Annotated in this window: 88 protein-coding genes, 1 tRNA gene and 1 other RNA gene; 33 read left to right on the top strand and 57 right to left on the bottom strand. The window is 42.8% G+C overall.

Going from position 1 to position 115343, the window contains the following annotated elements; genetic code table 11:
* Positions 1 to 365 precede the first annotated feature (365 nt).
* The 3 genes from JMX89_RS01615 to JMX89_RS01605 form a co-directional block, all read right to left on the bottom strand.
* A complete protein-coding gene (locus JMX89_RS01615; RefSeq protein ID WP_201530794.1) occupies positions 366 to 1625 on the bottom strand; it encodes a multidrug effflux MFS transporter in 1260 nt (419 codons plus the stop codon).
* 197 nt (positions 1626 to 1822) lie between these two features.
* Positions 1823 to 2635, bottom strand: coding sequence for a crotonase/enoyl-CoA hydratase family protein (locus JMX89_RS01610; protein WP_011512751.1), 813 nt, complete (start codon positions 2633 to 2635; stop codon positions 1823 to 1825).
* Positions 2636 to 2761: 126 nt separating this feature from the next.
* A complete protein-coding gene (locus JMX89_RS01605) occupies positions 2762 to 6271 on the bottom strand; it encodes an ATP-binding protein (protein ID WP_201550589.1) in 3510 nt (1169 codons plus the stop codon).
* A 402-nt stretch (positions 6272 to 6673) separates the two neighbouring features.
* Between JMX89_RS01605 and cysM the strand changes: the two genes are divergently transcribed.
* The 6 genes from cysM to JMX89_RS01575 all read left to right on the top strand — a co-directional run bounded on the left by cysM (position 6674) and on the right by JMX89_RS01575 (position 14845).
* A complete protein-coding gene (gene cysM, locus JMX89_RS01600; protein WP_201530798.1) occupies positions 6674 to 7630 on the top strand; it encodes a cysteine synthase CysM in 957 nt (318 codons plus the stop codon).
* 87 nt (positions 7631 to 7717) lie between these two features.
* The gene (locus JMX89_RS01595) at positions 7718 to 8533 is read left to right on the top strand and encodes a 3'-5' exonuclease (protein ID WP_201530800.1); all 816 of its coding nucleotides are present in this window, start codon (positions 7718 to 7720) and stop codon (positions 8531 to 8533) included.
* Positions 8534 to 8691: 158 nt separating this feature from the next.
* Positions 8692 to 10233, top strand: coding sequence for a 23S rRNA (uracil(1939)-C(5))-methyltransferase RlmD (rlmD, locus tag JMX89_RS01590; RefSeq protein WP_201530802.1), 1542 nt, complete (start codon positions 8692 to 8694; stop codon positions 10231 to 10233).
* Between the two features lie 368 nt (positions 10234 to 10601).
* Positions 10602 to 13142 (top strand): RelA/SpoT family protein, encoded by a 2541-nt coding sequence (locus JMX89_RS01585; RefSeq protein ID WP_201530804.1) that lies wholly within the window; start codon positions 10602 to 10604, stop codon positions 13140 to 13142.
* 39 nt (positions 13143 to 13181) lie between these two features.
* On the top strand, positions 13182 to 14105 hold the full coding sequence (mutM, locus tag JMX89_RS01580; protein WP_133103756.1) for a bifunctional DNA-formamidopyrimidine glycosylase/DNA-(apurinic or apyrimidinic site) lyase: 924 nt from the start codon (positions 13182 to 13184) through the stop codon (positions 14103 to 14105).
* 299 nt (positions 14106 to 14404) lie between these two features.
* The gene (locus JMX89_RS01575) at positions 14405 to 14845 is read left to right on the top strand and encodes a hypothetical protein (protein ID WP_201530806.1); all 441 of its coding nucleotides are present in this window, start codon (positions 14405 to 14407) and stop codon (positions 14843 to 14845) included.
* 99 nt (positions 14846 to 14944) lie between these two features.
* Here JMX89_RS01575 and mscL read toward each other — a convergent pair whose 3' ends face one another.
* The 3 genes from mscL to JMX89_RS01560 form a co-directional block, all read right to left on the bottom strand.
* Entirely contained in the window at positions 14945 to 15382 is a 438-nt protein-coding gene (gene mscL / locus JMX89_RS01570; RefSeq protein ID WP_201530808.1) for a large conductance mechanosensitive channel protein MscL, read from the bottom strand.
* A 256-nt stretch (positions 15383 to 15638) separates the two neighbouring features.
* Positions 15639 to 17486: a translational GTPase TypA gene (typA, locus tag JMX89_RS01565; protein WP_011512742.1), complete on the bottom strand. Its 1848-nt coding sequence runs from the start codon at positions 17484 to 17486 to the stop codon at positions 15639 to 15641.
* Positions 17487 to 17840: 354 nt separating this feature from the next.
* The gene (locus tag JMX89_RS01560) at positions 17841 to 19019 is read right to left on the bottom strand and encodes an OmpA family protein (protein WP_201550587.1); all 1179 of its coding nucleotides are present in this window, start codon (positions 19017 to 19019) and stop codon (positions 17841 to 17843) included.
* Positions 19020 to 19588: 569 nt separating this feature from the next.
* Between JMX89_RS01560 and JMX89_RS01555 the strand changes: the two genes are divergently transcribed.
* On the top strand, positions 19589 to 20176 hold the full coding sequence (locus tag JMX89_RS01555; RefSeq protein ID WP_201550585.1) for a prepilin-type N-terminal cleavage/methylation domain-containing protein: 588 nt from the start codon (positions 19589 to 19591) through the stop codon (positions 20174 to 20176).
* Positions 20177 to 20213: 37 nt separating this feature from the next.
* On the opposite strand, the gene JMX89_RS01550 is transcribed toward JMX89_RS01555, so the two are convergent.
* The 13 genes from JMX89_RS01550 to coaD all read right to left on the bottom strand — a co-directional run bounded on the left by JMX89_RS01550 (position 20214) and on the right by coaD (position 31473).
* Entirely contained in the window at positions 20214 to 21011 is a 798-nt protein-coding gene (locus JMX89_RS01550) for a pyridoxine 5'-phosphate synthase (protein ID WP_201550584.1), read from the bottom strand.
* A 91-nt stretch (positions 21012 to 21102) separates the two neighbouring features.
* Complete coding sequence (recO, locus tag JMX89_RS01545; protein ID WP_133103762.1) at positions 21103 to 21867, bottom strand: DNA repair protein RecO; 765 nt, start codon at positions 21865 to 21867, stop codon at positions 21103 to 21105.
* Positions 21868 to 21923: 56 nt separating this feature from the next.
* On the bottom strand, positions 21924 to 22940 hold the full coding sequence (gene era / locus JMX89_RS01540; RefSeq protein ID WP_413786904.1) for a GTPase Era: 1017 nt from the start codon (positions 22938 to 22940) through the stop codon (positions 21924 to 21926).
* Between the two features lie 304 nt (positions 22941 to 23244).
* Positions 23245 to 24042, bottom strand: a complete 798-nt coding sequence (rnc, locus tag JMX89_RS01535) for a ribonuclease III (protein WP_020442714.1) — start codon at positions 24040 to 24042, stop codon at positions 23245 to 23247.
* Positions 24043 to 24195: 153 nt separating this feature from the next.
* On the bottom strand, positions 24196 to 24591 hold the full coding sequence (locus JMX89_RS01530; RefSeq protein WP_011512735.1) for a DUF4845 domain-containing protein: 396 nt from the start codon (positions 24589 to 24591) through the stop codon (positions 24196 to 24198).
* 159 nt (positions 24592 to 24750) lie between these two features.
* Complete coding sequence (gene lepB / locus JMX89_RS01525) at positions 24751 to 25653, bottom strand: signal peptidase I (RefSeq protein WP_133103764.1); 903 nt, start codon at positions 25651 to 25653, stop codon at positions 24751 to 24753.
* Positions 25654 to 25732: 79 nt separating this feature from the next.
* On the bottom strand, positions 25733 to 27529 hold the full coding sequence (gene lepA / locus JMX89_RS01520) for a translation elongation factor 4 (RefSeq protein ID WP_011512733.1): 1797 nt from the start codon (positions 27527 to 27529) through the stop codon (positions 25733 to 25735).
* 408 nt (positions 27530 to 27937) lie between these two features.
* Positions 27938 to 28014 (bottom strand) — tRNA-Met (locus JMX89_RS01515).
* A 175-nt stretch (positions 28015 to 28189) separates the two neighbouring features.
* Positions 28190 to 28553, bottom strand: an RNA gene (gene rnpB, locus JMX89_RS01510) — RNase P RNA component class A.
* A gap of 66 nt (positions 28554 to 28619) precedes the next feature.
* Entirely contained in the window at positions 28620 to 29339 is a 720-nt protein-coding gene (gene bioD / locus JMX89_RS01505) for a dethiobiotin synthase (protein WP_201550583.1), read from the bottom strand.
* Positions 29340 to 29341: 2 nt separating this feature from the next.
* Complete coding sequence (gene bioA, locus JMX89_RS01500) at positions 29342 to 30637, bottom strand: adenosylmethionine--8-amino-7-oxononanoate transaminase (RefSeq protein WP_201550582.1); 1296 nt, start codon at positions 30635 to 30637, stop codon at positions 29342 to 29344.
* A gap of 3 nt (positions 30638 to 30640) precedes the next feature.
* A complete protein-coding gene (locus JMX89_RS01495; protein WP_201550580.1) occupies positions 30641 to 30889 on the bottom strand; it encodes a YfhL family 4Fe-4S dicluster ferredoxin in 249 nt (82 codons plus the stop codon).
* A gap of 71 nt (positions 30890 to 30960) precedes the next feature.
* A complete protein-coding gene (gene coaD / locus JMX89_RS01490) occupies positions 30961 to 31473 on the bottom strand; it encodes a pantetheine-phosphate adenylyltransferase (RefSeq protein ID WP_201550579.1) in 513 nt (170 codons plus the stop codon).
* Between the two features lie 254 nt (positions 31474 to 31727).
* Here coaD and smpB point away from each other — a divergent pair, with 254 nt between their 5' ends.
* Positions 31728 to 32204, top strand: coding sequence for an SsrA-binding protein SmpB (smpB, locus tag JMX89_RS01485; RefSeq protein ID WP_011512728.1), 477 nt, complete (start codon positions 31728 to 31730; stop codon positions 32202 to 32204).
* A gap of 104 nt (positions 32205 to 32308) precedes the next feature.
* Here the strand turns inward: smpB and rarD are convergent, their stop codons facing one another.
* Positions 32309 to 33319 (bottom strand): EamA family transporter RarD, encoded by a 1011-nt coding sequence (rarD, locus tag JMX89_RS01480; RefSeq protein WP_201530821.1) that lies wholly within the window; start codon positions 33317 to 33319, stop codon positions 32309 to 32311.
* Between the two features lie 254 nt (positions 33320 to 33573).
* On the opposite strand from rarD, the gene JMX89_RS01475 reads away from it, so the two are divergent.
* The 4 genes from JMX89_RS01475 to JMX89_RS01460 all read left to right on the top strand — a co-directional run bounded on the left by JMX89_RS01475 (position 33574) and on the right by JMX89_RS01460 (position 38229).
* Complete coding sequence (locus tag JMX89_RS01475; RefSeq protein WP_201530824.1) at positions 33574 to 34041, top strand: Lrp/AsnC family transcriptional regulator; 468 nt, start codon at positions 33574 to 33576, stop codon at positions 34039 to 34041.
* 191 nt (positions 34042 to 34232) lie between these two features.
* Positions 34233 to 36680, top strand: a complete 2448-nt coding sequence (locus tag JMX89_RS01470; protein WP_201530826.1) for a YgiQ family radical SAM protein — start codon at positions 34233 to 34235, stop codon at positions 36678 to 36680.
* A 334-nt stretch (positions 36681 to 37014) separates the two neighbouring features.
* On the top strand, positions 37015 to 37425 hold the full coding sequence (locus JMX89_RS01465) for a hypothetical protein (protein WP_133103771.1): 411 nt from the start codon (positions 37015 to 37017) through the stop codon (positions 37423 to 37425).
* A gap of 273 nt (positions 37426 to 37698) precedes the next feature.
* Positions 37699 to 38229, top strand: coding sequence for a hypothetical protein (locus tag JMX89_RS01460; RefSeq protein ID WP_133103772.1), 531 nt, complete (start codon positions 37699 to 37701; stop codon positions 38227 to 38229).
* A gap of 50 nt (positions 38230 to 38279) precedes the next feature.
* Here the strand turns inward: JMX89_RS01460 and JMX89_RS01455 are convergent, their stop codons facing one another.
* From JMX89_RS01455 to JMX89_RS01440, 4 genes are all read right to left on the bottom strand, one after another.
* Entirely contained in the window at positions 38280 to 40214 is a 1935-nt protein-coding gene (locus JMX89_RS01455; RefSeq protein WP_201530828.1) for a tetratricopeptide repeat protein, read from the bottom strand.
* A gap of 5 nt (positions 40215 to 40219) precedes the next feature.
* Positions 40220 to 42295, bottom strand: a complete 2076-nt coding sequence (gene ligA, locus JMX89_RS01450) for an NAD-dependent DNA ligase LigA (protein WP_201530829.1) — start codon at positions 42293 to 42295, stop codon at positions 40220 to 40222.
* A gap of 179 nt (positions 42296 to 42474) precedes the next feature.
* Positions 42475 to 43497, bottom strand: coding sequence for a cell division protein ZipA C-terminal FtsZ-binding domain-containing protein (locus JMX89_RS01445; protein ID WP_149408849.1), 1023 nt, complete (start codon positions 43495 to 43497; stop codon positions 42475 to 42477).
* Positions 43498 to 43685: 188 nt separating this feature from the next.
* Positions 43686 to 47654: an AAA family ATPase gene (locus tag JMX89_RS01440; RefSeq protein WP_201550577.1), complete on the bottom strand. Its 3969-nt coding sequence runs from the start codon at positions 47652 to 47654 to the stop codon at positions 43686 to 43688.
* Between the two features lie 139 nt (positions 47655 to 47793).
* Here JMX89_RS01440 and JMX89_RS01435 point away from each other — a divergent pair, with 139 nt between their 5' ends.
* Complete coding sequence (locus JMX89_RS01435; protein WP_201530833.1) at positions 47794 to 48093, top strand: DUF4298 domain-containing protein; 300 nt, start codon at positions 47794 to 47796, stop codon at positions 48091 to 48093.
* A gap of 3 nt (positions 48094 to 48096) precedes the next feature.
* Here the strand turns inward: JMX89_RS01435 and JMX89_RS01430 are convergent, their stop codons facing one another.
* A complete protein-coding gene (locus JMX89_RS01430) occupies positions 48097 to 48900 on the bottom strand; it encodes a sulfite exporter TauE/SafE family protein (RefSeq protein ID WP_201530911.1) in 804 nt (267 codons plus the stop codon).
* 213 nt (positions 48901 to 49113) lie between these two features.
* Between JMX89_RS01430 and JMX89_RS01425 the strand changes: the two genes are divergently transcribed.
* Entirely contained in the window at positions 49114 to 50076 is a 963-nt protein-coding gene (locus tag JMX89_RS01425) for a biotin--[acetyl-CoA-carboxylase] ligase (protein WP_201550576.1), read from the top strand.
* A 37-nt stretch (positions 50077 to 50113) separates the two neighbouring features.
* Complete coding sequence (locus tag JMX89_RS01420; RefSeq protein ID WP_201530837.1) at positions 50114 to 50842, top strand: pantothenate kinase; 729 nt, start codon at positions 50114 to 50116, stop codon at positions 50840 to 50842.
* A 231-nt stretch (positions 50843 to 51073) separates the two neighbouring features.
* On the opposite strand, the gene JMX89_RS01415 is transcribed toward JMX89_RS01420, so the two are convergent.
* The 11 genes from JMX89_RS01415 to JMX89_RS01365 all read right to left on the bottom strand — a co-directional run bounded on the left by JMX89_RS01415 (position 51074) and on the right by JMX89_RS01365 (position 65165).
* The gene (locus tag JMX89_RS01415) at positions 51074 to 52261 is read right to left on the bottom strand and encodes an isovaleryl-CoA dehydrogenase (protein WP_133103779.1); all 1188 of its coding nucleotides are present in this window, start codon (positions 52259 to 52261) and stop codon (positions 51074 to 51076) included.
* Between the two features lie 197 nt (positions 52262 to 52458).
* Positions 52459 to 53379 carry a hydroxymethylglutaryl-CoA lyase gene (locus tag JMX89_RS01410; protein ID WP_265088665.1) on the bottom strand — a complete coding sequence of 307 codons (921 nt, stop codon included), beginning with the start codon at positions 53377 to 53379 and terminating at the stop codon, positions 52459 to 52461.
* A gap of 14 nt (positions 53380 to 53393) precedes the next feature.
* The gene (locus JMX89_RS01405) at positions 53394 to 55508 is read right to left on the bottom strand and encodes an acetyl/propionyl/methylcrotonyl-CoA carboxylase subunit alpha (RefSeq protein ID WP_201550574.1); all 2115 of its coding nucleotides are present in this window, start codon (positions 55506 to 55508) and stop codon (positions 53394 to 53396) included.
* 142 nt (positions 55509 to 55650) lie between these two features.
* Positions 55651 to 56457, bottom strand: coding sequence for an enoyl-CoA hydratase/isomerase family protein (locus JMX89_RS01400; RefSeq protein WP_201530841.1), 807 nt, complete (start codon positions 56455 to 56457; stop codon positions 55651 to 55653).
* A 61-nt stretch (positions 56458 to 56518) separates the two neighbouring features.
* The gene (locus JMX89_RS01395; RefSeq protein WP_201550572.1) at positions 56519 to 58129 is read right to left on the bottom strand and encodes a carboxyl transferase domain-containing protein; all 1611 of its coding nucleotides are present in this window, start codon (positions 58127 to 58129) and stop codon (positions 56519 to 56521) included.
* 125 nt (positions 58130 to 58254) lie between these two features.
* The gene (locus JMX89_RS01390; RefSeq protein WP_201550570.1) at positions 58255 to 60009 is read right to left on the bottom strand and encodes an AMP-binding protein; all 1755 of its coding nucleotides are present in this window, start codon (positions 60007 to 60009) and stop codon (positions 58255 to 58257) included.
* A 341-nt stretch (positions 60010 to 60350) separates the two neighbouring features.
* The gene (locus tag JMX89_RS01385) at positions 60351 to 61586 is read right to left on the bottom strand and encodes an FAD-dependent oxidoreductase (protein WP_201550567.1); all 1236 of its coding nucleotides are present in this window, start codon (positions 61584 to 61586) and stop codon (positions 60351 to 60353) included.
* 162 nt (positions 61587 to 61748) lie between these two features.
* Positions 61749 to 62468: an amino acid ABC transporter ATP-binding protein gene (locus JMX89_RS01380; RefSeq protein ID WP_041753349.1), complete on the bottom strand. Its 720-nt coding sequence runs from the start codon at positions 62466 to 62468 to the stop codon at positions 61749 to 61751.
* Positions 62469 to 62651: 183 nt separating this feature from the next.
* On the bottom strand, positions 62652 to 63320 hold the full coding sequence (locus JMX89_RS01375; RefSeq protein ID WP_011512706.1) for an ABC transporter permease subunit: 669 nt from the start codon (positions 63318 to 63320) through the stop codon (positions 62652 to 62654).
* Positions 63317 to 64063 (bottom strand): amino acid ABC transporter permease, encoded by a 747-nt coding sequence (locus JMX89_RS01370; protein WP_011512705.1) that lies wholly within the window; start codon positions 64061 to 64063, stop codon positions 63317 to 63319. The genes JMX89_RS01375 and JMX89_RS01370 overlap by 4 nt, the downstream gene beginning before the upstream one ends.
* Before the next feature lie 109 nt (positions 64064 to 64172).
* Positions 64173 to 65165, bottom strand: a complete 993-nt coding sequence (locus JMX89_RS01365; RefSeq protein ID WP_201550565.1) for a glutamate/aspartate ABC transporter substrate-binding protein — start codon at positions 65163 to 65165, stop codon at positions 64173 to 64175.
* Between the two features lie 565 nt (positions 65166 to 65730).
* Here JMX89_RS01365 and JMX89_RS01360 point away from each other — a divergent pair.
* The gene (locus JMX89_RS01360; RefSeq protein ID WP_201550563.1) at positions 65731 to 66711 is read left to right on the top strand and encodes an Hsp33 family molecular chaperone HslO; all 981 of its coding nucleotides are present in this window, start codon (positions 65731 to 65733) and stop codon (positions 66709 to 66711) included.
* Between the two features lie 244 nt (positions 66712 to 66955).
* Here the strand turns inward: JMX89_RS01360 and JMX89_RS01355 are convergent, their stop codons facing one another.
* The 10 genes from JMX89_RS01355 to JMX89_RS01310 form a co-directional block, all read right to left on the bottom strand.
* Positions 66956 to 68419, bottom strand: a complete 1464-nt coding sequence (locus JMX89_RS01355) for an alpha/beta fold hydrolase (RefSeq protein WP_201550561.1) — start codon at positions 68417 to 68419, stop codon at positions 66956 to 66958.
* A 230-nt stretch (positions 68420 to 68649) separates the two neighbouring features.
* A complete protein-coding gene (locus JMX89_RS01350; RefSeq protein WP_133103787.1) occupies positions 68650 to 70851 on the bottom strand; it encodes a PhoX family protein in 2202 nt (733 codons plus the stop codon).
* A 273-nt stretch (positions 70852 to 71124) separates the two neighbouring features.
* Complete coding sequence (locus tag JMX89_RS01345) at positions 71125 to 71841, bottom strand: fumarylacetoacetate hydrolase family protein (protein WP_227672975.1); 717 nt, start codon at positions 71839 to 71841, stop codon at positions 71125 to 71127.
* A 97-nt stretch (positions 71842 to 71938) separates the two neighbouring features.
* On the bottom strand, positions 71939 to 72664 hold the full coding sequence (locus JMX89_RS01340) for an ABC transporter permease (protein ID WP_201530854.1): 726 nt from the start codon (positions 72662 to 72664) through the stop codon (positions 71939 to 71941).
* Between the two features lie 13 nt (positions 72665 to 72677).
* Positions 72678 to 73412, bottom strand: a complete 735-nt coding sequence (locus JMX89_RS01335) for an ABC transporter permease (protein WP_020442682.1) — start codon at positions 73410 to 73412, stop codon at positions 72678 to 72680.
* Between the two features lie 437 nt (positions 73413 to 73849).
* Positions 73850 to 74767, bottom strand: a complete 918-nt coding sequence (locus JMX89_RS01330) for an ABC transporter substrate-binding protein (protein ID WP_149408868.1) — start codon at positions 74765 to 74767, stop codon at positions 73850 to 73852.
* A gap of 99 nt (positions 74768 to 74866) precedes the next feature.
* The gene (locus JMX89_RS01325) at positions 74867 to 75799 is read right to left on the bottom strand and encodes a transporter substrate-binding domain-containing protein (protein WP_011512696.1); all 933 of its coding nucleotides are present in this window, start codon (positions 75797 to 75799) and stop codon (positions 74867 to 74869) included.
* A gap of 86 nt (positions 75800 to 75885) precedes the next feature.
* Entirely contained in the window at positions 75886 to 76686 is an 801-nt protein-coding gene (locus JMX89_RS01320; protein ID WP_201530856.1) for a transporter substrate-binding domain-containing protein, read from the bottom strand.
* Between the two features lie 340 nt (positions 76687 to 77026).
* The gene (locus tag JMX89_RS01315) at positions 77027 to 77824 is read right to left on the bottom strand and encodes an ABC transporter ATP-binding protein (protein WP_133103790.1); all 798 of its coding nucleotides are present in this window, start codon (positions 77822 to 77824) and stop codon (positions 77027 to 77029) included.
* A gap of 172 nt (positions 77825 to 77996) precedes the next feature.
* The gene (locus tag JMX89_RS01310) at positions 77997 to 78323 is read right to left on the bottom strand and encodes a hypothetical protein (RefSeq protein WP_201530858.1); all 327 of its coding nucleotides are present in this window, start codon (positions 78321 to 78323) and stop codon (positions 77997 to 77999) included.
* Positions 78324 to 78678: 355 nt separating this feature from the next.
* Here JMX89_RS01310 and JMX89_RS01305 point away from each other — a divergent pair, with 355 nt between their 5' ends.
* The 4 genes from JMX89_RS01305 (at position 78679) to gltS (ending at position 82773) form a co-directional block, all read left to right on the top strand.
* Positions 78679 to 79980 carry a glutamate-5-semialdehyde dehydrogenase gene (locus JMX89_RS01305; protein WP_201530860.1) on the top strand — a complete coding sequence of 434 codons (1302 nt, stop codon included), beginning with the start codon at positions 78679 to 78681 and terminating at the stop codon, positions 79978 to 79980.
* A gap of 292 nt (positions 79981 to 80272) precedes the next feature.
* Positions 80273 to 81034: a ribonuclease domain-containing protein gene (locus JMX89_RS01300; RefSeq protein WP_201530862.1), complete on the top strand. Its 762-nt coding sequence runs from the start codon at positions 80273 to 80275 to the stop codon at positions 81032 to 81034.
* A 1-nt stretch (position 81035) separates the two neighbouring features.
* The gene (locus JMX89_RS01295) at positions 81036 to 81410 is read left to right on the top strand and encodes a barstar family protein (RefSeq protein WP_201530864.1); all 375 of its coding nucleotides are present in this window, start codon (positions 81036 to 81038) and stop codon (positions 81408 to 81410) included.
* 88 nt (positions 81411 to 81498) lie between these two features.
* Positions 81499 to 82773 (top strand): sodium/glutamate symporter, encoded by a 1275-nt coding sequence (gene gltS / locus JMX89_RS01290; RefSeq protein ID WP_011512689.1) that lies wholly within the window; start codon positions 81499 to 81501, stop codon positions 82771 to 82773.
* A 102-nt stretch (positions 82774 to 82875) separates the two neighbouring features.
* Here the strand turns inward: gltS and glyA are convergent, their stop codons facing one another.
* The 3 genes from glyA to JMX89_RS01275 all read right to left on the bottom strand — a co-directional run bounded on the left by glyA (position 82876) and on the right by JMX89_RS01275 (position 86427).
* Positions 82876 to 84132, bottom strand: a complete 1257-nt coding sequence (gene glyA, locus JMX89_RS01285) for a serine hydroxymethyltransferase (protein WP_011512688.1) — start codon at positions 84130 to 84132, stop codon at positions 82876 to 82878.
* Between the two features lie 398 nt (positions 84133 to 84530).
* Positions 84531 to 85037, bottom strand: coding sequence for a chorismate--pyruvate lyase family protein (locus tag JMX89_RS01280; protein WP_201530866.1), 507 nt, complete (start codon positions 85035 to 85037; stop codon positions 84531 to 84533).
* Positions 85038 to 85089: 52 nt separating this feature from the next.
* The gene (locus tag JMX89_RS01275) at positions 85090 to 86427 is read right to left on the bottom strand and encodes a GNAT family N-acetyltransferase (protein ID WP_201530868.1); all 1338 of its coding nucleotides are present in this window, start codon (positions 86425 to 86427) and stop codon (positions 85090 to 85092) included.
* 646 nt (positions 86428 to 87073) lie between these two features.
* Between JMX89_RS01275 and JMX89_RS01270 the strand changes: the two genes are divergently transcribed.
* Complete coding sequence (locus tag JMX89_RS01270) at positions 87074 to 89293, top strand: NADP-dependent isocitrate dehydrogenase (protein ID WP_201530870.1); 2220 nt, start codon at positions 87074 to 87076, stop codon at positions 89291 to 89293.
* Positions 89294 to 89451: 158 nt separating this feature from the next.
* On the opposite strand, the gene icd is transcribed toward JMX89_RS01270, so the two are convergent.
* Positions 89452 to 90711 (bottom strand): NADP-dependent isocitrate dehydrogenase, encoded by a 1260-nt coding sequence (gene icd, locus JMX89_RS01265; RefSeq protein ID WP_201530872.1) that lies wholly within the window; start codon positions 90709 to 90711, stop codon positions 89452 to 89454.
* A 216-nt stretch (positions 90712 to 90927) separates the two neighbouring features.
* Between icd and JMX89_RS01260 the strand changes: the two genes are divergently transcribed.
* The 3 genes from JMX89_RS01260 to JMX89_RS12865 all read left to right on the top strand — a co-directional run bounded on the left by JMX89_RS01260 (position 90928) and on the right by JMX89_RS12865 (position 92573).
* Positions 90928 to 91554 (top strand): rRNA large subunit pseudouridine synthase E, encoded by a 627-nt coding sequence (locus JMX89_RS01260; RefSeq protein ID WP_020442669.1) that lies wholly within the window; start codon positions 90928 to 90930, stop codon positions 91552 to 91554.
* A 187-nt stretch (positions 91555 to 91741) separates the two neighbouring features.
* Positions 91742 to 92281 carry a DUF305 domain-containing protein gene (locus tag JMX89_RS12870; protein WP_265088664.1) on the top strand — a complete coding sequence of 180 codons (540 nt, stop codon included), beginning with the start codon at positions 91742 to 91744 and terminating at the stop codon, positions 92279 to 92281.
* Positions 92274 to 92573 (top strand): DUF305 domain-containing protein, encoded by a 300-nt coding sequence (locus JMX89_RS12865; protein ID WP_265088663.1) that lies wholly within the window; start codon positions 92274 to 92276, stop codon positions 92571 to 92573. The genes JMX89_RS12870 and JMX89_RS12865 overlap by 8 nt, the downstream gene beginning before the upstream one ends.
* Positions 92574 to 92699: 126 nt before the next feature.
* Here the strand turns inward: JMX89_RS12865 and JMX89_RS01250 are convergent, their stop codons facing one another.
* Positions 92700 to 94646, bottom strand: a complete 1947-nt coding sequence (locus tag JMX89_RS01250; RefSeq protein WP_201530875.1) for a M61 family metallopeptidase — start codon at positions 94644 to 94646, stop codon at positions 92700 to 92702.
* 325 nt (positions 94647 to 94971) lie between these two features.
* Here JMX89_RS01250 and JMX89_RS01245 point away from each other — a divergent pair, with 325 nt between their 5' ends.
* Positions 94972 to 95457: an FKBP-type peptidyl-prolyl cis-trans isomerase gene (locus JMX89_RS01245; RefSeq protein ID WP_201530877.1), complete on the top strand. Its 486-nt coding sequence runs from the start codon at positions 94972 to 94974 to the stop codon at positions 95455 to 95457.
* Positions 95458 to 95920: 463 nt separating this feature from the next.
* On the opposite strand, the gene JMX89_RS01240 is transcribed toward JMX89_RS01245, so the two are convergent.
* Positions 95921 to 98131 (bottom strand): carboxy terminal-processing peptidase, encoded by a 2211-nt coding sequence (locus JMX89_RS01240; RefSeq protein ID WP_201550559.1) that lies wholly within the window; start codon positions 98129 to 98131, stop codon positions 95921 to 95923.
* Positions 98132 to 98613: 482 nt separating this feature from the next.
* On the opposite strand from JMX89_RS01240, the gene nagZ reads away from it, so the two are divergent.
* Positions 98614 to 99696 carry a beta-N-acetylhexosaminidase gene (gene nagZ, locus JMX89_RS01235; RefSeq protein WP_201550557.1) on the top strand — a complete coding sequence of 361 codons (1083 nt, stop codon included), beginning with the start codon at positions 98614 to 98616 and terminating at the stop codon, positions 99694 to 99696.
* Positions 99697 to 99811: 115 nt separating this feature from the next.
* On the opposite strand, the gene JMX89_RS01230 is transcribed toward nagZ, so the two are convergent.
* Together JMX89_RS01230 and JMX89_RS01225 are read right to left on the bottom strand one after the other, a co-directional pair.
* Positions 99812 to 101413, bottom strand: a complete 1602-nt coding sequence (locus JMX89_RS01230; protein WP_201550555.1) for an OmpA family protein — start codon at positions 101411 to 101413, stop codon at positions 99812 to 99814.
* A gap of 442 nt (positions 101414 to 101855) precedes the next feature.
* Entirely contained in the window at positions 101856 to 103373 is a 1518-nt protein-coding gene (locus JMX89_RS01225; protein WP_201550553.1) for a hypothetical protein, read from the bottom strand.
* Between the two features lie 320 nt (positions 103374 to 103693).
* Here JMX89_RS01225 and JMX89_RS01220 point away from each other — a divergent pair, with 320 nt between their 5' ends.
* The 6 genes from JMX89_RS01220 (at position 103694) to JMX89_RS01195 (ending at position 108925) form a co-directional block, all read left to right on the top strand.
* Complete coding sequence (locus JMX89_RS01220) at positions 103694 to 104302, top strand: rhomboid family intramembrane serine protease (RefSeq protein ID WP_201530885.1); 609 nt, start codon at positions 103694 to 103696, stop codon at positions 104300 to 104302.
* Between the two features lie 113 nt (positions 104303 to 104415).
* Positions 104416 to 105360, top strand: a complete 945-nt coding sequence (locus JMX89_RS01215; protein ID WP_201530887.1) for a metallophosphoesterase — start codon at positions 104416 to 104418, stop codon at positions 105358 to 105360.
* Between the two features lie 130 nt (positions 105361 to 105490).
* Positions 105491 to 106051 carry a 5-(carboxyamino)imidazole ribonucleotide mutase gene (purE, locus tag JMX89_RS01210; protein ID WP_181209508.1) on the top strand — a complete coding sequence of 187 codons (561 nt, stop codon included), beginning with the start codon at positions 105491 to 105493 and terminating at the stop codon, positions 106049 to 106051.
* Between the two features lie 223 nt (positions 106052 to 106274).
* Positions 106275 to 107630: a 5-(carboxyamino)imidazole ribonucleotide synthase gene (locus JMX89_RS01205; RefSeq protein ID WP_201530889.1), complete on the top strand. Its 1356-nt coding sequence runs from the start codon at positions 106275 to 106277 to the stop codon at positions 107628 to 107630.
* Complete coding sequence (locus tag JMX89_RS01200; protein WP_201530891.1) at positions 107630 to 108079, top strand: YaiI/YqxD family protein; 450 nt, start codon at positions 107630 to 107632, stop codon at positions 108077 to 108079. The genes JMX89_RS01205 and JMX89_RS01200 overlap by 1 nt, the downstream gene beginning before the upstream one ends.
* A gap of 207 nt (positions 108080 to 108286) precedes the next feature.
* Positions 108287 to 108925: an NAD(P)H-binding protein gene (locus JMX89_RS01195; protein ID WP_201530893.1), complete on the top strand. Its 639-nt coding sequence runs from the start codon at positions 108287 to 108289 to the stop codon at positions 108923 to 108925.
* Positions 108926 to 109226: 301 nt separating this feature from the next.
* Here JMX89_RS01195 and epmA read toward each other — a convergent pair whose 3' ends face one another.
* The 3 genes from epmA to JMX89_RS01180 all read right to left on the bottom strand — a co-directional run bounded on the left by epmA (position 109227) and on the right by JMX89_RS01180 (position 112694).
* Positions 109227 to 110249, bottom strand: coding sequence for an EF-P lysine aminoacylase EpmA (gene epmA / locus JMX89_RS01190; protein WP_201530894.1), 1023 nt, complete (start codon positions 110247 to 110249; stop codon positions 109227 to 109229).
* 39 nt (positions 110250 to 110288) lie between these two features.
* Positions 110289 to 111449 (bottom strand): 4-phosphoerythronate dehydrogenase, encoded by a 1161-nt coding sequence (locus JMX89_RS01185; RefSeq protein ID WP_201550550.1) that lies wholly within the window; start codon positions 111447 to 111449, stop codon positions 110289 to 110291.
* A gap of 105 nt (positions 111450 to 111554) precedes the next feature.
* Positions 111555 to 112694 (bottom strand): AI-2E family transporter, encoded by a 1140-nt coding sequence (locus JMX89_RS01180; protein WP_201530897.1) that lies wholly within the window; start codon positions 112692 to 112694, stop codon positions 111555 to 111557.
* A 777-nt stretch (positions 112695 to 113471) separates the two neighbouring features.
* Between JMX89_RS01180 and JMX89_RS01175 the strand changes: the two genes are divergently transcribed.
* The gene (locus tag JMX89_RS01175) at positions 113472 to 115181 is read left to right on the top strand and encodes an NAD+ synthase (protein ID WP_201530898.1); all 1710 of its coding nucleotides are present in this window, start codon (positions 113472 to 113474) and stop codon (positions 115179 to 115181) included.
* The last annotated feature ends 162 nt before the right edge of the window (positions 115182 to 115343 follow it).

The following is a 115343-nucleotide window of genomic DNA, read 5'->3' as shown; positions in this document are numbered from 1 at the left end:
TCTTATCCTTAAGGCTCAATTTTATTCAAAAAATCAATTTTAAAAACAATTCTGTAAGTTTAAGAAAGGTATAAAAAACACTTAATTACAGAAAATTACCTTAGATAATAATTGAGCAACTCAGCCATTGCAATCACTTTGTTTTATCAAGGCAAACAATTGTTTATATATAACCAGAAATGTATATACAATATACAAAGCAGGTTCGAGATTTTTATCTATAAAGCTAAGCGTACTGAGGCTTGTACCAAAAATAGATATTATTAACAATGAATAAAAAAGTATAAAAAAAAGCATTCAGACGATGAATACGTACTGAATGCTTTTTTACCGATGAATATTAATAAATAGAATTTTTCAGTTAATTAATCTGCATTATCTAAATCCAAATTACGGTCTATCTGCCAAATTAAATAGCAACCAAGACTCATCAGTGCAAACATCGCGATACCGATTTTCAGTACTGGATTGACGGGGAATAAGTTTAATAACAATCCACCAAAGATACCTACTGAGAACATAAGCGAGCCTTGTAGCGCACTGGCCATACCAGCACGGCGCTTTTGAAAAGCAAGCGCAATCGCTGAAGCGTTGGGCTGTGTCAAACCTAAACCTGAGATACAAAAGAAAATACAGACTAAGACCAATGGCAACCAAGCATCGGTCCCAAATACGATACCAAGGGTAAATAGAGCCCCCGCTGAGATGACCTGCATCATCGCACCAAAACGTAAAATACTCAAAATACGGAAGCGATTGGTCAGCCATTGGTTAAGCTGCGTCAATGCCACAAAGCCTGCAGCATTCATACCAAAGAGCCAGCCAAAATGTGTGGCTGACATGCCATAGGTATCCATGATAAGTTCAGAGGCTGAGCTGATATAAACGAACATTGCACCCATCAATAACCCGCCGCCAATCGCCGGATAGTTAAAGGTGGGATCTCTCAGCAAATCCCAATATTGACTGAGTATCTCTTTGGCAGGACGCACAGTGCGGTTTTCTTCGCTAAGGGTCTCAAAAAAGAAAAATTTAGTCAGTAATAAATTTAACGTGCCAAAAGCCGCCAAAAACCAAAAGATAGAATGCCAACTAAAATACTGCAAAAATACTGCGCCAAGTGATGGTGCTAGTATCGGCGCTAAGCCCATTACCAAAATCATGATAGAAAACGCTTTTGCCGTTTGCTTAGCGGTTAGACGGTCTCGAATCGCAGCACGGGTAACCACTGCCCCTACGCAAGCACCGAGCGCTTGCAAGGTACGACCAGCGAATAACACGTATTCATTGTTGGTGGTTGCACAAATAATAGAGGCAATCACATATAAGACCATGCCTATATATAAAGGCTTGACGCGGCCAACGCGGTCACTAAAGGGACCATAAAACAATTGACCAAATACCAATCCGACAAAGTAAGCAGGTACGGAGTTTGCCATAAAGGCAGTCGACACACCAAAGTCATCCGCCATCGATGGTAACGCTGGCAGATACATATCAATAGATAAAGGTCCTACCGCAACGATAAGACCCAGCATCATAATCCATGCGACAGGTAAATCGGCAGAGCGCACGCGGTCAGCAGCAAGCGGTTTATTAGGAAGGGGGGATTTTGGAGCAGACATAGTTAAACCATTTGATCTAGTGATTGTTATTTTATTTTTATCGACGAACCGCTACGCAAGCAGACAGTCTTATATCGCACTGTCTGCCTATATTTCAATAGAGGTCTCACGTTAATAAAACAAACTTTAATCAATAAAACAATGGTTCGTTTGAAATAAGATGAAGTCATTTAAAACAATAAGCTATCTAAACTGTATTAACGGAACTGGCGCTTGCCAAATACAGTACTGGCTTGCTTCGCTTTTCTAAGGGCAAGTTTACGATTGCGACCGAACATCATCTTTAATTGCCAGACTTTTTCTATATATAAAGTAGTCGCAGATTGTTCAAACATGGCATTGATAACGCGTTTACTTGCCAGCACGGCATCTGGTGACCGTTCAGCAAATTCAGCAGCAAGTTGCTGCGCTTGCTCAAGTGGCGTCTCACTGCAATGACTGACCAATCCTAGCTCTTTGCCCTGCTCTGCACTAACGATACGGGCTGTCATTGCCAGCTCTTTTAGGATATCAGCTCGTACCACGCCAAAACCAGATTGCGTCAAGCCCATATCTGGTACTAGTCCCCATTTGGCCTCCATAATAGCCAATTTACAATCAGGATGGCTGATACGAATATCACATGCCAGCGCCAGCTGTAAGCCTGCACCGATACAATATCCTTCAAGTACGGCAATGACAGGTACTGGGACATCGCGCCATACTAAGCACACGCGCTGAAATGAGCTTTGCCAAGGTTTGATCAGCTCCCATAGCGCAAAAACTTGGTTTTTGGGGTGATTTAAGTCGCCCAAGTCAATCCCTGCGCAGAAGGTACCTTCAGCGCCATTTAAAATCACTGCACGTATCGTTTTGTCTTTACTGATGCGACCGGCTACCGCAATCAACTCTTCGACCACTTTAAAACTCATGGCATTTTTTTTCTCAGGTCGATTGATTGTCACGGTTAAAATATCATCAGTCGCGCTAACTTGCAGTGTTTCATATTGGTAGGTGGCGATAGTGTGCATAATCATCCTTAATAATTGAAATAATAGCTTATATATAGAGTGATATTAACAGCCTTGCCTATCTCCTACCTTATCAATAACTGACTGCCACGATATCGTTAGCTCTTAGTATCATAAAACTTTTCCTTAAATCATTTTCCAAGTCATATCGTTCTCACTTAGACGATGGTAATTAAGCTGCGGATAAGCAGACAAATCAAGCGTTTGCAAATTATTCAAAGCGGTTAATAAAGCCTCATAATAAGGCTCTAACATTGCAAACTGTGCAGGCGTGGTATGCTGGATATTTAATAAACACTTATCTTCTAAATCTTGGCTGGCTTGGCGCAGTTGTGGCACGCCCGTATAACGACTGCCGCCCAATATCCGATGAGCGATTTGCGCGAGCATACTGCGATTGTGTGCCTCCCATGCTTGCGTCAATGCTTGTTTTTCCTCATTAATGGTATCAAGCATCATAATGATTAGCTTGGCAGCAAGATCTGGCTTATTGGCTGAGCGCGTCAATGCATCTTGCCAATCTAGAATATCCAAGGTATTAAATAAAGAAGCATTTAAGTTATTATCGTTTTGCAGATACACAGTACTGACTGATAGTTCATCTTTATTATCATCGAGCGTTTGAATAGAACGCGTACCAAATGCCGCCTGCCCTTGTTCTTGAAAACGCAGGTTTTCATAGCGTGGCTGCGTTTCGCGCAGGTTTTCACGTCGATAGTCTTCACGTGGTTGACTATCACGCAGATAGTCATCACGGATTTTTTTCAGTGACAGAGGTCGCTTCACTCTTTTCTCATTGCTCATCTTGATAGGTTTATAACTCTGAACCTGCTCGCTTCGAATCATTTGATAGGTAGGCGGCGCTGCATTTTTAGGCGCAGATGAGGAAGGTTGCAGCATCATATTTGGTACATTAGAACTTTGAGCGTCAATGGTTTTTGACTCTAATACTTGTAAGTCACCTGCTATGCCAAGATTTTGTGGATGCTCATCATTTTCTGCCGTTAATGGTGATGACGACGCATTACGTCCAAGCCATTTTTGTAATACTTGTAGCAGCTGCGGCTGGCTAATAGGCTTACCGACATAATCATTGATACCACTAGCGATTAATTTATCTCGCTCGTCTGCCAACCCATGTGCAGTCAGTGCAATAATGGGAATATGACTATCTGCTGCTTCAATCTTACGGATTTGTCGCGCCGCCTCATGCCCTGACATACGTGGCATTTGAATATCCATAAAGATAAGATCGATCCTATCTTTAGGTTGTGCGTTACCCTTTTCTTCTATCGTTACGTCTTCGATATGTAACGTGCTAACCGCTGATTTACTGACATCATCTCGCGTGACCGCTTTTGAGATTTGAGTTTTTTTCGACAGGCTTTGTTTTTCAGTTTTAGTAGCTTTGATATTTTTCGCTTGTTGTTTACTGATTAGCTCTATCGCATCAAATCCGTTACTGGCCGTAATAACATGAATACCAAGCTCGCTCAGCAGCGCATCAAGCACCAGTAAGTTTGGCAAATGATCGTCAACTGCCAATACGGTAACGCCTTTCCAACGTGGTTCTGCAATACCAGTAGGTACACTACGCTTTTGCGTATCTAGCATGGCATACAACTGTCTCTTGTCTAATGGCTCATACAAGATATTGGCATGGTAACGATTGAGTAGTGCTTGATCAGCGGCAACTTGATAACCAAAGACGGCCAGTTTACCTTGATAATGTAAACGGATTTGCTTAAGCAGCGCCATCATATCGTCTTGGGTATCATCATCAACGATGACCCAGTCCCAATAATTACCACGCTCTTTTAACGATTCAAGCAAGCCCGGTAATGAGTTAGCTTGGGTTAGCTTAATGGGCAAATATTGCAAGCTGGCTTTTAGGACTTGTATGGACGCGGTATGGTTAATCCAAATAAGAACATTAAATTCATCAGTCGCACTGGCTAATGGCGCTAATACGGGCAGCTCAATGGTTTGTCCTGTCGCTGCCTCTACCACATCAACATGCGCTGGCATGCGAAACCAAAATGTCGCGCCTTGATTGGAGATGTTTTCTTGCACATTGTCATAAAAACCAATATCACCGCCCATCAGCCGTGTTAATTGTTTAGAGATGACCAGACCCAATCCTGTGCCACCATATTGACGCGTGATGGATGGATCTCCTTGACTAAAGCTTTGAAAGAGCATTTTTTGATCAGACAGCGAGATGCCTTTACCACTGTCTTGCACGCTAATCATCAAATAATTGTCTTGATAGTCATCTAAGCTGACGCGCACCACCACGTCACCGCTATCAGTGAACTTAATCGCATTACCAACAATATTGGTTAGTACTTGTTTGAGGCGCAGCGCATCACCATTGATACGCATTGGCACATCGTTGTAAAACAATACCGCCATGCGCAGACCTTTTTCTGCAGACACTGGCGACAGCATATCGACCACATCATAGATAGTGTCATAAAGATCAAACTCATGGCGATCTAGTACCAACTTGCCCGCTTCGATTTTAGAGAAATCAAGCACATCATTGACCAATGCCAATAAGTGCGCAGACGATTTGCGAATGGTTTGTACATACAAGTCTTGCTCAGGATTGAGCTCACCGTGACGCGCGAGCAAATTAATAAAACCATCAATGCTATTGAGTGGCGTACGCAGCTCATGACTGATATTGGCTAAAAACGCTGATTTGGCTTGGCTGGTTGAGATTGCCGCATCACGCGCATTACGAATAGAGATGTTTTGCATCTCCATCTCATCAAAAGCAAGACGCAAATCATCTTCGGTCTGCTCCGCATGCTCTTTCAGCTCTTGGAAACTGACATATAAACGGCGTAATGTTCTCACCAAGTCTTGTTGTAATAGATTTAGCTCACCATTCGACTCAACGGGGATAGGCTGATAAAGATTATCGACGTGAGTACGCTGTAATTGCAACCGCAGCTCATAAATCGGCGCAATCCAACGTTTTGAATAAATGTTTAAACTTAGTAGTAGAATTAATAATGTAAACAAACCGGTAATTACCAATGCCATAGCGATACGATAGCGCGCAATATAAAGCGGCTCACTATCCATATCGACTAATAACCACAGTGTCTGACCCTCAAATTCACCTAGTATACTGCCGTAAGCGGTACCGATAGGAGTGGATTTTTGCGCTAAAAAACGCTCTGATGGATCGATTGCAGGCCATGCCTCTTCCGTACCATAGCCAACTGTCGCAAGTATGTCGTTGCTCTGATTGACAATAGCGATACGCTGAACATGTTGCTCTGCCCGCATACGCCTGAGTTTATCTTGGATGCCTTCTAACTTTGCAATCGCAGCTTGCGAGACTTTATTATTATTGTCATTAGCATTTTCATTATTATTTTTTGAAGTCTGTATCTTGGCAGCATCTTGCTCTAATAGCTCAGGTATTATCTCTGCAATCGTAGGTGAATAGCGGATAAGCACCGCCTCAGCCAACACTGCTTGCTCTGAATTACTGGCACGCATGGTTTCATAAAACACCAAGATACCCCCCACTGCTGCGAGTAAACAGATGGGCAAAAATACCAATATGACCAGCTGACCATAGGCACTACTGGTATCAAAACGTTTTTTGTAAGCCATACTGCGCACCCTCTCCACTACTGTTTTTGTTACTGGCATTTTAAAATGCTTTTACTGACCGCTTAGGTATCATCTATTAACGACTATATAGCTTATGATTATCTTAACAGGATTCCATTAGCCGCTGTTAGACAATCATCGATAAAGCTATCTGCGTTAAGCGCCATCAAAAACAAGATGATACAATGTCGCAAATTTTTATTTTCCATAATAAATACCTGACAGTCACGATGTATTGACTTATTATTGACGCATTTATAAAAACATGGTTATTTAACGCTTTAATACCATAATCTTATCAAATAATAAAAACGCTGCCGTTACCTCGAAGTATTGCCGAATATATAGCACTTTACTATAGCGTTAAACTACTTTAAAAATAGATACTATTAAGGATACTTTATGTCCGCTACAGCTCAGTCAAACGCCAATTTTATTACTCAAATTACTGACCTTGCTGATTGCGTCGGTCAAACGCCGTTAGTCAAATTGCAGCGCTTACCTGAACAAGAGCAGATTGACAATGGTGCTATCATGCTAGCCAAGCTTGAAGGTAATAATCCTGCTGGTTCTGTCAAAGACCGCCCTGCTTTTAATATGATTTATCAAGCGGAGCTACGCGGTGATATTAAGCCGGGTGACATGTTGATTGAGGCAACCAGTGGCAATACTGGTATTGCATTAGCCATGGTAGCGGCGATGCGTGGCTATCCGATTACCTTGTTTATGCCAAGCAACTCAACCCAAGAGCGTAAAGATGCCATGACGGCTTATGGTGCGACGCTGATTGAGGTAGAAGAAGGGATAGAAGCCGCGCGCGACATGGCATTACAAATGCAAACGGACGGTAAAGGTATTGTCTTAGATCAGTTTAATAACCCTGATAATAAACAGGCGCATTATCTGACTACAGGTCCTGAGCTGTGGGCGCAAACAGGCGGTAAAATTACCCATTTTATCAGCTCTATGGGTACCACAGGCACCATTACCGGCGTGGCACAATATCTAAAAGAACAGAATCCTAACGTCAAAATCATCGGGCTACAGCCTGATGAGGATGCAGCTATCGCTGGTATCCGCCGCTGGCCTGCCGCTTATATGCCAGGGATTTTTGATGCCGAATTAGTCGATGAGATTATGGATATCGATCAGCGCGTCGCTGAGGTTTATATGCGTAAGCTTGCTAAAACCGAAGGGATTTTTGCGGGCGTCTCATCAGGTGCAGCAGCATGGGCAGCCACACAAGTTGCTAAGGCAAATCCTGATGCCGTCATTGCCTTTATCGTCTGTGACCGTGGTGATCGTTATTTATCGACCGGCTTATATAATGTTGATGATAGCTTAGATAATGTAAACTAAGATAATTTATAAATCGCTGACAATGCCGTTTATACGGTCAGTGCGTTTAATGCAGTGTAGTAAGACAATAATCAGGTAGAAACCTCTATGTCACAAGCTTTTTCGTCTGACCCTATTTTGGTTTTTGATATTGAAACGGTTGCAGATACCGATGCTGCCCGCCGTATCTATCCGCAATTGGCTAAGCTCAATGATGCAGATACACTCAGTGCGTTAACTGCCATCCGTATACAAGAAGCCGGGCATGATTTCATGCGTTTGCCATTACAGCGCATTGTCTGTATCTCTGCTCTATATATTAAGGATGGTACTTTTTCATTATTTTCCCTTACTGCAGACAAATTTAGCGAAGAAGAGATTCTTGCCAAGTTTTTTCGCGCCTTTAATGATATTGCAAAACTGCCTAAACTGATTAGCTGGAATGGTTCAGGTTTTGACATTCCTGTACTTATTTATCGTGCCATGCAATATGATTTGGCAGCGCCTTGGTTATTTGAAGAAGGTGAGCGTATCAAAAACATGCGTTTTGATAACTATGTCAATCGCTTCCATACGCGCCATATTGACTTGATGGATCGATTTAGCCAATACGGTGCCAGCCGCCGCGAGGCTATGGATGTCGTTGCTAGCTTATATGGCTTGCCCGGTAAGACAGATGTTGATGGCAGTATGGTCGGCGAGCTTGTCAGCAATAATGACTGGCAAACGCTGTCAATATATTGCGAGTCTGATGTGATGAATACTTGGTTAATATACCTGCGTTGGCTGCGCCTGACCGGTCAGCTATCCTTACCAGATTTTGCCGTTTGGCAGCAGCAAAGCCGTGATTATTTAACCAAATTTACCCAAGTAGATGGCACGCCACGTCATCAGGCGTTTTTGAATGACTGGCTTATCAGCTAGCAATTTTAGCCAGTTGATATATTGATGAACGATACATGTAAGCGGTGATTATAGTTTTATAATCACCGCTTTTTTACTTTGTGAGCGCCTAATACCTTAGTCGCTTTATATGTTAAAATTGCTATTATTTTTAACACCTTCATTTTATAGGCAGGTTTATGCAACCCACCGATTCAAAGACGCTTACCAACGTAGATGCAACCGAACAGGCAAATGAGACGCAAACCATTACGATTCCGCCTAATAAGAAAAAATCCAAGCCATCATCAAAGACGCGTCGTCGACTAAAAGATGCTGAGCCACTCCCCTTTACTATCGATGGCTTGTCACATGATGGGCGCGGCGTTGCGGTATACGGTAATGGCTTTGGTGAAACTGACGGTCATATCACAGACAAGCATGGCAAAAAAATCTTTGTCAGCTTTGCCCTGCCTGGTGAAAGTGCGTTGGTCAAGATTACCAATAGCCGCACGAGCTTTGAAGAAGGCGATGCGGTGAGCATCACTGCCAATCCAAACCCTGAGCGCGTGGTACCGCCCTGCCCGCATTTTGGTGTTTGCGGTGGCTGTAATTTGCAGCATTGGCAGCCAGATGCACAAATTACATTTAAGCAATCTGTCCTTGCTGAGATGTTGATCCATCAAGCCAATGTGGCACCTGATCACTGGCTTGAGCCGGTAGTCGGTGATCGCCTTGGCTATCGTACCAAAGCCCGACTGGGCGTACGTTATGTGGTCAAAAAAGAAACGGCTCTGGTCGGCTTTCGCGAGCGTTCTAGTAATTTCTTAGCAGAGTTAAATGAGTGTCATATCTTAGATCCGCGTATTGGCTTTGAGATTGAAAACTTAAAAGCCCTTATTAGTACTTTAGATAGCCGTGACAAGATTGCTCAGCTTGAGTTGGCAATGGGCGAGCATTTACCAGAGCTGCCTGATGGCGATCAGCCAGTCGCGCTAATTGTGCGTAATCTTGAACCGTTATCAGATGGCGATATTGATAAGCTAAAAGTATTTTTTGCAGCACGTCATTGGCAGCTATATCTACAATCAAAGGGGGCGGATAGTATCCAACGTGTTGCCTTGAGGGATACAGATGATTTAAGCGAACAGTTTGGACGTTTGTATTATCAATTACCAGAGTATGATTTGACGTTTGAATTTATTCCTACCGATTTTACCCAAGTTAATCTGTCGGTGAATCGTCAGATGACCAAGCTTGCTTGTGACTTGCTTGATTTAAAAGCAGGTGAACGCGTTCTAGATTTATTTAGCGGTTTAGGCAATTTTAGCCTGCCTCTCGCGCGTTTGGTTGGTGAAACCGGCTCGGTCGTTGGTGTTGAAGGCAGTGAAGCTATGACTGCACGCGCCGCTGATAACGCGCGCCGTAATGGCATTAATAACACTGAGTTTTATAGCCAAGATTTGACGCATGACTGTACAGACAAACCGTGGGCTAACCAAGGGTTTGATGCGCTGCTTATCGATCCACCGCGTTCTGGCGCGTGGGAGATTATGCAATATTTGCCTAAGTTTAACGCCGAGCGGATTGTCTATGTCTCCTGTAATCCTGCTACACTTGCTCGCGATACCAAAGCATTGCTTGAACAAGGTTATCGTTTGACTCACGCTGGCGTCATGGATATGTTTTGTCATACTGGTCACGTTGAGTCCATCGCGCGCTTTGAAAAAATATCTGCTTAAACCGTATGTAATGGCAGAGTGTAGTATTAACCTATGATTTTTAGAGGCGTTAATCGCTGCAATTTAAGAATGATATCTGCGTTACTCGCATATGCGGCTAACGCTATCATTACAGAGCCTTGCTTGATTTGTCATCGCAACATGCGATAATAATAGTCACTGTTTTTATTATTTATAAAACATAGTGAGTCTAAGCGCTCATAATTCTATGCAAGATCCCTATAATTGATTTTATAGCTGCTAAAAAATGGATTTTTTAGCGGCTGTATTGATTTATAAATGACCATTTATCGATAGCAAGCTCATGTTTAGCTCTAGCATTGTAGATGGCGTTATTATCAAGTCAAAATAGCTAAGAGGAGTGGGCAATGGTAAAAATTCGTGAAGGATTACCGCTGGTAGATGGACAAACCACGCAAGCCGACAGTGCAACTTTGGCAGCGCAACTGGTCGCGAGTCAACGCTCGCACCAGTCTGCCAATAGCTATGCTCAAATCCCACTAGATATCAAGTATCAACTTGCCACTCATAAACTCCATACTACCTTTGATCGCTCTGTTAATTACGCCTACTACAGTCATGACTCAAATCTTGAAAATGACTATTTAAGGGATAAAATCCTTGATGAATCCGAGGCGTTTTCACAGCAAGAGCTTGAAGCGTTAGATTTAAATCAAATCAATATTGATGTACCTACTTGGCTTGATAATGTTGCAAAGCGTATTGGGCAAGATTCAGTACCCAATCTTAGCGCTGCCTGTGTATTCGTCCGTAATCACATGAATACCAGTGAATCGGAGCGTTCGGGCGCTTACGTGACTGGTATCGGCATGACTGATATCTTAACTTACCTTTATCAAGATGAAGATGCCCTTGTCGCTGCCATGCTCTATCGCAGTGCGCGCAAATCGATTATTAGTCTTAGCGAAATCGAAAAAAAGTTTGGCACCGATATCTCAACCTTGGTTAAAGATACCTTAGCGATGGGACAACTGTCTGAGATTATCGAAAGCAATAAGCGCTTAGAAGATCACTTCGTAAATAATCAGCGGGATCAATTATCGAATATTTATAGCATGCTGATCTCAGTGACAAACGATGTCCGAGTAGTACTGATTAAGCTTGCTGAACGCACTTTTGCTATGCGCGAGCTGACCTTTTCCAATGAAATTCGGCAAGCTCGCGTGGCGCGTGAAGTCATGACTATTTATGCGCCATTGGCACATCGCTTGGGTATTGCCCAGCTGAAATGGGAGCTTGAAGATTTAGCCTTTCGCTACCTTGCCCCTGATCGTTATAAAGAAATTGCCAAACTATTATCAGAAAAGCGTAGCGAGCGTGAGTCTTATATCCAGCGTGTACAAGATAGACTGAACGAGTCTTTAGCAGAATCTGGTATTGAAGGCGAAGTTTCAGGACGCGTGAAGCACATTTATTCTATTTATCGAAAAATGAAGCTTAAAGGATTGTCTTTTGATCAGCTGTACGATATCCGTGCGCTGCGAGTATTGGTCACCACTCCTTCAGACTGTTACCACGTGCTAGGATTGGTACACGGGTTATGGCGTTATATTCCTGAGCAATTTGACGATTATATTACCAATCCAAAATCTAACGGTTATCGCTCACTCCATACTGCGGTCATCGCTGAAAACAAATCGCTTGAAGTACAGATTCGTACTCAAGAGATGCATTTTGAAGCTGAGCTTGGCATGTGTGCCCATGTCAACTACAAAGAAGGGCTCAAAAATAAAAAGGACAATTACCTTAATCAGCGAATCAGTTCTTTACGTCAATTGCTGTCTATCAATAATCAGCCGCGCTCATCTTTATCAACCGGTGATGAATTAGAGGAAGTTGAATATGATGAAGAAGAGCAATTGGTTGATTTTGATGAACTCGAACGTATTTACATATTTAGTCGTGATGGCGATATTACGGAGTTGCCAAAAGGCGCGACTGTGCTGGATTTTGCCTATTATGTTCATACGCAGGTCGGTAACCGCGCCCAAGCAGCGCGGGTCAATCAGCGTTATGTACCACTAACTTATCAGCTCAAAACGGGCGAGCAAGTTGAGATTATCACCAAATCTTCACGTGAGCCCAATCGCGACTGGCTAGTGGCTTCACTAGGCTATATTCATACCAATCGTGCCCGCTCAAAACTGCGTCAATGGTTTAACAAACAAGATCGCGATAAGAATATCGAAATCGGGCGTCAGATGCTCAGTAAAGAGCTTGAACGTCTATCGGTACATCCGAACAGCATCGATTTAAACGATTATACGCAACATTTTAATGTCAACAATACCGACGATATTGTGGTTGGTTTGGTGACGGGAGAAATTGGTCTAAATCAGCTTACCAGTCATATCTCTCGTCAGCTGCATCTAGAGCCTGAAAGATCTGAAGAAGATTTTGCCCCTATTATCGATAAAAGAGATTCAGGTAAGCTTGATGCTTACAAAATCCAAATCGATGGCTTGGATAATATCGAAGTTGGTTTGGCAGGCTGCTGTCACCCTGTGCACGGTGAGCCTATCGCGGGCTACATTACTTTATCGCGTGGTGTCAGTGTCCACAATCGCGGTTGCCCTGAATATCTGCGCCTGATTGAACGTGATCCTGAACGCGAAATCAAGGCAGCTTGGAAAATTAAATCTGGTCGCTATCAGCCGGTTGATATTCATATAGAAGCCTATGATAGGCGGGGTTTATTACGCGATTTAACCCAAATTATTGATAAAGAAAACGTCAATATTCGTCAAGTTCAAACTCTGAGCAATGATGATAATATTGCCTTTTTAAAGTTTCATATTGAAGTGTCGGGGCTGGCACATTTATCCAAGTTACTTGCTAAGCTTGAACAGCAGCATGGTATCTTACATGCTCGCCGCGCTGTTGCCTGATAATACCTTTAATTCTTAATAGAGATTTTATAAAATATTATGCCTGAGTTACCAGAAGTAGAAACGACAAAAACCAGTCTGACGCCTTTATTAGGACAAAAAGTCACCAACGTACAAGTCTTTCAACCAAAGCTGCGTTGGTCGATGCCTGATAATTTAGCAGATTTGATTGATTATACATTGGACAGCGTTGAGCGACGGGCAAAGTATTTAATCCTCAATTTTATACCGCTAGCTGATGATGGCATTTCATCTTCTGTTGAACCTAGGAATTTACAGCCGAGACAGCTTTTGGTTCATCTTGGGATGTCAGGTAGCTTGCAACAACACAGTCACGCAAGCCATAAGCGCAAACATGATCATTTGGTTATGAGTTTTATCGGCGCTGACGATACTCAAACTCAGCTACATTATTATGACCCCAGACGCTTCGGCTCTATCTTATGGCTTGAGGATTACGGGGATAAACTACTAAACCATTTAGGACCTGAGCCATTATCAGATGCGTTCACAGCAGAGTATTTGTATTATCTTATCCAACGTAGTGAACAATCCATCCAGACTCAAAACAGCAAATCGTTTAAAAAGCAGCCTATCAAACGAGCCATCAAGTCAGTTATTATGGAGCAGCAAGCTGTGGTCGGCGTTGGTAATATCTATGCCACTGAGAGCTTATACCTCTCAGGCATCCATCCTGCTACTCCAGCGAATAAGATATCATATGACCAAATAGTAATTTTAGTCGCCCATATCAAAACGATTTTACAGAAAGCTATCAAGCTAGGTGGTTCAACACTACGTGATTTTACGGTTGCTGATGGTCAAACAGGTTATTTCCAGCAGACCTTGAATGTCTATGGTAGACAAGGTGAAACTTGTCCGCACTGTGATTCAGTTTTAGAGAATATCAAGCTCAATGGACGTGCCAGTGTCTACTGCCCTGCTTGTCAGCCAATTAATTAGATTCTAGATTTTCCAATATTAATTTTTTTTCAATATTTACTTAAATAGACCAGTTCGGCGCTCTTTAACTACTGGTCATTAAAATAGAGCAATTCATAAACATATCCTTATATGCTGCGCATTTTTGTTGCTTATTAGCCTATATATTGCTTTAATAGTGCTAGCACTTACATAAATAGTGCAAACCATTTATTTGACCGTAATATATACGCTATCTGTCGTTGCCGCAATATTTCTATTTCTATGGAAAAATAGCAGCAGCTATTTACCATACTACTTATGAGTTTTAGGACATCATTATGATTGCTCAGGCTAACACCAAACGCACCGTAAAATATACGCTATCAACTATATTGATAAGTGCCAGCTTAGCTTTTGCAAGTATGCAGCCCGCTTTAGCAGCGATAGAGATTGATGAAACAGATTTTGGTCCCTCTTATGAGACCATGGCTGTAGATACCGTTGTCGGCAAGCCATTACAGTTGATAGCAGCTGTCGCAGGTACAGCCGCTTACATCGTCAGTTTGCCCTTCTCTTTGATCGGCGGTAATGCTGACCAAGCACAGCAGAAGCTCTTTGTTGAACCATGGAATGCCATGAGTCGCTGCTTAGGCTGTACGGTTGCTGAAGACAACTATTACAAATCGCAAATCGTTGATAATAACGTTGTGCGTATCGTCGTTGATCAACCATCAGAGATTATTATTAATACCAATGACTATGTTGTCGTTAGACCCTAAACATAACTACCATTAAGTAATTATAAGAAATCCAATAAAAAGAGGCTAACATGACGTTAGCCTTTTTTATTTTTTAATCTGAAGGTCAGTAAAATGTGTTTACTTATTAATATTGCCAAGCTTGGCGCTAATTTCACGAAGCAATTGCACTTCTTCTGATGGCTCTTCTATCGCTTCTTCTACCTCATCTGCACGGCGCAATCTATTGACCATTTTTACCATCATAAAAATAATAAACGCCAAGATTAGAAAGTTAATCAGTACGGTAATGAAACTACCATAAGCCAATACAGGAATACCAGCAGCTTTGAGGGCATCATAGTTTCTTGCCACGCCTTCGGGCGCATCACCCAGTATCAAAAACATATTCTTGAAATTAATTTCGCCGCCGACGATAAAAGCAACAATGGGCATGATCACGTCCTCTACTAAAGACGTTGTGATTGTAGCGAATGCTCCACCGATGATCACACCAACGGCCAGATCCATCACATTACCTTTTAAAGCAAATTCTTTAAACTCAGATACCATACTCATGTTTTATCTCCTCAAAAATCTTATTGACCATAAGATAAGCGTATAAATGATGCATCCAACTTGGGATTTTAATAATAACCGTAATATTACTCGTTTTTTTAGTAAGTGATATCCAACTATTGTCTTTTTATTCTATGTAAAATGCAACACAAAAAAAAGCAGCATGGAATAGTTGATATATCACTATTCTATGCTGCTCACTAGATATCTTTAATGCGGAACCAAATAATGGATAACCACTATTTATTGTTCAATATTACGCACCTTTCTTACGACCATAACGTTTACGCTCACTTTCAGTCAAGTAGCGTTTACGAATACGTATCGCTTTTGGCGTTACTTCTACCAATTCATCATCTTGGATGAATTCAAGTGCTTGCTCAAGCGTAAACTTAACCGCTGGAGTCAGTGTCAATGCTTCATCAGTACCACTAGCACGTACGTTGGTTAACTGCTTACCAGTCGTCGGGTTCACTGCCATGTCATCATTACGTGAGTTAAGACCAATAATCATACCTTCGTAAACTTCAAGCTGTGGCTCAGCAAATAATTTACCGCGTTTTTGTAGGTTAAATAAAGCAAAACCTAAGCAAACACCTTTCGCCATAGAAACCAAGACACCGTTTGAGCGAGCACCAACCTCACCAACTTTCTGTGGACCATAATGTGAAAAGCTTGAAGTCATGATACCTGTACCTGAAGTCAGGGTTAAGAACTCAGAGCGGAAACCAATCAAACCACGGGCAGGCATTGTCGCTTCGATACGCATACGACCTTTACCATCAAGCTCCATATTGGTCATCTCGCCTTTACGCAAGCCAACCTGCTCCATGATAGGACCTTGATGCGCATCTTCGATATCGAAGACAACATTTTCATACGGCTCTTGTAGCTTACCATCCACTTCTTTGACGATAACTTCTGGACCCGAAACGCCCATCTCGAAACCTTCACGGCGCATGTTTTCGATCAATACAGATAAATGCAGCTCACCACGACCTGATACTTTAAATTTATCAGGAGATTCTGTATCTTCTACACGTAATGCTACGTTATGAATCAATTCACGCTCAAGACGCTCACGAATATTACGTGAGGTCACAAACTTACCATCACGACCAGCAAAAGGTGAGTTATTTACTTGGAAGTTCATAGAAACGGTAGGTTCATCAACCGTTAATGCTGGTAATGCTTCGACAGCACTAGGATCACAAATCGTATCTGAGATATTAAGCGAATCAATACCAGTAATACAAACGATGTCACCAGCTTGTGCATCTTCAACATCAATACGGTCAAGACCATGATAACCCATAATTTTCAAAATACGGCCATTACGGGTATTGCCATTTTTATCAATGACAGTTACTTGTGTATTGGTTTTTACTTTACCACGCTGAATACGACCAATACCGATAACACCAACGAAACTATTGTAGTCAAGACTTGAGATTTGCATACGGAACGGTGCATCTGCATCAACCTGTGGAGCCTGTACAACATCAACGATAGTTTTGAAAAGTGGCGTCATATCATCAGCTAAATCATCAGCTTCTAAACCTGCAATACCATTCAATGCTGAGGCATATACTACTGGGAAATCTAACTGCTCATCAGTCGCCCCAAGGTTATCGAACAAATCAAAAATTTGATCCATTACCCAATCAGGACGTGAACCAGGACGGTCAATTTTGTTGATAACAACAATAGGCTTTAGACCTTGCTCGAACGCTTTTTGCGTTACGAAACGAGTTTGTGGCATTGGACCATCAACAGCATCAACCACTAGAAGTACGCAGTCAACCATAGACATTACACGTTCAACTTCACCACCGAAATCGGCGTGACCTGGGGTATCCACAATATTAATACGATACTCAGTACCGTCAGTGTTATCTGTCCAACGAATGGCTGTATTTTTCGCCAAAATAGTAATACCACGTTCTTGCTCAATATCACCTGAATCCATTGCACGCTCAGCAATATTTGCACGGTCGCCAAAAGTACCAGACTGATGTAATAGCTTATCAACCAAAGTTGTTTTACCGTGATCAACGTGGGCAATAATTGCAATGTTACGCAGGTGTTTGATATCGTTCGCCATATAAAATGCTCGTTTCGTCTTAAAAAAATGCAGTAGCAGTAAGCACCGCTGGATAAACTTTTGCCATTAACCAGATAAGTAGTATTACGCTATGATTAAGTAACCATACAATAGGTACAGCTAGATAATTAATAGAAGTAAAACAAAGACTTATGGTGATGAATCCATCGTACAGATAGCTATGCTAATGTACACTTTGTCAATTTACAAAGTGTTTGGGTGGCTAGTATAGCATTATTAAATCATAAATTTATGTAATAACTTACTTTTCTCGATACATAAATAAAAAAAAGCCACCCATTGGATGACTTTTTTTGTAACTAATTAGCTTATTACATAATTAGTAGCTAGTACTTATTGAACAACCATATCTTTAGTTTGTTCAACAGTCATTGTTTTGTCACCAGTGATGATGGCATAAACACGACGGTTCATAGCACGACCTTCTTCAGTGTTGTTGTCAGCGATTGGTTGATCATAACCATAACCAACAGTTGATAGACGGTTTGGAGCAATACCAAATTCGTTAGTCAACATAGATTTCACAGCAACAGCACGGGCTTCAGACAGACGTTGGTTATAACGTGCTGATGGACCAGTTTTAGAAGCATGACCTTCAACACGAGCGGTAGAGTTAGGATACTCGCGCATCTTCTCTGCTACTTTAGCGATTTCAGGTTTGTACTGAGTTTTGATAGCTGATTTATCGTTATCAAAGAATACACGTAGTTCCATTTTCAATTCATCAGTAATATCTACTGGTACTGGGCAACCGCGCTCATCTACAACAACATTCATTGGAGTGCCTGGGCAAGCATCGATGCTATCAGGTACGCCATCGCCGTCTGAATCAAGATCAGATTCAACAACAACGATTGGTGGAGTCTGAACATTAGGCTCTTGCATCGGTGGAACAGCTACTGCTGGTGCTAAGTGACCACCTAGTACTACTTCTAGACCGGCCAAAGCCATGCCTTCCCACCAGTTTTCATCAAAGTTATGAATCGCACGAGCTTCACCACGTAGGCTTAAAGCATCGTTGATACGGTACATAGCACCTAAACCTAGGTTACCGATAGTATCTTTAGAACCAGTTACAAAAGCACCTGATGCATCTTCAACTTCAATCTTAGAACGACCAGCACCGACCAATACATATGGCTTTAATGCGTTATCAGTATAACCAGTAAATTCTTCAGTACCGATCAAGAAGTTACCAGAAATCATTTCTTGCTCAGCATCTAAAGATGGGTTGCCAAGACGTGAAATTGCATCAGTGTTTGATACACCGTATTCTACTTGGAACTGAGTAGAAGGAGTCAGTTCAACACCTAGTGCAGCACCAGTATAAAGACCATTTTCTTTATAAAAGCTATCACCGTTAGCTGCGCCCATAGTCGAAAGCTGCTCTTCATCAGCACCTTCGCTATAATGATAACCAAGTAGTAATGGGCTGATAGTTACGCCAGCGTTAGCTGCTAGTGGGGCTGCTGTGATGGCAAACAAAGCCAAAGCAATTTTATTTAATTTCATGAAACTTCCTCCAAAGGATAATTTTAGTAGTGCATTAAGCAAAACTATTGCTCAAAAACAAACATCATTTACGAACTTAAAATTACAAAGCAAAACCAATTAAGACGTAGCTTAGCGATTATCAATTCAGTTTACAACTTTTTTCGTAAACCAGCTACACATTATTACACGATAATGTCATAACTAAAACACATTAGCCCGCTTAACTTACTGAGAGCTAACACACTTTACACTCTTTATCTTTTGTATGTTAGGTCGCAATAGATGATGAAACGATTCCTACCTATTGTTGCAACTCATTTTAATACAAGTAGTTAATTTTCTCTATTATTAAAAGCATCTATTCACGAATTGAAACATTCTTTGACAGTAGACATATATTTGGTTTATATTTACAATTGTAGAAACAAACAATATTCTACTTATTCCATTTAATAGCTTTCTTTGCTATTCACTATATTAGTAATGCAACTTGATAAAACAAATGATGACACGAACAATAGATTTAAAAACTCAATAAACAGTTAAAACCATCTTAGCTATCCCTTTCATACAGGTAGCAGTCCATTATGGCTATATCCTATAGAATACTTTCAATATGCTCGAAGGGTTTTAGACGGCATAATGAGCATGGGTTTAATTTAGTAGAATTAATCGTAACCATTGCTATCTTAGCTATTATATTAATGATTGCCACACCTTATATTTTGACTCAGTTGGCAAGTATGGAAGCCAGACGTATTGCAAGCCAAATAGACACTACCTTGACTTTGGCAAAAGCTGAGAGTCATATTAGAAGACAAGATTTACTGGTTTGCTTATCTAATGGGGGTGGTCTTTGCCATAGAGACAGCTTTCAAAAGTTATTATTATTCTCGGATAAAAATAATAATAACAATTTTGATGTTGGTATTGATGATTTATTAGAAGACCAAGCGCTGAACCCAAAATACAGTACTTTATATTTACGGGTCGGTAATAACCGTCACTACACTAAATTTTGGGGCGATAGCGGCAGTCCTCGTGGGCATTTCGGACATATTAAATACTGTCCAACCTCAACCTATAATCACATCATGTACCAAATCTCTTTTAATCAGACAGGCGGTATTACCTACAAACCTAACGAAAACCATCCGACCGGATGTGGTACATAATGATATATCAATATAAGCTAAGAATAAACTGTCGTAGCTATCGGTGCATCGCTGTTTTCATCATAATAACCGCTTGCTCTATCCCCACGAATAGCGCATCCGCTATCAAAGCATGACCAATATTTAGCTCATATATACCGTCAATTTGGGCAATCGCATGAACATTGTCACGTGTTAGACCGTGACCAGCATTGACCAACAGCTTACTATCAACTCGTTTAGCGGTAACCACTGCATTTTTAATACGTTCAAGCTCTACATTTACCCTATCTGTGTTACCTGCCAGACCTGCTTCAGCGTAAGAACCTGTGTGTAATTCGATTGCGTCAGCGCTACAATTAACTGCTGCCTCGATCTGCTTATCTTCTGGATCAATAAACAAAGAGACTTTAATACCTGCTGCTTGTAACTGACTGACATAATCTGTCAATGAAGCTAACTGCCCTGCCACATCAAGCCCCCCTTCTGTAGTCAGTTCAGCACGTTTTTCCGGCACTAGGCATACCCAATATGGTTTGACTTGACAGGCTATTTCTAGCATCTCAGTCGTTGCTGCCATCTCTAGATTCATTCTCGTAGTCAGCTGCCCTGCCATCTCATATACATCGGCATCTTGAATATGACGGCGATCTTCACGTAAATGAATAGTGATACCGTCAGCACCTGCTTTCTCACACAAAAGAGCTGCAGCTAGTGGGCTTGGATAGCTCACACCGCGTGCTTGACGTAAGGTTGCCACATGGTCAACGTTGACACCTAAGAGTGGTTTTTTTGAAGTATTTTGTGGATTTTGCTCTAATGTAGTAGTCGGCAAAATCTGCGCTGTATCCGTCATAAAAAATCCTTTTATTAATAGTTAGATTATTTACTAAAAATAGCTTATTGATGATAAGTAGTTGTGAACATATTCTATTGTTAAGTACGCTTTATAGTTGATAACGCTGTTGCTGCTGCCAAAGTAGACGACTTTGCAGCGGTTGATAATCGAGCATATGATCAATCAACTGCCGATGTAAACGCGACCATGCGTTCAGAGTACTAACGGACAACCCTTGCTCTACCATTATCAAAATATCATTCCCTTTAAAAACCGTATGACCAACCATACTTTCGCCATCTTCTGTATGCAAAGTCGGCACTAAGCCCATATCGGGTAAGAATCGGTAAACCTGTTCAGGCTCAATAGGGTTTTCAAGGCTGTCTTGATGTAACGTCAGTGAAAATCCCAACTCATCAAATAGATAGCTTTCAAACTGGCGTAAGCACAGACGTAGCTCGTCAGCGGTTAGAGGTTTTTTGAGCGCATCTAGGCTGTTTTGATAATGTTGCCATAATATGGGCATAGGATCTTCAGTAGGCAACAATCGCCACAATATCTCATTCAAATACAAGGCTGCATATTGATGCTGACCTGTAATGCTTTCTTGATGTCGTATATCCACATTTGCGGCATCGTCATCTTGGACAGCTTGTGTATGGACTGAACTAAAAGAGGCTATATTGATTTGACTGAATGTTTTGAGATCACGTTTGCCAGTAGCAAAGAGTTGTAAAGGCATAAATAGTGGCGCGCCTTTTTTACCAATACCATGTATCACCCCGTGTTGCTGAGAAAATAAATAATATAAAGCGCGCTTTTCTTGATAAGGGCGCTGATGTAATAAATAACCGATTAACGCTTCGTTACGCATGATTATTACCTCAGCTATAGTTCACTCAATATAAAAGAGAGTCGCTATTAATATTTTTAATAGCCTAAACTGGTCAAGGCTCGCTCGTCATCCGACCAACCGCGCTTAACTTTTACCCACAGCGTTAACATGATTTTTTTATCAAACAGCTGCTCCATATCTTTACGCGCGTCCATACCGACTTGTTTGATACGTTGCCCTTTGTCACCAATCACAATCGCTTTTTGCCCGCTACGTTCAACATAAATAGTGGCATCGATAAAGGTACAGGCTTTACGTGGACGACCAGTTTTTGGGTCAGTATGAGCCGCTTCATCTTTAAAGCCGTCAATTTGTACCGTTAAATCGTAAGGTACTTCATCACCGGCACTGCGCATGATTTTTTCACGAATAATTTCACTGGCTAAGAAACGCTCTGAGCGATCGGTGATTTGTTCTGTATCATAAATTGGCGCTGCGACTGGCAAATGTGATGCGATCACTTCTTGCAGACGATCTAAGTTTTGATTCTTTAATGCAGAAACTGGGACGATATCAGCAAAATCAAAGCTGTCGTTAAAGGTTTCCATTAACGGTAAAACGCTGCCTTTATCTTTTAAGGTATCGGCTTTATTAATCACTAAAACCACATTTAAATTGGTATCACCAAGCTTCTGTAGAACCAGTAAATCATCGTCACGCCATTGATCAGAATCAACGACAAACAATACTAAGTCAACATCTACCAATGCAGAGACGGCCGCTTTATTCATGCGTTCATTGATAGCACGTACTTCGTTGCGGTGAATGCCGGGGGTATCAACAAATACTGCCTGCATCTCATCATTAGACAAGATACCGTGGATACGATGACGCGTCGTTTGTGGTTTACGTGAGGTGATGGACAGCTTTTGACCCAATAAATGGTTCATCAGCGTTGATTTGCCGACATTTGGACGACCAACAATGGCGACGTAGCCAGTTTTAAAGCCTTCAGCAGCAAGCGCGCCATTATTTGGTGAAAAGAAATCTTCGATTGCTGAATCGTTATCTACTGCATTGCTTTCTGTTTCGTTGATTTCTACTTCACTCATGTCTACTGTATTGTTTGTACTTGTATTTAGGTCAGTATTTTCGGTCATATTTGTGGCATTATCTTCATTGTTTAATGGCAAGTCAGTGTGATTGCTCATAGGGTAATCCTGTGGGGTTTGTCATCAGTTAAACTGCTGTATGCGCATATGACATAAATAGCAGCACTGTTATCAAGTTAAGAATATTTGATGTTGCAATACCAATTCGTTAAAGAATGAGCATTTTTAAAATATAGAAATGATAGTGTTGAAGGCATTACTATCAAGTCAGCAATATAAAATCAGGGTAATTTTACAAAAGCCATTAGCTGCGTTTTTTAGGCACACTTGGCAGCTTATGAAGTTGGTTAATCATCAATTCAGCCGCTTTTTGCTCAGCAATACGGCGGCTTTCACCGGATTCGGTAATATCAGGACAGTTAAGAATGTTTACCTGACAGCGTACCACAAATATTTGATGCGGGGCATTACCGCGTGTTTCCATCAACTCATAATGTGGTAAGTCAAATTGCTTCGACTGCAACCATTCTTGTAGACGGCTCTTGGCATCTTTTAGGGCTTTTTGATCATTGACATTATCAATCAAATCACCGTACCAAGACAATACACATTCTCGTGTGATATTCATATCTTGACTGTCTAGATAAATAGCACCAATCAAGGATTCGACGGCGTCCGCCAATATAGAAGCACGATTGCGTCCGCCACCTTTACGCTCACCCACACCCAATATTAGCTGATTAGACAGCTCTAGATTTTGAGCGATAATGACCAAGGATTCTTGCCTCACGAGCGTCGCTCGCATACGGGTCAGACGACCTTCATTTTGGGTTGGATAACGATGATATAACGCCTCACCGACTATCATACCTAGCAATGCATCACCCAAAAACTCTAAGCGTTCATAGTTCTTTTTACTATCAAACGAGCGATGCGTGAGTGCCAGCTTAGGTAGACTTAAATCATTAAACACATAACCCAACTTGCGCGTTAATACTGCTAAGCGTTGAATAAATTCTGAGCTAATAACAAGCGTGTCATCAGACAGGCTATTTTTTGGTGGATTAGGAACCGCCTGAGGATACTGCGAAGTTGGTTTCATGCGTGGCTTATGATTATCCCTTTTGTTGTACTATTTAAAGTCATTAAATAGTAACGTTTAAAAATATTAAATACAAAAAACCAGCTCATAAAGAACTGTTTTCTAAAGTACTGGATTGTTAGATCGTTGCTGCTCGTATTTTAAAAAATCCGATCACTCTGCTATTGTAGGATCAATATCGCCTTCAAAGCGATTCACAATATCAATATTTCCAAAGAGCGTATTGGTTTTTTCATATTTTTTATAGATAGCCAACTGACCTGTTTTTTTATCTTTAAAGGTAAATACATCCTCTGCTTTGGTATCGTAATCAGCATTGATAGACAACTGCTTATCAACACGCTCGACAAACTGCTTGGCAGTCTCTTTCTTGTTATTAGACTCTTGAAGCTGCGCACTCAAGGTTTTGGTCAGTTGATAATCGCCAATTTGTGCTGGCACAATGGCAACAATCAATTTAACAGCAACACCCAAGGCGATGATAATAAAAACGATACTCGTGACACTAGCACCACGCTGTGTAGATAAGCCAGATAACTGTTGCACCATAATACCTCTCAACGAAAAATAGCTATATTTGTAATATATCTAGCTTAGAAGACACTATTTCTTAGTGCATGTTTATAAGCTAGATACTATTGCATTGAATAGCCATAATATTAGCACAAAACGTTTGTCGGTAAATATATCTATAGAACATTGATGTCATTAATCGATAGCACCATTACGTTTAAAAGTAGGTAGCTGTAGACCTGGCGGCTTATGCATCCAAATATATACTGCTTTTCCTGCTAAATTATCATCAGGAACAAAGCCCCAAAAGCGTCCATCTGCACTGCGATCACGATTATCGCCCATGACAAAATACTGACCTTCAGGCACATTAATACGCCATTCATTGCCTTCTGAGCTCACCACTTCTGGCGACTGTTGCTGTAAAAATGGCGCATATTGCGAGCTGTTCATACCATTCAAATAACGAACAACATACTCATGCTTACCTTGAGTTTCTTTAAAATATTTTGCGTCGCCTTCTTCTTGCTGACCCATCACAGCAGCATTCTCTTCTGTCAGCATTTGACCCGGAGCAACTTCCCCTGAAGAATATAACTGTGACGTCAGCTCTGCATTGGCATCAAAATCAATGGCTTGAGTAGCAACAGGCACGTCATTAATCGCAATTGTGCCTTGATTATAACTAACCGTATCACCCGGCAGACCAATGACGCGCTTAATATAATAAATACTTGGGTTCTCTGGATAACGAAAAACGGCAACATCGCCATGTTCAGGCGTGCCAGTATCGATTACTTTATTATAAGTCAGTGGCAAACGAACACCATAAGCATACTTATTGACGGCAATGAAGTCACCCGTATATAGCGTTGGCACCATCGAGGACGACGGAATATTAAACGGCTCAATTAAAAACGAGCGCACAATTAATACTACCGCCAGCACGGGGAAAAAATCATATGCCCAGCGTACCAGCAAGCTCTCTTTACCGCGACCCCGTGTTTTACGCTGTTTCAGTGTCAGCTTATCTAATAGCCAAATAATACCCAAACCTATGGTTAATGGCACTAAAATCAAATTGAAATCAAAATCCATACTTAATTGCCTATTAGCGAGCTACTTATCCAATGATGACATCCGTAAAAACAGCAATGATGATTCATTTATTAATAATCTAATCTACCTGCAATACGGCTAAGAAGGCTTCTTGTGGAATCTCGACGTTACCCACTTGCTTCATGCGTTTTTTACCGGCCTTTTGCTTAGACAGTAGCTTTTTCTTACGCGAGACGTCACCACCATAACACTTAGCCAAGACATCTTTACGCATGGCTTTCACAGTACTACGCCCGATAATTTGGCTGCCAATTGCCGCTTGAATAGCGACATCAAACATTTGACGCGGAATCAGCTCTTTCATTTTGGTCACCAGTGCGTTACCACGGTAGCGCGACTGAGTTTCATGGACAATCATAGCAAGCGCATCAACTTTGTCACCGTTAATCAGCACATCAACTTTAACCAATTTATCGACTTGATAACGCTCAAAATTATAATCAAGTGACGCAAAACCACGTGACACTGATTTTAGACGGTCAAAGAAGTCCATGACCACTTCGCCCATCGGAATATCAAAGATCAGCTGTACTTGACGACCCATAAAGCGCATATCGACTTGCACACCTCGGCGCTCAATACAAAGCGTCATCACGTTACCGAGATAATCCTGCGGTACTAAAATCTGACAACGAGCAATCGGCTCACGGAATTCTTCGATATTATTCGGTTCAGGCAGTCTTGATGGGTTATCAACATAGATAATGCTGCCATCTTTTTTTACAATCTCGTAGATAACTGAAGGCGCAGTAGTAATCAGATCCAAGTCATACTCACGCTCTAGGCGCTCTTGGATAATTTCCATATGCAGCATACCGAGGAAGCCACAACGGAAACCAAAGCCTAGCGCGTCTGAGGTATCCGGCTCAAAGAACAATGACGCATCGTTAATTTGCAGTTTTTGCAGTGCTTCACGGAATTTTTCGAAGTCGGTAGATTCTACAGGAAACATACCAGCATACACTTGCGGCGTAATCTGTTTAAATCCAGGAATACGATCGACGTCAGGCGTACTGGCATGAGTAATCGTATCACCAACTGGCGCGCCTGCAATGTCTTTAATACCCGCAATAATAAAGCCCACTTCACCCGCTTCTAAGATACCCGTATCTAACGGCTTCGGGGTAAAGACACCAATTGATCCGACTAAATGCGCATCTTTGGTCGATTTAATATAAAGTTTATCACCTTTTTTTATCGTACCTTGGCGGACACGTACTAATGAAACCACGCCTAAATAATTATCAAACCATGAGTCAATAATCAACGCTTGCAGCGGTGCGTCACGATCACCTGTTGGTGCAGGAATAAATTCAACTAACGCCTCAAGCAGTTTATCAACGCCAAGACCAGATTTTGCCGACACGCGCGGCGCATCAACGGCATCAATACCAATAATGTCTTCAATCTCTTGAATCACACGCTCAGGCTCAACTTGTGGCAAGTCAATTTTATTTAAAACTGCCATGACCTCAAGACCTTGATCGACCGCGGTATAGCAGTTAGCAACCGACTGCGCTTCAACACCTTGCGCCGCATCAACAACCAATAGCGCGCCTTCACAAGCCGCTAAGGAACGTGAAACTTCATAAGAGAAATCCACGTGACCAGGCGTATCAATAAAGTTGAGCTGATAGCGCTCACCATTTGGATGGTCATAATACAGCGTCACCGACTGCGCTTTGATCGTGATACCACGCTCACGCTCAATATCCATCGAATCGAGGACTTGCGCCTGCATCTCGCGATCTTGCAGCGCGCCACACATTTGAATAAAACGATCGGCAAGGGTCGACTTACCATGATCAATGTGGGCAATAATAGAAAAGTTACGAATATTGGCTAATGCAGTCACAAAGCGCCTACTAAATAATGGAGGATTGAATAACGAATATAAATGCTGTCAGATGGCAACAATAGAATACTTACTCATAGTTAATATCGGTCAATACACCAATATCACTACATTAAGCAAACCGTATTGTAGCAAGTGAAGTGCCTACAGCGCTGATTATTAGTTATAACTACGCGCAGGCACGTGAGGGTATTCTAGCAGTTTTCCACTATAAAGTAAGTGGATTTTGTCAGCAAGCCTTGGTTTTATAAATGAAGGTAGACAAGCAAGCTTTAAATCAAGAATATTTACTTCGTTAGATCTGATATAGATTCTATGAGTAAATATTTATTTTTAGCCATAAAATAGGCAAAAAAAAACCAATCAAATAATGATTGGCATTTTTAATGTTACAGGTCTTGCTAAAAATGGTGGCGATGAAGAGACTTGAACTCTTGACCTCACGATTATGAGTCATGCGCTCTAACCAGCTGAGCTACATCGCCATTTTAGGCTCGGTATTATGCCGATATGAGTGACTTACGTCAACCCTTAAAAGGCATTTTTTGCAAAAAAATTGAATTAAATTCAAAATAAGCGCAATTTTAAAACACCAAACCGGTACTGCTATGCTTCTTTAAAAATTAGCTAATAAAGAAACATGTTTAAAACATTGCTAAAAAGGTTGGTAAACCGATAAGCCGGGTTCTGTCGTGGACAATCATTCCTCTAGGCGTATCATCGCTAATACGCTCAAGCAACCTACCCGCATCGAACGCGGGCCGCGCCATGCCGATGCCTATTTGGTCTTGCTACGCGTGGAGTTTACCATGCCGTGAACTGTTGCCAGCCACGCGGTGCGCTCTTACCGCACCCTTTCACCCTTACCGATAGTGTCAGACACTAAAGGCGGTCTACTCTCTGCTGCACTGGTCGTCAAGTTACCCTGCCCAGCCGTTAGCTGGCACGCTGCCCTATGTAGCCCGGACTTTCCTCCCCTGCATGTCTGTTACCAGTGTGCAGCGGCGATTGCCTAGTCTACCAAGCGCGCTAGTATAGCAAACTTGTGACGATTTAGGGCAGCAAATTTTGACTTATTTTTAGCGGTGATTTATACAAAGTTTTGAGGGACTATAAAGTCTGTATGACTAAACCCATTATCCTTTTGTACAGGTAAGGCTAACCAATGCGCCATTGGATGATGCTCAGCTAAATAGTTTTGCAGAAAATCAATTGTACTAGCTGCTATCTGTTTATCTGTCTGAGCAGCATTGTCGTGAATATGATTATAAATGACACTATGAACATCTAGACCACGCGATTTTATCGCCTCTAAACTTAGCAACGTATGGTTGATGCTGCCCAGCCGACCTGATGTGACCAAAATAACCGGATAGCCTTGTTTAGCAATATAATCCAAGGTTAATAATTGCTCAGTGATGGGTACTAATAAGCCCCCTGCCCCCTCTAAAAGCACCACCTTATAATCCGCTTGCAAATTTTTTGTAGCGCTTGTAATCACATCAGTATTAAGAATTTCACTGGCAAGTGCGGCGGATAAATGCGGTGACGCAGGTTTCTCATAACGATACGGGCAAGTGGTGCTATCAATATCACACGGCTGTAGCGGAATGCCCATCAGCTGACGATGAGTAATAATATCGTCAGCAATTCCCATTTTTCCGCTAATTAAATCTCTTGCGACGCCCGTTTGCACCAGTTTTTGGGTAATGACATTAACGCCTTGCTCCATTAAGGCTTTAGCAATCATACCGGTTGCATAAGTTTTGCCAATATCGGTATCAATTCCTGAAACAAAGAGCACGCTCATCATTAATCCTTTCGCGTTAAATAACTACTGACCACTTTTAATAACGCTTGGCAAAGAGTGGTAAGTTCATCATCGGTAATCACATAGGGCGGCATAATATAAACCAATTTCCCAAAGGGTCGCACCCAAATGCCGTTTTCAATCAGTAAGGATTGAAAGACTGGCATATTAACGGCTTCTTGCAGCTCAATCACTGCTACAGCACCCAAACAGCGTACCTCAGCAACGCCATTTAAACTCACAGCTGGCGCAAGTTGCTGCTCCATGACAGATTGCATATTTGCTGTACGCGCTTCAATATCATAGGACAGTATTAAATCAATCGACGCACAAGCAACGGCACATGCCAGCGGGTTGCCCATAAAGGTCGGACCATGCATCAGTGACGGGTAATCACTTTGGCTAATGGTATCGGCAATAGTGCGCGTGCATAAGGTCGCGGCAAAAGTCATATAACCGCCGGTCAGTGCCTTACCAATCGTCATAATATCAGGGCTAATAGCAGCATGTTCACACGCAAATAACTTGCCGCTACGCCCGAAACCGGTGGCAATTTCATCGGCAATTAATACCACGTTATGTTCATCACACAATTGGCGTAAGAGCTGCAAATACTGAGGACTATAAAAGCGCATGCCGCCTGCGCCCTGGATAATCGGCTCAATGATAAATCCAGCAAGCTGGTCGCTATTTTTGACAAAAAACTCCGTTAATGCCTCACGCTCACTTTGGGTTAAGTCACGCTCAAATCCCATTGGTGGCGCTGCGACAAAGTGTTGCATCGGTAATTGCTTACCATAGAGACTGTGCATACCATTAATAGGGTCGCAGACACTCATCGCATGCCATGTATCACCGTAATAACCTGAATGGGTCGAGGCAAACTGCTGCTTGGTTGGACGCTTGGCGGCAATTTGATATTGCAATGCCATCTTAAGCGCAACTTCTACCGCGATACTGCCGCTATCGGCATAAAATATCGCATCCAGTCCAGCAGGCACAATTGACAGCAGTTTTCTGCCCAAGTCTATCGCTGGCTGATGGGTTAAACCACCAAACATGACGTGCGCCATTTTGCCCAATTGTTCAATCATCGCCGCATTCAATTGGGGATGATTATAACCGTGCACGCTTGCCCACCATGACGACATACCATCAATCAGGCGCGTACCATCTTCAGTAACGATATAAATACCGTCAGCACGGTCAATCACGATATTGGGATAAGTCGGTGGTAGGCTGGCATACGGGTGCCAGAGATGTTGCTGATCAAAATCGTTGGTTGATACAGTTGTCATATTTTATTGACCAGTAATGCGTTTGTATTTAGACATCAAATCACTTTCGGTTTCGATATGATTGGGATCATGAGGAATACAATCGACAGGGCAAATAACCACACATTGCGGCTCATCGAAATGACCGACGCATTCGGTACATAAGTCATGGTCAATCACATAAATGTCATCGCCCTCTGAGATGGCTTCATTTGGGCAGGCAGGCTCACACACATCGCAATTAATGCATTCATCCGTAATTAACAACGCCATAGACTGCTCCTTTTTTTCTATCAGGCATTTCTATTTATTAAGAAATACGCAATCTAACACAGATACGCGACCTATTTACTACCAAGCTTTTGAATAAAAGCTTCAGAGACACAAGGCGGCACAAATTTTGTCACGTCACCGCCGAGCTTGGCAATTTCGCGAATCATGGTCGACGAGATGAATGAGTAATTCTGCGAAGGCGTCAAAAATACGGCCTCAAAATTTTCATCAAGCTCACGATTCATATTGGCGAGTTGAAACTCATATTCAAAATCTGACATCGCACGCAAACCACGCAAGACAGCAGTAGCATTCTTTTCACGCATAAAATCGACTAGCAAGCCCTCAAAGCCTATAACGGATACCTGCGGCAAATCAACAAATACGGTCTTGACCAAAGCCACACGCTCTTCAAAGTTAAATAACGGCTTTTTATGGTGACCAGATGCCACTGCAATCACCACCTCGTCAAATAATTTGGTCGCGCGCGTCACTAAGTCCACATGACCATTGGTAATGGGATCAAAGGTGCCAGGGTATAGAATCTTGGTATGCAATTTTGAAGAAGTAGCAGAAGAGCTCATAGCAGGACCAATGTGGTTGGTGATAAAATAATAAGCTATATGCTAGCAAATTTTATCCAAACTTAATACTTATCTGCTACATTTGTCCTAACAGCGCGGCTACATTTGCAGCGGAAGCTTTGTTACAATAGCCAGTTCGACTCATCTGTTTAGCATTTATAAAAAATAACCAGCATTTAAGGGTTAGGATGAGGAATTAGTAAGACTAGAAATATAGGGACAAGATATATTTAAGCAGTCCTTATGGAGACATTATGTCAAAAAAATCAAAAAAACCGGAAAATCAAATTTGTGCCAATAAAAAGGCTCGTCATGAGTACTTTATTGAAGAGACATTTGAGGCAGGTCTGTCGTTACAAGGTTGGGAAGTTAAAGCCATTCGCGCGGGCAAAATGACCATTACGGAAGCTTATATTATTTTTCGTAATAATGAGGCATTCCTATTTGGCGCGCATATTCAGCCGCTACTATCCAGCTCGACGCATGTCAGCCCTGATAGTATCCGTACTCGCAAGCTGCTGCTTAATCGCCGCGAAATCGAAAAGCTAATGGGTGCAGTCAACCAAAAAGGCTATGCCTGCGTACCATTATCCTGCTATTGGAAAAACTCGCTGGTAAAATGTCAAATTGGCTTGGCACTGGGTAAAAAACAGCATGACAAACGTAAAACGCTTAAAGACCGTGATTGGGAACGTGATAAGCAGCGTGGTTTTAAGAAGGATTTAGATTAAAGCCCTCTTTCAACAGATTGGTTTTAATCTTAAAAAAACGGACGATTCAGCATAATGTTGAATCGTCCATTTTTATTTATTCGATTACTCTTATTTATTAATTTTCAAATAACTGGTGCAATTTCTGTCGTTTGTGATTGTTGATGGGCGCGACGTAATTGACGTACACCATGGGCAATCAGACAAGCTATCCCGACCCAAATAAGACCATAACTATAAATCATCGCCGATTCAAAAGGATTGCCCAAAACGGTTATTGCTAAGATAAATAGTAATGCGGGCTCCAAATAACTCATCATGCCATAAACGTTCATTGGTAGCATTTGACTGGCATCGACGTTGGTTTTCATGGCCAGCACGCTCATAACGCCGAGTCCTACCAGCATCGCAATAAAGAACCCAGAGCCGCTGACTAAGCTTAAACTACTTGGGGCAATAAAAAATAAGTACGCCAAAGCAAATGGTGCGAATATCGTTAAATCAACCAACAACCCAGTCACCGCACCAATACCTTGCAAACGGCGCAAAATATAATAAACAGGATAAGTACCACATACCCATAGCGTTGCCCAAGAGACGCTTTGCGTACGTACAATCTCACTGCCGACTCCAACTGCGGCAAAAGCAACCGCCAACCATTGTAAGCGACTTAGTTTTTCACCGAAAAATACACATCCAAATACCACCATCATCAATGGAAATAGGAAATATCCCATCGCGGTTTGTACGCCCTGCCCATTGACGGGTGCCCACATAAATAGCCAAAACTGACTTAAGAATATCGGTGTAGGCAATAGCAACCACGCCCATTGTTTCACAGAGCATAATGCTTTTAGTTTATCCATATGCAAACCTAAGCGCCCGCTAATAAGCAAATATCCTATCAGTGCGGCCCACATCGCTAGCATCCGCCAGATAAAAACTTGTGTCCCTGATAACGGTGCTAAAAAACTGCTATAAGCATACAGTACGCCAAATAATACGTTGGATAAGACTGCTAGTGCTACACCCATCATTAAAGTACGCTGCTGTACGCTGCCTTTGGTCCACATTGCTGGCATCGGGAAACGTGACAAAGTCGACGCTACAGTATTGGTTGGGGTTGAAGTAGACATAAAGCACCTTTATTTGCATGAGCAGTGAGAACACTATTTGATAGAGATTATTATCGTTTTCTAATATATAAAGCTTAGTTTATAGCTAGTGATTGTGAAAAAATCTCTATATTTATCTTAATATGAATATATTTATCTTATAGTCACCTATATTACTAATAATTTATTACTTTATGATTTATAGTGATAATACTTCTATAGTAAGCGAATTGTAATCATCCTCTGTTAATGTCTCTACCTTAAAGCGAAACCCTATGAATCAGTCAATAGACAATACCGACAAGTCCATTTTGAATTTGATGCAAGATGATGCGACATTGCCCTTAAAAACCCTTGCAGAACACGTCAATGTGTCTATCGCTACGGCTCAACGGCGTGTGCAAGCGCTGATAGACAATGGGGTGATTACTAAGCAAGTGGCTATAGTAGACCCTCATAAGGTTGGTTATAGCTTGACGGCGGTGGTGATGGTAGAGATGGAGCGCTCCAATAACTCTATGCAGCATCGATTTGAGCGTTTGATGAATGCCCAGTCGCAAGTGATGAGCTGCTATGAAGTATCTGGCGATGCTGACTTTATGCTTATGGTGAGTGCTAAAAATATGAAGGATTATCATCAGTTCACTCGCAATTTGCTCACTTACGAAAATAATGTACGTAATTTTAAGAGTCAGTTTGTGATGAACTTTACTAAGAGTGGTACGAAGATTTATTTAGATTGATATCTGCTTTTTGCCTAATTGCTATCCATAGATTATTCTGCGCTATCAATAACTTATCGCTAATACGTTTATTACATCATGAACGTTATTCATGTTAAAATGAGCGCCTTTAAATTAGCCATCAACTACCGTTATCTATAATGGCTATTATATATATGCATTTTTTCTGATTTTCTGATTAAGGTTATCCCATGTCTGCCGATACCATCGCCCGCACCGCCTTTAAACAAGGCACCAAACCCCTTTACGACTACGACAAACATTGGGCAAGCTGCTACGAGCCTGCGCCTTATTTGCCGATGAGCCGCAAAGAGATGGATGAGCTTGGCTGGGATGCCTGTGACGTCATCATTATCTCGGGCGATGCTTATGTCGATCATCCAAGCTTTGGTATGGCGATTATCGGGCGCTTACTAGAATCACAAGGTTTCCGCGTCGGTATCATTGCTCAGCCAGATTGGAAAAGTAAAGATGCCTTTATGGAACTTGGCAAACCTGTCTACGCTTATGGCGTGACGGCGGGCAACATGGACAGCATGATTAACCGTTATACGGCTGATCGTAAGATCCGTAGTGATGACGCTTATTCGCCGGGTAACGTCGCGGACAAACGTCCTGACCGCGCGGCTATCGTCTATAGTCAGCGCTGCCGTGAAGCCTATCCTGATGTGCCAATTATCTTAGGCGGCATCGAAGGCAGCCTACGCCGTATCGCGCATTATGATTATTGGTCAGATAAAGTACGCCGTAGTATTTTGCTTGATGCCCGTGCTGATGTTTTATTGTATGGTAATGCTGAGCGTGCCATCGTCGATGTGGTACATGGTCTATCAAAAGGCTATAGCTTTGAGCAAATGAGCAATTTGCGCGGTACAGCTTACTTGCTCACGCCGACGCGCCGTCATTGGCAAGCAGGCATGACCGAAGTTGCCAGTAATGATGTCGATACCGTTGGTCGTGTTGATCCGATCATCAACCCTTATGTGATGACCGAAGATCTTGACCAATGCTCAATCGAACAAGATAAGCCTAGCGCCTCTCCTGTTGGACAATCAATGTCAGGAATGTCAGGGCAATATCCAGGATTTGTATCTGAGCCAGTGACCAATAAAATCTTGAATACTGACCAAGTCGATGAAGAGACGCAAGTCGTACAAATGCGTGGCTTTACTAAACCGATGACAGCACGTAAGCATAAAATTAAAATGCCACCGCGTGAGAAAACCGTCATTCGTCTGCCTGATTATGAGCATGTCAAATCTGACCCTGTGCTTTATGCTCATGCTAGCCGTATCTTGCATCTTGAGACCAATCCGGGTAATGCACGCGCATTGGTACAGCGTCATAGCAGTGGCGCCGGTAACTCACATACCTCTATCGATGTGTGGCTCAATCCGCCACCGATTCCTTTATCGACGGAAGAGATGGATTACGTGTTTGACTTGCCATACGCTCGCCTGCCGCATCCAAGTTATGGCGATGCGCGTATCCCTGCTTATGACATGATTAAGTTTTCGGTCAACATTATGCGTGGGTGTTTTGGCGGTTGTACTTTTTGCTCTATCACCGAGCACGAAGGACGCATTATCCAAAATCGCTCAGAAGAATCTATCCTACGTGAAGTCGAAGCGATTCGTGATACTGCGCCGAACTTTACGGGCGTTATCTCTGATCTTGGTGGTCCAACTGCCAATATGTATCGTCTAAACTGTAAAGACGAAACTATTGAGAAAAATTGCCGTAAACCGTCTTGCGTTTATCCTGATATTTGTGAAAATCTGATTACCGATCACAGTAATTTGACACAGTTGTATCGTAAAGCGCGCGATATCAAAGGCGTAAAGAAAATCCTTATTGCCTCTGGTCTACGTTATGATTTGGCGATTAAAGATCCTGAATATGTCAAAGAATTGGTCAGCCATCATGTCGGTGGTTATCTCAAAATTGCCCCTGAGCATTCAGAAGAAAACGTTTTATCAAAAATGATGAAACCGGGTATGGGTAATTATGACAAATTTAAAGCCATGTTTGAGCAATACAGCCAAGAAGCGGGCAAAGAGCAGTATTTGATTCCTTACTTTATCGCCGCCCATCCGGGTACCAAAGATGAAGATATGATGAATCTTGCGCTATGGTTAAAAGGCAATGGCTACCGCGCTGACCAAGTACAAGCGTTTTACCCAAGCCCAATGGCGACTGCGACCACCATGTATCATACCCATAAAGACCCACTGCATAAAATCAGCCGTGACGAAGGTGATATGGATATCGTCAAATCAGGTAAGCAGCGCAAATTGCACAAAGCTTTCTTACGCTATCATGATCCAAAAAACTGGGTAATGCTGCGTAAAGCCCTGCAAGATATGGGGCGCGGTGATTTGATTGGTAAAAATCGCGGCTGCTTAATCCCGCCATTTAATGCAAGCTTAGAAGGTCGTGATGCGGTGCAAGACAGCTATCAATCAGCGCGTAAGAAAAACAGCCGTCTGGGTAATGACTCGGTGAAACGTAGTAATAAATCAGCTGACAGCTGGTCAAATAAAGGTACTGCGGGCAAAAACACTGGCGGCAAAAAGAATGTGAGTAAAGGCAACTTCCAAACTCAGCATACGGGTCTACCACCGCGTAAAACCAAGTAATCAAATCATTATTAATCTGCTGTCATACAGTGGATCAATAATATCTATTGGCTAATACCTAATTAGATAAGCGCCTATCAGCCACACGTTGATAGGCGCTTTTTTATTTGATCTTGAAGTTGATTATGCTGCTTGCTGAAAATAAGCAAATCAGAAATTCATTAAGCACCCTTAAATCAATCGTTACAGTAAACAGTGTTTAAGTAACCAAGTGAACACGTAAAAAACAATTTCTAACATTTTTTAAGAAGCGTTTTCGTTACTATATGCGACATATGCTTAACGCATAGTTAATAACAAATACACGATGACTTTTATACTTTTGGAGAAGACTATGAATACCCTAACCAAACTGGCAACCGCTCTACCTGCGCTTGCCTTACTAAGCGCTTGTGCCACTACCGCTCCTACGACAGCAAATACCCCTGCTTCAGAAAGCGTGACCGATGTCGCTTATGATCGTATGGCACCAGCCCCTTATACTTGCACTGATAATAGTACTATCATGGCGAAACAGTCTATCAATAAAAAACAAACCATGCTAAACGCCACCTTGCCTAAAGTGAAATGGGCAGAGCAACCGCTTATCTTAAACAGTATTGTACAAGGTGATGTCGCAAGCTATGTCAACGACTCAAACCCAGAAGCCACCTATGCATGGCATATGAAAGGCGACAAAGGTATCTTCGCTATGAAATGGGCAAATGGTAAAGAATACCAAGTAAACTGCCAAGTAGGTAGATAGTTATTTCGGTTTAATCATTCATTTATAATGATAAATGTATAATTATTAGACTGAGCATTACTATAAACAGTCATCGAAAGATGGCTGTTTTTTTGTGCCTCCTCTGTTAAACGGTTTATAGAAAACTCGTCTTCTTATCTGACTTGCTAGAATAAGAAATCGCTAGAGTGAAAAGAATCCTTTTTTGCATTTCGCTAGAGAAGCGCATAGAAAGCTGTCAAAATAGCGCCTCTATCAAAACATCTCATGACTTATCATAAAGAGGATACCTCGATGCCAAAGCGTCTTATAACTATGCTCATCATTACGACTGCCAGTATGTGGGCGCTTTCAGGCTGCGATAATAATGCGGATACTATGGCTAAAAAAACGGATACATCGGTATCGACGACGGATTCAGCGGTAGCAAATACGATAGATTGGTCAGTCATGAATAGCGGCGAAAAGCCAGCCGATCTTGCTAACTATCAATATCCGTTTGCGCTTGATAGCCAAAATGTCCGCGATTATGCAGAGTATTTCAAAGTCGATAACGCTACGGCTCAGCATAATCTGACGATAAGCATGGCAAGTAACGAAGCGCTATCAAAAGCCTTGGATCAGCTCAGTGAAAGCTATGTCTCACATGAGCTGACTGATAATAAAGACATGAAGCTAATTATTCATACTACGCCCGATGTCGCTGCCAGCAGCTATGATTATGTGTTGGCTGGGGAATTTGCAAAAGGGTTGGTATTGCCTATCGTGATACAGCCAGATGGTAAAGAAGGTGATGTAAAAGGGCATGGAGAGGTGGCGGAGTAGAAGTTAATAGCGTGTGTTTTAGTTCATATGACACACGCTACTCAAAAATATTAAGTCTGACGATATGGATTGTTGGAAAGTTCAATCTTTACATTTGTATCGCAAAGTAGCTTAGCTAGATAAGGCTGATATTGAGTAGCTGCTGGGGCAATATAGATTTTATCAAGATGTGACTTTACTTCTGATTCATATTCAACGTATAGAAACCTACCAAACTCCATCTTTACTTTTTTATCATCAAGTGAAGTCATATAAACCATACGACACTCTTGTTCTTCTTGAAATGCTGAATGTTTGATAAGATATTTTAGAGGTAAAAGAATTTCATTTAATAAAATTTTTATTTTGCCTGATAAACTTGGATTTTTTTCCTCAATCTTAGTTAATTCTTCTGCAATAGCTTTATAAGCACTTTTAAGGTCTATAAAAGCCCTTCTGAAATCTTCCGTCTTTTTATCAATAAAGCTCTGATATTCCTTCCACTCGTGTTTAGCTTTACTTATCTGTTCACTTCCTAATTGCACAATTTCATCATTAAATTCTCGAAAAAACGTTAGTCGATTGCGCTGAGCTAAATGAATGTAATCAGAAGTAGGATCAAGATAAACACATCTCACTACTGGCTGCTTTTTTATTTTGCTTATAGCTTGTATATTATTTTCACCAGATTCATCATCAACATTCTTTTGAACAGAAGTTGTACTGATTTCCTTTGTATTGTCTTCAAATGCTACGTAAGACAATCCTACAGTAGAATTATGTTTTTGAAAAAAGCCTTTATTAAACACCAAGCTAATTCCGGAGGCTTCCTTATTATCTTGTTTACCGTATAGCCTGAACTGGTTAAGACTATCGTGATTAAAGGTAAAACAACTAATAAAAGCATGTAAATCTTCATCAAATTGAGAATTATATGATAATCCCTCTTTGATCCCTTTTAGATAATTCAAAAGCAGTTTGCCTTCACTAGGATCATTTACGTTATTTATAGTGTTAAGACGGAATGAGCTTGGTTGTTCTTTTCCTTTTTCTATATCTAGTAATTTATTTGTTGTATCTGTACCAGTATAGTGAGCTAGTTTACGTTCTACAGGCTTATTGTCAGTTACTCTATGGCTAAAATCCACTTTGAGTATTTCAATAATCTCAGTAGTATGAGTGAATAGTAGTAATAAATATTTTCCAATATCAGTAGAGGAAGTCTTAAGCAATCTACAGATTTTTTCTAGACATCGCTTTTCATATTGATATCCGTTTACGATTTTTTTAAGTGCATTCTCAGCTCTATTAATATCTTGATACTGCGTATTTTCCAACGATACTGTGCAAATATTGTATTGAGCACTATTGAATGCGTCTAAGGATTGTTCAGCTTCTATCTTCCCCCATATATCTAAAGCATCTTTAGTATGCCCTTTACGATTTAGACCAACGCCAATATTATACTGTGCAAATGTGTATGCCTCAGGGTAATCATCTTTTTCTACATTACTCCATGCTCGAATAGCATCGTCCTCGTTACCCTCTTTAAAGAGTTGAGAAGCTAAATTGGATTGTGCTTTAGCATATGCTTCTGGGCTACCATTCCTCTTTACCTTATTCCAAGCTTTTTTTGCTTCCCCAAATTCATATAAATCACTTTTTATAGCACCAATATTATATTGTGCTCTAGAATATATCTCTGAAGAGTCTGCTTCTATTTCCGACCATATCTTTAGAGCTTCTTCAGTTTTGTCTTGTTCTTCATAAACAGCAGCAATATTATATTGTGCTTTTTTATAATGTTCTCTATTGTCCTGAGGCTTAATTAATTTACTGACTCTAACAGCTTCATCAAGCAATCCATGCTTATAGAATATTTCAGCCAGCTTTCTCTGAGCAAGTGAAAATTGCTCGTCACTATCACTTTTACGTGTAACCTTTTGCAACTCCTCAATCTGCTTCCGAGTCACTTCATCTAAATTTTCGTAGCTATCCATGCTCATTTTTTTCACTCCCCAACCAACGACAAAAACTCTTCCTCACCCACTACTTTAACGCCCAGTTTTTCAGCTTTCGCCATCTTCGATCCAGCTTTATCACCTGCCAGCAGTGCAGTCGTTTTTGCCGAGATGCTACCTGATACTTTGGCACCGAGCGCTTGTAGCTTGGCTTTGGCTTCATCGCGAGCCATGCTATCGAGCGCGCCAGTAATCACCCATGTTTGACCATCGAGCGGCAATCCTTCTGACGCTACCTGCTCGACCTTATCCCAATGCACGCCAGCTTCTCGCAATGCCGTGATGACTTCGATATTATGTGGTGCGCGGAAGAATTTATAAGCAAGTTCAGCGGTGATCGCACCGACGTCAGGCGTTTGCAGTAGCTTTTCGATATCAGCAGCCATTAGGCTATCTAAGTCGCCAAATTGCTGCGCCAAATTCTGTGCTGTCGTCTCACCGACACCGCGAATACCCAGCGCATAGATAAAGCGCGCCAATGTCGTCTGCTTACTGGCTTCGATAGCGCTGAGGATATTTTGAACAGATTTTTTGCCCAGTTTCTCAAGCGTAATCAGCTCCTCTTGATGATTGTGCAACTGATAGATATCGGCAACGGTCTTCACCAAGCCGTGCTCAAAAAAGCTAATCAGCCAACTTGCGCCTAAGCCATCGATATCCATCGCCCGACGCGAGACAAAGTGAATGAGCGCCTCGACCTGCTGCGCGGGACAATATAGCCCACCAGTGCAACGCGCCAACGCTTCATCTTTGGGCAGCACCACAGGCGAGTCGCATACTGGGCAGGTCGACGGTAGCTGTACCGGTTCAGAGTTTTCTGGACGTTGATCTGTCCAAACACGGGTCACTTTAGGTATCACATCCCCTGCACGGTGGACGCTCACCATATCGCCTGCACGCACATCTAAGCGCTGAATCTCACCAAAGTTATGCAGCGTGACATTGCTGACCGTGACGCCGCCGACTTTAACAGGTTCGAGCTTACCGACGGGTGTAATCGCGCCAGTGCGTCCGACTTGCCACTCGATAGCATGCAAGCGTGTCATGACAGTTTCGGCAGGAAATTTATAAGCAGTTGCCCAGCGCGGCTCACGCGATAGAAAGCCAAGCTGCTGCTGCAACGCCAAGCTATTGACCTTGATGACCATGCCATCAATCTCAAACGGCAGCTCGCCACGTGTCTCCTTTACCGATTCATAATAAACTTGAGCCTCGCGTGGATTTTGTGCCACCTCAACTGCACTGACGGTAAAGCCAATGGTTTTTAGCCAAGCAAGCGCTGCTGATTGGGTTTTGATATGCTCAGGTAACCCTTGATTGACTGAATAACAGTAAAATGCGAGCGGACGGCTGGCGGCTATACTTGGGTCAAGCTGACGTAAACTCCCAGCAGCAGCATTGCGTGGATTGGCAAAAGTCTTTTCTTCTTTTTCGGCTGCTAAGCGATTGAGGCGCTCAAATCCCGCCTTGGGCATGAGCACTTCACCGCGCACTTCTAACAGCGGAATATCAATGGCATCAGCAAGCCAAAGCGGCAAGTTACGGATAGTTTTGGCGTTTTGGGTAATATCCTCGCCCGTTTGTCCATCACCGCGTGTCACCGCTTGGACAAACTTACCATAAGCATATTTGAGCGATACCGCCAAACCATCCAGCTTTAGCTCCATCTCATACTCTGGGCTTTGCTGAGCGACGCTTAAGCGGTCATTAACGCGGCGCATAAAATCACGCAAATCATCATATTCAAAAACGTTACCAAGCGATAGCATAGGGATATCGTGGGTCACTTGCGTAAATGCCGATAGCGGCATATCGCCGACTTGATTGATTGGGCTGTCTGGCTGTACCAAATCGGGATATTGTTCTTCAAGCTCCAATAAAGAGCGACGCAACTGATCGTATTCGCTGTCTTCTAAGATGGGATTGTCGAGCACATAATAGGCATAATTGTGCTGCTTGAGGGCATCAATAAACGTGCGCATTTGAGCCACGATAGCATCTTCGTTTGCTGCAGATTTTGCAGTATTGATGTCTTTAGAGGTAAGCGGTGCGATAGGGTCAGTCATAGTCGGCGTCTTTTTTTTGCAATTCAAGATGTCGATATGATAACAAGTTTGCAAGATACTCGGATAAACTTTTAATGAAAATGAATGGCTAGGAAAAGTAAAAAGGCAAACAACGTTATCGCTATTTGCCTTTTTTAGTACTGATACTATTTATCGATTTTAATCAACTTTGGTAGCGATCAACCTTCATAATCGCGGACTTGGTTGCGTAGCTGTTGCTTGTATTCAGGCGTGATTGGGTCGTTCTCTTCATCTAGCATCACAGCGTCCAAATCGCTTGCCATCATATAAGCAATACTCATCATACTATCGAAACTGCGCAGCGCTTGCGGATGCGGCAACGATAAGAAAACTACCACACCGTTATAGTTATTGGTCGCCACGCTATGCGGATCAAAAGGCGCGATACCACTATCGGTGATGCCCATCATGCTAAACCAGAGCATACCGGTGCCGTCTTTTTGCTCATAGCGATGGAACATATTCATCGCGCCATAACGCAGACCATATTTATCGATCAATGCCAATAAATCACGACCGCGAATCAACGCTGCTGGACGGTCACGATATTGGTGCGGCAAGATGGTGATATTGATATTGTCTTTGGCATTGATAAGTGGTGCATTTTGCGTATCATCGACCGGCTCTGATAAATGCTGATCAAGTATCGGGCTATTATCATTGAAACTTGGCTCTTCTGCCGTATCAATAGATGGCATCAGGCTGTCAGTTGCCGATACCAAGCTTGAAAACGCATCAGGCTCTTGTTCGATATTCATTTGCTCAGCAGCAGAGGTAAATTCGCTATTATCGTTATGCTGCTCCGCCTGCCAGCGCGCATAATCTTCATCATTTACTTGGCTATAGCTATCGTTTACATCGCTACTGACATTATCGTATCCAGACATCAACTGTACATCGTCTTGCTGACGCGCTTGACTCAAAGGTGCATCTTCAACGACTGCATTCAGATAACTGCGGTCAGGCGTGATACTGGTTTCGCCAGCGATCGTGTCGTCTAAATCTGGCTGGTCGACGATATTGCGCTCATGACGCGGTATGATAGGAATACCGTTTTTATCATAATTGACCGCGGCAGCTTCTGCATTTTTGCGACGCTTAAAGCTACGCATGACCATAATTAGCCCAGCAAGCACAATCAATGCAGCAATGGCGATCAATATAAACTGAATAGCGGTCATGAGAAATAATCCTAATCTACGACAAAAGAGAATACATAAGAGGGAATAAATGGCAATAGTCTAGCATGGCTAATTAACATCGTCACCATATAGTCATCGTTTACCGTGAGGCTGACACACTTGCGTGACCTTCTGCCCTGACCCCTAACTATACCACTGACAATCGCTGTCAGTTATCACTATTTTTGCTATTCAGCAATATAAAGTGCTGCCTCATCGAGCGATACGCTGACCAAGGTAGAAATCCCTGCGCTTGGCATAGTAACGCCTTTTAATTCATCAGCAATTTGCATCGTTAATTTATTGTGGCTAATAAAAATAAACTGCAAGTCGTCTGCTAATTCATGAATCAAGCTGGTAAAGCGCGCGACATTGGCATCATCAAGCGGCGCATCAACTTCATCAAGCACACAAAACGGTGCTGGATGCTGTTTAAATATCGCAAAAATCAAACTCAGCGCGGTCAGGGTTTTTTCACCGCCTGATAGCACGGCTAATCGACTATTACGCTTACCTTTTGGCTGTGCCATCAAGGTTAGTCCCGCCCGCCACTGTTCTGATTTTGGCGCATTAGCAGGTATGTTGTCTGGCATATCGTCAGTATTGAGCGTTAGGCTTGCTTGTCCGCCACCAAAAACTTTGGCAAATAAATTGGCAAGCTCATTATTGACCGCATCAAGCGTCTGCACAAATAGCTTCTTGGTCGTCTCATCAATCGAAGCAATGGCATCTTTCAATGTGTCCATACTAGCGGCAATATCTGCTGTCTGCTGCACCAATGGCTCTAAGCGTTCATTAACCTCTGCCAACTCTGCCACTGCGGCGAGATTGACCGCGCCAATTTTGCTTAATTGCTGCTCAAGCTTGCTACGCTCGGACTCAAGCTCAGCGATTTTATCTGGACGTACACGGCGATCATGCACAATAAAATCTGCCAATAAATTTGAGACACTCATCACTTGTTCCTGATGCTGCGGCTGCGGCGACATATCCGATTGTGCTTTATATTTATGGCTCATACGATAGTATGCGTCTAGAACATCTTGCGTATGGCTGCTGGCATCATCCAATCGCGCCGCGCTTAATGCCAGCTCAGTACTATGCTGAGCAAGCTCGCTTTGCTGGGTTTGCAATGACTGTTGCAGCGTTTCTAACGCCGTCTGCTGCTGCGCATAATCTTGTTTAAGCACGTTCAATGCAGTCTCGCGTGTCGTCAATAACGTTTGCTGCTCATCGCGCGCTATCTGTGCGCTTTGTAATGACGCTTGCAGTGCTGGTAGCTTACTTTTCTGCTGCTCATACTTTGCCTGTAAACCCTGCTTACTTTGTAGCGATTTATCATATTGCGCACTTGCCCGTGCAAGGCTACTAACATAATGCTCTAAACGCATTTCACTCTGCTGAATACGCAGCTGTAATGCTTGCCACGCATCAACATCTACTTGCCGCGTGCGATTTAGCTCATTATGCTCAACTTGCAATTGCTGACTTGTCGCACGGGCATCCGCTATTTTTGGCGTCAGTGCGGTTATCTCACTTTGAATATGCTGTTGCTCAGCATTAAGTGCTTGCAGCTCTTGCGCCAATTCTTGCTGCTCTTGCTCAAGGGCGACTTTATCAGCATTTAGACGTTGGTTATCTGCTTGCATACGTTCAGCGTTAGCTTGTTTGGTGGTAAGTTGCTGCTGATATTGATGTTTATCGCGGGTTAACTGCTGCGCTTGAGCGCGTGTTTCTTCTACATTAACTGCCAGTGCATCATAGTCATATTGAGTCTTAGCTATGGATTTTTTCTGGTCTTGTATTTTTATCTCAATGTCATCAAGCAGCTCTTCTAGCGCTTGTAGACGAGTACGCTGCTGTAAACGCTGGGTTAAAAACTGATTACTGCTATCATTTTTTCCATCTTGTGCACCCATAAACTTACTGAGATTAATGGTACCTTGACGACTGATAAGCCAGCCATCAGACGTTAGCAAAATGGCTGATGATGGCAATACTTTTAAAATATCAGTGAGAGTATCAAGAGTCTGCTGATTATTTGTCTCAGGTTGCGCAATATATAAATAGCATTGCTGCCAAAGCGCTAAGTTCGGCGCGCTAATCAGCTCTGATAGAGGTAGTACTTTATCACTTAGAGTATCTGGCAATTTACTGATAAATGGTTTTGTATTTGCCTCATTTTGCTTTGTAGATAACCATAAGCTGTGACTAGTTTCTACTAGTAACTTCTCTTTCGTACTACTATGCGCATTTTGCGCAGTCCGATAAGTAAATAAAGCTGTTAAGTCCTGCTTAAGCGCTTGCCATAAGCTGTGTGGTTTCTCAGAATCATCGCTCGCGTTATCAATGCTTGGCTGCATGGTTTGATTGCAAACCAATACATGACTATCCAACCACAACGCCAATACGCTATCGAGTAATTGCGCATGTTGTTTGCCTTTCTCGCTTAGCTCAATCTGCTCGCGCAAGGTGATAATGGTCAATTGGTTATAGTCGCTGACTATTTCGCTTTCTAAATCACCTTTAACATCGGCAGTTTTTGCATGAACAAGCGGTTGCGATTTTGGAATAGGTTTAGGATGTAATATTTGATGTAAAGTATCGTACTCACTTGCCAATATGGCATGACGTTTTTCAAATTCACTTAACTCGCGCTGCTGCATGTTTAAACGCTGTTGTAAATCATGCGCTTGCGGTTGTAGCTCTGACAGACGTTCATCAACGCTATCTTGTTGACGCTCAATCTGTTGCAGCTGTTTATTTAGCTCAGTCACTTTCGTATCTAATGTGTGCTGTAAATTGTTCGCATCAGCCGGCTCTTGCTCGTCAGCACTATTATTTAGAAATACAGACTGTTGTAATTGCTGCCAGAGATTTTGCCAATTTTGCTGGCGGCGCTGCCACTTATCATGGTTTTGCTGCTGCCGTTTTTGTGCTTGGTTATTAATGGCTTGCTGCTGCTCAAGCGAGCGCGCAGTATCTTGTAGCCTTGATAGCTGGTTTTGCGCATCATGGTAGGCGCGCTGCAACGGTTGCTCGTTGCGTTTATGCACTTCACGTTTATTCGTTAATTCAATGAGCTTCGGACGCAATGCTTCTAGCACCTTCTGCTGATCAGCTTCATCAGATTTTAAGCGCTCAATCTCATCGACTAATTGCTCGCGCTGTTGATATAAACTGGCTAGTTGCTGCTCAATGGTGGTCAGCTGTGACTTGACATCACTGAGCTGGTGCTCTGCTTGTTGATAGCTTAGCTGCTGCTGATAATGGCTGCTTTGGGCATCGTCTTTGAGCCACTGCTCCTGATTGATATATGTCGCAAGCTTATCTTGTTTGGCTTTTAGAGTCTCATAGTCGGCTTGTAAGGTTGCAACCTCAGTGGCACTACGCTCATGAGCGATTTTCTGCTGCTGCTGATTGTGTTTGGCTTGATATAACTGTTGAATGGCAAGTTGTTGTTTAATATCAGCAAGCGTTAACGCCAGCTCTTCATAACGCTCAGCACTGGCGGCTTGCTTAGACAAGCGTTTTTGTTGGCTGACCAGCTCGCTTTGCATATCATGCAGACGTGCCAAATTGTCTTTAGTTTTTTCTAACTTCTTTTGCGTCTCTTCACGGCGGGCTTGATAGCGCGAAACCCCTGCCGCCTCTTCGATAAATTCACGTAGCTGCAGTGGGCTAGACTCAACAATACGCCCAATCATACCCTGCTCGATGACGGCATAACTGCGCGCGCCAAGACCCGTACCCAAGAATACATCGACCACATCACGACGACGACAGCGCGTGCCATTGATAAAGTAGTCCGAGCGTCCTTCCAAATTTACCTGACGGCGAACGGACAACTCTTGATATAAATTAAACTCATGGCGAATACCCGTCTGCTCGTCTTGGGTATGCTCAAAAGTCAGCTCAACGCTGGCGACACTTTTGGCAGCCTTGTCTTGCGTACCAGCAAAGATAACGTCACTCATCGCTCCACCGCGTAATTGCTTGGCAGAGGTCTCACCCAGCACCCAGCGAATGGCATCAATGACGTTGGATTTGCCACAGCCGTTTGGCCCGACGATGGCGGTGATGCCATGGCGAAAGGTAAAAGTGGTAGGATTGGCAAAGGATTTAAAGCCTGCCAGCTTGAGAGATTTTAGACGCATGAATAATCAGTAAACTTAGCAAAAACAGGCGGCTATTCTACCTCAAATTGTGCTAAATTTTTAGGGTTTATGAGGGACGCTATAATATGGCTTAAAATCAATATCATTAATTTAAACACTAAAAATCAAGAGAATTAAAATGACTAACTATAATCCGCAAGAATTGCAGCAAAAATATGAGCAATGGTGCGAACTATACCGCCAGCAGCTCAAAGCGCAACAGCAGTTTTTGCAAGCTGAAGCATTGCTAAACGAGTTAAAAGATTACTATCTTAATCCACAATGGATGGCGGATCGTGAAGCGGATCTGCCCATTGAGCATTCGGGTAAAGAGCACTCTATATTTAGTGAAGATGCGCTATGGAGTATGCTCAGCGACCATGATGAGCTAGCAAGAAAGTGGATGCGTTTAGGGCTAGATGCGATTGATAGGAAGTAAAACCTAAATTACCCCGATCCCACTTAACAATAACTGTCCACCCGCAAATAACAATAATATGCCAAAGGCACGCTTAAGCGTGAGCGCAGGTAATACATGGGCAAGTTTGGCACCGACCTTCGCCATCGCAAAGCTAGCAACGGAAATACATAAGAATCCTGTGATATGGACAAAGCCTATCGTACCTTCGGGCAGATTAACCACATCTTGACCAAACCACGCAAACCCTGCTGCGCCAGCCAATGCAATAGGTAAACCACAAGCGGCAGACGTACCGACCGATTGCTTCATCGGTAGCCCTGCCCAGTTTAAAAATGGCACGGTCAAGCTACCGCCGCCAATCCCAAAAATAGAGGACGCCATACCAATGCCCGTACCCGCGCCAAACTGCACACCAACCGACGGTAATGGTTTGCCCAACTGCTCTTTATTGGAGAAGAAGAACATCTTTAAAGCGACCAATAAAGCACCGACACCGATAATCGCTTGCAATACCTTACCGTCAATCATATCGGCAATGCCTGCCCCAACCAGACTGCCGATGACCAAGCCCAACGCCATCTTGCGCCATACTTCCCATCGTACACCGCCGCGCTTATTGTGGGCTGTCATTGAGCTGATTGAGGTTACAACAATAGTTGCAAGTGAGGTACCAATAGCTAAATGCGTGATTACTTCAGGAGGAAAATTATAAGCCGCAAAAATCCAGACCAATGCTGGTACGATAATCATACCGCCACCGACGCCAAACAAGCCGGCGCTGACGCCAGCAAACGCCCCTGCAATCACAAACCATACATATAACATCATCGAATTAGCCTTTTATCCTGCTTCTTTTTACTAGATTACTTTATCTTTTCAGCACTTACTTATCATACGCTTAATTGCATTTGCCAAATCGTATACTGACCTTTATCCTATCTACTCTGTATTGAATATTTGTGACCATCGCTCAGTATATCAAAAAATTCTCTTGCCACATTTATCACCTTTGCTCTATTAACCAAAGCGAAAAAACGTATGCTGCCACTCGACTCTTTATCTGACTGCGACTCTAAGTCTCACCTGCTTACTCATTTGCCAGAGCTTAACCATCGGCACCTATTTAGCAGCATCTCGACCAACAGCGAGCTTATCATAGCGGTACAGGATGGCACGCTCAATGCCCATGAAATGCATTTACTGACTGCCGAAACCCAAAGCGCAGGTCGTGGACAACATGGGCGTTCATGGCAATCACCACGTGGCAATGTTTATCTGTCGTTATACTATCCAGTACATATGCCGATTAGCGGTTTATTATCGTTAATAATCGGTATTGAGCTGGCAAAAATGCCTGTTATTCAAACATTAAATGCACAACTAGCTAACCAAGGTTTAACACCTATAGGGGTAAAATGGGCGAATGATTTGGGTTTTTATCAATCTTTCTCTGTAACGGATGAAGCCGTATCAAGCACGAAAATTATTCAATTTAGCAAACTTGCTGGTATATTGATTGAGCCGGTTACCCAAGCGGGCAAATTGGTCGGCGTGGTGATGGGAGTTGGTCTTAATGTACAAGCAACTCCCAAGCTTACTGCCCAAACCTGCGAAGGTATGAGATACCAAGCCATTAGCTTACAAGATATCGAGCAGCTGCTAGCGCCAGACAAATCAGCAAGTACGCTGCCAAATCTACGAGAGCTTTATCAACAAATGAGCAAAGCATTAATGGCAGCAATGACACGCTTTGAGCATTTAGGGTTAGAGAAGCCAACCGGTCAAACCTATAATTTAGACAGCTTTTTGCAGCAATTTAATTCGATGGATGCACTAGCAGGACGGCGCTTACGTATTAGCCAAGAGCATAACGGTCAAACAGAGACGCTCACTGGCTATGCTTGCGGTATTGATACACATGGATGTTTGCAATTGCGTCAAGATAACGGTAATATTTCTGCGCTTTTTACCGGACGCATCGACGTTATTGATAACGCTTAAAGCATTTACTGAATGCGCTCTATCTAAAGGGAATTTTATGCTCTGGCTTGATCTCGGCAACACCCGCCTTAAATACTGGCTGACCGATGATATCGGGCAGATAGTCTCACATGATGCCAAGCAACATTTGCAAGCACCTGCTGAATTACTCATGGGTTTGACCGACCGCTTTGAGCGTTATGCCCCTGACTTTATCGGTATCTCATCAGTGCTCGGCGATGATCTTAATGTCAAAGTTTCAGAAACGCTCAGTCGCCTTAATATCCCGTTTGAATTTGTCCACGTCGATGCCAATTATCCGCTGATGAAAAGCACTTATAATGATGAGCAGCTCGGCTGTGATCGCTGGCTACAAATGCTCGGCGCAGTGGATAGAACCAAACGTCAATGTGTGATAGGTTGTGGTACGGCGGTGACCATTGATTTGATTGACCATGCTGAGCATTTAGGCGGTTATATTTTCCCTAGTATTTATCTTCAGCGCGAGTCGCTATTTTCTGGTACCAAGCAAATCACCATCTCTAACGGTACTTTTGATAGCGTCAGTCAGGGCACCACCACGCAAGATGCGGTCCATCGTGGGATATTATTGTCCATCGTTGGTGCTATTAACGAGATTAGCACACGTCATCCCAACTTTGAAGTGATCATGACTGGCGGTGATGCAGCTATTATCGCCCAACACGTCAACCGCCCAGTGCGCCTGCGTGACGATTTATTATTAAATGGTCTTGCGCGCTATTTTGATCATAGTAAACAGGCATGATAACTGAAAAAATTTTATAAGCTAGAAATTAAAAAAGCAGGACGCTTAAAACGTCCTGCTTTTTTATGTCTATTTGATTTGAGACCAATATAGAGTGCTAAAGGGATGAGCTATTCGCAGACTCTGTCACGCCTGCGAACAGCACGCAAGAAAAATTTAGCTCATTAGCACGAGGATATTAATGTATCCATTTTATTTTGAACTTAATATCTAATGAACACTCAATAATTCTTACTTAGTCTCGTTAAACAATTCACGACCGACTAGCATACGGCGAATCTCACTGGTACCCGCGCCAATCTCATAAAGCTTGGCATCGCGCCAGTAACGACCGAGTGGATACTCGTTGGTATAGCCATTACCACCAAAGATTTGAATGCCCTCACCTGCCATCCAAGTGGCTTTTTCGGCACACCATAAAATCACACTGGCGCAGTCTTTACGCACTTCACGGCTATGACCGGCACCGCGTTGATCTAGCATATCGAGATTTTTACCAACGGTATATAAGAAGCTGCGCCCTGCTTGCAAGATGGTATACATATCAGCAACTTTACCTTGGATTAACTGAAACTCACCGATGGCTTGACCGAACTGCTTACGGTCATGGATATAAGGGACGACGTTATCCATCACCGCCTGCATGATGCCAATAGGACCTGCGGCTAATACCGCGCGCTCATAATCAAGACCGCTCATTAAAACTTTAACGCCTTCGTTTAAGCCGCCTAAGATATTCTCTTTAGGTACTTCAACATTATTAAAGGTCATTTCACCAGTATGACTACCGCGCATACCTAGTTTGTCGAGCTTCTGTGCCGTACCAAAGCCTTCCATGCCTTTTTCAACGATAAAAGCCGTCATGCCTTTAGCACCCAGCTCAGGATTGGTTTTGGCATAAACCACCATCACATCAGCATCAGGACCATTGGTAATCCACATTTTGCTACCATTTAGCACATAATGACCGTCTTTTTCTTCGGCTTTTAGCTTCATGCTGACCACATCTGAGCCTGCACCGGTTTCACTCATGGCTAGTGCGCCTATGAATTCACCACTGATGAGTTTTGGCAGATATTTTTGTTTTTGTGCTTCACTGCCGTTACGTTTGAGCTGATTGATACACAGATTAGAATGTGCACCATAGCTAAGTGCCACAGAGGCAGAAGCACGGCTAATCTCTTCCATCGCGACCATATGCGCGACATAACCCATGTCAGAGCCACCATACTCTTCAGGAACGGTGATGCCATGTAGACCAATATCACCCATCTTTTGCCACAAATCCATTGGGAACTCATCGCTACTGTCAATCTCAGCAGCACGTGGGGCTATTTCATTAGCCGCAAACTGTTGTACCATATCACGTAAGGCATCGATATCTTCGCCAAGCTGAAAATTCAATCCAGGTAAACTCATAACCATTCCTTGTATTTTGATGTTTAATTTTTTACTAGCGCTGTGTCAATTTAAAAATAGATGATATAGCTGGGACAAATTTTCCTCGCTTGCTGTGCGACTTCGTCACTCCAGAGGCTTCAAAAAATTTGTCCCAGCCATAAACCTATCTATCTATTCATTTAGCTTATGACTAACTATATTCTTAATGAAATTAGTTAAGACTGATGTTTGTTAATTAAAGCACGTGCCACGTTTGAGCCATTAGGACGACCTAAAAACTCACTGATACGCTCACCAGCCACGACCAATTTATCCAAATCAATGCCAGTACTGATACCCATACCATGCAGCATATAGACGACGTCTTCGGTGGCGACATTGCCCGTTGCGCCTTTGGCATACGGACAGCCGCCAAGTCCAGCGACTGAAGTATCAAATTCACTGACGCCCATTTGTAGTGCCGCTAATGTGTTGCTGAGCGCTTGACCATAGGTATCATGGAAATGCCCCGATAACATGCTGATATCAGCATATTCAAGTGTAGCCTGTAACGCACGCTGTACTTTGAGCGGCGTACCAACACCAATGGTATCAGCAATGCCAATCTGCTCTGAGCCAATCTCAACCAAGCGCTTAGTCACGTAAGCTACTTGGCTTGGGTCGATCTCGCCTTCATAAGGGCAGCCGACAGTACAAGAGATAACGCCGCGCACCTTGATTCCTTGCGCTTTAGCCGCAGCGGCAACGGGCGCGAAACGCTCAATACTTTCATCGATACTACAGTTAATATTCTTTTGGCTAAAGGTTTCGCTTGCTGAGCCAAAGATAACAATCTCATCAGGACGATGCACGATAGCATTTTCAAAACCACGCATGTTCGGCACCAACACCGAATAGCTCACATCACTGTGACGTGTCGCTGCAAGTGCCTCTAACAGCGTGCTATTGTCGCCCATTTGCGGTACCCATTTAGGCGATACAAAGCTAGTAGCCTCAAGCTTTTTAACCCCTGCGGCAATCAAATCGTTGATAAGCCTTTGCTTAACCGCAGTCGGTACCGTCATTGATTCATTTTGTAGCCCATCACGTGGGCTAACATCAACGATGGTGACGTGTTTTGGGTACGAGATACTCATACAGATTGTCCTTTTTACTGATTCTCTTGGCTATCAATACGCAGCAGCTCACCACCATCAGCAACCAAGTCACCTGCGGCGAATAATAATTCTACAACCACGCCATCTGTCGGTGCCGTAATAGTATGTTCGATTTTCATCGCTTCAATGACAGCCAATGGCTCGCCTTTTTTCACCGTATCACCGACTGCAACTTTGAAGGCCACGACTTGCCCTGGCATTGGCGACTTTAAGCTACCGACCGCCGCATTCTCTTCACCAACATGCGCCATGATATCAACAAGGGTGATTTCATCACGCCCGTTATCAGTAAAGACATAGACGGTCTCATGGTTTGTCCAGCTTTGGGCGTTGATACGAGCACCATCTAACCATAGAGTATGATTGTGTGCGTCAATACTGCTATAGCTGACTTGAGCTTCATAGACAGTTTCTATCTGGGCAGCTACATTAGCGTTGCTATTATCTTGAGTCTTAGCAACTTCTTTCCCAATAACTAGCGTAAAGCTACTGAGGTTATCGCTGCCCTTTTTGTTATCTGAACAATTTGCATTGCGCCAGTTGCTAATACGAGCATTATAAGATTGCTCATTATAAACTAAGCTAAACGAGCGCGTATAATCGCTAAAGGCACGGAAACCCGTAGGCTTGCTAAACGGATCTGACCCTTGCGTTTTCGCTTCACTAGCAAGCTGCTGCGCAATAGCAGTAACCGTAAGCGTCGATAATTCAAGCGGATGCTGATCAAACAGCTGCTCACGCTCACGTTCAATCAACGCGGTATCAAGATTGGCTTGGCTAAACGATTCCGTATTAAGAATATAGCGCAAAAATGCGACGTTATTTGGCAGACCGACGATGCGCGTTTGAGCGAGTGCACGATCGAGCTTGGCTAATGCTTGCTCGCGAGTAGGTGCATGAACGATAAGCTTTGCAATCATAGAGTCATAAAACGGGCTAATGACATCGCCTTCGCGTACACCGTCATCGATACGCACATCAGTGCTGTTCTTATTAATGACAAAGGTACTGTGGTCAGGTTTTTGATAAGTAAATAAAGTGCCCGTTGCTGGCAGAAACCCATTATCAGGATTTTCAGCACAAATACGTGCTTCAATCGCATGACCGTTGATAGTCAGCTCGTCCTGTTTTTTCGGCAATGGCAAACCTGCCGCGACCAATAGCTGCCATTCGACCAAGTCGACGCCAGAGATAGCTTCACTGACCGGATGCTCAACTTGCAGACGGGTATTCATTTCCATAAAATAAAAGTTCATCGAACCTTCGCGCTGCTCAACGATGAACTCAACCGTACCTGCGCCAAAATAATTGACCGCACGAGCGGCTTCGATTGCCGCTGTTCCCATCGCTTCACGCATCTCTGCATCAACACCCGGTGCCGGCGCTTCTTCTAATACTTTTTGATGGCGACGCTGTACCGAGCAATCTCGCTCAAACAGATGGACATAATTACCATGCGTATCACCGAATACTTGGATTTCTATATGGCGAGGTTTCAATGCGTATTTTTCGACCAATACTTGATCGTTACCGAAACTGGTAATCGCTTCACGGCGACAAGATTCTAATAAATCAATAAAGTCACTGGACTGCTCAACGATACGCATACCTTTACCACCACCACCAGCACTGGCTTTAATCAGTACAGGATAGCCAATGCTATCGGCTTGCTGCTGCAAAAATTGCGCATCTTGATTTTCACCATGGTAGCCGGGTATTAGTGGCACGCCAGCCGCTTCCATCAAACGTTTGGACTCAGATTTTCCGCCCATGGCACGGATAGCGTCCGCAGATGGCCCGATAAAGACCAAACCTGCATCTTGACAAGCTTGAGCAAAATCTGCGTTTTCACTTAAAAATCCATAACCTGGGTGAATCGCTTGTGCGCCAGTCTCTTTGGCAATGGCAATGATAGCATCGCCTTTTAGGTAGCTGTCTTTAGGAGCCGAACCACCTAGATATACGGCTTCATCACAGACAGCCACATGCTTAGCCTCACAGTCAGCATCAGAATAAACCGCAACGGTACTTACACCCAAACGCTTGGCAGTGGCGGCAACTCGGCAAGCGATTTCACCACGGTTGGCGATCAAAATTTTAGAAAACATAACTATCCCTGTATCTTGTCGTTTTATCGTTGATAAATAATCAAACGGTAGGATGATATTCACGTATGACCGTTTACGCTAAATTTATTCTGTTATTCATTGGCAATTTAGCGCATATATTTTTTATTTCTATTCTTTATTGCTACTCTGCTGCTAGCCAATCAGGTTGGCGCTTCTGTAAAAATGCTTGCACCCCTTCCTTACCCTGCTCTGATGAACGAATATCAGCGATGCCTTTGACCGTATCGGCGATTAGTTCATCGGTAATCGGTGCGCCCGCGACTTCATGCAATAAGCGCTTGCAGGTTTTGACGGCCTCAGGGCTGTTTTTAACCACTTTGACGCAGAACGCAGCAACCGCTTCATCCAGCCATTCTTCACTAACGCGCTCATGGATAAAACCAAGCTGACGGGCTTTTTTGCTATCAAATACTTCCGCACTGAGAAAATAACGCTGTGAGGCTCTGGCACCTAAAGCTCTAATCACATAAGGGCTAATGGTTGCTGGTGCTAAGCCCAGACGCACTTCGCTAAGACAAAAATTGGCAATTCTTACAGCGATAGCTACATCACAGACAGCAACCAAACCCATGCCGCCTGCATAAACATCCCCTTGTACCGCCGCTATCGTTGCTTTTGGGCACTCATAAATGGTCTTGAGCATTTGTGCCAATTTGTCCGCATCCGCTAGATTTTCCTCATAGCTATAATCCGCCATGGCGCGCATCCAATTCAAATCGGCACCCGCACAGAACGCTTTGCCTACAGCCGCTAAAACGATAACGCGTACTTGCTCATCATCGCTAAGCGTCTTGAAAGCATGGGTCAACTCAGCAATCATTTCATCATTAAAGGCGTTACGTATCTGAGGGCGATTCAAGGTTACTGTTGCAATATGCTGCTCAACGTTAACCAATAGACTTTTATAATGATTCAAATTTTGTTGCATATCTTTCTCTATATTTTATGTATTGATGAGCGCTAAATGACTGGCGATATACCTTTCAATGCTACATTCTAAAGACACCAAAGTTTGTCTCTTCAATCGGCGCGTTATGGGCCGCGCTAAGGGCTAATGCCAACACATTACGGGTATCAGCAGGGTCAATCACGCCATCATCCCATAGACGAGCGGTGGCATAATAAGGATGACCTTGCTCTTCGTACATTTCACGAATCGGCGCTTTAAATGCCGCTTCGTCTTCATCACTCCATGCTTCGCCTTTACGGTCAAAATTATCACGCTTGACGGTTGCCAATACCGATGCCGCTTGCTCGCCGCCCATCACAGAAATGCGCGCATTTGGCCACATCCATAAGAAACGCGGGCTATAAGCACGTCCACACATACCATAGTTACCAGCGCCGAATGAACCACCAACGATAACGGTGAATTTTGGTACTTTGGCATTTGCCACAGCCATTACCATCTTGGCACCATGACGGGCAATACCTTCGTTTTCGTATTTACGACCGACCATGAAGCCGGTGATGTTTTGTAGGAATATCAAAGGAATTTTGCGTTTACAGCACAGCTCGATAAAGTGCGTGCCTTTTTGTGCAGATTCACTAAATAAGATGCCATTATTGGCAATAATGCCAACTGGCATACCTTCGATATGAGCAAAACCACATACTAATGTCGTGCCAAAGCGCGCTTTAAATTCATCAAAGGCACTGTCATCGACGATACGAGTGATAATTTCTCTAATATCAAATGGCTTACGCTTATCAGTTGGAATGACGCCGTATAGTTCTTTAGCATCATAGCGCGGTGGACGTGGTTTTATTTGATTTGGAATCTGTTTAGCAGAACGGTTTAAGTGGCTAACGATATTACGCGCGATTGATAACGCATGGGTATCGTTTTGCGCCAAATGATCGACCACCCCTGATAGACGGGTATGTACATCGCCGCCGCCCAAATCTTCTGCTGTGACTTCTTCACCAGTGGCGGCTTTCACCAGTGGCGGACCACCTAAAAAGATAGTTCCTTGTTCTTTAACAATAATAGATTCATCGCTCATCGCTGGGACATATGCCCCGCCAGCGGTGCAGCTACCCATGACCACAGCAATCTGTGGAATGCCAGCGGCACTCATATTAGCTTGATTAAAAAATATACGTCCAAAGTGTTCTTTATCAGGAAATACTTCATCTTGATTGGGCAAGTTCGCACCGCCAGAATCAACTAAGTAGACACAAGGCAAGTTGTTTTCTTGGGCAATTTCTTGGGCACGTAGATGTTTTTTGACCGTCATTGGGTAGTAAGTGCCGCCTTTTACGGTAGCATCATTACAGACAATCATACACTCGATGCCATTGATACGACCAATACCAGCAATCACACCCGCCGCTGGGATATCTTCGCCATACATATCGTGCGCTGCCATCGGAGCTACTTCTAAAAATGGCGTACCAACATCAAGCAAACACTCGACACGCTCACGAGGTAATAGCTTACCACGTGCTAAATGCTTGGCGCGCGCACGCTCTGATCCACCTTGGGCGACTTTACGCAGATGCTGATACAAGTCATCGACGACCTCTTGCATGGCGGCACTATTTTGCTGAAATTCAGCGGCATTTGGACTCAGTTTACTGGTTATGATAGCGCTCATGATATCCCTTTTCTTTAATGCGTAAATGCGAGTAGCTTTTTATGCGATTTTTTTTAACTACTGGTTATTTTAGTCTTTACCAATATGAGTTATTAGTAAAATAAGAAGTAAAACGGCTCAATTTTTTATAATCCTAACTCTTCTCTCATTTGCTCAATAATTTTATATTTCTGAATTTTACCAGTGATGGTCATTGGGTATTCGGTCACAAAGCGATAATAGGCTGGCACTTTATAATGAGCAATATGCTCACTACAGAATTGACGTACTTCTTCTTCCGTTAAGCTGCCAGCTTCTTTAGGTATAATCCAAGCAGCCAATACTTCACCATACTTTTCATCAGGAACGCCAACAATTTGCACATCACGGATTTTAGGATGACGATATAGATAGTTTTCGATTTCAACCGGATAGATGTTTTCACCGCCACGGATAACCATATCTTTACTACGACCGACGATTTTGACATAGCCATCTTCGTCCATGGTCGCCAAGTCACCGGTGTGCATCCAGCCATCTTGAATGGCTTCACGCGTTTTAAAGCGACTGCCCCAATAGCCTTTCATCACCGAATAACCCCGGGTGAGTAACTCGCCAGTTTCGCCTAAGGGCACAATTTCACCTGTTTCAGTATCAATCACTTTGACTTCAAGCGCTGGCTGCACGAGTCCCACGGTCGAGACTTGCTTATCAAGTGGCGTATGCTCATTGGTTTGACAGGATACTGGGCTGGTTTCAGTCATGCCATAAGCAATGGTGACCTCTTTCATGTGCATCTCATCGATGACACGGCGCATGATCTCAATCGGACAACTAGAGCCTGCCATAATACCGGTACGTAAAGTGGATAAGTCGAAATTTTTAAATTCAGGGTGATCAAGCTCAGCGATAAACATCGTCGGTACGCCATGTAGACCCGTACATTTTTCCTGTTCAACTGCTTGTAATACCGATAATGGTTCAAAACCATCATTTGGATAAACGATACAACCGCCATGAGTGAGAATGGCTAAATTGCCAAGCACCATACCAAAGCAATGATATAAAGGCACTGGAATACACAGTCTATCCTCTTCAGTGAAATTCATCGCTTCACCGATAAAATAGCCGTTATTTAAGATATTACGATGGCTTAAAGTTGCGCCTTTCGGTGTACCCGTTGTACCACTGGTAAACTGTACGTTAATGGCGTCAGTATTTTTAAGCTGAGCTTGACGCTCGGCGATACGCGGATCATTGGCATCACCTTCTTCCATCCATGCAGAAAACTTCTGCATAAACCCAAACTCTTCATCGCTGTTTGATTCATCAATCCAAATGATGCGCTCAATCGTTGGAATCTCGACCAAATCCAGCTGAGTGTAATTTTTGTGGTAAATCTCAGGACACATCTCACGGATTAAACTGGCATAGTCACTACTTTTAAAATGGCGCATGAGCACCAATGCCGAGCAGCCCAACTTATTTAGCGCATATTGCAGCTCAAAGACACGATAGGCAGGGTTGATATTGACTAAAATAATACCAACCTTGGCAGTTGCCAATTGCATGAGTAGCCATTCAGCATTGTTGTGCGACCAGATACCGATACGGTCACCAATCTCAAGCCCCATCTCAATCATACTGCTCGCTAACTGATTGACTTGCTGTTGCAGCTGTTGATATGTCCAGCGAATATTTTGATGGCAGACGACCAGCGCTTCGCGTTCAGGATATTTGGAGACGATAGCATCAAAGAAATCACCGATGGTCGCTTCAATCAGCGGCACATCAGGACCTTTATCATAGCTTTGAGTCAATGGCGCATTTGCCGAATGTGCGCCCATATTGATAGAGGGGATATTATTTAGAATGGTATCAAAATGGATATTTTGAGTCATAACGAGTCCTTTCGTTTTACTTTTTATAATGCTTATTAGTCGCCTGCCACCCATTCATTCTTCCTTGAATAGGTCTCGACTAGCGTTAGCTACTATACCGCCTTAAATCGAATGCTGTCAATAATAGTAATACAATATGTATCATTTAATTAGAATCCAATAGTAATGCTTTATTAAAGATAGCATAAAAATATGGCAGATATTTGACACAAAAAAGCCAGTCACGCTATGTATAGGTGGCTGGCTTTTTTTTAGCACTAAATTTTAGAATATCTTCAACTTAAAAACATGATGCATGTTTAACAAGCTAAGACCATAAACTACAGGCAATTTGACAATTACTACACTGATACAATTGGCGGCGCTTTAATAGTAACGGTCGCGCTAACTTCATTATTATCATTGAGTAAATTCATAATAAGCTCGTCTTCAGTTTCAGTGATTACTTGCCAGTTGCCGTTTGCTTGCGGCACGCCCGTGGCCATCACTGAGATGGCTTTATTCTTTAAGCGAATCATCGGTGGCTTATGCTCATAACCGCTATGCTCTAAACCTAATACATCATCAGCAATCGTTGCTGCTTGCGCACGTAGTGGCGCTACATAACGGCAGGCAACACCATTGATAGACATACAATCACCAATCGCATAAATATTATTAGTATTGGTTCGTAGTGTTGGTGCATCTACTACGATACCAGTGCGATGGTTGAACTCAACTCCAGCTGCAGTTGGTAATTTACCATCAACGGTCAGACCCGTGCTGGCAATCACATGGTCGACGATTAATATCTCAGATGACTTAGCATCTGTATCTTCTCCGTTAGGAGTAAATGGCTCATAGCTAACTTGTAGCTTGCCGTCATCATTACGTATGACATCGGATACTTGATAACTGCCTAAAAAATTAATACCCTGCGACTGCACTGCTTTGGCAATACGAGCTGTCGCTTTTGGCGGTAGCATTTGCGATAGCGGCGCATCATTTAAATCAATTAAGGTCACCTCATGACCTGCCTTGAGCAAGTCCTCAGCAATCTCAGTGCCTACCATACCCGCACCGACAATCGCCACGTGCTGACTACCTGCTGCTAGCTTTTCTTGCAATTGCCCAAAACGCTCAATATGATTGACATGCCATACCAAATCTTGCGGCAAACTCTTAGGGAAAATAGGATGAGCACCCATCGCTAAGACCAGCTTGTCATAGCTGATAGTTGCATAATTGGTATAAACAGGATCTGAGCGCAGCGCTGAGATAAGCTGTACCGTTTGCGCAGCAGCATCGATGTCCGTGACTTGCGTATTGGCAAGTAAGGTCACTTGTGCCGTTTCTGCTGCATCCTCGCCAGTCGCGCGTACCAAGTCTGATGCCTGCTTGTTTTGGCTGATTGCCATGGTAAGCATCGGCTTATGATAACGATCGCCATTGTCTGTGGTGATTAGAGTAATCGACACATCTTTGTCTTTGGCACGAATGGCATCAATCACGTGCCAGCCAGCCAAACCTGCACCAATGATGACAATACCTTTGGCGTCTGTTGCTGTAGTAATAGGAAATGTAGTTTCTGTGCTCATATTGACTCCATGATAGATGAGAGATTATATTGTTTTTATGATAGTGGCTGCCATTGTATCAGTAAACAGGTATTCACTCACGTAGGCGTTTATAAAGTCGCTTACAATAAAAAAAGCGCCTATTAATAGGCGCTCTAAATAAATCAACTCTAAATGACTGCCTTAATGATTGAGAATCTTTGATAAGAACATTTGCGCGCGGTCACTTTTCGCGCTTTCAAAAAACTCATCCTTGCTACAGTTTTCAACGATATGACCTTCATCCATAAAGATAATCCGATTGGCAACTTGACTGGCAAAGCCCATCTCATGGGTAACACACATCATCGTCATGCCCTCACGGGTTAGCTCAACCATGACATCAAGCACTTCTTGAATCATCTCAGGGTCAAGTGCTGAAGTTGGCTCATCAAAGAGCATCGCCACTGGATCCATTGCTAACGCACGTGCAATCGCGACACGCTGCTGCTGCCCACCGGACAGCTCAGCTGGATACTTTGCTGCTTGCGCCGTTAGTCCGACGCGGTCTAGATATGCCATGGCTTTTTGCTTGGCTTCCGCTTCTTTACGTCCCAATACTTTGATTTGCGCGACAGTCAAATTATCAACAATCGTCAGATGCGGGAACAGCTCAAAGTGCTGAAAGACCATACCGACACTACTACGTAATTTTGGCAAGTTGGTTTTTGGCGCGCCAACGGAGATACCGCTGACCATAATCTCGCCTTTTTGAAAAGGCTCTAGTCCATTAACCGTTTTTATTAAGGTCGACTTGCCGCTGCCCGATGGACCACAAACGACGACGACATCGCCTTTATGCACATGGGCACTACAGCCAGACAATACTTGAAAGTCACCATACCATTTGCTCACATCACTCATTTGGATGACGATTTCATCGCTTGCATGACCAGTGTTAGTGACCAGTCCGCCAAATTCATTTATATACGTGTCAGTATTATTCATTACTGGCTCATTCATCACTGGCTCCTAACCACATTATTTTCATCATTATTAAATATAGCTCTTAACGTACAGGTTTCGATACGAATTTATTAAAGATCATTAGAATCTTAAACGCTTTTGTACTTGTTGTACGCCAATAGAGGCACTCAAACTGATAATAAAATAAACAGCGCCTGCTCCTAATATATAGGGCGTTAATAAACCCATCAGCTCACCGCGTACATAAGCGGCACGGAAAAAATCCGTCAAGCCAATCGCAAAAACCAATGTCGTATCTTGGAATAAAATAATACATTGCTGCAAAATCAGCGGTAGCATCTTGCGAAACGCCTGCGGCAAAATAATCAAGCGCATTGTCTGCCCATAGGTCATACCGAGCGCTTTGGCAGCATTGACCTGCCCACTGCCGATAGATTGGATACCCGCACGTACCACCTCTGAAAAATATGCCGCTTCAAACATCATAAAAGCGACTACACACGAGGTAAAGGCTGTATCGAGTTGCAGATATTTACCAGCGACCCAAAAATAAATCATCGGTACGGCAAAATAAAACCAGAGCAGCACGAGCAGCAATGGTACAGAACGGAAATAATTGACGTATAGCTTTGCAGGTATCTCAAGTGCTTTGATACCAGACAAACGCATCAAAGCCAATACCGTCCCTAAGCTGAGACCGCCTAAAATTGCTAAAAATAATACTTTTAAAGTCGTCAGCATGCCACCCATCAAACCGGGATAGGCAGTTGCAAGTTCGGTCATATTCATTTTTGACTCCCTGCAATTAGCCCAGGCACACGCAATTTACGTTCAATTAGCCCCATAATGGCAATTAAAGACAGATTAAACACCAGATAAATAATGGTCGCATAGGTATAAATCTCAAGACTGTTTTGAGTATATTCACTGATGGTTTTGGTCTGACTGATCAGCTCCATTACCCCAACCAAAGACGCAACTGAGGCGTTTTTAAAGCAGTTGGTCAGCTCTGAGCTCAGCGGCGGTAAGATAATTCGAAACGCTTGTGGCAGCAGTACTTCTTTATAGGCTTGTGGGATACTAAAGCCAAGTGCGTAGGCAGCATTGATCTGCCCTTGAGGTAGTGACTCGATACCAGTACGTACTTGTTCAACAATACGAGCTGCGGTAAATAAACCAAGACCGATACTGGCTGACAGCATGGCTGAGGTATTGGGAGACAAGTCTTTATACCACCACTCTTGTATGGATGGCGTGAGCCAACCTGGAGCGATATAAAACCAGAAAAATAATTGTACCAATAAGGGAATATTACGGAAAAACGTCACATAAGCAGTACCGATAGCACGTGCGCCTTTATTCGGCAAGGTACGCATGATGCCAAAAATAGTACCAACCACCATGGCGATTGCCCATGCAATACTGCCAATCAATAACAACCAGCCAAGACCAGTAATCATCCAATGGATATACAGCTCGCTACCGATACCGGTCTGCTCAAAGAGCACACCCCAGTTCCAGCTATAATTCATAATTGTCTCTCCGAGCAACGGTTAAAAAGCCCACGCTTTCAGACTGCTATCAAATTATTTGACAAACAATCTGAACGCGTAAGCATGCTATGTTGAGGGACAAGAAGCGTTATTGCGCAGTCGCTACTTTTGGCTGATCGCTATCATGGGGATTGGCAATCAATGCTTTTAAGTTATCTGACATCTCAAACTTTAGATTGACATTTTTTGGTGGAATTGGATTTAAGAACCATTTGTCATAGATGCTATTGATCTCGCCTGACTTAAAGACATTGGCTAGTGCTTCATCGACCACGGCTTTAAATTCTGGATCGTCTTTACGCATCATACAACCATAGATCTCAAACGATTGTGGCTCACCAACAATGACCCATTCATCTGGATTTTTTGCTTTGGCTTTTTCGCCTGCTAGCAATACATCATCCATCATAAAGGCATCGGCACGACCATTCTCTAGCATCAAGAAACCTTCGCCATGGTCTTTTGCTGAAATGACATTGATATTCATCTTTTTGTCGTCGTTGTATTCACGAATATAACGCTCTGAAGTTGTACCTGCAGTCGTGACCAAGGTTTTACCCTTTAAATCATCGAAACCTTGGATACCTGAATCTTTTTTAGTCAATAAACGCGTACCGATTTCAAAGAAGCCGTTAGAAAAAGCGACTTGTTTCTGACGCTCTTCATTGTTGGTCGTTGAACCACACTCAAAATCTACTGTACCATTTTGTACTAATGGGATGCGTGTTTGTGAGGTAATAAGGTTATAGCGGATTTTTAGATCTGGCATATTCAGCTTTTGTTTGACAGCTTCTACCACTTTCATCTCTAAATCATGAGCATAGCCGATCGGCTGATTTGGATCATCAGCGATGTATGAGAACGGAATAGAAGAATCACGGTGACCGACGACGATGGTGCCTGATTCTTTGATTTTATCTAAGGTGCCGTTGGTATTTGCCGTCGCCTCAGTGGTTGCTCCATCTGCTGGCGTCGCCTCATTGCTGGTTTGGCTATTGTTGTTACAGCCTGCTAGACCTAGAGCCATAAAGGCAACTAACGTTAATGGTTTAGATATAGAGGTAGAAAGAAAGTAAGTCATGAGATATGTCCTTTTATCACATTGCCACAAGATTGGAATGACATTTAAGTGCGATAGAAACCGTAGAAAAACGCTATAAATTTGCGTTTATGGGCCCTATTGCTATGCATCCGTGCTGTTGCTGTTGTTTATCACTATGCAACTTAATGTTACTGTACAACAAATTGACTGACGAGGGTAAACTTTTTTTACTCAGCTGACTATTTTTGGTTTTTAATTTAACTAAGATAATAATCCCTAAATAAAACAAGCTCTAACGTCATTAATATAGGTACGTATTTGATAAGGCTAATAGAGAAATTCATTTTTTATAAACGTCATTTCTTACGTCAACAATCTACTATAGTCAGTCCTAAATAAAAGAAATACAAAAATCATAAGGTCTACTGGTATCAATTTTGCTTGCTGACTGTGCCTACGCAGACAGAGTCTGCGAATAATTAATCCCAGTGGCAATATATTCTTTTAAATGTATTCTTTTAAAAGTGTATCTACTATAGATACGATTGATAAATCCGCATCTATCCCCATAAAGCTAGCAACTTCTTAATCTTATAAATGACCTATGACCCAAGATACCCAAACTCCGAATGCCTCTGAACAAAATACTGATCTGATGCAAGATAACGACATTCGCCAACGCTTTTTTATTGAAGACTCTCCGGTGCGCGGTGATGTGGTGCGCTTATCGCGTAGCTATGCGACGACCATTGCGCAAAAGCCTTATCCTGAAGCACTAAAACGCTTACTCGGCGAGATGTTGACGGCTGCAAGTTTGCTGATTGGTACTGTTAAAATCAATGGTCGCTTGTCGATTCAATTGCAATCATCAGATAGCGATAGTTTGCTGAATTGGGCGATGGCTGAATGTGATCAAAACGGTATTATCCGCGCTCTTGCTAGCTGGAAAGGTGATACTGACAAGCACGTGCAAGCGTGGAATAATATGCTGCATGCTAAAGAAGCGTTTGCTGAACTGGGCGCTACTGGTCAAGGCGTATTATTTATCAATATCCAACCGGATGGCGGCGAGCCGTATCAAGGTATTGTTGAACGTAGCCATGACAATTTGGCAGATTGCTTGGCGCATTATCAAAAGCAATCGGCACAGATTCCAACGCTGATTAATTTGGCATCTGATGGTTTACAAGCGGGTGGCATCTTGGTGCAAATGCTGCCGCGTACCGCTCAAGAAACCTACGAAGTTGAGCAAAATGAAGATGCTGGTATTGATGATGACTTGTGGACACGCTTGTCTGTATTGACGCGTACACTGAAAGCAGAAGAATTGACCACGCTTGATACCAATGAGATTTTGTATCGCTTATATCATGAAGAAAAAGTCGTTGCTCCTGATCCTATCTCGTTATCGTTTGGTTGTACGTGTTCACGTGAAAAGTGTGAAATGGCAATCGAGCAAATCGGCGAAACAGAAGCATTGGATATCGTTGCAGAGCAAAACGGTACCTTTGAGATGGATTGCGGATTCTGCGGTGAGATTTATAAATTTAATAAAGACGATGTGGCAGCGATTTTTGCTGAGTAGTCTTTTATCTCATTGATTTAAGTATAGTCAATTCCAAATAAAACAGATACGTTATATTCCAACGCAGTACTGGTATAAATTTTTCTGGCGTGCTGTGCCTACGCCGACAGAGGCTGCGTAAAATTCATCTCAGTCCTACTGTATCGTTTTAATACTGAATTCACTATAGTCAGTCATAAAAAAACCCTCAAGTATGATGCTTGAGGGTTTTTAGCATTAGTCTGATTATTTTGTATCTCTTATGCTAAACCTCATAGGTTTCTGGATAAGAATAAATACGCGGGTTCAGCGCATACTTTGCTTCATGTGCATCGCCTAATCTATCATCCAAGAGCCAAGCAATGATTTGCTGATGTACTCTATCGCTGTAGATTAAATTCATATGGTTTATCCCATAAAAGATAGCTTTGTGCCCCTCTGGCACTGCCAGCGTATGCTCTTCGGTATGCTCACCCAGTGCTGACTCTACCGAAACCAGCCCATCGCCCAATAAACTTGTGGTCTTAAATTCAAAATGGGTCTCGACCATCACTGCTGCTACCAGATAGGTATTCACATGCAATGGCAAGTGAGTAGGATGACGAAAATCTGCTGGTAGCACACTACGCCCCTCTAACGCTTGCCAGTCGGCATCTCGAATACTACCGTAACGCAAATCAATGATACCCGCACTGCGCATATCACCAAGCTTTGCCAATGACCCAGCAAAGGGCAATTTAGCGATTTTATCTTGGACAAAATGCCCAATCTGCTCCAAACTTGCGCCATGATGCGGCGAGCCTAAAGTCACCAGATTGCTCACCCTTTTGACCCAGCTAAAACCTTGCTCTTTGCCATAAAACAGCGCGCTACGGCTTACCAAACCGCCCATACTATGACCGACCAAATCAATCTGGGTGATGTCTGGGTTATTCTCAACCAAATCTTGCAACACTTGAGCAAAGCTACGTCCATTACTTGAGATACGTCGACCTGTATTATAATTTAAGTACAAGACAGTCGCTGATGGCAAGCTATACATGAGCGCTTTTGCCAGATTATTCTCACCAGATACTTTCCAGCTTAAGTGGCTTAAACAAAGTCCATGGCATAGAATAATAACGCGCCCTGACAATACAGCGCTTGGTACCCGATTATTGGTATCATACAGCACCATTGATACTGCTAATGGATTTTGATGCGTAATCAGATGATCACCCATCACTCCGTTTAGGATATTGACCATGCGCCGCAAGTTCTTTGGTAATAGTCTGACCTTTTTGGGTTTTAAAACAGTATTATAAAGGTGCAGACCTGAGGCTAAATTATTGCCAATCAGCTGCATCGCCTGACGTACCGTACCATAAATGCGTCCCGTGATACCCTGTTGCCAGCGCTCGACATTTCCTTTATTAAACCGCCCTAAAGGACGCAGTAATATCTCACGGTGGATGGCTTCTACAATGTCAGTCACCTCGACCACACCCATAGTCGCAAGCTGTGCCAATCCTTCAAAAAAACCAACCAATGAGAGCGGTTGATACGGTTGAACATCACTATGATTCACGCTTTTTTCAGTCAGCTCATCCACATAGATATAGTCAAGCTTATCCAGTTCCTCATAGACATCGCCTTGAAATCCTATATCGATAGCAGATTGCTCATCAGAAGGACGCCGAGTCGTTGCAAATAAATCATGGATAGTTTCTAAAGGTTTTGGACTGAGCATAATGTTGACATATCAAACAGTTAAAGGGATTTTCCATACTATCCTGTAATGGTCATAAACAGAAGAGAATGATTTAACTATCAAGTATCTTTATTGTCAAAAAGCCATGTAATTATTCAATATCAAAAATTGCACACTAGTAACTACCGCCTAAAACACAAAAATCCCAAAGCCATGACTTAGGATTTTTATGTTTGTTAAGACGCATCATTACTAATGCAAATGTTTAACTAGACAAATGACTCTGCCAGTATGACATCACCATCTTCGCGAGTAATCATGACGGTGGCTGAGCGTGGTGTACTACCTCCAGCAATAGCGCCCCACGTATTACCCGGATGCTGAATATTAATAAATAAGGTTTTAAAGTCTGGGGCCATCGTAATACCTGTGACTTCACAGCCCTCCGGACCGACGAAGAAACGTTTGATATTGTCATTATTGGCAGGCATGCCGACTCGGGTTTGTTGCCCCGCTGACGTAGTAGTGAGGGTTCCATCGCTGACATTGCCCGGTAGCGCTGCTAGCAACATACAGCTGCTGGTATCGGTATAAGCACCGTCATCTGTTTGAATCCATAGGACGCCACGTGGATCAAAGTATAAGCCGTCGGGGGAAGAAAAGTCATTATTGTCATTTAATTGTGATAAGTTTTCTGCTGATAAATCACTCGGCGCAGCAAATAAATAAATATCCCATTCAAAACTGGTTGCCGCATGATCGCCCCCTGCTTCTGCCCAGCGAATAATATGACCATTGTCATTACCACGCGCTTTGCCGCCAGTATTATAGCTGCGCGGATTGGGCGCTGAAAGTGGCTGATCATCACGTACACCACGATATTTATTATTGGTCAATGTCACATATACATCGCCCGTTATGGGACTGACCGACACCCACTCTGGTCGATCCATTTTGGTGGCCCCGACCACATCTGCTGCTGCACGAGCAAAGACCAACACTTCATCTTGTCCATGAAAAGGCAAGACCGTATTGGAGACGTCCAGTCCATTTTGACCGTGAATCAACGCTTTCCATTCACCGCGGCCATTTTCATTAAAGATAGCAACATAGAGCGTACCCTCATTCAAATACTTGTCACCTGCTTTTAATCCACCGCCGATATCAGCATTTGACCATGTGGCTTTGGAGACGAACTTATAGATATATTCCCCTCGAGCATCATCACCCATATAAAAAACCACCGGTTTGCCTTGTTCAACAGGAGCATAGGCGCAATTTTCATGAGCAAAACGCCCTAGTGCCGTGCGCTTTTGCGGTATGGAATTCTGATCAAAAGGATCAATTTCGGTGATATAGCCAAAGGTATTAAAGCCATTTCTATAATCGTCTGCAGCGCTAGCACTAGCGGCGGTCATATCCCAGCGTGAAAACTCATCGCTTATCTTGGCATCTTTAGCATCAGGGGTATGCCATAAATATTCCCAACCAGGGAAGTTTTCCGTTGCCCCGTAGCGTTCGCGACCATAGTTATGCCCAGCGCTTAATTGGCTAGCATCTTGCCCACGGGCAAATACCCCTAAAAAGTTTTCTTCGGTGGTCAGATAAGTGCCCCAAGGTGACAAACCTGCACCGCAGTTATTATTGATGCCGCGAGTCTGAAAGCCTGTCGGATCAAACTTAGTTTTGACCAAATCAGAGCCCGCAACAGGTCCTGTCAACTGCGCCGTACTACTACTCGTGAGACGGCGATTATATTTCGAATCAGCCACCATCTCATAGCCCATGCCATCAGCGCGGCGTTTCATCTCGACCACCGCCACTCCATGACAATTAACCTCACGGCGCACGTCGCTAGCAAGTCGACGATTTTGAAAGATGGGTGCGGCGTTGTTATCTTGGATCACATGATAGCCAAAAGGGCTTAGCTCACTACTGTTTACATACTCATGATTCATCACCAGTAGCCCATTCTCTGCCGCTTTGGCATCATATGCGCCGCCCTTTTTGCCAAAAAACCACATGCCATCATGATTATCACCCATGCGCCATTCGAATGACTCAGCCGACTGCTCTCGATTGTCTTTCCAGTCATCAATACCAGATATCAGCGGCGTGCCAAGTGGTAATATCATCTCGGCCTTATAGCCTGCTGCCACGCTCATCGTTTCGGCAGTTGAATGCGCCACTGCGGTAAACTTCAAAGTTTCGGGACGTTTGAGATCACCTTGTGCAGGGACAGCAGCAGCATTGCCATTATTTTTGGCAGGAATACTATCATCGTCATCGCTACAGCCGACTAAAGGTAGCGCGCCAAAAAACGCCGCCGCTGTTAATCCTGTGCCACCTTTTAGGATACTACGCCGATTTAAACGACGACTAATAATGGTTTGAAAATCGATATTGTCGGTCGGATTAGAATCTTCAACGACTTCATGGGCAAGTGGTTGTTTGTTATTCAATAATGTCATTATCAGTCACCTTGCTGTTAGGCTTGATTGGCATGAGAGAGTTGATTACAGTCTTGTAATTGCAATCACCGAAATACGAATTATGCCTAAGTCTACTGAGTGTTTATGACAGTATGTTGAAAACCAAATGCCAATTTGATAGTAATGTGACGATAACCTCATGACAAATGGCTATTACCCCTGATAAACCAAAAAAATCCCAAGTGTGAACTTGGGATTTTTTGGTAGTGTTAATGCATGTAAAAACTTATATGATACTACTGCGATAAGAAATTATCGAACTTGCACCTGCCATTCATGAGTGCCAAGCTTGAATGTTAGCGTATCATCTGCTTGCAATACTCCAACGCCGCTCGGCGTACCAGTCATAATCACATCGCCTGCTTGTAAGCTAAAGGCATGGCTAATCTCTGCTAGTAGCTCATACACTGGAAATAGCATTAAGGCACTATCACCATCTTGCTTCAGCTCGTCATTGATATAGAGCTGATATTCGACATGGCAAAAATCACCAAACGCTTGCGGATCAATCCAATCGGCAAGCACACAAGCACCATCGAAACATTTAGCACGCTCCCATGGATGACCTTTTTCTTTGAGCTTGCTTTGCAAGTCACGCAGGGTCAAATCAAGTCCCAAAGTCACGCCACTTATCGCTTGCTTTGCTTGTTCAACCGTTGCTGCCGATAAGTCGGCTACCAGCTGAATGCATAGCTCTGCTTCGTAATGAGTGTCGCCATATAGCGCTGGATTTGGACGGACAATATCATTGTGCACACTGACCACTGATGATGCTGGCTTCATGAATAAGATAGGCGATTTTGGTATCTCATTGCCAAGCTCACGCGCGTGTTCTGCATAGTTACGGCCCACGCAGATGACCTTGCCGATGGATTCTCGTACGCTATCATTAATGGTGGCAATACTCGCGTCATCCTTGACGCTGGCAGCAATTGTATCGACTAAGGATATAGATCGTGATTGGCTCATACTAGGCGCTCACAGCAAATGATTGATATTTTAAAAAGCAAAACATACTGCACTATTTATCACAACGTTAATGATAAGTTTTATTCATGACAAATCATTAGCCGACGGTATGAGTAGTCACATCTGGTGGTACATAACTTGCGTGACGATTCATGCGCTTTTCAAACATTCTAAAGCTAAATAAAATCACCCACGACAACAAGAGATAAACGATACCAGCAGCGAAGAACAGCTCCATCAAGGTATAAGTACGTGCACTAATGGTACGGGCAACGCCTGTGATATCCATCAAAGCAATCGTTGACGCTAGCGCACTACCTTTCAGCATAAAGATTACTTCGTTGCTGTATGCCGGAATTACAATACCAAAGGCACGCGGTAACGTAATACGGGTCAGTTTCTGCCATTTTGACATCCCGATTGCATCGGCAGCTTCAAGCTCACCGACCGGAATATTTTGAATAGCACCGCGGATAATCTCGGCTAAATACGCACTGGTATTTAGGGTAAAGGCAATGATAGCACACCAGTAAGCTTGGCTAAGAACTGGCTCCCATAGGAACGAATTACGTACCGCTTCGAACTGCCCAAGACCATAGTAAATCAAAAATATCTGTACCAGTAATGGCGTGCCACGGAAAAAGAAGATATATAGAAAAGGGAGTATCTGTACCACCCAATTTTTAGACAGCCGTAACAGCGCCAAAACCAAACCAAAAAATAAGCCAATAATACCCGAGAACAAAACCAGCTGTACGGTCAATACCGCGCCACCGAGTAAGTCTGGGATATGATCAAAAATAACCTGCCAATTCCATTCCATAGTGTCTTCCCCTTTATCCTATGGTCGATTGACGGTGAGTGGTTTGACGGCTGAGCTTTTTAGCATAACGCGCCGCCGGATTGGCACGCCATTCAAGCCACATCATAAAGCCAGTAATCAGCATGGTCAAACCTAAATAAATTATTGCCGCTGCCATATAAAAGGTAAATGGCTGCTGTGTTGATTGCGCGGCGCGCGAGGACTGATACATGATATCTTTGAGACCTACGACCGACACCAGTGCCGTATCTTTAAGCAAAACCAAAAATAGATTACCCAAACCTGGCAATGCAATCTGCCATACTTGCGGTAAGGTTATGCGATAAAAAGTCTGAAAAGGACGCATACCAATCGCTTGCGCCGCTTCTCGCTGTCCTATAGGAATCTCTTGAATCGACATACGGAAGATTTCAGTCGCATAAGCACCAAAAGCAATAGAAAGTGCCATCACGCCGCCCCAAAAAGCGCTAATCTCGACATAGTCGTTATAGCCAAACTTTTTGAGGATGCTCATTAGCAGTATAGAGCCGCCATAGTAGATAAACAGTACCAATAGTAGCTCAGGAATACCGCGCATCGTGGCGGTATAGACAGTCGCAATTTTGCGCAGCAGCCAGATATTAGACAGCTTTGCTGTGGCACCGAGCAAACCTAAGAACATGCCGATGATCAGACTGGTCATGGCAAGCTGTATGGTGACGGTAGCGCCGCTCAATAAAAGCGCGCCAAATCCTTGTAAGTCAAACACGATTATCCACTCAGTCTCTTTATATTAGCAATATTGCAAAATATGAGTTAAAAAAATCAGCATCAATAGCTGAATACAGTTAATAAACGTACTTTAGACCCAAGAAATATGAGCCATTTGCGTCATAGACTGACGCTAGATTAATACGATTACTGCCGCGATAATTGACACAGTAGAAATGAGCGCTGATTTTATCATATTCATTCGCCGCTATGTTAATACTGACGTGTAAAAGCATCGCCTAAATAGATATCTCTCTCCTTAAAAGGCCGATAATTTAGTTAAAGAACAGCAAATCTGTTGGTTAATAATGCCTACAATAATAGCGTGACTGTAAATAAGGACACAAGAAAAAGGACATCACCATAATGGTGATGTCCTCATGCTTATTAACACAATATGAATGCAGTCGTGAAAACAGTAATACTACTGAGCCTTTACTGTGTAGCACTATCTATAGCTGGTGCTTCTGTTAGTGTCGCACTTGCTGGCACAGCAAAGTATTTTTGATTGATCTTATCATAAGTGCCATTGGCTTTAATATTGCTCAATGAGGTATTAATTTTTGCTTGTAGAGCTTCATCATTCGGACGGACGGCAATCGCAAAGTTATCATTGATATCAATCTCCGCGCCCTTTAACACATAATTATTACCGGACGTCGAGCTGAGCCATTCAATCGCTGGCAGTTTATCCGATATCATGGCATCGACGCGACCAGCACCCAAATCTAAAAACGCATTACTTAATGTATCATATAGCTTCATATCCGCTTTTGGATAAGTGTTTTCTAGCCACTGTGATGAGATGGTGGAGCGCTGAGCGGCGATAGAATGGGCATTAATATCAGTCACCTTAGCAGGGTCAAAGGTGCTGTCTTTTTTGGCTAAAAACACTAGCGCATTGCTAAAATACGGATCCGTAAAAGCGACTTGTTGAGCGCGCTCAGGGGTGACTGACATCGCAGCGACGATAGCGTCATATTTACCAGCCTTGAGACCGGGGATGATGCCGTCCCAATCTTGCGCCACAATCTCACAAGTTACTTGCATATCAGCACAGATAGCATTGGCAATTTCGATATCAAAACCGCCGAGCGTGCCATCTGCATTGGTATAGTTAAAGGGCGCATAAGCACCCTCAGTACCGATACGCAGCACATTACCCTCTGTCGCATCTGCTTTTTTCTCAGCTGTCTCCGCAGTATTATTAGCGTCTGAGTTAGTACTTTCAGCCCCTTTATCTTGACCGTTACTACAACCGACTAAAGCTAAAAATGCTGCCACTGCTAGCATAGGTTTTGAAAACCGCTGACTGGTCACTGAATTTGAGCCTATGACAAGATGGTTGCTCATAATCATCCTTGAGTTTATTACGTCGTGAAATTTTGATAAGTGCTGGCAAATATGCATTCCTCAAAACTTAGGATCAATACATATTTGTCATCACAGGTATTAGTTTGCTGTCGCTTGCTCTTCTTTAGCAATCGCCGTATCAGCATCGACACTAGCTTTATCCATAACTACTACTTCTTTGATATCACTAGTAGCGACTGCTTTTTGAGCAGCAGTGGTTGAGCTGGTACCAAAATAGCTACCCGTGATTTGATCATAAGTGCCATTGTCTTTTAGCTCAGCCAAGGCTTTATTGAATTTGGCAACCAATGGATCGCCTTTACGGAAAGCGATACCCATCGCATCATCATTGGTGCTGATTTCTTGACCTTTGACCTCATAGTCTTTACCAGCTTCTGTTTTTAGCCAGTCAATACCAGTCACTTTATCAGACATCATCGCCCGCACACGACCTGACGTTAGATCCAGATACGCATTGTCTTGGGTATCATAAAGTTTGATATCAGCATCAGCATGTTTATCTTGTAGATATTGCGAGGCAACAGTTGAACGCTGTGAGGCAATTGGCTGACCTTTTAAAGCGTCAACACTAACATCGTCGCCTTTTTTACCGATTAAGATAATGCCGCTATGAAAGTAAGGTTCGCTAAATTCGACCACTTCTTTGCGCTCAGGGGTGATTGACATACCAGCGATGGCAGCGTCAAACTTCTGCGCATTTAAGCCTGGAATCAAGCCATCCCAATCCTGTGAGATCACTTCGCATTTGGCTTTCATTTGCGCACATAGTGCGTCAACCAATTCAATCTCATAGCCGATTAATTTGCCATCAGCATCGGTATAACTAAAAGGTTTATAGCTTGATTCTGTCGCGATTTTGATATTTAAAGGCGTATCAGTTGCAGCAGCTGTTTCAGTGCTTTCTGTCGGTGTAGAGCTGTTGTTACAGCCAGCTAGCATCAGCATGGCAGCGCTTAGTGGCGCTAACCACAAGGCTTTTTTGGTCATTGACGAGGTCATTGAAATGATCATAGTGGTTATTCCTTAATATATTTACCAGCCGTATATATATCCGCCACTTAAGAAGGATATAAACAATCGACGCTAATGATTACAGATTATTGACCAAAGTTTTGCTGCTCAAGACGGGCAAGCTCACCGTTACTGCGAATTTCACTCAGCGCTTTATTAAAGTCTTCTTTAATGGCATCGCCTTTACGGACAGCAATCGCAATATTGTCATCATTGTCAATCTCATCACCCACGATACCGAAGCCTTCAGGGTTGTCTGCTAACCATGATTTTGCTGATACTTTTTCAGCCAATACAACATCACTACGACCAGACTTTAGGTCCAAATAAGCATTGTCATAATTGTCATAAAGCTTAACGGTATTGCCGTCTTTGCCTTCATAATTGTCTTGTAAATAAGCACCCGGCGTCGTTGAACGTTGACCACCAAGCGTCAGATTTTTGATAACTTTAGGATCAAAGCTGCCTTTGGTATCGGTCAGCCAAACCATCGTATTGGCAAAGTAAGGCTCGCTGAAATCGACTTTTTCTTGACGTTCAGCGGTAATAGACATACCAGCGATAACGGCATCGTATTTTTGCGCCAATAAACCTGGAATAATACCGTCCCAATCTTGAGCGACAATTTCACATTTGGCTTGCATCTGCTCACATAGAGCATTGGCAACATCGATATCGAAACCCGCCAAACTGCCATCGGCATTGGTATAGTTAAAAGGAGGGTATGCTCCTTCAGTCGCAATACGAATGGTCTTGCCAGCGGTTCCTGCTGCCGGTGCATCTGAATTGGCATCAGCAGCGTCATTGGCAGGTTGGCTACAAGCACCTAACATGAGCGCGGCTGTAACGGTCATCGATGACCACAATAGGCGAGAATTCGACATCATACGTTCCTTAAATTCTGATGGATTTTTAAGATGATTTTTAATCTCTAATTTTTAATACAGTGTTCTGGTATATTTTCTCTGACTTCCCTGCCAGATAAGTTACTCAGATTCAGGCAACTGCATATTCAGGCTGTGAGATATTTAGGTATATGGAGAAGTGCTATACATACCCGCTCACAAGTCTTTTGATAATACCTGAGTGGAATATCAAAAACAAACGTTTTGCATACCGACTGTGATTATTGAGTAATAAAGGCACGAATAGACTTACTGATGTGCAATCTTAGCGTTTTAAACAATTATTGCTAAGATTGCGATTTTACTAGATTTAAGCAATGGATTAATTTTGACGATGTGAAGCCATAAAGTCTCTAACGCGCTCAGACTTAGGGTTATCAAAGACTTGCTCAGGTGTACCAATCTCTTCAATAACGCCTTGGTGTAAAAACACCACTTTACTAGAAACGTCACGAGCGAAACGCATCTCATGGGTCACAATCAACATCGTGCGACCCTCTGCGGCTAGCTCTCGCATCACCGCAAGCACTTCATTGACCAGCTCAGGATCTAATGCAGATGTCGGTTCATCAAATAATAATACCTGTGGCTGCATAGCAAGAGCGCGTGCAATAGCAACACGCTGACGCTGACCACCAGATAGATTCGCTGGGTAAGCGTCTTTTTTATCGAGCAAACCCACTTTATCAAGCAGCTTTTCAGCATCGCTAATGGCTTGGTCTTTTTTTATTTTTAAGACTTGTATTGGCCCTTCGATGATATTGTCAATAATCGTTTTATGTGGCCATAGATTGAAATTCTGAAAGACAAAGCCCACGCGTGCGCGCAAGTGTTCTAGCTGTTTGATATCAGCCGCTTGCAATTCGCCTGACTTAGCTGGCTTTAGCATCAGCTCATCTTTACCGATAATAATGCGACCGTGATTGGGCTTTTCGAGCAAATTGATACAGCGCAGCAGGGTCGACTTACCTGAGCCAGACGAGCCTAAAATAGAGATAACATCGCCGTCATAGGCAGTTAGAGATACGCCTTTCAGTACGGCCAATGAGCCGAAACTTTTATGGATATCTTGTAAATCTAAAGCGATAGGTCGAGTCGGATTATTTGCAGTATCAAGCATGGTTTAGCAGACTTCCAATAAATATGAATGAAAACATGACGTAAAAAGGTACTTAGCATTAAAAAGGCGTTTGGCAATAAATTACCTTTATAAAATAAGGCCCATAATATACAGTCAATTATGGGCCTTATTTTATCATCTTAATAGCGTGAGCGCTGTTTTATCTGCCACATTAGTAGCTTGAGACGTGCTCTTCGCTTTCAGTACCGTCCATCATCTCTGCATCATCCGCAGTTGCTACGGCCACATCATCCGTGCTACTGACAGCCATATCATTGTCAGCAGTTGCTATCGCAACATCGTCAGCATTACCGGCAGTAGCCACACCCGTGGCTTCCTCTTCTACCGAAGTCTGCGCATCGACTGCTGGCGCCGTCTCTACCGGTGGCTCTTCTTTCTTACCACAGGCACTTAGCGTCAATGCCGCTGCAACCAACCCAACGCCCAACCAGTTTTTGTACGCGCCAGATTTTTGAATTTGTGGTTGATCAATGGTCATATTTATTCTCCAATATTTTTATTTACTATCATTAATTTCTACTATGAATAGCTATCATGTAGCCGAGCGAGTTTAAAAATAACGTGTCAAAGCTAAAATGAATCTTTTACTGCTTAGCGCTCACTATACGGACGATTCATAGCGACTACCTTAGTAATTGCAGTCTATTTCTGTTAAAAATACGTAACCATCAATCCAATGCCCAATCATGACTATCATATAAAGACAAGTGACTTCTATTCACAAAATCGGCTTTACTATCGACCTAATCTCCTCTATGTTAAATAGCAGAGTGCCATTAGAGCGCTAAAGAACACTGATTGTTTTCTATTTATAACTATAAGGAAGAATATTTATGAGTCAAACCAATACCACAGACGTAACCGCTTATATGCAAAATGTTGGTAAAGAAGCGCGCGCTGCATCCAGAGCACTGGCTGCTGCCAATACAGGTGACAAAAATGCTGCACTGATGGCGATTCACGATGTATTAAAGAACGCTAAGCAAGATATCTTAGCCGCCAATAAAGTCGATATGGACAATGGACAAAAGAACGACCTAGATGCTGCGCTGCTTGATCGCTTGGAGTTAAATGACGCCCGTTTTGATGGCATGCTACAAGGTCTAAAAGACGTTGCGGCATTGCCTGACCCTATTGGTGAGGTTACAGACATGACGTATCGTCCGTCGGGTATTCATCTGGGCAAAATGCGCGTGCCACTTGGTGTAGTCGGTATGATCTATGAGTCGCGTCCCAATGTTACTTTGGAAGCAGCCTCCCTCGCACTAAAGTCAGGTAACGCCATCATTTTACGTGGCGGCTCTGAAGCATTTGAGTCCAATCAAGCGATTGCCAGATGTATTTTAGAAGGACTAAAAAACGTTGGTATGTCTGAGTATAGTGTCCAAGTGCTAGAGACCACTGACCGTGCTGCCGTCGGTGAGCTTATCACTATGACAGAATATGTTGATGTTATCGTACCACGCGGCGGTAAAGGGTTGATTGAGCGTATCAGCCGCGATGCACGCGTGCCTGTCATTAAGCACTTAGATGGCAACTGTCATACCTTTATCGACAGTGATGCTGATCCTGAGATTGCCATTAACGTGAGTGTCAATGCCAAAACCCATCGCTATGGTACTTGTAATACCATGGAAACCTTGTTGGTCGATGAAGCCATCGCTGATGAGCTGTTACCAAAAATTGCCGAAGCCATCGTTGAAGCCGATAATGCGATGCAACTACGTCTTGATGGTAAAGCGCAGGCTATTCTGAACGATAACACTACCCTTAAAGGCCATTTATCAGCCGCCACCGCGGAAGATTGGGATACTGAATATCTCGCCCCTATCCTCGCGATTAAAATATTATCCGGCATTGATGAGGCGATTGAGCATATCAACACCCATGGCAGTCATCATACCGATGTTATCATTACAGATAACTATACCAAGTCACAGAGATTTATCCGCGAAATCGACTCGGCAAGCGTGATGATTAACGCCTCTAGCCGTTTTGCCGATGGTTTTGAATATGGTCTTGGTGCCGAAATTGGTATCTCAACTGACAAGATTCATGCGCGTGGACCAGTCGGACTTGAAGGCTTAACTTCACAAAAGTGGATTGTTTATGGTCATGGCGAAACGCGTGCCTAATTTATTACGTCTTCACTACAATCTATAATGTCGTCTGCAGTATAATTGTTACAGAACGTCAGCTTAATTGCTGGCGTTTTTTTATTTTTACTACACATGTTGTATATGACATATAGTCAGGGAAAAACAATATCGATACATCACGTACTACTGGTATCAATTTTTCTTGCTTGCTGTGCCTACGCAGACAGAGGCGGCAAAAAATTTATACCAGCAGCACCGTAGTTTTTTTAAGATACTTTCATTATATAGCCATTATTTTACGTGATAAAAATCTATCGATAGGACGAGGATGCCCATGCAAAGTGGCAAAATTAAGCATTGGAATTCTGATAAAGGCTATGGCTTTATCGATGTCGACAATCAGAGTGAAGATGTGTTTTTTCACATAACATCCGTGCGAATGGCGCAGCCTATCAGCAATGGGCAGCGGGTTTATTTTAATAGTGAGCGCAATGACAAAAATCAATTGCGCGCCACCGAAGTCACATCGGATGAATTGAGTATTTTAGAGACGCCAGCATCCAATTCAGTGGCAAATTCAATGCATCGCAGCTCAGATAATGTTAATCAGAAAAACAATCAAAACCACATTAGCAAAAATAATCGTAGCAGCCAAAATAAGAAAAGCAGCTTCTCTACCCTATTCAGTTTGATTGCCATTATCGCTGTTGCGGTCTATTTCTTTACTGATTTGAAATCCAGTTTTTTTGCCGATAGCGCCCCATCTACTACTCTATCGCAAAATCATATTGAAACTGCCAGTAATTCAAATGCAGCAGCTATCACTGGTGATGCGCAAATAGATCAGACGCTTGTGCTTATCAAGCAAGGTGGACCCTTCCCTTATCCTAACAAAGACGGAACCACTTTCTATAATCGCGAAGGTAAGTTACCGGCGCAGTCGCAAGGCTACTATCGCGAATATACTGTACCCACACCTGCCGTTTCGCATCGCGGCGCACGACGTATTGTCACTGGTGGTCACCCACCAACCATTTATTATTTAACCCTTGATCATTATGACAGCTTTCAAAAACTGGAGGTGAAATAACATGACTCAAGCTATTTACTATGTAAATCAAAGCAGCATTGATCAAAACCTTGTTAAAGGTAAAAGCAGCAGAACGTCTGCTACTATTCCTGAACAAGCAATCGCTATACCTATAGAAGAGCGATTAGATAAAGAAACACTCTTAAGTAGCTTAGCGAAAGCCTGCGATTTCCCAAGTTGGTTTGGTCATAACTGGGATGCAGCGTGGGACTGCTTAACAGACAGTGATATCGAGCATTTGGTACTTGATTTAACAGCGGTTAAAAATATTAACACCGAAGATTTTAATGTCTTCAAAAGTATTATAGAAGATGCTTTTAAAGAATTTGGCAAACCACAGCTGTGGATTGTCGTGGCGTCTGATGATTTGTCTTAGTCGCCAGTAAGAGAAGAATCTAAATTCGAGATAAAAACAGATTTATCCCGAATTCAGGTTAATTTATATTTATAGAAAGGATTAACATATGGAAATCACCCTAAACGGCTATTACACCCTGATATTAGCCACATTAGTACTTTTGCTTGGACGCTTCTTAGTCAAAAGAATTAAGTTTTTAGAAGATTTCAATATTCCAGAACCAGTCGCAGGCGGTTTGGTCGCAGCGATTGTCGTTTATATTCTTAATATTGTTTGGGGCTATAGCTTTAATTTCCATCAAGGACTGCAAACAGCGACTATGCTGATGTTTTTTGCCTCTATCGGGCTTAGCGCTGATTTTGGTCGGTTAAAAGCAGGTGGCTCACCCTTGCTGATTTTCACCATTATCGTGTCTGTTTTTATCATTTTGCAAGACATCCTTGGTGTTGCAATGGCAAGCGCACTTGGGCTTGATCCTTTGCTTGGCTTGGTGACCGGTTCAATCGCTTTGACTGGTGGTCATGGTACTGCTGGTGCTTGGGGCATTACTTTAGAGGAGCAGTATGGTGTGGTTGGCGCGACGACGCTGGGTATCGCAGTTGCCACTTATGGTTTAGTAGCAGGTGGTATTATCGGTGGTCCTGTTGCCCGTCGCTTGATTAAAAAGCTTGGTCTCAAGCCTACAGCAGACAATCCAAACCCAAGTGATGTTGAAAAACTGGCAAGTGAGCAGTCGCTCTATAGCACCAAGCATAGCGAAGAGGAAGTTCATAGCAATAAGGAGATGTTTGAAAAGCCGGATAATATCCGTCTGATTACAGCATCGTCTACCATTGAATCATTGGCACTGTTTGCCGCAGCACTGGCGTTCGCTGATCTCATGACTTTGGTAGCGCAGGATACATGGTTTGAGTTACCGACCTTCGTATGGGCATTAGCAGGTGGTGTGATTTTGCGTAATACCTTAACCATGGTATTCAATTTTGATATGTTTGACCGTGCGATTGACGTCATCGGTAACGCTTCTTTGAGTCTTTTCTTAGCGATGGCTTTATTGTCATTAAAGCTGTGGCAATTGACAGATTTGGCAGGTCCGGTATTGATCATCTTATTGTCACAAACTGTTCTAATGATTGGCTATGCTTACTTTGTGACCTTCAAACTCATGGGAAAAGACTATGATGCAGCTGTCTTGTCAGCAGGACACTGTGGTTTCGGTATGGGTGCAACTCCTACAGCGATTGCCAATATGCAGGCGGTCACCGATCGTTACCTACCATCACATAAGGCATTTTTGATTGTACCTATGGTTGGTGCATTCTTCGTTGATATCGTTAACGCCACTATCCTGCAGATATTTACCAAATTGCCGTTTATGTGATTTGATAAATTAAAAAACTGTTTTATATACTCACAAAAAAACCGCCTAGCCAAAGCTAAGCGGTTTTTTTATTTCTGACTTATAAAACCAATTAATTAGAAATTACTGGTTTTTAGCATAGACAGGAAGCTCTTTACAGATCGCTTCTACTTTGCCACGGACTTCAGCAGTCACTGCTTCATCGCCACGGCTGTCAAGAACATCACAAATCCAACCTGCCAAATCACCTGCTTGTGCTTCGTTGAAGCCGCGAGTGGTAATCGCTGGTGTACCAATACGGATACCAGAAGTCACAAACGGAGATTTTGGATCGTTTGGTACGGCGTTTTTGTTGACCGTAATGTGTGCGTCACCCAACCATTTATCCGCTTCTTTACCAGTCATCTCTTGCTTAACTAAGCTGATAAGCATCAGATGGTTTTCAGTGCCACCAGAGATAATTTCATAGCCGCGATCTTGAATGACTTTTGCCATGGCTTGAGCGTTTTTAACCACTTGCTGCTGATAGGTTTTGAAGTTCTCTTCTAAGGCTTCTTTAAAGCAAACTGCTTTTGCCGCGATGACATGCATCAACGGGCCACCTTGGTTGCCTGGGAATACGGCAGAATTGAGCTTTTTAGCAAGTACTTCATCACGCGCCAAAATCATACCTGAACGTGGGCCACGTAAGGTTTTGTGCGTAGTCGTGGTCACTACATCAGCAAACGGTACTGGGCTTGGGTAAACACCGCCAGCGATAAGACCGGCAACGTGAGCCATATCGACTAGTAAGTAAGCGCCTACTTCGTCAGCGATTTCACGGAAACGCGCCCAATCAACTACTTGTGAATACGCTGAAAAACCAGCGATGATCATTTTAGGCTTATGCTCTTTTGCCAAGCTCTCAACTTGGTCATAATCGATAAGACCAGTGCCTTCAACCAAACCATACTGTACTGCATTGTAGTTTAGACCTGAGAAATTGATATGTGCGCCATGCGTTAAGTGACCACCAGCATCTAAACTCATGCCAAGTACAGTATCATTGGCTTCAAGCAATGCTAAAAAGACAGCAGAGTTTGCTTGGCTACCAGAGTGTGGCTGTACATTCACATATTCTGCACCAAACAATTCTTTTGCACGGTCGATAGCTAGTTGCTCAACGACGTCAACATGCTCACAACCACCGTAATAACGCTTACCAGGATAGCCTTCAGCGTATTTGTTGGTCAAATCAGTACCCTGCGCTTCCATCACTGCTTGTGAGCAGTAGTTTTCAGACGCGATCAATTCGATATGGTTTTCTTGACGAACGCTTTCTGCGGCCATCGCTTCAGCAAGTACTGGATCAAAATCTTTGATAGAGATATCTTTAAACATAGTAAAGTCCTAAGTGGTGACGTTTATTAGTAATAACGGTCGTTGAAAGAAGCGAGTAGCAAAAGAAGTTTGAAATAGGCAAGCAAAAGGCATGAGCTTATCATTAGCTTGCAGTTTTAAGGATAAATTCGATACTCTTTTGCATCGATATTCTCGCTAAAGTTTAAGTGTAACATGAAACTTTATGTTGCGAGCGCAAAAAAATATCAGCTTATTTTTAGTAGACGACAGGGCAAAATTCTCTATATTTAAATCTATTTTTTTCAGTAACTTATCAATATATCATCTAAATAGAAGCAGTAAATTCATTAAAATTTATTCACTAAAAACTTATCTGAATAATAAAGTGGAAAATAGTTGGCTAATTAATTGGTTGTTTTAATTTTCTGATAAAGTACTTAAATATCCAATTGTTTTTCACAGAACCGTGGCAAAAAGGTCTCACTAATGAGTAAAGAACGACCGTGCCAATCATAAAGCGTCTGCCGTTGCCAGCCATCTGCCGTATATTTGATACAGCGCTGATTGGGCAAGGTGCGACTGCGATTAAACAATACATAACCTATGGGTGTGCTTTTTAGTTGCTGTAGACGTCTGGCACTGCCTTTTAGACTTGATAACGGAAACAGGCTTTGCGCCTGTACCCATGGTAACTCGTCATTCCCGTATAAATATACCTCACGGACCCACGCCAGCCGTGGATGACTAAGCGCTGCCCCTTTGATACCCAATTGTTTTTTTTGTGCTAAAGACAATAACCGATAGCCCTCAAATCTGCGTTCTACGAGTAATGGCCGCCCAGCTTTTACCTCTAGCAAGGCAGTAAGAGAGCCTTCGGTATTTAACCAAGGTAATAGCTCAGTTGGAGGTGATGAATTGGTTGCGCAAGAAAGATGAAAGGTCATAGTTTACGGCTAATGTGTACTTTATTAAGTAGAAGATGGTTAAAAGATAAGGTTATTCATTGTTATGGAACATTGGCATATTATCAATATTAAACGGCAAAGCTTCAAATGCCTGCTCTCGATATTGCGACATCTGTAGCCGATCTTTGCGGCAAAAATCAGCAATCGCTGGCACAAAACGTGCATCATAAATACGGTGCAGTGAGTGGGTAGCTGTTGGAATAAAGCCACGAATCAGCTTATGCTCGCCTTGCGTTCCTGGGTCGAAATAGTGCAAACCTTGCTCGATCGCAAACTCAATACCTTGATAATAGCACAGCTCAAAATGCAAGCTATCATACTCACCAAGCGCTCCCCAATAACGACCGTACAAAGTTGCCGTTTTATTGTCAGGCTTATCATATAAAAACAGACTGCTCGCGATAATCTCACCGTTGGCATCAAGTGCTTGTGCGAGCATTAAATGCTCAGCCATATGTTGCGCTAATGCTTTAAAAAAATCCATGGTCAAATAAGGCTGCTGCCCACGTACCGCATAAGTCATTACATAGCAATGATAAAAAGTCTTCCAGTCGGACTCGGTAATGTCATCACCGCATTTTCGCTGGCACGTAATACCTTGCTCAGCGACTTTTCGCCGCTCAGCCCGAATGGTTTTGCGTTTTTTGGCTTTGAGCGTGGTCAAAAATGCTTCAAAATCTGTAAACAGCTGATTATTTTGAGTTAGATTTTTATTTTGCCATAAAAATTGGCAACCTTGACGCTCAAGTATCGGTAGCTCAATCGGTTTTGCCGTTACACCATTTGCTTGGTTTTTAAGCGCCATTTCTATATCAATATCAGTCGGCAGCGATGCGTTAGCGATAGCAGCCATCTCAGGTGTGACAAATAGCCCATGCCAGCCAGAAGCATCTACTTGCTGCGCAATATCATCCACCCCGGCAATGGCGGTCTTTATAATGTCAGCATCGAGCGTCTCACCTGCTGCCACCCATAAACGCTGCCCAGTAATAGGCGTATAAGGGGCGCTCGTTACCAAACGCGGATAATAGTCGAGACCATACTGCGCATAAGCTTGCGCCCATGAATGGTCAAATACAAATTCCCCTTGGTGATGACCTTTGATAAATACGGGCATCACGGCAACCGGCTGCTTCACCTTTATAGAAGCTTCTACAGAAGACAAATTTTTCTGTACTACAAAATCGTCATCGGCATCTACACGGTGCACCAATATATAAATAGGTAACCAGCCAGCTTCCTCGCCAATCGCGCCAGTGTCACTAAGCGCTTGCCAAAAGGCAAATGACATAAAAGGGGTGTCTGGCGTTTGCCACTCGCTTAGGCTTTGCCAACTGGTATCGTTGAGTAACGCATATTGTAAGGTCATAATCAGTACACTATTTTTTTGATAACTTTTCTTGATGTTATAGCCTAGCAAATTGCCATTTTTTTGCTGTCACGATTTGCAAAACTGTCATTAGCGTTTAAAAGCGGTGCAGTGCTATTTTTATAGAAACAAAAATTTGCTGCCATAGGTGATAAAAATTACTATTAAAAACAGGCAAATTACATGGAAAAGATGATATCCATCTTGATGACTGATAGAATAAGGGTATTATTAGCTTAATATAATTCATATAGATGAGATATGAGCGAAATAGTATACTTAGTTCAACATACGAGATTGACATCATATCGGATTTATAGTGGATGAACTATAATATATCGACTGTCATGTATCATCAGGCAGTGTTACCCAATCGTTCAACCCCTCTTTTGACGGTAAGCTTTTCATAAAGGTTAAAGCAGCTTCCAAAAGATATTTTTGCAAAATAAGGTCAACAAGCGGTCTCAAAACTATTTGAATGCGTCGAACCGTTTCAATATATTTTTGTATGATTGCAAAAGTGACACGCGATGTACTTAATTTAGCGCCATCGCCCATTATGGTATGAAGGCTGTATAAAGGTATTAAATAATATCCAAGCCTTACTCACTTCATTACTGACAACATAAAGGAATACTCTACTACAATGTCAAAAATTATTTATACAAAAACCGACGAAGCGCCAGCGCTTGCCACCGTATCATTCTTACCTATTGTCAAAGCATTCACTAAAACAGCAGGCATTGAAGTGGATACGACTGATATCTCAGTTGCTGCCCGTGTACTGGCTGAATTCCCTGAATTTTTAAGTGAAGAGCAACGCGTTCCTGACAACTTAGCTGAGCTGGGTCGTCTGACACAAGATCCAAACACCAACATCATCAAACTGCCAAATATCAGTGCCTCTGTTCAGCAGCTAAAAGCGGCGATTAAAGAGCTACAAGGCAAAGGCTACGCCATTCCTGATTTTCCAGAAGATCCACAAACGGATGAAGAGATAGCCATTCGTCAGCGTTACGGCAAAAGCCTAGGCAGCTCGGTGAACCCTGTACTGCGTGAAGGTAACTCAGATCGTCGTGCACCCAAAGCGGTCAAAAACTACGCGCGTAAGCATCCACATTCGATGGGTGAATGGAAGCAATGGTCACAAACTCATGTATCGCATATGCACAGTGGCGACTTTTATGCAGGTGAGCAATCTATCACTTTAGATAAAGCCCGTACCGTGCGCATGGAACGTTTAGCTGACGATGGTACTGTGAATGTCTTCAAAACAGGCATCGCTTTGCTTGATAAAGAAGTTATCGACCTTATGTTCATGAGCAAAAAAGCACTGCTTGAGTTCTATGAGCGTGAAATGGAAGACTGCCGTGAAGCGGGTATTTTATTCTCATTGCACGTAAAAGCCACGATGATGAAAGTATCGCATCCTATCGTCTTTGGTCATGCGGTTAAAACCTATTATAAAGATGCTTTCCAAAAGCACGGCGCTTTTTTTGATGAATTAGGCATCAACGTTAATAACGGTATGGCAGACCTATACGACAAAATCTCAACACTACCCGCATCAACGCGTGAAGAGATTGAGCGCGATTTACATGCCTGCCAAGTACATCGCCCACGTTTGGCGATGGTTGATTCCTCAAAAAGTATTACCAACTTCCATTCACCAAGTGATGTGATTGTCGATGCTTCTATGCCTGCTATGATTCGTAATGGCGGTAAAATGTGGGGTGCTGATGGCAAGCCCTATGATTGTAAAGCTGTCATGCCAGAATCTACCTTTGCTCGCATTTATCAAGAAATGATCAATTTCTGTAAATGGCATGGTAACTTCGACCCAACGACTATGGGCACGGTACCTAACGTCGGTTTAATGGCACAAAAAGCGGAAGAATATGGCTCGCATGACAAGACTTTTGAAGCGAGCGATGATGGTATAGCTCGTATTGTTGACGAAGAAACAAACGAGATTTTGCTTGAGCAGCGTGTTGAGAAGGGCGATATCTGGCGCATGTGTCAGGTCAAAGATGAGCCTATCCAAGATTGGGTAAAACTTGCGGTACGCCGCGCACGCGAATCTAATACGCCGGTTATCTTTTGGTTGGACCCATATCGTCCACACGAAAACGAGCTGATCAAAAAAGTCAACATGTATCTAAAAGATCATGATACGAGCGGTCTACATATCAAAACCATGTCACAAGTTCGTGCCATGCGTTATACCTTAGAGCGCGTTGCTCGTGGTCTTGATACGATTTCTGCTACTGGTAATATCTTGCGTGACTATCTCACTGACTTATTCCCAATTTTAGAATTGGGCACCAGTGCTAAGATGTTATCAGTCGTACCTCTTATGAAGGGCGGCGGTTTGTTTGAAACTGGCGCTGGTGGTTCAGCACCAAAGCATGTACAACAATTGTTTGAAGAAAACCACTTACGTTGGGATTCACTGGGCGAGTTCTTGGCATTAGCTGTATCGCTAGAGCATTTGGCACAGAATGATGGCAATGCTAAAGCCCAAATACTGGCTGACACCTTAGATAGAGCAACTGAAAAGCTGTTATTAAATGACAAGTCTCCATCACGCAAGACTGGTGAGCTTGACAACCGTGGCAGTCACTTCTATCTTGCGATGTATTGGGCACAAGAGCTTGCCGCTCAAGAGCAAGACGGCGAGCTTGCAGCACAGTTTGCGCCACTTGCGCAAAATCTTGAGAGTAATGAAGCGGCTATCATCAAAGAGCTGAATGATGCTCAAGGTAAGCCTATGGATCTCAAAGGCTATTACTTAGCAGATGAGGCATTGGTTGAGCAAGCAATGCGTCCAAGCACTTTGTTCAATAACGCAATTGCATCATTATAATTAACTCATCTTATAAAAGTTAATTTATAGAAGTGACATTGGCGTAAACAAAACACCCCAAATATCTTAGATTTTGGGGTGTTTTTTTGTCTGTTATTAATGAGAGCTTTTCATGTCAGATACTATTTATAGGAAATTATGTAAAGGATATCATTTTCTTAAGCATTCATATGTTTGATGATGGCTTTGCCAAACTCAGAGGTACTTAGTAAGGTGGCATCCGGCATCAAGCGTTCAAAATCATAAGTCACGGTTTTGTTTTTGATAGCACCTTGGATACCTTCTATGACCAAGTCAGCGGCCTCTGTCCAGCCCATATCACGTAGCATCATCTCAGCTGATAAAATAAGCGAACCTGGATTGACTTTGTTTTGTCCGGCGTACTTTGGCGCTGTACCATGCGTCGCCTCATATACAGCAATAGCGCCGCCCTTATTGGCACCGGGAGCGATACCGATACCACCGACTTGCGCGGCTAGTGCATCAGAGATGTAGTCACCATTTAGGTTCAATGTCGCAATCACTGAGTAGTCAGCAGAACGCATCAGGATTTGCTGCAAAAACGCATCAGCAATCACATCTTTAATCACAATCTTATTGCCAGTCTTAGGATTTGTCATCGTCATCCAAGGACCACCATCTAACAATTGAGCATCAAAGCGCTCAGCGGCAAGCTCATATCCCCACTCTTTAAAAGCGCCTTCGGTGAATTTCATGATATTGCCTTTATGCACAAGCGTCACACTGGGCAAGTCATTGTCGATGGCGTGCTGAATGGCTTTACAAATCAAACGCTGTGAGCCCTCTTTTGATACTGGCTTGATACCAATGCCACAATCTTCTGAAAAGCGAATCTGTGTCACGCCCATCTCTTCTTTTAAAAACTTAATGACTTTTTTGGCATCCTCACTGCCTGCTTTCCACTCGATACCGGCATAGATATCTTCTGAGTTTTCGCGGAAAATAATCATATCAGTCAACTCAGGATGTTGGACAGGACTTGGAACGCCTTCGAACCAACGTACAGGACGCTGACAAACGTACAAATCAAGCTCTTGTCGCATTGCCACGTTCAGCGAGCGCATACCACCGCCAACTGGCGTGGTCAGCGGACCTTTTATACTGATGACATAATCACGCAACACATCAAGCGTCTCTTCTGGCATAAATTCGCCGTCATAAATTTTAGACGCTTTTTCACCGCAATAGGTCTCCATCCAAACGATGGACTTTTTGCCTTTATAAGCTTTTTCAACTGCCGCATCAATCACTTCAATCATGACAGGTGTGATATCAACGCCGATGCCATCGCCTTCGATAAAGGGAATGATCGGATGATTTGGAATATTGAAGGATAAATCAGCATTTACGGTTATTTTTTCGCCGTTTATTGGTACGATAACCTTGTTATATGACATGAGGTGATACTCCTTGATAGGTATTATGTGTTTTAAGCGTCCTTGGCATTCTGTTATGCTAGCTGTTTTATCATGGTGATGACAGCATTATAAATGTTTGTACAATACGATAAACTTAAGGTAAAACACGCCTCTACCTTTAGGCTTTACTCGTATATTAATTCTTATAGTATATGTCCTGCTATCCGCCATTTTATTTTTGGGAAACGCTATTTTATGTCCAGCTCTAGCCTGATTTTGTTTAATAAGCCTTACGGAGTACAAAGTCAATTCCGTGATGACAGCAATAATGACCATACTACTCTATCAGAATATTTCACGGACAAGTCACTCCGTATCGCTGGTCGGCTTGATGCTACCTCAGAGGGGCTGCTGATTTTGACCAGTGATGGACGTATCAATAAAGCCATTACGCAGCCACCATCTACAAAAGGTTTTGCGCAAAACAAACAAAAACAAGGTAAGACTTATTTGGTGCAAGTAGAAGGCATGGTCACTGCTGTCCAATTAAAGGCGCTGGCGTCAGGCGTGGTCTTGAAAGACGGTAAGACATTGCCTGCCTCTGCAGTACTTGTCGATGAAGCCGACTTGCCGATTACATTATGGGAGCGCGATCCGCCTATTCGTGAGCGTAAAAATATCCCAACGTCATGGTTGATGCTGACTATTTATGAAGGCAAAAATCGCCAAGTGAGGCGTATGACTGCGCATGTAGGGCTGCCTTGCTTACGCTTGATACGCTGGTCAGTGGCAGGATTTGAGCTTGGAGAGTTGGGCGTTGGTGAGTTTGTACGCATTCATTTAAATAGTGAGCAATGCCGAAAACTTGGCGTCATAGGTTAGCTATAATAATACCTAAGTAAAGTTGTACTTAAGATAGCTTTTTTTATTTAAGCTCACTATATTACGACATCTTAAACATAGCGTCTCGAAAGAGTAAGATTTATCTGTTAACATTTAGCTATGTGCTCTATATGATTCGTATACTTTTTCGCTAAGCCTCTTGTTCAATTTATGGTAAGGATATGTCATGACTGCTTTTCATCGTTTGGCCTTGTTTGCTACTGGCGTGTCTGCTGCGCTATTAATAAGTGCTTGCCAGCCAGCATCAGATGATGTTGAGGTGAATGCAGTGCAAGACGATGCACCGGTCGTAGCAGAGCAAGTTGACAGCCATGAAGATATGGATGCTCACGATATGATGACTGCTGATACTACGCCAGATGAGATGCCAATGACGGACATATTTAAAGACTATACGAAGTCTATGACTGATATGCATAATGAGATGATGGTAGGTATGGCTTATAATGATCCTGATACAGCCTTTGCAAAAAGTATGCTTGGGCATCATCATGGTGCAGTAGATATGGCAAAGATTGAGCTTAAATACGGTAATGATGAGACGATGCGTCAACTTGCACAAGACATCATTGACTCACAGCAGCTTGAGATTGATATTATAAATAAATGGCTTGCTAGCCACCCTGATGCGCCCAAGCCCAAGCCCAATACCCAAGCAATGCAACAAGCTTATACGGCAGGCATGCAAGCCATGCATGATGACTGACATTGCAAACCCTATACCAGACATGGCATTTGCACGTGGTATGCTGCCTCATCATCGCGGCGCGGTAGATATGGCAATGGTACAGCTCCAATATGGTACTGATAAGGAAATGCGTAAATTGGCACAAGACATCATTGATGCCCAGCAGCCTGAAATTATATGGTTACAAGAGTGGATTGCAAAAACGTTAGTTAATGCAGAAAAAGATGCAAGCAATGCTACCGATCAAGATACTTCTGCAAACCAGAAAGAAGCCGTAGAGGTTGCCAAAACCACAAAACCTAATGCTTAAATTTTAAGCGTATAACATAAAGCCCATACTAAGCATCATTGTTTAGTATGGGCTTTTTAATAGTTACTAATTTTATAGTAGCCACTATCTTTGTAGAGCACTCAACTACGTGTGATAGCCAAATCACTATGACTCGGCACCCTTCATCACATCTAACCAAGCACTTTCTGTTTTTAATTCATTTATCTTATTTTCATCATCTGTATTAGCCTTTGCTAAACGCAAGCTAATACTATGTGGAAAGACTTTATCTAAACCATCACTCTCATCTGTATCGATTTTCGGTACAACCTTAACCGTCATCAGCTCATCACGGCGAAACAAATGGCATTCAATGTCGTGTGATGCATCATTGAATAGTGCTAGTTGTTTGTTATCTGCTTTGATACCATCAATTGCGATAATAACATCATGTGCTGAGAGTCCAGCTTTTGCCGCGGCGCTCGCTCGCGCTACCTTACTGACCTTGAGTCCTATTGGCGTTTCAGTACATCTCATGCCCCACGGTACATGTTTATCAGCGGTCTCTTTGGTATTGCTATGTAACTGAATACCGTTAGCGGCTAACAACGATTTCAGAGGCAACTCTTCAACGCCATTAACATAGCAGCGCTCAAAATCTTCCCAATCCGCTAATGGCATAAACTGCCCAATAATAGTCCCCATATCGGCACTACTGATCCCGACGCGCTTTTTGTCATTTTGCTTCGCTTGTTCATAAAAAGCTTTGACCACATCAAATAAACGATAACGTCCCGCGCTCTTTTCTAGTAGCGTTAAATCCAGACATAACGCCACTAAAGCTCCTTTATTGTAGTAACTGATACCCGCATTGCCAGTATTTTCATCGTTGCGATACAGCTTAATCCACGCATCAAAGCTCGATTCTGCCACACTTTGCTGTGCGCGACCCGGCGTTTGGTGATAGCGATTAATTTGTTCTGCCAATAACTTTAGATAGCTTGCCTTATCAATCACTCCTGAGGCTTGCAGCATAAAATCGTCGATATAGGAAGTAAAGCCTTCAAATACCCATAGCAAAGGTGTAAAAGCTTCGCGGCGTAAATCCACATCTAGCATCACATCGGGACGAACTGTCTTGACCCACCACGCATGAAAATACTCATGACTACACAAGCCTAAAAATCGCTGATAATCACTACTTGGCATTGTTGGTTCATTGATACGAGGTAAATCACGGCGTGGGGTAATCAAACTGGTCGAATTGATGTGCTCCAAGCCGCCATAATCTTGCCCACTAGCATAAGTCATAAAAGTATAATCATTAAATGGCGCGTCACCCAACCAATTGAGATACGTCTGGCAGATCCGAGTTAGGTCTTGCTGCAATCGTCCCATATTGGCATTATGCTTACCTGCGAGGAAAAATTGATGGCTCAGCGTCTGATGCTGATTATCTTGAATGATAAAATCAAATTTCTCTTGTATCCCAATCTCAAACGGATAATCAATCAGTTCGTGATAGCTGTCCGCTTGTAAACTATATAAATTTTGCTCATCGCTTTGTAAGTATGTAGCTTTAAGTCCACACGCCAGTAATACTTGCTCTTTATTTTTATCAATAAAAAAGGCTGCGGGTACCATCAAGCTAACTTGGATTGGTGATTGCTCTTGCCCAGCAACTGCCAATGCCAGTGAGGTAAAATTGCCGTACAAGCGCTGCTGATCGACATAAGCCGTGCGCACCGATAAATCATAACAATATACTTCGTAATATACGCTTATCGTTTGCCCTGCTTTTGCATGTGGCAATTGCCATGTGTGCTTATCAGTTTTTTGCGCGCGATAACACTTAGGATCTTTATGATTCGCAATCTGGTTATCCGCTAACTCTTTATCCAATATCTCGTAATGTACAGCGGTGATATTTCGAGCAAATTCACGCATCAAATAACTACCCGGTATCCATGCCGGTAGCCATAAGCTTGGCGCGTCTGTATCTGCTGTAAACCTAAGCGTGACATCAACCAGATGCTCTAAAAAACGCTCAAAGTCGAATTGGTAGTTAATATTAGATGGCTGATTATCGGCAGCATGAGAGAGTGAAGTCATATTTTTTTATCCTTATAATTACTGCTATGGTAGAAGTCATTGCTCAAAAACGCAACTGGCGAACCTAAAACCAGCAAGGCAGTATTTGGTTAATATGCTAAAAACATGGATTATTCTGCTCAATTACACGATTAATTGGCATTTTTTGTTGTTTTAACCTTGAAAGTGATGGGAGTTATCGCAATTAAAGAGGCTAACTGCTAAAGTTACCCTAATAAACTGATGATAATTAACTGATGACGTGGCTATTTGGCTGGCTGATTGGCTTTTTTAGGTTTATTGCAACCGTATTTAATTTTTAATATCAACATATTTAGGATAATTTATGACTACTATCGCAAAAGACACTGCCGTCAAGTTCAACTACATGCTAAAAGACGACGAAGGTAATATCCTTGACCAATCTCCAGAAGGTCAACCACTTGCTTATTTGCATGGTCACAGTAATATCATCCCAGGTCTAGAGCAACAACTAGAAGGTAAATCTGCTGGCGAAAGAGTTAATGCTGTTGTTGAGCCTGCTGACGGTTACGGCGAATATCAAGAACAAGCGGTACAACATGTACCACGTGACAACTTCCAAGGCGTTGAAGATATCCAGCCTGGTATGCAGTTTCAGTCAGAAGCTGGTGGTCAAGTGATGCTAGTTACTGTTACTGCCGTCAGTGACAAAGAAGTGACTGTTGATGCAAACCATCCACTAGCTGGCAAGCGTTTGACTTTTGATGTTGAAATCCAAGAAGTACGTGCTGCTACTGAAGATGAACTAAACCACGGTCATGTACATGGCGCAGGTGGCGTTGAACACTAATCTCTTAGAGATTAGTGTGCTAGATGCATAAGCAATAAGTGATGAAGCCCATCATTTGTGGCAAAGGGTCAGTAGATTTTTCTATTGATCCTTTTTTATGAGCAAATGTAAAGGTTTTCAAAAGCCCAAACGTAACAAAGCCGCATAATGACTAGCATTATGCGGCTTTTATTACCAACCATCCATGTTACTGTCATTCAATACTTAATCCCGAAGTATTTTATAACGGTCGGGCATCCAGCCCTATCATCCCTAATCAGCAAACTACCTATCCCTTATGCGACTTTCCAGATACCAATCCCTAGTACCTCTGAACCTTTCAGTTCAATCGTGCCGTAGATGTATAATCGCAGATTGACCCATACTAAGTAAGAGGTCTAAACGTCAATCCTTGTAAGCATATGCTTACGTGCAATTTTCGTAGAGTTTGGACAGCTGAATAATTAATAGTTTACAATAATTTTTATAGCTTTTCTTCAGGACTGCTCAGCTTTGTTGGCTCAGCACTGAGCATAATATAAGCCGCTTCATTAATGAAAGCTTCATCTTCTGGTAGCTCTGGACGCTCAGCAGCCTTCATCTGACTACGCTCTTCAAACTTCGCATCCATTGCCGCTTGATAAGTATTCCAGTTGGCATAAGGACGCTCACCAGTTGCAATCTGACGCTTGTTCTCAGCCTGTAGAGAGCGTTTTTCTATTAGCTGCATTTTGGCACGGCGTTTATTGATATCGAGCGCAACTGGTTTCTTCTCATCTTCCATATTACGGATATCATTGAGCGTTGATAAATAAACGAACTGCGGATTTTTTTGTTGGCGGATTTTTGACTGTTGGTTTAGCGTCGCCAAGGTATTTGACGTGAATTTACCTTCGGGCTTATACGGTGCAGTCTTAATTGTATCCCAAGGCAGCGCCTTTTTCTGTGCGCGCTCGCCAAAGGTTGCATCGTCATAGATGTTGACCAATTCAATATCAGGGACCACGCCTTTATTCTGCGTACTACCACCGGTGATACGATAGAATTTACGCTGCGTTAATGTCGCAGAACCAAGCGCCAAGCTGTCTAATTGGATTTGCGCTGAGCCTTTGCCTGTTGTAGTACTACCGACTACCAAGCCACGTCCATAATCCTGAATAGCGGCGGCAAAAATTTCACTTGCTGACGCAGATGCAAGATTGGTCAAAACGACTACCTTACCATCATATAGCTGCTCACCACCGTCATCATCACGGTAGACTTGAATATTGCCACGATTATCACGAATCTGTACTAGCGGACCACTCTTAATAAAGAAGCCAAGCATCTTGGCAACTTCATCTAGTGAGCCACCTGGATTATTGCGCAAATCAACGACCAAGCCATCGATATTCTTTTTATTTAACTCTTTCAATGCTTTTTCGGTATCGATACTGACACTACGATAATCTTCACCATTACGGCGGGCTCGGTAGTTCAAATAAAAACTTGGTATTTCAAGAACACCGATACGTTTCGGAGTTTTATCGATATTTGGACGCTGAACTTCAACAACACGCTGAGTGACGCCTGATTCTTCTTGTGCAATAATATCTCGAACCACAGTCACATTACGAGCACTGGCATCAGGGGTATTAGGCTGACGAACTTTAATCGTCACCGATGTACCGCGTTTACCACGAATCAAACTGACGATTTCACGGGTTGACCAGCCGACCACATCAGTCATAGTCTCGCCATCTTTGGCAATACCAATAATTAAATCGTTAGGCTTAATTTGACCGGATTTAGCTGCCGGACCGCCATCGACTAAGGTCACAATACGCGTATAGTCTGGGTTTTTACGGTCAGGACGGATAGATACCCCAATCCCTTCTAACTGTAGGCTAGATTGTATTTGCAGCTCATTGGCTTGAATTGGCGCGTAATAATTACTGTGCGGATCATAAGTCAGCATCGCCGTGTTTAAGATGGTTTCCATAATCTCATCATCTTTGAGACGGGTAAACTGCTCTTGCTGACGAGACAATCGGTTTAGTAAAATCTCACTTGGCGTGCGCTCATCATTACGGACCAAATCTTGACCACGCGTGATATCCGGGTTGTCTAAAAAGACTTTTTCTTTTGCTTTTTCATCTTCCTTACCCAAAGTAATACTCATCAACTGAAACTTTAACTGACTTGCCCAATAGTCGCGCTGCTCTTTTTTGGTTTTAAAATGATTGAGTTTTTCACGGTCAAGGACAATGTTATCCTTGCTGGTCAAATTGATATCCGTTTTTAGCATCTTTTTTGCCATGGCAAAATACTCATTTGAGCGTTTACGATAGCGCTCAAATACTTCTACCCCAGTAGACAAATCACCACGCTTTAAACGCGCACCAAATTCATCGGCATACTTTTTCTTAAACTCATCGACATCAGATTGCAAAAACAACGTATGGTTTGGATCGAGACTATCGATATACATAGACAAAATCTCGCTACCAGTTGCTGTATCCAGTGGCTGATTAAGATAATGACTGCGATCCAGCAATGCCGCTACTTGGCGCGTGGTAACCTGTTGCTCAGGCGTCTGTTTAAAACCTTCGGTATTGGTATCAGCTACTGCAGTGCCGTAGCTCTGGGTAAGAATTAAACCTGCGATGCCCACTGACGCTGCACTGAGTAACCACTGTGCTGGTTGTTTTTTCATCATATCTACCTAATTATTTTAAGTGAAAAGTATGCTCTGTTTTTAGCAAAATCAAAAAATATCTATAAATGGCTGTCCATAAAATCCAGCTATTTTTACTCTCTTATATTTAACACTAAACCATGCGTTACGCTAGCACTAAAAGCTTATATGTGCGTAAGGATTATGTTGGCTTTATCGTTAAAAAACCATTCAATACTAGCATGGGCATGAATATAGCTCTGTCTCAAACTGTATAAACAATCTTACACGCTGCGCGCGCTCATACCAAGTTTCCTACTACATAAACCAGACGTATCCATTTAACGAATATCGGTCAATGTATTAAAATGTCTTCCAATGGATTCCCGTGATACATTATGCTGGACTCGTAATTACTGTCATAATAAGCCCCTGATAGCGATGAATAATAGATGTCATTTCTCATGATTTTTTAGTTTACCGTAGCATATAACAATATATAACCTCATAAGGATCACGCAATGTATGGCGTTTTAATGATTGATATCGATAGTACCGCGCTGACGGCTGAAGATGTCAGCTTAATTAGACAAGCACAAGTTGGTGGGGTTATATTATTCGCCAGAAACGTCACCGATGCCGCCCAAGTGCGCGCGCTGTGTGACGATATACGTTGTCACAATGCTGACATTCTGATTGGGGTCGATCAAGAAGGCGGACGCGTTGCCAGATTGCGTAACGGTTTTACGCCACTGCCAGCAATGGGAAGACTTGGTGAATTATTTAACCAAGACCCCAATCGCGCTCTAGACTGTGCATATGATTGTGGTTATTTGATGGCATCAGAAGTATTAGCAGTGGGCATTGATTTAAGCTTTGCACCGGTGCTCGATAGAGATGGTATCAGCCAAGTTATCGGTGATCGCAGCTTCCACCATGAGCCGCAAGCTATCACTGCTTTGGCAGCACAATTTATGCGCGGTATGAAAGCCGCTGGGATGGCAACGACGGGCAAGCATTTCCCTGGTCACGGTGCAATAGCCCCCGACTCGCATGTTGCTGAAGCCATCGATGATCGTAGCTTAGATGAGATTATGAACAGTGATATGCAGCCATTTGCGCAAACGTTGCCTTGGCTTGATGCTTTGATGCCAGCACATGTGATTTTTTCGCAAGTAGATAATAAACCAGCGGGTTTTTCTAAGATTTGGCTCAAAGACATTATTCGTGAGCAGCTAAATTTTGACGGGGTATTGTTTTCTGATGACTTGTCTATGGCAGGGGCAAAAGCTGCGGGTGATGTCAGTGCGCGCGTCAAAGCAGCGATCGAAGCTGGCTGCGATATTGCTTTGGTTTGTAATGATCGCGTCGCGGCTCATGAAGCAGCAAAAGCGGCGCAAGAGCTACCCTATCCCAATCAAAAACGTATCAAAACCATGTGTGGACAGATACCCGCTTGGCAAGGCGACCTTGAATCGACTTGTCAGCAGTTTGATTATTGGCAACAAGCAAAAGAGAATATCTCACAGACGTTTTTTCCTACTCAATCAGACTCTAAGGCATCCACTAATCTTGAGCTAAAAGACCCAACCAGTTACATCTAATAGGTAGCAATCAAGTTAATTTGATATGACAAGCTAGACACAATAAAAACCGCACCTTGATTAAGATGCGGTTTTTCTGATTTATAGTTTAATTCAATGTATCTTAACGCTTCGCTTAATTGGTTGCGGCTGGATCCAATGCCGTACCACGGCTAGCATCATCAGCATCTGGCATTAAATCATCGTTGTCGCTGTCTAATGGATTTAGGTCTGGATCAAGCGCATTACTATTAATCGCTAAGCCATCATTGGCCATAGTCGTTTCGTCATAGACCACAAACTCGATACGGCGGTTAAGGAAACGACCTTGGTCTGTCGTATTGTCCGCTATAGGATCGGTCTCACCCATACCTTTGGTCATAAGCTTACTCGGATCAACACCTTGCGCGACCAAATATGCCTTCATAGCCTGCGCACGCTCTTCTGATAGCTTTAGATTATAAGCAGCATCCGCTGTTTTGTCAGTATGACCGATAATCATCAGTGTCATATTGGGCACTTGCTCCATTAGCTTCACAGCGCGATCTAATAGCGCTTTATTGGCGTCAGGAATCACCGCTTTATCTACTTCAAAATTGACCACTTGTAGACTTAAGGCGCGAGCGACATCACGAGGATCGGGGTTTTGACCCAAGTTATCCATTGCCGCCTCAGACGCTGTTAAGCTATCAGCAATCTGAGTTTGCTCATTAAGGGGACCTTCAGCAATAACTGTCATCGCTGGCGCAGCAGCTTGTAAATCAGATACCAATTTGGTTAAAGCGGCAGTATCAGCAGCATTGACCGTAATCGTATCGCCTTTGACCAACATACTGGCATTTGGGACATTTTTAAAAATAGGTAAAATAGTGGCAAGCTGCGCAGTCGCTGGCATATCTATTGAGAAATTATCATCGACATCTGCACGGCAATTATTGGCGGCATCACCAAACACGCCAGTCAGCGCAGTCATGACATTGCTCTGTAGTGTGTCATTACCCACATCCATACGGCATGCATATAGCTCACTATTTTCACCAGTAGCAATACGCAAGGATGCTGGTGTAATATCACCTGCAACTGCCTGCCCATCACTATCCGCGGCTTGTTGCTCTGTCACAACAGGCTTGCCGACCGGCTCAGGCTTATCTTGACAGCCTCTTAATAGCGCCCAAGCTAAAGCCCCTAAAATAATCAATCCAATAATAGGTAACAGCGCCTTCATAAAGCTGCCATCTTTTTCTGCTTCGCGCTGTAGCGGCGCGGTGCTCACAGTATCTGATATATGCGTACCAGTAGAAACAGGAGCAGCAGCAATCACGCCAACAGGCAATACAGCCGTTGCCCATACGGGAATATGACGCTGATAACTGTCAATATTTTCGTTTAAAAATTGCGGTACTGGAGTCGTGCCTGCCAAACTTTTGATTTCATGATAAGCAAGCGGTGCTGCCATGGCTATTAAGCCACGAGCAGCCGTAACATCGACGTTATGCTTACCAGCAAGCTCGCGAGCGATTTGATCGCGATGTGCGTCTTCTGTCCATACACGATCATAAAAACCTTGATCATCACGAGCAATCGTTTCATTGGCAAAACGGTCATGGGTCTGATTGTCTGCTAGACGCGCCGCAAAAATAGCATAAAACTGTTCAAGTAAATTTTTCTTGGCGGGATTGTGATCGTCTCCAAGTACCGCTGGACTGACTGTCCGTGTCAAATGATTAATAATATCCATAGCATCCTTCCTCGATTCATCATTATTTTATGTGACTTGTTTTATATCGTTTACGCGCTCAAAAAAAAGCGCGTTATGTCAGTGCTAATCTATAACAGTAGTAATCTAAAATTTAATCGTCTGAAATAACACCTAGCCACGCTATAAAGTGGGCAATGACCAGAGTCAGCTTTCGTTATTATAAAAGTATTAAGAAGGCGTTCACAATCAACGCGCTGTTGTGCAAATGCTACAATAAGTAATATTTCAGTTGTTACTCGTAACTATGATGCCTATAAAGTGAAAATTGCGAATCTATATTCAGCTCAACGTTAAATTTCACTATTAAAACAGGGCCAATCAAATATTACCTAAAAAACTGCTTATTAGTGGAAACAAAAAAGTGCCTTATAAAATATAAGACACTTTTTAACGTTTTATAGTCTTTAAAAATGTTAGTGACTTATCTTCTGACTTGAGCAGGTTCAACCACAATGACATTGTTTGCCATGTCGTCAACTTCAGATAAAGAGATAGAGCCATTTGAACCTGAAGGCGCGCTATTAAAATTATTAGTATTATTATTTCTGATAGGTGCTGGCATCACACTATCGTTGGTCTCATCGTCTGGTGCTTGATATTCCACATTATTAGAGCTGTTGTTAGCATTGTTATTGACAGGCGCATTCTCAAATTGATTATTAAAATTATTGGTCGCCATACCTTGTTGCTCCACGATACCATTATTCATATCATTAGGGTTGCTAGGTAATGGTAGTGGTGCAGTACTCTCAATCATCATCGATGGTAGCAATGTACGCATATCTGTCATTAAGCGCTGTAGCTGCATAGCATCTGGCGCCTCTACCGTGATGCGATCATTCTGTAATTGTAAGCGCGCAAACGGCGCTGCTCTCAATAATGTCAGCACATTAGGTAATACCTCTATTGGCATATTGGCAACGCTGCTGGCAACGCCTTCTTTGACAGTTAACTGACACATCCCTGCCTGCTCACCAAAGCTAGTATTGAGCGCCTGTTGTAATAGGCTTTGTAGCGCGACATCGCCCACTGACCCACTACAAGTATAAAGACTGCCATTGTTATCCACCCCAACTATGAGCTCAATTGGCGTTACCACTTGTACGGGCGGTTCAATCACAGGCGGTACGACAACTGGCATTGTAACCGCAGCCTCTACTGGCGGCGTGTCATTTGGCTTGATTAATAATGCCCACACAAGTCCAATAGCGGTCACTGCCCCTAGTAATACAAATGTCCATAGCAACATGTCATTACGTTGATTACGGGTACGTGTTTTTTCTCGGCGTAGGCTACTATTTTCTGCCAAATGATGCTCTGCTGGACTGACATGAATCGAATCAGTGCTGAGACGCTCATCTAAAGTTGGTATCGGCGATTCTGCTGTGAAACTCGGTGAAGCGATAATATCGACAGCGGCGGGCTTGTAGTTATTTAAAGCAACAGCTGGTATCACAGTCCCTGCCAATACTCTCTGGCTCTGAAACAGCTCATCATCAGTATGCTGCGGCGCGCCAATGATAGGTGCGGACCATATCGGCAAATAAGGGCGCAATGAGGCTTGCTCACCTTGCAAAAAGGCTGGCAAAAATTGTCCATTTGCCAGTATTTTTAACTCTTGATAGGCCAGTGGCGCGGCATTCATCAGCAGCTGCATCGTCGTAAACTCGTCAATATGATGGGTCGATGCCAGCTCTTGAATCATCAACCGACGTAAGCTTGCGGTTTGCCAAAGTTGCTCAAATAACGGCGGTTGTGCGACATTCTCATTGATAACGGTGGCATCAATACGCAATAACTGTGAGTAGATATGTGGCAATGCCAAACGCGATGCCAAAATCGCATAAAATTGTTCCAATAAGCTGACATGGGAGACGCTACCATTGTTACCCAATATAGCTGGGGTCACCGTTTGCTCTAGTTGATCGATGATACTCATAAGTTACTGCCTCTGTCAGCGTTAATGTTACATATATAGTCGATATATTTTGATTGGTCATAGCATCAGTCGTTACTGTCAGTATACGAAGCATTACTCACTGTCACTCGTACGATGTTATATTATTCAATATAAACAAGCATTAAAGCACAATTTTGTCCCATATTGGTTTTTGCATGATAATCGCTGCTACTATTATTAAGATGAATACGTAACTGTTTATTATTCATATTTGGATGACAATAACCAACACAACCTATGTTATAAGTATTGCCTTACTTATCACTGCTATCTATCAGACCCAACCTAAGGACTATCCTTTGTTTAACCAGACGACGCTTATCATTATTATTACGGTTATTGTCAGTCTATTGGCGTGGCAAAACAAAGCAGTGTTTAATCGACTGATTTTTTATCCCCCAGCAGTGAACAATGGTCAATGGGATCGCTTTGTGACTCATGGATTTATCCATGCTGATAGCATGCACTTGCTCTTTAATATGTTCACTTTATACTTTTTTGGTCGTGCCATTGAAGGCTTATACCAGAAGTTTTTGTTCGGTTATGGCTTTCTGCTTTTCTATGTACTGGCTATTATTGTTGCGATGATTCCAAGTTATATTAAGCATAAGCAAAGTGCCAGCTATTTAAGCCTTGGCGCATCAGGCGGTGTCTCTGCTGTATTGTTTGCGTTTATATTGCTTGCTCCTTGGGAAAAAATCTATCTGTTTGCGATCATCCCTATTCCCGCTATCTTATTTGCAGTAGCCTACGTCGCTTACAGTATCTATTCTGATAAACGCGGCGGCTCAAACATCAATCATATGGCCCATATGTGGGGTGGCGCATTTGGGGTGATAGCCACCATCATTTTAGAGCCAAAAGTACTACCACATTTTCTAAATGCGCTGTTGTCACCTGGGTTTTGAAAAAATTGACTGAAAATAGCAGTAACGAATCAAGTAAACGCGGATAACAGTGGCTATTATTTTCATAAAACCGCTTTTTACGCCCTTTTATATTTAAGATTTGAAAATTTATTATGATTATAGATGTTATCGGCGATATTCACGGCTATGCAGACAAACTGGTTGGATTGTTACAGCAATTGGGTTATGTCCATAATGGTCAGTACTTTGTGCCGCCTTCTGGTCATCGTGCGCTATTTATTGGGGATTTGATTGATCGCGGCTCACAGCAGGTAGCGACATTAGAAATCGTTTTTGCTATGCTCGATGCCGATGTCGCTGATGCGGTGATGGGCAATCATGAATATAATGCTCTCGCCTTTGCCACCCTCGATCCTGATGATACTAGTCAATATCTGCGCTCACATAATGAGATACATACCCGCCAGCATGAGGCTTTTTTGGCAGAAGTACCCTGTGGTTCAGAGACACATGAATATTGGCTACGACGCCTATATGAGATTCCTTTGTGGCTTGAAACCGACTATGCCTGCTTTGTACATGCTTGTTGGGATGTCGACAGCATGGCGATATTGCAGCCGTTATTGACAGAGAGTAATTGCCTGACAGTCTATGGGCTGATCTCGACCTCTAGAGAAGATACTGTAGAATTTGATGCGTTAGAGCGCGTATTAAAAGGCGTTGAAACGCCGCTGCCTAAAGGCTTAGTGATGGTCGATAAAGAAGGCACCAAGCGCACGCGCGTACGAGTACGCTGGTGGCTTGATCAATTAAATACACGCAGTCTGCATGAAGTAGCGCGCGCACCTTTATCGGCATTGGCACAAATTCCTAAAGATGTATTGGCTGAAAATATTGACTTCACTCTGAAAACCCACAAACCTGTATTTGTCGGACATTACTGGCTAACGGGCGAGCCTGAGCCGCTCAGTCCACAAGTGGTCTGTACCGATTATTCGGCAGCCATCGATAGCGGTTATCTGACCTGTTATCAGCTCGATAGTGAGCAGCCTTTACCGTTAAAGACCAGTCGTTTTATACAATATCATCATGACTAAGAGGCTCGCATACTTGGCTATCTTTGAGATGTATGATGTTTTATATGCGTGATTTGGCATTAAAGCGCAAACTTGGCTTTACGAATACAGCAAAATTTTTGTATGATGGTCTTTTTGAGGATATCAAAGCATGAGCATCATCTCAGCGACGGTTAACGCTACTGATCAGAACGCACCTATCACCTCCCCTGTTGGTCAACCTAAAGTTGGCATTATCATGGGTTCGCAGTCTGATTGGGCAACCATGAGCGCAGCAGCACAATTGCTTGCAGACTTTGATATCGCCTTTGAATGTGAAGTGGTTTCAGCACATCGTACGCCTGATAGATTATTCGATTATGCTAAAAGCGCAAAAGGCAACGGCTTGCAAGTGATTATCGCTGGCGCTGGCGGAGCAGCTCATCTGCCCGGTATGTGTGCCAGTCAAACGCCGCTACCTGTCTTTGGTGTCCCTGTAAAATCCTCTATGCTGAGTGGTTGGGACAGCTTACTGTCTATCGTTCAGATGCCCAAAGGCGTGGCAGTTGGCACATTAGCTATTGGCTCAGCAGGTGCTTATAATGCGGCACTGCTTGCGATTCAAGTGTTGGCATTACATGATGAGTCGATTGCAACTAAGCTGGATAATATGCGTCAAGCGCAAACTGACACCATTCTTGCCAGTCCAACGCCCGGTATTATTAATACTTAGTATTTAACTTAAGCGACTGGAAAATAATTATTATATTTATCGTGCATTTTAAATATAAGCGGATTTACTTGATATTTATTTTTAGATAAGTTTTACTAAATATAAGGTGCATACAATGCACCTTTTCCTATTTTAACTCGTTAGACTTTTATACCCATATGCATTTATATTTTCATATATTGAAGCATTTAACCCCTTGTTTATCTGAATCAAAGAGCCTGCCATGACCATAGCGAACGCTTATCCTGTTACTCAAACCATCCGCACCATCGGTATTTTAGGCGGTGGTCAGCTTGGCATGATGCTGGCACAAGCGGCTATGCCATTGGGCTATCACTGTGTGTTTTTGGAAGACAGCGCTGACTGTCCGGCCAGTCTATATGGACGCGTTTTTAGCAGCGAGCAATTAGACGCCTTTATTGAAGCAGCTGACGTCTTCACTTTGGAGTTTGAAAATACCCCAACTGCTACCGTTCAGCAACTAGCAAATCTATCAAAATCTGGCAGCAAACAAGGCATGTTCCCGCCAACGATTGCCCTAGATATTGCGCAAGATCGCTTAAAAGAAAAGCAGATGTTTAATACGCTTGATATCGCAACGGTACCCTTTGTGTCCGTTAGCTCAGAGGCGGAATTACAGCAAGCTTGTAATGCTCTTGGATTGCCTATTGTCCTAAAAACTAGCCGAGGCGGTTATGATGGCAAAGGTCAGTTTGTGATTAGACAAGACAGCGATATCAAAGCAGCTTGGCAAGAACTAAAGGATGCAGTTACGGGTAAAGGCTCACTGACGCAAACGCCAGCGCCATTGATTGCTGAAGGTTTTATTCACTTTAGTCGTGAGCTTTCTATCATCGCCGCACGAGGTCAAAACGGTCAGGTACGCTGTTATGATTTGGTCGAAAACCATCATCATCAGGGTATCTTGGCCAAGACCCAAGCACCAGCTATTGGTACCAGTCATTTATTCAAACAAGCGACCGATGCTATTACCAACGTCATGAACCATTTGGGCTATGTTGGTGTGATGGCGCTTGAGCTATTTGTGACCAAAGATGCTCGTGGCAATGATACTCTACTTGCCAACGAAATAGCGCCACGCGTGCACAATTCTGGTCATTGGAGTATTGAAGGTGCTGTCACTAGCCAATTTGAGAATCATATTCGTGCCGTAGTCAATCTGCCACTAGGCGATACTGACAACGTCTATCCAGCAATTATGATTAACGTCTTGGGGCAATATCCTGATATCAGTTCAGTGCTCAATATTGATGGCGTGCATTATCACAGCTATCATAAAGCGGAGCGCGATGACCGTAAAATTGCCCATATTACCTTGATGCCAAATGATGTGGCAGACTTAGAGCCTGCATTGGCAAGGCTGGTCGCTGTACTGCCTAATAAAGTCGGTCTTGATAAAAAGGTAACACCCATTAATAATCCGGCAACGGCAGAAGATAGCTTAACGACTGCTAAAGTAAAGGCTGACGCTGAAAATAGAGAAAACTTAGCAAATGATGATAATGAGCAACAAAATTTTGAGTCAACCAACTCTAAAGTAGAGAAGGCTAAGAAATAATGCAGATTTGGGTAGATGCAGATTCAGTGCCTTTGATCGCCAAAGACCTGATTATTAAGACCGCTGAGCGCACACAGACGATGGCAATATTTGTCGCCAATCAGCCAATCAAGCTGCGTAAATCGCCGCTGCTTACGATGACTGTCGTGCCCTCTGGCTTTGATAAAGCCGATGATTATATCGTTGAGCAGATTCAGCCGGGTGATTTGGCAATTACCAGTGACATCCCTTTGGCCAATGATATTTTGGACAAAGGTGGCATGGTACTGACGACACGCGGCGTAATCTATGACAAAAACAATATCAAGCAGAAGCTCAATATGCGTGATTTTATGGACACCATGCGTGGTACTGGCGTGCTTGAGCTGCAAGAAATGAGCGGACAAAAACCTTATGGCGATCGTGATAAAAAAGCCTTTGCTGATGGGCTAAATAAATTGGTACGCTAATCTTTTATAAATAACGTTCTCTCTATTATTTCAAAATCATTATACGCGTTTTGCTTCCTTGCAAACCGTATACACTCTATAACCAAACACTATGCAATCGGCACGCTTCATAACGAAGCGTGCCGATTTTTCTTGTTACGCTATATTCGATGTGTAAAGAAATCCGTTTTTCAAACGACGATAACATGAATAAAAACAGGAATGATTATGAAGATTTTAGTAATTGGCGCAAGTGGTCGAGTGGGTACTGATTTGGTTAAGCAACTATTAGCAGATAACCATCAAGTGATCGGTACCACCCGTCAAGAAGAAAAGTTATTTCAAGATAATAATTATAGCCAATTAGATTTGGATATCACTGCAAACAAGGATGCAATTCAACAGCAAATTGATCAAGATATCGATGCTGTCTATTTCGTCGCCGGTTCTGGTGGTAAAGATGTGTTAGAAGTCGATTTACATGGGGCGGTTAAGACCATGCAAGCCGTACAAGATAAAGGTATCAAACGCTATATTATGCTAAGTACCGTCTTTTCGTTAGACACCAGTAAATGGGACAGTTCAGCTATTGAAAATTTAAAAGAATACTATATCTGCAAGCATTACGCCGATCAGTGGTTAATCCATAATAGCAGTCTGGATTACACCATCGTACAAGCAGGAGCGTTAAAAGAGCGAACTGCCACTGGAAAAATTACCATCAATGATGATAATTCCGGTGAGAACTCAATCGAAGATGTCGCAACTACGCTAGCTGCTGTACTTAATGCAGACAATAGCATTAACACCGTATTTAGTATGCATAATGGTGATACAAACATTGCTGAGGCTATTGCAAAATTATAATGGCGCCCCGTACTAGGGCGTGTCCTCATTTCAAAAATGGTGATAAAAATGAGATAAATTGCAGTCAAACGAGGAAAATAGCGCAGATAATATCGGGATATTAACCAGCTATTTAACGATGTTTGGCAAAATTTAGCCATTTTTAGCCCGTTTAGATATGATCAATTGAATTGAGGACACGCCCTAGTTAGCTCTAAATAAAAGGACAGACAAAAAAGCGAGTAAGTCAAAAGGCTTACTCGCTTTTTTCTAATAGTCTTGTTAAATAAGTGGCGACTATGTTGAATCTATCAAAGAGCGACTAAGCCGAACCACTAGGAAATGAGATAACTTCTTCTAAGCTCGTTGCATCTGTCAACACCATCAGCAGCCTATCTAAACCAACAGCAATCCCGCTACAAGGTATCAAATCATCAGACGCTGCTATTAAGTGCTCATCAATAGGCATTTGTGGCAAGTTATGCCGCGCTCTCAATTGGTTGTCCTGTTCAAACCGCTCTCTTAACGCCTGCCCGTCTGCTAGCTCATCATAAGCGTTGGCAATCTCGATTCCTTTGATATACAGCTCAAAGCGTTTGGCAACTTTATTACCTTCTTTATCAACAGCGGTCTTTGCCAAAGCGGCAGTTGCAGGCGGATATTCAATCACCAACGTCGGCAAATCGTGACCCAAATTTGGCTCAACAGCATGGCTAAACAATAAATCCAGCCAGCTTTGACGACGGTCTTGTTCGCTATCGCAGCTCTCTGCACTATTAAAATCAAATCCTATCAGACCTTTGTCTTCTGCCACGGCTTGTAATGCTGCTAGACTGGCGGTCAGCGGGTGAATACCAACAAAATCCATAAAAGCATCAACGTAGCGATAATGACTCATGATTATCGGATGACCATAGAGCGCTTCCAATAGCTCACCAAGCTCTGCTGCTAGATCATCCAGACTATAATTTGGCTGATACCATTCAAGCATCGTGAATTCAATATTGTGCCGCGCCCCGATCTCATTATCTCGAAAGACTGGACAGATTTGATAAATGGGCACCTGCCAGCTGGCAAGCAAACGCTTCATGGCAAATTCAGGTGACGTATGCAGATAATAAGTATAAGGCTTGTCTTGATACGTGACCTGTGCGGCTACGGATTGCAAAAAGGTATCGGTATTGCCTGCTTGCGATAATAGCGGCGTCTGCACTTCTAATACTTGACGTATGGCAAAAAACTGACGAATGACACTCATTAATTTCGCACGCTGCTGTGCCATTGCAAGGGTCATCGTTGGGGCATAGCTTAGATTAGATAAAGACTGATTATTGGCTTTATTCATGACTGGTTATAGTGCCTCATAAATCATAAAAACAGATAATTAAATAGTCACACTGATTGTTTGTGCTTGCCATTCACGGCGCAGATGGTAATCACGGCGTAATTGATCAAAATCTGAACCTTTAACTTTACCGTTGGTTACTTTATTTCTTAATGCCCCATCGTCTTTTTTAATGTCATAAAACTTTTGCAATCTGTCTGGGTGTTCTTTTAGCTCAAACCATAGATAAGTATTAAGTGGTAGTAACTGATGCATCGATAATACAGGTAGTACTCCCAATTTTTCACACAAGGCATCATAAATAATTTGCGTGCCACGCAGCTTGCCTTCTAAGGTATAACCAGCAATATGTGGAGTGGCAATAGCAAGCTTAGAGAGCAAACTCTCAGAAATCTGCGGCTCATGTTCAAACACATCCAATACCACTTGGCGTTCAGTCGCATTGATATCGGCTTCGAGGGCAGCGGCATCAATCACAGGTCCGCGCGCACTATTAATCAGCATAGTATGCGGCGACATCAGTGTCAAAGTTTCTGCATTAATTAAATGATGCGTTGGATAGTCGCTGACATTATTGCTAATGCTGTTGCTAACTGCATCTTGCACATCCGTATCTTTTTTATCCGTTAAAGGGACATGTAAACTTACTATGTCGCTTTGGCTCAATACCTGCTCAAGACTAGCGTTATTGATATCAGATGTGGCTAATAAAGGGTCATAACCCAATATTTTCCAGCCTAAATCATTGGCATACTGAGCTAGCGTACTACCGATATTACCAAGTCCGATGATACCCAATGTTAATGGCTTCGTGGATTGCTGCCAATACTGTGGGCGTAAAGTTAATATAGCAGTCACTACGTATTGTGCGACTGAATGCTTGCTACAGCCAGCGGCATTGGCGAAGGTAATATTGCGTTCTGCCAAATATTCTTGATCGACATGGTCAGTACCAATGGTCGCAGAACCAACGAATTTGACGCTATTATTATCACTTAATAGTGATTCATTTATTGAAGTGACAGAGCGTATCAACAAAACGTCAGGCTGCACATCTGCCATTAATTGTGCATTGATATCACGACCAGCAACACGTATGACCTGCACCTGTTGCTCAGTATTTTGACCCAGCGCTACAGGATTAAAGAACTCATCAAGGCTTGCGATATTACTATCAGCCACAATAGTGAGATTTTTCATCGTATCTACCTTGTTTTTCATCGTATTCGCTACCGTTTCATTGAATCTGGATAATCTTATATATGACTTTAAGCGCTTTAGATGATTGCTTTACTATAAACGCGCTTATAAAAGTGTCTCTTGGCTCGGCTGATCCACTTTAATCAAACTTTTACCTTGATCCAGCTCTTCTTGTTGGGCAAACAGATCATTTTTATGCTGTGATATCCATTCACGCCATACCGCAAGTCCGATTGCTAGTACCACAGGACCAATAAATAAACCCACAAAACCAAAAGCCGTCAGACCGCCCAACACCCCAATAAAGATAATAATAAAAGGAATTTTGGTCGCACCGCTAATAACAATCGGACGAATAAGGTTATCAACCCAGCTAATCACTAAAATACCCCACAGTGCTAAGCCGATACCTTCAACCGTATGACCTTGGCTCAATAACCAAAGTGAGACACCGCCCCAAACAAATGGCGTACCAAATGGAATGAGAGCAATGATAAACGTTACAATTGTCATTAAAATAGGACTCGGTGCACTGGCAAAATAATAGCCGATACCAGCAAGCAATGCCTGTGCTAATGCTGTCAGACCGATACCGTAAACCACCGCACGCGTGGTAGTACCGACAGAGTCAATATAACCGTCGATACGATTACCGATAATATTACGCAGCGCTTGTCGAATTTGGCGAACCAAACTGGTGCCATCGCGATAAAAGAAGAACAACGTCATAAGCGCCATACCAAGTTTGGCAAGACTGCTGAACACGACGTCAAAGGCAATTTTTCCGTAGTACAGATGCGACTGTACCCAAAGACGAAAAGCCTCTAGCGTCCCTTCAGGGTTTTTATTGATGCGCCAAAGCACATCTTTGACCTGCTGTCCTATTATCGGCAAATCTTTAACAGAATCAGGCACGTCCAGATAACCCACTTTAATACGATAGACCAAATTACTGATCAGGCTTAACGCTTCTTGCTGTAAGATAAAAATACCGGCTACCAAGGGCACGCCTATCATCAAAGTAATACTGACGGTCATAATCGCTGCACTAAAATTTGAGCTAAATCTGACTCTTTGATGAAAAAAGTTATAAATAGGAAAAGTCACATACGCCAAAATCGCTGCCCACAGTGCCGGTACAATAAAAAACTGCACCACTTGAAAACACAGCACAAACAGCACGACCAATAAGGTGATTGCCAGCAAACGCTGAATAATAAATTCTTTTGTCCAGTTTTCAATCATAGCGTGCAAACCAAAGGTGACCAGCAGAAACCTAATACGGTTCTACTATAAAATATATAAATGGGTTGTTTAAATCACAGATTATGTTTGTAATTTTCATCCATTAGCGAAGATTTTGAGCAGTACAGATTTGGATAAAATATCTGCTTTTATAAGGTTAATTAGGCTAACAGCAAAAAACTATTATGCAACAAGATTATCCAAATAAATAACGCTATGTTGTAACCTTTACTTACAACTTTCTTGGGAGCAAATTTGTCAGTGGCTGTATCGTCATTGATGTTGATTGCTAAAACCTATGGAACATAATTATCTTAACAAAAACATCATCAATATGCGCTTTTTAAGCACTTTTATATCTACCATCTAAAGGGCTAAATCACTGGCTGGTTCTATTAGTAACATCAATTGATGTTATACTAAAGGGATTGATTTACGCTTTTAAATGACGCTCTGTTGGTTTGGCTTTATTACTTTCATTGAGGTAAGCCCTTAGCGTCTATAAAACACCTCTCGTCTGTGATCTTACTCTAGATGGTATTTAGCATTATTTTTAGAGAAGTTCTGCATAAATTGAGAGGGCACATTTGCATGACATTCATGCCTATACATGTTTGATGCTCATGATATTGATGCACTATTTAAGCATCTTATTTTGAGTAAATGATTTTAAATACATATTTTGAGTCGTTTTCGGAAACATATTTTCATTTGGTTTTATTTGAAACCAAGAAATATATAACAGATTTAAATAACCTATTGATAGGAACAATAACAATGTCAAAAGACACTGCAAAAGATACCGATACCGATAACCCCAACCTTACCGCTTCCAATAAGGGCAACCAAGCTTCAAAATCGCAAGATAGCGTTACGTTTGCCCTAGCCCAATCCCACTTCTTAGTTGGCGATATCAAAGCCAATGCTGAAAAAATGCGCACCCTAGCACTGCAAGCACGCGAGCAAGGTGCTGATGTCATTATTTTCCCAGAGCTGGCCTTATTGGGCTATCCGCCGCAAGATTTGTTGCTACGTCCTAGTCTTTCAGGACGTATCAAAAGCGCGTTGTCTACCCTAAGCGACATCGATGATATCGTCATGATTGTTGGCTATCCGCATGTTGATCATCATGGCACCTTTAATTCAGCCGCTATCTTGCATAACGGTCATCAAAAAGGCTTTTATCATAAGCAAATTTTGCCAAACTATGGCGTATTTGATGAGCGCCGTTACTTTGATAAAGGACGTAATCAAGTCTTATTTGATTATAAAGGTATCACCATTGGTCTGCTGATCTGTGAAGATTTATGGGAAAAAGGTCCTATTGCCGAGCTCAAAAAGCAAGGCGCTGACCTTATTGTGAGCTTAAACGCTTCACCATTTGAGATCGAAAAACAAGATACTCGCAAAACAATGCTGGCCAAGCGTAGCCGTGAAAACAACTTACCTATCGTTTATCTTAATGCCGTTGGCGGTCAAGATGATTTGGTATTTGACGGTGGCTCTATGGCCATTCAAGCAGACGGCAGCGTCGCACATGAAGCCTCACGCTTTATGAATCAGTTACTACTGGCAAGCTTTGATGTAAAAACAGCAAAATTTGATACACAAGCAAAGGCACCTTTATCATTAAGCCGTGAATCAGAGATGTACCAAGCATTGGTCGTAGGCTTACGCGATTATGTCAATCTTTCAGGGTTTACTGGCATCATCGTTGGTTTATCAGGCGGTATTGATTCAGCATTGACACTATGTATCGCGGTCGACGCACTGGGTGCTGACAAGGTCTATGCAGTCATGATGCCTTACGAATATACCTCGCAAATCAGTTTAGAGGACGCGCAAGCCCAAGCACGCCGTCTCAATGTCTCTTATACCGTTTGTCCTATCTTTGATGCGGTCGAAGGTATCCGTCATACGCTTGCGCCACTATTCAACAAGTCGCCTGCTGATACCACCGAAGAGAACATCCAAGCACGTGCACGCGGTGTGGTACTTATGGCATTGTCTAATAAATTTGGGCATTTGGTCATTACGACTGGTAATAAATCAGAGCTAGCTGTTGGCTATTCGACCTTATATGGCGATATGGCAGGCGGTTTTGACGTTTTAAAAGACGTGTATAAATCACAAGTTTACAAATTGGCCAGCTATCGTAACCGTTTAGAAGATACGCCTGTTATTCCTGAGCGCGTTATTACTCGTCCACCATCTGCTGAGCTACGTCCTGATCAAAAAGACCAAGACAGCTTGCCTGATTATGATGTTTTAGACGGTATCTTAATGTCATATATCGATGAAGATATGGGCTATCAAGATATTATTAATAAAGGCTTTGATGCTGATTTGGTCGCCAAGGTTATCCAAATGGTCGACAATAGTGAATACAAGCGCTCGCAGGCACCAATTGGTACTAAGATTAGCCATAAAGCCTTTGGTCGTGAGCGCCGTTATCCGCTCGTCAATAAATGGTCAATAAAAGGCTAAGCCTTGATACTGAATTCATCAAAAACCTTTTAGAGCCATTTTTTAAAGGCCTGATAAATTTAAGTTTTTATCTAATATAATAAAAGGGGCTGTCCTAGATAAGTAAAATAATCTAGGATAGCCATATGAGAAAGAGTAGATTAGGTTGGTACAAACAAACCA

It is taken from the genome of Psychrobacter sp. DD43 (assembly GCF_904846555.1).
GTDB classification, from domain to species: Bacteria; Pseudomonadota; Gammaproteobacteria; order Pseudomonadales; family Moraxellaceae; genus Psychrobacter; species Psychrobacter cryohalolentis.
Note: the sequence above shows the minus strand (reverse complement) of the source record. Positions and strands in the feature narration are given on the sequence as shown.

Coding starts and splice junctions, on each gene's coding strand:
- JMX89_RS01615 (WP_201530794.1), bottom strand. CDS start 1,625: ATGTCTGCTCCAAAATCCCCCCTTCCTAATAAACCGCTTGCTGCTGAC.
- JMX89_RS01610 (WP_011512751.1), bottom strand. CDS start 2,635: ATGCACACTATCGCCACCTACCAATATGAAACACTGCAAGTTAGCGCG.
- JMX89_RS01605 (WP_201550589.1), bottom strand. CDS start 6,271: ATGGCTTACAAAAAACGTTTTGATACCAGTAGTGCCTATGGTCAGCTG.
- cysM (WP_201530798.1), top strand. CDS start 6,674: ATGTCCGCTACAGCTCAGTCAAACGCCAATTTTATTACTCAAATTACT.
- JMX89_RS01595 (WP_201530800.1), top strand. CDS start 7,718: ATGTCACAAGCTTTTTCGTCTGACCCTATTTTGGTTTTTGATATTGAA.
- rlmD (WP_201530802.1), top strand. CDS start 8,692: ATGCAACCCACCGATTCAAAGACGCTTACCAACGTAGATGCAACCGAA.
- JMX89_RS01585 (WP_201530804.1), top strand. CDS start 10,602: ATGGTAAAAATTCGTGAAGGATTACCGCTGGTAGATGGACAAACCACG.
- mutM (WP_133103756.1), top strand. CDS start 13,182: ATGCCTGAGTTACCAGAAGTAGAAACGACAAAAACCAGTCTGACGCCT.
- JMX89_RS01575 (WP_201530806.1), top strand. CDS start 14,405: ATGATTGCTCAGGCTAACACCAAACGCACCGTAAAATATACGCTATCA.
- mscL (WP_201530808.1), bottom strand. CDS start 15,382: ATGAGTATGGTATCTGAGTTTAAAGAATTTGCTTTAAAAGGTAATGTG.
- typA (WP_011512742.1), bottom strand. CDS start 17,486: ATGGCGAACGATATCAAACACCTGCGTAACATTGCAATTATTGCCCAC.
- JMX89_RS01560 (WP_201550587.1), bottom strand. CDS start 19,019: ATGAAATTAAATAAAATTGCTTTGGCTTTGTTTGCCATCACAGCAGCC.
- JMX89_RS01555 (WP_201550585.1), top strand. CDS start 19,589: ATGGCTATATCCTATAGAATACTTTCAATATGCTCGAAGGGTTTTAGA.
- JMX89_RS01550 (WP_201550584.1), bottom strand. CDS start 21,011: ATGACGGATACAGCGCAGATTTTGCCGACTACTACATTAGAGCAAAAT.
- recO (WP_133103762.1), bottom strand. CDS start 21,867: ATGCGTAACGAAGCGTTAATCGGTTATTTATTACATCAGCGCCCTTAT.
- era (WP_413786904.1), bottom strand. CDS start 22,940: ATGAGTGAAGTAGAAATCAACGAAACAGAAAGCAATGCAGTAGATAAC.
- rnc (WP_020442714.1), bottom strand. CDS start 24,042: ATGAAACCAACTTCGCAGTATCCTCAGGCGGTTCCTAATCCACCAAAA.
- JMX89_RS01530 (WP_011512735.1), bottom strand. CDS start 24,591: ATGGTGCAACAGTTATCTGGCTTATCTACACAGCGTGGTGCTAGTGTC.
- lepB (WP_133103764.1), bottom strand. CDS start 25,653: ATGGATTTTGATTTCAATTTGATTTTAGTGCCATTAACCATAGGTTTG.
- bioD (WP_201550583.1), bottom strand. CDS start 29,339: ATGAGCGTGCTCTTTGTTTCAGGAATTGATACCGATATTGGCAAAACT.
- bioA (WP_201550582.1), bottom strand. CDS start 30,637: ATGACAACTGTATCAACCAACGATTTTGATCAGCAACATCTCTGGCAC.
- JMX89_RS01495 (WP_201550580.1), bottom strand. CDS start 30,889: ATGGCGTTGTTAATTACGGATGAATGCATTAATTGCGATGTGTGTGAG.
- coaD (WP_201550579.1), bottom strand. CDS start 31,473: ATGAGCTCTTCTGCTACTTCTTCAAAATTGCATACCAAGATTCTATAC.
- smpB (WP_011512728.1), top strand. CDS start 31,728: ATGTCAAAAAAATCAAAAAAACCGGAAAATCAAATTTGTGCCAATAAA.
- rarD (WP_201530821.1), bottom strand. CDS start 33,319: ATGTCTACTTCAACCCCAACCAATACTGTAGCGTCGACTTTGTCACGT.
- JMX89_RS01475 (WP_201530824.1), top strand. CDS start 33,574: ATGAATCAGTCAATAGACAATACCGACAAGTCCATTTTGAATTTGATG.
- JMX89_RS01470 (WP_201530826.1), top strand. CDS start 34,233: ATGTCTGCCGATACCATCGCCCGCACCGCCTTTAAACAAGGCACCAAA.
- JMX89_RS01465 (WP_133103771.1), top strand. CDS start 37,015: ATGAATACCCTAACCAAACTGGCAACCGCTCTACCTGCGCTTGCCTTA.
- JMX89_RS01460 (WP_133103772.1), top strand. CDS start 37,699: ATGCCAAAGCGTCTTATAACTATGCTCATCATTACGACTGCCAGTATG.
- JMX89_RS01455 (WP_201530828.1), bottom strand. CDS start 40,214: ATGAGCATGGATAGCTACGAAAATTTAGATGAAGTGACTCGGAAGCAG.
- ligA (WP_201530829.1), bottom strand. CDS start 42,295: ATGACTGACCCTATCGCACCGCTTACCTCTAAAGACATCAATACTGCA.
- JMX89_RS01445 (WP_149408849.1), bottom strand. CDS start 43,497: ATGACCGCTATTCAGTTTATATTGATCGCCATTGCTGCATTGATTGTG.
- JMX89_RS01440 (WP_201550577.1), bottom strand. CDS start 47,654: ATGCGTCTAAAATCTCTCAAGCTGGCAGGCTTTAAATCCTTTGCCAAT.
- JMX89_RS01435 (WP_201530833.1), top strand. CDS start 47,794: ATGACTAACTATAATCCGCAAGAATTGCAGCAAAAATATGAGCAATGG.
- JMX89_RS01430 (WP_201530911.1), bottom strand. CDS start 48,900: ATGTTATATGTATGGTTTGTGATTGCAGGGGCGTTTGCTGGCGTCAGC.
- JMX89_RS01425 (WP_201550576.1), top strand. CDS start 49,114: ATGCTGCCACTCGACTCTTTATCTGACTGCGACTCTAAGTCTCACCTG.
- JMX89_RS01420 (WP_201530837.1), top strand. CDS start 50,114: ATGCTCTGGCTTGATCTCGGCAACACCCGCCTTAAATACTGGCTGACC.
- JMX89_RS01415 (WP_133103779.1), bottom strand. CDS start 52,261: ATGAGTTTACCTGGATTGAATTTTCAGCTTGGCGAAGATATCGATGCC.
- JMX89_RS01410 (WP_265088665.1), bottom strand. CDS start 53,379: ATGAGTATCTCGTACCCAAAACACGTCACCATCGTTGATGTTAGCCCA.
- JMX89_RS01405 (WP_201550574.1), bottom strand. CDS start 55,508: ATGTTTTCTAAAATTTTGATCGCCAACCGTGGTGAAATCGCTTGCCGA.
- JMX89_RS01400 (WP_201530841.1), bottom strand. CDS start 56,457: ATGCAACAAAATTTGAATCATTATAAAAGTCTATTGGTTAACGTTGAG.
- JMX89_RS01395 (WP_201550572.1), bottom strand. CDS start 58,129: ATGAGCGCTATCATAACCAGTAAACTGAGTCCAAATGCCGCTGAATTT.
- JMX89_RS01390 (WP_201550570.1), bottom strand. CDS start 60,009: ATGACTCAAAATATCCATTTTGATACCATTCTAAATAATATCCCCTCT.
- JMX89_RS01385 (WP_201550567.1), bottom strand. CDS start 61,586: ATGAGCACAGAAACTACATTTCCTATTACTACAGCAACAGACGCCAAA.
- JMX89_RS01380 (WP_041753349.1), bottom strand. CDS start 62,468: ATGAGTGATGTGAGCAAATGGTATGGTGACTTTCAAGTATTGTCTGGC.
- JMX89_RS01375 (WP_011512706.1), bottom strand. CDS start 63,320: ATGAATATGACCGAACTTGCAACTGCCTATCCCGGTTTGATGGGTGGC.
- JMX89_RS01370 (WP_011512705.1), bottom strand. CDS start 64,063: ATGAATTATAGCTGGAACTGGGGTGTGCTCTTTGAGCAGACCGGTATC.
- JMX89_RS01365 (WP_201550565.1), bottom strand. CDS start 65,165: ATGACTTACTTTCTTTCTACCTCTATATCTAAACCATTAACGTTAGTT.
- JMX89_RS01360 (WP_201550563.1), top strand. CDS start 65,731: ATGACCCAAGATACCCAAACTCCGAATGCCTCTGAACAAAATACTGAT.
- JMX89_RS01355 (WP_201550561.1), bottom strand. CDS start 68,419: ATGCTCAGTCCAAAACCTTTAGAAACTATCCATGATTTATTTGCAACG.
- JMX89_RS01350 (WP_133103787.1), bottom strand. CDS start 70,851: ATGACATTATTGAATAACAAACAACCACTTGCCCATGAAGTCGTTGAA.
- JMX89_RS01345 (WP_227672975.1), bottom strand. CDS start 71,841: ATGAGCCAATCACGATCTATATCCTTAGTCGATACAATTGCTGCCAGC.
- JMX89_RS01340 (WP_201530854.1), bottom strand. CDS start 72,664: ATGGAATGGAATTGGCAGGTTATTTTTGATCATATCCCAGACTTACTC.
- JMX89_RS01330 (WP_149408868.1), bottom strand. CDS start 74,767: ATGAGCAACCATCTTGTCATAGGCTCAAATTCAGTGACCAGTCAGCGG.
- JMX89_RS01325 (WP_011512696.1), bottom strand. CDS start 75,799: ATGATCATTTCAATGACCTCGTCAATGACCAAAAAAGCCTTGTGGTTA.
- JMX89_RS01320 (WP_201530856.1), bottom strand. CDS start 76,686: ATGATGTCGAATTCTCGCCTATTGTGGTCATCGATGACCGTTACAGCC.
- JMX89_RS01315 (WP_133103790.1), bottom strand. CDS start 77,824: ATGCTTGATACTGCAAATAATCCGACTCGACCTATCGCTTTAGATTTA.
- JMX89_RS01310 (WP_201530858.1), bottom strand. CDS start 78,323: ATGACCATTGATCAACCACAAATTCAAAAATCTGGCGCGTACAAAAAC.
- JMX89_RS01305 (WP_201530860.1), top strand. CDS start 78,679: ATGAGTCAAACCAATACCACAGACGTAACCGCTTATATGCAAAATGTT.
- JMX89_RS01300 (WP_201530862.1), top strand. CDS start 80,273: ATGCCCATGCAAAGTGGCAAAATTAAGCATTGGAATTCTGATAAAGGC.
- JMX89_RS01295 (WP_201530864.1), top strand. CDS start 81,036: ATGACTCAAGCTATTTACTATGTAAATCAAAGCAGCATTGATCAAAAC.
- gltS (WP_011512689.1), top strand. CDS start 81,499: ATGGAAATCACCCTAAACGGCTATTACACCCTGATATTAGCCACATTA.
- glyA (WP_011512688.1), bottom strand. CDS start 84,132: ATGTTTAAAGATATCTCTATCAAAGATTTTGATCCAGTACTTGCTGAA.
- JMX89_RS01280 (WP_201530866.1), bottom strand. CDS start 85,037: ATGACCTTTCATCTTTCTTGCGCAACCAATTCATCACCTCCAACTGAG.
- JMX89_RS01275 (WP_201530868.1), bottom strand. CDS start 86,427: ATGACCTTACAATATGCGTTACTCAACGATACCAGTTGGCAAAGCCTA.
- JMX89_RS01270 (WP_201530870.1), top strand. CDS start 87,074: ATGTCAAAAATTATTTATACAAAAACCGACGAAGCGCCAGCGCTTGCC.
- icd (WP_201530872.1), bottom strand. CDS start 90,711: ATGTCATATAACAAGGTTATCGTACCAATAAACGGCGAAAAAATAACC.
- JMX89_RS01260 (WP_020442669.1), top strand. CDS start 90,928: ATGTCCAGCTCTAGCCTGATTTTGTTTAATAAGCCTTACGGAGTACAA.
- JMX89_RS12870 (WP_265088664.1), top strand. CDS start 91,742: ATGACTGCTTTTCATCGTTTGGCCTTGTTTGCTACTGGCGTGTCTGCT.
- JMX89_RS12865 (WP_265088663.1), top strand. CDS start 92,274: ATGACTGACATTGCAAACCCTATACCAGACATGGCATTTGCACGTGGT.
- JMX89_RS01250 (WP_201530875.1), bottom strand. CDS start 94,646: ATGACTTCACTCTCTCATGCTGCCGATAATCAGCCATCTAATATTAAC.
- JMX89_RS01245 (WP_201530877.1), top strand. CDS start 94,972: ATGACTACTATCGCAAAAGACACTGCCGTCAAGTTCAACTACATGCTA.
- JMX89_RS01240 (WP_201550559.1), bottom strand. CDS start 98,131: ATGAAAAAACAACCAGCACAGTGGTTACTCAGTGCAGCGTCAGTGGGC.
- nagZ (WP_201550557.1), top strand. CDS start 98,614: ATGTATGGCGTTTTAATGATTGATATCGATAGTACCGCGCTGACGGCT.
- JMX89_RS01230 (WP_201550555.1), bottom strand. CDS start 101,413: ATGGATATTATTAATCATTTGACACGGACAGTCAGTCCAGCGGTACTT.
- JMX89_RS01225 (WP_201550553.1), bottom strand. CDS start 103,373: ATGAGTATCATCGATCAACTAGAGCAAACGGTGACCCCAGCTATATTG.
- JMX89_RS01215 (WP_201530887.1), top strand. CDS start 104,416: ATGATTATAGATGTTATCGGCGATATTCACGGCTATGCAGACAAACTG.
- purE (WP_181209508.1), top strand. CDS start 105,491: ATGAGCATCATCTCAGCGACGGTTAACGCTACTGATCAGAACGCACCT.
- JMX89_RS01205 (WP_201530889.1), top strand. CDS start 106,275: ATGACCATAGCGAACGCTTATCCTGTTACTCAAACCATCCGCACCATC.
- JMX89_RS01200 (WP_201530891.1), top strand. CDS start 107,630: ATGCAGATTTGGGTAGATGCAGATTCAGTGCCTTTGATCGCCAAAGAC.
- JMX89_RS01195 (WP_201530893.1), top strand. CDS start 108,287: ATGAAGATTTTAGTAATTGGCGCAAGTGGTCGAGTGGGTACTGATTTG.
- epmA (WP_201530894.1), bottom strand. CDS start 110,249: ATGAATAAAGCCAATAATCAGTCTTTATCTAATCTAAGCTATGCCCCA.
- JMX89_RS01185 (WP_201550550.1), bottom strand. CDS start 111,449: ATGAAAAATCTCACTATTGTGGCTGATAGTAATATCGCAAGCCTTGAT.
- JMX89_RS01180 (WP_201530897.1), bottom strand. CDS start 112,694: ATGATTGAAAACTGGACAAAAGAATTTATTATTCAGCGTTTGCTGGCA.
- JMX89_RS01175 (WP_201530898.1), top strand. CDS start 113,472: ATGTCAAAAGACACTGCAAAAGATACCGATACCGATAACCCCAACCTT.